This is a genomic window from Acinetobacter sp. B-6, assembly GCF_056930735.1.
In genome coordinates this window covers 1-115343 of sequence record NZ_JBXPBY010000015.1, presented here as the reverse complement: position 1 = coordinate 115343, position 115343 = coordinate 1, and the positions used below count along the sequence as shown (strand labels likewise).

The window sequence follows — 115343 nt, the reverse complement described above, 5'->3', positions numbered from 1 at the left end:
TAAACGTGTATTTGAAGCATTTGCCCGTTTGGACGACAGCCGTACCCGCGCTTCTGGTGGTTATGGTTTGGGATTGTCGATTGTGAGTCGTATTGCTTATTGGTTTGGTGGCACGATTGAGGTTGATCAAAGCCCAGAACTTGGTGGGGCAAGATTCACCATGTCTTGGCCTGTTGAGCGGTTTAAGAAAAAGAAAGTGTAAGCAAGTAAAGTGAAAGCTTAGTGTTGTGGTTAAAAAGCTAAGCATAAAAAACACCGAAATATTTCGGTGTTTTTTATTTAAGCACTCAACAGGCTTATTTTTAAGCCTTGGGACTTATTCTTGAAGCGTCGCATCAGGTGCAATAATTGGTTTACTTTCTCTTAATGCTTGTAAAGCGTCTGCATTAAAGTCAATCAATAAGCTATTTTGTTCTGCATCAATTTTATAGCCACTGATAATTTTTTGATCACCTTGAATGGTGTCAATTCGATATTCATCTGCAATGTTTAAGATACCTTCCAGATTTGTTGTGGTTGCAGCAAGATCTTGACGGAAAATTTCATAAACATCACGAAGATCAAAAATCGCATTTTGTGCATCAGGATGCTTTTTGACATAGTTTTCAATATGACGAATCAGTAATTGTGCAAATAAAAAATAGTTTGGTTTGCTACTAAATTCCATGTTTTAGCCCCTAAATTATTGATTTAAAGTGAATGATATTTAGCATACACAGGAAAAATTGTTAAATGTGTATAGGCTGTGTAGATAATTCGTCTATGTTTGCGACAAGTCACTAGGATTGATTCAATGTAAATCGAAAGATCAATTGTTTTTTGTGGGGGAGCAAGCATTGACAGATCCATAGCGCTTTGTCATTGAGTCAATGTTTAAAGCAGTACAACAAGATGATGTAAAGCATCAATGAAATGTATAGCGTTAATGAAATGGGAAACGCAAAATAAAATAAGCGGTGGAGGGGAGGGGTAGAGCAAATACAGATCTTGATATACGAGAGTTTATACATAGGATAAAACATGATTAAAGGCTGTAACTTCATATTTGTTTAAAAAATGAGGTTGGATCAGTTCTGATAAAATGAAATATTGATATTGTAAGGTAGGTCAAAAGTAGGCGTATTGGATTTTAGAGAAGCTAAATAAAAAATCTATTTTAAGCTAAGGATGCTTTTTTTGATAATGGATTTATCAAGATGAGAGTGTTGATTTAATTAAATGACATTATTTATCATATTGAGATAATTTTTATAAAAAATGTGGACTGCTTGAATATGACTTTTTTACATAGAATGTAACAAAATATTTTGTGTCTAATTTCGCTAAAAGAAAGCAGATTTGTTGTTGAATAAACACAAATAGTTGCACAAAAGTGATGTCTGAAAAATTTTAATGAGAATTAAGCTACTGATTTGTCATTTTTAATTCATCTCTTTAAAATATACTTCGGAAAAATTAATAAAAAATAGGAATGGAATTTGATAAAGCGATAATTGAACGTAGTATTGCGTCGAATCATGAAAAATTATGTGTTTTGTCTAAAAAATCATCCGAAAGACTTAGAGCTATTAACTAGCAACAGATGACATCAATCGGGTACAATTGACCAGATTTATTTTGTGTTTGGTGTATTTGCAAGGCCAATACATACATTCTTTGTTAAATAATAGGCCTGCCAGGAGTTATCCCCGCATGAGTGCCATTACTCCATACGATTGGGCAATCATTGCCTTCGTGATCGGCGTGACATTTTTATGTGTCTTTATGCTCACCGTTCCTTTGCTCCTTGGGGGTAAATCATGGGGACGTGCGAAGCAAGAGCAATTTGAATCAGGTGTGGTTAGTGCTGGTGGAGCACGTATCCGCTTGTCTGCAAAGTTCTACCTCGTCGCAATCTTCTTTGTTGTATTCGATTTGGAAGCCCTCTATTTATACGCGTGGGCGACATCTGTACGTGAAGTAGGTTGGTTCGGGTTTTCAGCTGCGGCTGTATTTATTTTAGTTTTACTCGTTGGTTTAATTTATGAATTATCAACAGGTGCCTTAAACTGGTCGCCTTCGGATAAACGTAAAATAGCAGGGATTAAACCTAAAATTGGTTCACCGAATATGGACCTTGCAGAAATTACTCGCTTCAATTCAATTGAAGAGTTGGTGACAGATCCTACAGGAACGATTCCAGCTCAATCTTCTGGTCGTGTGAAAGATAAGACATCGACCATGTCTCTGAACAAGGAGTAACTCGGGAATGAAATATACCTTAACCCGTGCGAATCCAGAAGCTGAACAATATCCGCTTCAAGATCGTCAGATTGTGACAGATCCACTTGAAGAAGAAGTGAATAAAAATGTATTCATGACTCGTTTAGAGGACGTGTTGCATACAGCTGTGAACTGGGGCCGTAAAAACTCATTATGGCCTTTTAACTTTGGTACTTCGTGCTGTTACGTAGAATATGCAACAACCTTAACAGGTGTGCATGATTTATCACGTTTTGGTGCTGAGGTTATTCGTGCTTCACCGCGTCAGGCTGACTTAATGATTGTAGCAGGGACTTGCTTTGTCAAAATGGCACCTGTTATTCAACGTTTGTACGAACAAATGCTTGAGCCTAAATGGGTGATTTCAATGGGCGCTTGTGCAAACTCTGGTGGTATGTACGACATTTATTCTGTTGTGCAAGGCGTAGATAAAATTATTCCTGTTGACGTGTACGTTCCAGGTTGTCCGCCACGTCCAGAAGCATTAATCCAAGCATTAATGTTATTGCAAGACCAAATTCAATTAGAACGTCGTCCGCTGTCTGCGGTAATTGGTGATGATCTTCAGCCAGTATATAAGCCAAAGATGATGCCAGAACGCGACCGTAAGAACGCTGAACGTATTGCAGTGAAAAACTTACGCTCTATGGATGAGATTGAGTAATTTTTTCTGATGAATGTTTGACATACCTGAAGGGTATGATCATCAGAAAATTTCACAGAATTTGTATTAAATAGGAAGCCAAGCCAATGGCTGAAACTGAAATTGCTATGCCAGAATCAACTCCAGTTGATTCCCGCCCAGCATTTGCGATTGTAGAAGATCTCAAAGCCAAATTTGGTGAGAACTTTTACGTGCAACCGACGTTTGAAGATTTTCCAACGGTCTGGGTTGAGCGCGCACGTGTACAAGAAGTTTTAATGTACCTGCGTACAGTGCCACGTCCTTATGTGATGCTGTTTGACTTATCTGCGGTAGATGAGCGTTTGCGTACTCACCGTGATGGTTTACCTGCATCAGACTTCACTGTGTTCTATCACTTGCTTTCATTGGAACGCAATAGTGATATTCGTATTAAAGTGGCGTTGAATGAGAATGATATTAACATTCCAACAGCAACCAACATTTGGCCGAATGCTAACTGGTACGAGCGTGAAGCATACGATATGTTTGGGATCAATTTCGAAGGGCATCCGATGCTCCGTCGTATTTTGTTGCCAACGTATTGGGAAGGTCATCCGTTACGTAAAGAATATTCTGCACGTGCGACGGAATATACGCCGTATATGCAAGACAAAGCCAAACAAGATTTCGAGCAAGAACATCTTCGTTTTGTTCCAGAAGATTGGGGTCTAAAACGCGGTAACGCAGATGAAGACTTCATGTTCTTGAACTTGGGTCCAAACCATCCATCTGCTCATGGTGCATTCCGTGTTATTTTGCAGTTAGACGGTGAAGAAGTAAAAGACTGCGTGCCTGATATCGGTTATCACCACCGTGGTGTGGAAAAGATGGCTGAACGTCAAACTTGGCATTCATTCATTCCTTATACTGACCGTGTAGATTACCTGGGTGGTTGTGCGCAAAACATGCCTTATGTGATGGGTGTGGAGCAAATGGCAGGGATCACTGTTCCTGACCGTGCGCAATGTATCCGTGTCATGATGTCTGAATTATTCCGTATCAATAACCACTTGTTGTATATCGGTACTGCGATTCAGGATGCGGGTGGTATGACACCTGTATTCTATATGTTCGCGGACCGTCAAAAAATCTATGACGCAATTGAAGCGATCACAGGTTTCCGTATGCATCCAGCTTGGTTCCGTATTGGTGGTACAGCACATGATCTTCCAAACAACTGGCAGAAACTGATTCGCGAAATTCTCGAATGGATGCCAAAACGTTTGAAGGAATATCATACTGCGGCACTTAAAAACTCTGTCTTTGTTGGTCGTACCCGCAATGTTGCGCAATACGATGCAAAATCGGCATTGGCATGGGGTGTAACAGGTACTGGTTTACGTGCAACAGGTATTGACTTTGATGTGCGTAAATATCGTCCTTATAGCGGCTATGAAAATTACGATTTTGAAGTGCCATTGGAATACGAAGGCGATGCTTATGCACGTGTAATGGTTCACTATCGTGAAATTGAAGAATCATTGAAAATCGTCAAACAGTGTTTGGATAATATGCCTTCGGGTCCTTATAAAGCGGATCATCCATTGGCAGTTCCACCACCAAAAGATAAGACTTTACAAGATATTGAAACTTTGATTACGCACTTCTTGAGCGTGTCATGGGGTCCTGTAATGCCAGCAGGTGAAGCGTCTGTAATGGCAGAAGTGGTAAAAGGTGCGTCTAACTATTACTTGACTTCTGATAAGTCAACGATGAGCTATCGTACCCGTATTCGTACACCAACTTTCACCCACTTGCAGCAAATTCCTTCCGTGATTAACGGCAGTCTTGTATCTGACTTGATCATTTATTTAGCGACAATTGACGTCGTTATGGCTGACGTGGATCGCTAAGGGGTAAACGCATTATGATGATTTTGACTGATAAAAAGCCACGTGTGAATGTTGAAGGGATTCTGACCAGGGAAGAAATCCATGAAATTGAACATCACATGGGTCATTACCCATACCCACGCGCAGCGTCTTTGGATGCCTTAAAGTGTGTACAACGCCGTAACGGTTGGGTAGATGATGCGCAGTTACATGCAATTGCTCAATTATTGACAATTACAACTGCGGATTTGGAAGGTGTTGCAACATTCTATAACCGTATTTACCGTCAACCTGTGGGTCGCCACGTAATTTTATTATGTGATTCGATTGCATGTTTCTTGATGGGTGCGGAAACTTTAGCAGAAGCTTTCCAACGCGAACTGGGTATCCAATTTGGTCAAACGACAGCTGATGGTCGTTTTACTTTATTGCCGATCTGTTGTTTAGGGAACTGTGACAAAGGTCCAACCTTAATGATTGATGAAGATACTCACGGTTTGGTTGAAGTGACTTCTGTGAAACAGTTATTGGAGAAGTATGTATGAATACCGAACCAAGACCAATATATGGCGACGGAAACCCTGAAACTCACCCATTAACATGGCGTTTGAGTAAACAGGAATTTGTTCGTAGTGCTGATGACTATGAAGCTTTAGAAGGCTATGCGGGCTTTAAAAAAGCGCTGTCTATGCCACCTAAAGATGTTCTTGAAGTCATCAAAGCAGCGACTGTAAAAGGTCGTGGTGGTGCAGGTTTCCCAGCAGGGATTAAATGGTCATTGATGGCACCGAATGATGGTGGTCCTCGTTACCTGATCTGTAATGCCGATGAGATGGAACCGGGTACATTTAAAGACCGTTTGTTGATGGAAAAACTTCCACATCAATTGATCGAAGGAATGTTGATTGCAGGTTATACCCTTGAAGCTACACAAGGCTATATCTTCATTCGTGGTGAGTACATTGAAGCTGCTCAATACTTAAATGAAGCTTTAGAGCAAGTTCGTGCTAAAGGTTATTTGGGTGACAACATCTTAGGTACAGGTTGGAACTTTGATCTCCATGTACATACAGGTGCGGGTCGTTATATCTGCGGTGAAGAAACTGCGTTGATTAACTCACTCGAAGGTCGCCGTGCCAATCCACGTACTAAACCTCCATTCCCGCAAGTTGCAGGAGCATGGGGTCGTCCTACGATTGTGAATAACGTTGAAACCTATAACAACTTGCCTGCAATTATGTTGCGTGGTCCTGAGTGGTATATCGGTTTGTCTGCGGGTAAATCTAAAGATCCAGGCACTAAAATCTATGGTGCATCAGGAAAAGTTACTTTCCCTGGGTTATGGGAATTACCATTCGGTACAACTGCACGTGAAGTGATTGAAGACTATGCTGGCGGTATGCGTGATGGTCTTAAGCTTAAAGCATGGTTGCCGGGTGGCGCATCAACGGATTTCTTGGCTGCTGAGCACATTGATCTTCCAATGGATTCAGAAAGCATTATGAAAGCTGGTTCTCGTCTAGGGACATGTTTGTTAATGGTGGTTGATGAAACCCAATGTATGGTTTCTGCGACCCGTAACTTAGAAGAATTCTTTGCACGTGAATCATGTGGTTTCTGTACACCATGCCGTGATGGTTTACCTTGGGCAGTGAAAGCACTTGTCGCTATTGAGAAGGGCGAAGGGAAGATGGAAGACATTCAACATCTTCAAGAACTGACTCGTAAGTTATGGATTGGTAAAACATTCTGTGCTCACGCACCAGGTGCGATGGAACCATTGATGGGTGCACTCAAATATTTCCGTAGCGAGTTTGAAGCTAAAGTGACAGATCGTCCTGTAGCCCAAGCCAGCCACGTAGAACAAGTTTAAGGAATTCGACTATGGCTACAATTCATGTCGATGGAAAATCGTACGAAGTCAATGGCTCGGAAAACCTGCTACAAGCATGTTTGAGCCTTGGCATCGACATCCCATATTTTTGTTGGCATCCAGCTTTAGGTTCTGTCGGTTCTTGCCGTCAATGTGCTGTTACTCAATATGCGAATCCAGAAGATACTCGTGGTCGCTTAGTAATGTCATGTATGACCCCGGCATCTGACAATACCTATATTTCGATTGAAGACAAAGAAGCAAAAGATTTCCGTGAGTCTATCGTGGAATTCTTAATGACCAACCATCCACACGACTGTCCAGTCTGTGAAGAAGGTGGTCATTGTCATCTTCAAGATATGACTGTGATGACACAACACGACCGTCGTCGCTATCGTTTTACTAAACGTACACACCATAACCAAGAGTTAGGTTCTTTCATTGCACATGAAATGAACCGTTGTATCGCATGTTATCGTTGCGTTCGTTACTATAACGATTATGCAGGTGGTACAGATTTTGGTGTTTATGCCAATGCATCACGTGTTTACTTTGGTCGTCCAGAATCAGGAACTTTAGAGTCTGAATTCTCTGGTAACTTGACTGAAGTTTGTCCAACAGGTGTGTTTACCGATAAAACACATTCGGCACGCTATAACCGTAAATGGGACATGCAGTATGCGCCAAGCGTATGCCAAGGCTGTTCTTCAGGCTGTAACATTTCACCGGGTGAACGTTATGGTGAATTACGTCGTGTAGAAAACCGTTTCAATGGTGAAGTTAACCAATACTTCTTGTGTGACAAAGGTCGTTTTGGTACGGGTTATGTAAACCGTGAAGATCGTCCACGTCAGCCACAGTTCCGTAATGGTGCAGATGTTGAAATCGTTTCTGTAGATACAGCACTTGATACAGTGATCGCAAATGTTCAGGGCAAAAAAGTCTTGGGTATTGGTTCACCACGTGCATCATTAGAATCAAACTACGCATTGCGTGAGTTGGTGGGTCAGCAAAACTACTCAACAGGGATGTCTCAAAAAGAGCAAAACTTGGTCGAGTTGGCTGCTTCAATCATGCAGGCTGAGGGTGTTTATAACCCAGGTATGCGTGAGATTGAAAGCTATGATGCTGTATTGATCCTCGGTGAAGATCTTACTCAAACAGCACCGCGTATGGCATTGTCAGTTCGCCAAGCTGCGAAAAACAAAGCCAAACAAATGGCTGCAGACCGCCGGACTCAAGATTGGTTGGCTGAACCAGTAAAACGTATTGGTCAGGATGAAAATTCTCCGATTTATATCTTGGCTGCGACACAAACACGTTTAGCTGATGTGGCTGCGGGTGAAGTTGTTGCTTCTCCAAACGATATTGCACGTTTAGGTTTTGCTGTTGCTGCTGCTGTAAAAGGTGATGCAATTCTTGGTTTAGATGATGATGCGAAAGCATTTGCTCAAACTGTTGCGGATACATTAAAAGCTGCGAAAAAGCCATTAATCATCTCTGGAACAAGCTTACAAGATGCTGCCATCATGGAAGCTGCTGCACAGGTTGCGCAGAATCTAGGTGAAAATGCAGGTTTAACATTGACGGTTCCTGAAGTGAACTCAATGGGCTTGGCACTGTTCGGTGGTTTAAGCTTAGAGCAAGCATTTGCACAAGATTATGATTCAATCATTATTGTTGAAAATGATCTATTCCGTCGCTTACCAGCAACTCAAGTAGAAGCTGCATTAGCCAAAGCGCAAAGTGTAATTGTGCTTGATCACTCTGAAACTGAAACTGTAAATGCTGCAGATGTTGTTCTTTCTGCTGCAAGCTTCGCTGAAGGCGATGGTACGGTGGTCAGTCAAGAGGGTCGTGCACAACGTTTCTACCAAGTTTATGATCCAAGTTACTACAAACCAGAGTATGCCATTAAAGAATCATGGCGCTGGTTGCATGCCATTGAAACAGGTGTGCAAGGTAAAGCGATTTCATGGACCTTGTTGGATGATGTGATTGAATCTGTGGTGAAAAATGTTCCAGCATTGGAAGCGATTAAAGATGTTGCACCTGATGCAGGCTATCGTGTTCATGGTTTGAAAATTGCCCGTGAACCACGTCGTTACTCAGGTCGTACTGCAATCCGTGCACCGTTGAACGTACATGAGCCGAAACAACCTGTCGATGTCGATACCGCATTAACATTCTCAATGGAAGGTTATGTTGGACCACAAAATGCATCGTCATTGGTACCATTTGCATGGGCACCGGGTTGGAACTCTCCACAAGCTTGGAATAAATACCAAGACGAAGTAGGGGGACACCTGAAAGGTGGTGATTCTGGTGTTCGTTTATTTGATCGTTTAGTGAAACGTCCTGCTCGTAGCTATGTTGCGCCAAGTGCAGTTGTAAACAATCCAGACAGTTTCCGTCTTGTTCCAATGCATCATATTTTTGCTTCTGGTGAATTTACAGTAAAAACACCAGCGATGGAGTCACGTATTCCAGAAGCTGCTTTTGCTGTAGGTGAACAAGATGCAGCACGTTTGAATGTTCAAGATGGTCAACAACTGACCGTCCAAGCTGGTGAAACGACAATCAGTCTTCCTGTGCATGTGATTGAGTATTTACCAACAGGTTATATCGGTTATCCAGTTGGACAAGCACCAACCGTTTCACTTGCTGAACCTGTATCTGTAACGGTAGGAGTGTAATCATGAATGAATCTTTACGCGCCCTACCGACTTGGGCACAAGATTGGCCGATTGCTTATTCAGTTATCCAGGCAATTGTGATTTTGTTGGTTGTGGTTTTGCTTGCAGCATTGATGTCATTTATTGAGCGTCGTTTGCTTGGCTTGTGGCAAGACCGTTATGGTCCGAACCGTGTAGGTCCGGGCGGGATGTTTCAGATCGTTGCTGACATGCTTAAAATCATGTTCAAAGAAGACTGGACACCGAAGTTTGTTGATAAACTGACTTTCCGTTTAGCACCAGCAGTTGCGATGGCAACTGCGGTACTGTCATTTATGGTCATTCCTGTTTCACCTTATTTAGGTGTTGCAGATATGAGCATTGGCTTATTGTTCTTTATGGCAATGGCAGGTATCGCTGTTTATGCTGTGTTATTTGGTGGTTGGGCTTCAAACAACAAATATGCATTGCTTGGTGGTCTACGTTCAGCAGCACAAACCATTTCTTATGAAGTCTTCTTAGGGATTTCATTGATGGGTGTGGTTGCGATTGCTGGTTCATTCAACTTGCGTGAAATCGTAGAAGCACAACGTGATGTATGGTTTGTGGTTCCACAATTCATTGGTTTCATGATCTTTGTGGTTGCTGGTGTTGCAGTAACACATCGTCACCCATTTGACCAACCAGAAGCTGAGCAAGAGTTGGCAGAGGGTTACCACGTTGAGTATGGTGGTATGAAATGGGGGATGTTCTTCGTTGCTGAATACGTCAACATCATCCTGATTTCAGCACTGATCGTGACTTTATTCTTCGGCGGTTGGTTAGCACCATTTAATTTAAATATTCCATTCATTCCAGATGCGTTCTGGTTCATTGCGAAAACAGCATTCTTTGTAATGATGTTTGTCTTGGCTCGTGGTTCTTTAATGCGTCCGCGTTATGACCAAGTGATGAATTTTGGTTGGAAAGTGTGTTTACCACTTGCATTGGTCAACCTTTTGGTGACTGGTGCTGTGATTCTGATGAATCAAGCCTAGGACAGCAGGGAGTACAAAATGTATAAAATTCTAGCTGGCGTAGGATCAATTGTTCGTTCGTTGTGGATGGTGTTTAGCCATGTCACACGCAAACGCGATACGATTTTATATCCAGAAGTTCCAGCCGAGCAAATCGTACCTCCACGTTACCGTGGTCGTATCGTACTAACACGTGACCCAGACGGTGAAGAACGTTGTGTTGCGTGTAACTTATGTGCGGTTGCATGTCCTGTTGGCTGTATTTCATTACAGAAAGCTGAAAAAGAAGATGGACGTTGGTATCCAGAATTCTTCCGTATTAACTTCTCACGCTGCATTTTCTGCGGTATGTGTGAAGAAGCATGTCCAACAACTGCAATTCAGTTAACACCAGACTTTGAGTTAGGTGAATATGTACGCCAAGATCTTGTGTATGAGAAAGAAAACTTACTCATTTCAGGTCCAGGAAAATATCCTGACTACAATTTCTACCGTGTGACTGGTATGACGATTGATGGTAAAGAGAAAGGTCAAGCGCAGCGTGAAAGCGCGCCTGTAGATGTACGGAGCTTATTACCATGATGTGGCCATTTTATTTAATGGCTCTTGTGGCCATTGTTTCTACAGTTCGCGTTGTGACCAATGCGAACCCTGTACATGCTTTATTAAGCTTGATCGTTTCGTTACTTGCGGTTGCAGGTATGTTCTTGACGATTGGTGCACCATTTGCAGCTGCACTTGAAGTAATTGTTTATGCCGGTGCGATCATGGTGTTGTTCGTATTCGTCGTGATGATGCTCAATCTTGGTCAGCATACAGTTGACCAAGAACGTAAATGGTTGACTTCAGATGCTTGGGCTTATCCAGCACTCATGAGCTTTTTAATGGGCTTATGTTTAGTTTGGGTATTGGGTTCAGATCATGTACAGCAAGGTGCTGTACTTGGAACTCAAGTCATTGGTCCTAAAGTTGTTGGTCAAGCACTCTTTACCCACTATTTATTATTGGTTGAAGTTGCCGCGATGTTATTGCTTGCAGCCTTGGTTGCAGCATTCCACTTAGGCAAACGTGAACCAAGTGCAGAAGAGGATAAACAGTAATGGGCAACATTCCTTTAGAACATGGTTTGATCGTTGCATCTATTCTTTTTGCACTGGGTTTTTACGGTGTAATGGTGCGACGCAATTTATTATTTATGTTGATGAGCCTTGAGATCATGATGAATGCAGCCGCATTGGCATTCGTTGTGGCAGGAAGTGCATGGGCACAACCTGATGGTCAAATTATGTTTATTTTGATCCTTACTCTTGCTGCGGCAGAGGCGTGTATCGGTCTTGCGATCGTCCTTCAGTTCTACCATCGCTTCCATCATCTGGATGTAGATGCTGCTAGTGAGATGCGCGGATGAGCTATTTATATTTAACAATTTTATTTCCGCTCATTGGTTTTGTCCTTTTAGCGGCAGGGCGTAATAAACTTCCTGAAAATGTAGCAGCCATTATTGGTGCAGGTTCTGTTGGTCTTTCAGCATTATTTGCATTGCTTGCAGGCATGGACTTTGTAAAACAGGGTTCAGTTGCTCAAGCACAGCATTTGTGGACTTGGTTTAATGTGGGTGGTTTTGCGCCAGGCGTAAGTTTGCATCTTGATGGCTTATCATTATTGATGATGGGCATGATCACAGGTGTGGGTTTCTTGATCCATATCTTTGCAACTTGGTATATGCGTGGTGAAGAAGACTTTGCTCGTTTCTTCTCATATTTCAACTTATTCGTTGCCAGCATGTTGGTGTTGGTGTTGGGTGACAACTTAGCGTTGTTATTCTTAGGTTGGGAAGGCGTAGGTCTGTGTTCTTACCTGTTGATTGGTTATTACTATCAAAATCCTGCAAACGGTTTTGCTGCAATCAAAGCATTTACAGTGACTCGTGTGGGTGATGTATTCTTACTGATCGCATTGTTCTTGCTTTACCAACAATTTGGTACTTTGCATATTGGAACGATCGTTGCCAATGCTTCACAAGTTTTAGCACTTGATCACAACCTTGCACTTTGGACATCGTTGATGTTGTTCTTGGGTGCTGCGGGTAAATCTGCACAAATCCCATTACAAACGTGGTTGGCAGATGCAATGGCTGGTCCTACACCAGTATCTGCATTGATCCATGCTGCAACAATGGTAACAGCAGGTGTTTACTTGTGCTGCCGTATGTTCTCTGTGTTTGAAATGACACCAGAAGTAATGCAGTTCATTTCGATTACTGGTGCAGTGACATTGCTCGTTGCAGGTTTTGCTGCCTTGGTGCAAACGGACATCAAACGTATTTTGGCTTACTCTACAATGAGTCAGTTAGGTTATATGTTTATGGCTGTAGGTGCTGAAGCATACCAAGCTGGTCTGTTCCATATGCTTTCACACGCATTCTTTAAGGCATTATTATTCTTGTCTTCAGGTGCAGTGATTCTGGCTTACCATCACGAGCAAAACATCTTCAAGATGGGTGGCTTGTTCTACAAAAACAAATTCTTATTCGCTTGTTTTGCAATAGGTGGTGGTGCACTTGCTGCAATTCCATTTATTACGATCGGCTTCTTCTCTAAGGATGCAATCTTGGGTGCTGTTTGGGCGCAAGGTCAATCTGTAGCACTGTATGGCTCATTATATTGGGTTGGTGTTGCTGGTGCATTCCTGACTTCGATTTATACTTTCCGTTTAATCTGGGTGGTATTCTTCGGTGAAGAAAAAACACATTATCACGAAATCAAAGGTGCGACATATTGGGCGCCTTTAGGTATCTTGGCTGTTCTTTCAACTGGTTTGGCTTATTTCTTAAAAGCGCCAGTCATGAATGTTTTAAATGCTGCTCATATTCCTGCATTTGAAGTATCAAAAGCAGTTGAAGAAGGTATGCATGGTGCAGAACACCTTGCTGTAGGTATCGCATTGGCTGGTTTAGCAGTAGGTGTTGTATTATTTGCATTTGCTTATAAAGCGGTTAAAGGCTTTGCAGCAACTTCATTTGGTGCTGGGCTTGCGAATATTTGCCGTAATGCATTTGGTTTCGATTCTTTATATAACCTTGTATTCGTTCAACCTTATTTGCTTATTGCGAAAATCTTAGGTCGTGATCCAATTGATGGCTTATGGCTTGTCTTACCTGCAATCGTAAAAGGTGGTAATAAATTTACAAGTACCCGTCAAACAGGTTCATTACGTGAATATGCATCAAGTATGTCACTCGGTGTAGTGGTATTGCTGATGATCTTGATCGTGATTCAGGTAGTGGGGAAATAAGATGGAAATCACAAACAATTGGATTTTACCCGCACTGATTCTTGTACCTTTTATTGCAGGTTTCGCGTGTTGGTTAGTCGATAAACTTGATAAACATTTGCCTCGTTATATCGCATTAGTGGGAATGCTCATTACTTTGGGCTTAACCGTTATTTTGTGGAAACAAGGTGGATTTGATTATGCTTTAGGCGGTCAAGCGCCGACTTGGGCAGCTGAGTTCTATGTCCCTTGGATTAAAACACTGGGTATTAACATTCACTTAGCGGTCGATGGTCTTTCGCTTCTTATGGTCGGTTTAACAGCATTACTGGGTGTACTTGCTGTTGGCTGTTCATGGGGCGAAATTCAAAAGAATGTTGGTTTCTTCCACTTAAACCTTTTATGGTCATTGGGTGGAGTAATCGGGGTTTTCCTTGCAATTGATATGTTCTTATTCTTCTTCTTCTGGGAGATGATGCTGGTTCCTATCTACTTCTTGATCGCACTTTGGGGTCATAAAGGTGCAGATGGTAAATCACGTGTTTACGCAGCAACCAAGTTCTTTATTTATACCCAAGTCGCGGGTCTCATCATGCTTGTTGGCATATTGGGGCTGGTGATCATTGGTTATAGCACGGATGGTCGAATTGGGTTTGGTTATACGCACTTGATGAGTGTTGCAAATGCATTAGACGCTAATCCTAGTACAGCTGGTTATGCTTATGCATTGATGATCTGTTTGTTTATTGGTTTTGCCGTAAAACTTCCAGTCTTCCCATTGCATGGCTGGTTACCGGATGCCCATGCGCAAGCGCCAACCGCAGGTTCTGTAGACTTAGCTGGTATTTTGATTAAAACTGCTGCATACGGTTTACTTCGTTTTGTAATGCCTTTCTTCCCAGCAGCATCTGCACAGTTTGCTGATATTGCAATTATTTTCGGTTTGATTGGTATTTTCTACGGCGCTTGGTGTGCTTTCCAGCAAACAGATATGAAACGTTTGTTGGCGTATACTTCTATTTCACACATGGGCTTCGTATTACTTGCACTTTATGCAGGTAATATCCTGACATTCCAAGGCTTAATGATCATGATGTTGGCACATGGCTTGTCATCTGCTGCATTATTCATTATGTGTGGTCAGGTCTATGAACGCTTACATACACGTGATTTACGTTTGATGGGTGGTATTCGTGGTCAATTCCAGTATCTACCATTCTTCTTAATGTTCTTTGTATCAGCACTTGTGGGTATCCCAGGTCTAGGTAACTTTATCGGTGAATTCCTGATCCTTATGGGTTCATTTGCCAAGTTCCCAACATTTACAATTATTGCTGCGATTAGCTTAGTCTTTGCTGGTCTTTATGGTCTAATTCTGATTCATAAAGCATTATTTGGTACACCAAATGAAGCACAGAAGCCACATTATGAAAGCCCGTTAAAAGACTTAAATACACGTGAAACTGTGATTTTATTGGTCTGCGCACTTGGCTTACTTTGGTTAGGTGTACATCCACAAACATTCCTTGATATTTCAAACTCAAGTATGGCGTGGTTAGCAAATAGCTATATTCCAGTTCAAGAAATTGTCGATACAGCTCAACAAGTTGTATCTCAACAAAATGTGGAGATCCAATAGTCATGAACTTCACTATGTCATTTTCGGATCTCATGCCTTTAGCACCAGTTTTTATTGTTGCATTGACAGCGATTGTGGTGATGATTCTGATTGCGATTAAACGTAATCACAATCTGATTGCAACTGTTTCGGTGATTGGTTTAAACCTTGCTTTGGCAAATATATTATTTACTTTGTTTGGTAAGGCATTTGTCCCAGGACCGGTCATGAACATGTTTATGGTTGATCCATTTACATTGTTCTACCAAGTGATGATTTTAATTGCCGCATTGGCTTGCTGCACATTGTCACATGCATATATTGAAACTTATAAAGACAACCGTGAAGAATTGTACCTGCTTATGCTGATTTCAGTTTCAGGTGCAATGTTGATGGTTGCAAGTTCTCATTTTGCATCGTTCTTTATCAGCCTTGAATTGATGTCTATTCCTATATATGGCTTATTGGCATATACCTATCAACGTGGAAAATCGCTCGAAGCAGGTGTGAAGTATCTTGTACTTTCTGCGACAGCTTCTGCCATGTTGTTGATGGGAATGGCTTATGTCTATTCAGCAGTCGGTTCTCTGTCTTTTGCAGGTCAAATTGATGATTTGTTCTGGAAATTGAGTAAAACTCAAAATCCAGAATTGATTATGGCAATCCAATCGGCACTTGGGCAATATCACCAACTGATCGAAACACCAATGGTCATTATTGGTTTGGGTCTGATTATTGCAGCTGTGGCATTTAAACTTTCTCTTGCGCCATTCCATAAATGGACACCAGATGTTTATCAAGGTGCACCTGCACCGATTGCGACGTTCCTTGCAACAGTTTCAAAAATTGCAATGATCGGATTGTTGGTACGTTATTTATTATCTTCAGGCGTGATTGGCATTGAATCAATTCAGACGGTTATCGTCGTTATTGCAGTTCTTTCAATCCTTGCAGGTAACTTACTTGCAGTGCGTCAAGTCAACTTGAAGCGTATTTTAGCGTATTCATCAATCGCTCATTTTGGTTATCTGCTTCTTGGTTTAGTGAGTGCTTCATTCCTTAGCCTGACATCTGTTGGTGTATATGTATTTACTTATGTCATCACAACCATCGGTGCTTTCGGTGTAGTTGCTTTGATGTCTAGTCCATACAATAATGTTGATGACGCTGAGTCACTTGCGGATTATCGTGGTTTGTTCTGGCGTCGCCCTGTGCTTACTGCAACTTTAACAGTCATGATGTTATCTCTAGCAGGGATTCCATTGACTGCTGGTTTCATTGGTAAGTTCATGTTAGTGATGACCACTGTGTCTCAACAACACTGGTTCTATGCGGCAATGATCATCATTGGTAGTGGTATTGGTTTGTACTATTACTTACGTGTCATGATCGTTCTGTATATGACACCACCGGATACACCACGTATTGATGCTGATAAGCATTGGGGACAAAAAGCAGGCGGCATCATGGTTCTTCTTGCTGCCTTATTGGTACTGGTATTTGGTGTTTACCCAGATCCGATTATCGCTTTGGCACATGGTGCTCAAATCGTTGCGCCTTTGCATATCATTTTGCAATAATCTGATGAACGTAAGCTATTAACAAAAAAAGCCCTCATTTGTTGAGGGCTTTTCTTATCTCTTATATAAAAAACAATTATAATAGCGGAAATTTACTTTTATCCTTTTAGGTAATCTCCTGTGTCAATTCAAGAAATCCGTCATCCGCTTATCCGTCATAAACTTGGTCTATTACGCCGTGCTGATATAAGTACCAAGAACTTTCGTGAGCTTGCTCAAGAAGTGACTATGCTCTTGACTTATGAAGCGACTAAAGATTTACCAGTATGTGATCACGAGATTGATGGCTGGAATGGGAAGGTAAGTGTAGATCGTATTGCCGGTAAAAAAATTACGGTTGTGCCGATTTTACGTGCGGGTATTGGGATGCTCGATGGTTTTTTAAATCTTATTCCAAGTGCTAAAGTTTCAGTATTAGGGCTTGAGCGTGATGAAGAAACTTTGGAAGCGCGTACCTATTATAAAAAATTAGTTCCAGATGTTCAGAATCGTTTAGCCATGATTATTGATCCAATGCTGGCAACAGGTTCGTCTTTGGTTGCTGCAATTGATGTATTAAAAGCCAGTGGTTGTAAAGATATCCGTGTGATGGTGCTTGTTGCTGCACCAGAAGGGATTAAACGTGTTGAAGCTGCACATCCTGATGTAACGATTTTTACTGCCTCTATTGATCAAGGCTTAAATGAAAATGGCTATATCGTACCGGGCTTAGGTGATGCAGGTGATAAAATTTTTGGTAGTGTGCAAAAAGATTAAAATTTAGTATGATCAAAGGAGGCGATAGGGGCCTCCTTTTTTTATTCTAATAAATGAGAAAAAAATGTTTCGTAAGGGGATAGTCATTTTTTATGATGAAAAATCTGCTAAGGGCTTAATAGAATTAAAAAACGATCATCAACAAGTTGTTTTTAAATTAGAAGATTTTTCAAACCAAACTGTTCTCCCACAACTTGGAGAGCGGATTAAGTGTGTTGTGCTGGAACAAAATGGAGAAGTTTTAGCTAAATTTATCGTACGTCTAGATCATAAAAACTATGTCACTGACCCAAACCGATCTTTACCCATTCAGCATTTATATGAAGAAAATGTCTATGAGAATGTAAGAAAAGCGCGAAAGGCACATAAGAAAAGAAGAGTGATTGAGGATGAGCAATTACCAGACAATGTTCAATCATTGACAAGACCTGCGTTGCAAGCCCAAACGATGCAAATGAGAGAAGATATAAAACTGGATGTTGTTGTACAAGACATATGTAGTCCAGAAAATAAGACTCAAGAACAGCCCAGTCAAGACAAACAACTACAACATTACGCGCCAACACGATCGTATCAAGTCGAAGACAAATCATTATTGACAGATCCAAACCTTGTTAATGCAGGCAAAGATACAGCTGAAGCAATTTCTGAAATAGCACTATTCGATACGGTCCAAATCTCGAAAACTGAACCATCTTTAGCCCGAATTCAAATGGACAATCCTGCTACTCAAAAAAATATAAGCCTGCACTGCGAAAGTGAGAGTGAGGGAAGAGCGATCGTCCATGAAAAGCAACAGCACTTGGGAGATAGCAAGCGTGAAGCTGTTGTTGATCTTCAGACACAAACTGTAGTTTTAACGCATCCAGTTGAACATAGAATTCTTGAAAAAAATATGCATTTGAATGTGTTACAGCAATTTTTTCAAAATATTAAAATTCAATTCTTTTATTCTAAACGTAAGCAGCCGAAGAAGAAAACAGCTTCTGAACCAGCTATACGGTTGAATCCTTGGATAGTCATTATTGGCATTATTTTATTTATCGGTGTAAATTGTGTTATGTATGCCATGGATCGTTATAAGCAGTACAAAATTGAAAGTGTAATGAAGTTACAACAATATCAACAGCAACAAAAAGATGCAATTAAACAGCAGAAACGCGAGGCATACTCGCGCTAAGTCTCTGAAATGAGTAAAATATATTGTGATTCATAAGTATTTATAAGAGAAATGCTATGTTTTATTTGGGGCAAATCATTGAGTATCACGATGATAAAGGATATGGGCTTTTATTAGATCACCACTCTGCACAAACCGTGGCGTTTTATATTGCCGATTTTCCAAAAGAAGGGGGGCAGCCTAAAAAGGGTGAAACCATCAAATACGTTGTGATCAATGATAAAGGTACGTTTAAAGCACATCAAATGATCCGTTTAGATGTGGCGATGAGCAATGATCTTAAAAGTAAAAAGGTGGATATCGATAAACAAAGAAATATTTTAAGGACAAGTCAAACGGATAGTCGTAAATTCGGTTTTATTTCTTTTGTAATTTTGGTGATGGTTTTTGGATTGGTTTATTTTAGTTTTGCGGCTTGGACCCAATATCAAAGTTATCAAAAAGATCAACTGGCAAAATTTGAATTGTTTGAACAACAACAGAAACAAATTGTAGCGCAACAGCGAAAAGAAGTAGGTTATGTAAAACCTGTAAAATTTAGTGAAAAATCTGAAAATGCTTTAAATGGAAAAAATGAGGCGTTGCGTATACAAAATGCGCCTGCTGTAGCCATGACTGTGAATACACCTACATTGGCTTCCACTAATACATCACCATATCGTTGTGATGGAAGAACCCATTGCAGTCAGATGAGTTCCTACGAAGAAGCATTGTTTTTTATTCGGAATTGTCCAAATACTCAAATGGACGGTGATCATGATGGTCAACCATGTGAACGCCAATTTGGGCATTAACCCATTCAAAAAGCAAAAGAAAAGCTCCACGTGGAGCTTTAAAACTATTTAATTTGAGTTCGATAAAAATTCTTGATGAAATATGATACTCGGAACCGTCATCCGCAGTTGTTTGAGGCAGGACTACTTTTATAAAGTATTGTTTCTGCGACTGATTGAATGTGTTGCTGGTGATTGACGAGTTTTGCGGATGACAGTGGTTTTGCCTACTTTTCCCGAAAGAAAAGTAGGGCGAGCCGCAGGCTGATCCTGAAATTGGGTGAAAAATCAACAAGACTCCGCCGTGACTTATTGTTTTCCAATAAGTTGAAGATGTGGTTACATCGAACTCACGTTATTTACTTTCACAAAACTTCATGAAGGCTCTTAAGCCGGGACCTTGGTATTTCTGACGGTGTACCAACATAAACAATGGACGAGCCAGTTGCCAGAAAGGAGTATTTAGAATCACCAATTGTCCCTTATCCAGTAAGGGTTGAATAGCCAATTTAGAGATACATGACATACCTAAGCCACCAGCGACTATTTTTAAGATGGCTTCGTTATGACCCAATGTTAAGCGGATATTGGCATCTTGAAGGTCTTTAAGAATCGCATTATCAAATACTTCACGTGTTCCAGAGCCTTCCTCACGTAAAATCCATTCTACATGTTGGAAATCAGATTGTCTGAGTTCACGATGTAAGTTGGCAAGAGGATGACTAGGTGAACAGCACACGGCAAGCTCATCATCACGCCAATGTATACATTGCAACTGCGGTAAGAAACAAGAGCCTTCGATTAAAGCCAAATCAAGTTGAAACTGATTAACTGCTTCGATCATCTGGCGTGTATTACCGACTTGAAGCTGTAAATGAGCTTGGGGTTGAATTTGTAAGAAATCCGCCATTAAATCAGGCATTAAGTAATCACTAATGGTCAGTGTGGCACCAATGCGTAAGTCAATACTTTGCAATTCACCTTTGGCGGCTTGTTCAAAAGCTTCACAGCGACCTAAGATTTCTAAAGCTTGTGGCAATAGAAATCGTCCTAAATCATTTAATTGTAGTCGTTTCCCTAAACGGTCAAACAGAGGAGCACCCAAACCATCCTCTAAGTCTGCCAAAGCCATACTTGCTGCACTTTGAGTTAACCGAACTGCATCACTTGCTTTGGTTACGGTACCTTCCTGAGCGACAGCAACAAACACAGCCAGTTGGCGTAAAGTCATTCGCATAAGTAGAGCCTTAACATTTTAATATTCATACATTATATAGGCATGCTACCATGAGCACTATGTTTCATGCCACGAAGAAATTATGTCAATTGAAAAATTTAGCATAGAAAAGGTCTTATCTGTTCATCGTTGGACGAATACGCTTTTCAGTTTCACCATGACTCGTCCTGCTCATTTTAAATTCACCGCAGGGCAATTCGCTCGAATCGGTTTAAAAGTCGGTGATGATTTGGTGGTAAGGGCATATTCCGTGGTTTCTTCCCCTTTTGATGAAACACTGGAGTTTTTTTCAATTGTTGTGCCCGATGGTGCATTCACATCAAATTTACAACATCTTAAAGTGGGTGATGAACTGTATTTGGAAAAGATTCCATACGGATTCTTAACTTTGGCACGTTATCAATTACCACTTCCGCAAGACTTGTGGTTACTGGCAACAGGTACGGGATTGGCACCATTTATTTCGATGTTACAAGACTTTGAAACATGGTCAAAATACCAAAAAATCAATTTGGTATATAGCGTAAGAACAGCCTCTGAATTGGCCTATGTGGATCGTATCCAAGAGATCGCAGAGCAATTTGGTGAAGGGCATACAGGATTTAAATTTATTCCTATTATTACACGAGACCCACACGCAGCCTTGCATGATCGCTTACCGATATTGATTGAAAATGGTGAGTTGGAAAAAGCCGCTGATTTACACTTTAATGTTGAAACCACCCATGTCATGTTGTGTGGTAATCCACAGATGGTCGATGATACCAAAGCGGCACTTAAAGCCCGTGGTTTAACCATGAATCGCCGTGGTGAAGGCAATATTGCTGTTGAAAATTATTGGTAAATGATCTATTCAGATGAGAGAAAGATATTAAGGATCTTTCTCTTTACAATCACAAAATATTTGTTGCCAAATTAACTGACGATTCTTGATACGGCATTTTGCTTCAGCCGTTCAGTTGAATAGGCGTTGGCATCTACAAATGTTTCCTGTTTTAAAATCAATTGTCTAAGCAGTTGAGCTGAGGCTGGTCCCATACATAACCCATTACGATAATGTCCAAAGTTCGCCCATAAATTATTGAGATCTGGCATTTTTCCAATATAAGGAATGCCTGTTGGCGAGCTTGGGCGCAAGCCAGCCCATTGCTTCACAATTGGAAAATTGGCCAATTCAGGCACCATTTCAATACACGCTTTATAAATGCTTTGTTGTACAGAGATACTAGGGCGATGATCAAAGCCAATATGATTCATACTCGAACCGCATACGATATGTCCATCTGTACGTGGAATGAGATACATGACGTTGTTCATACACATGGTTGGAAGCCAGTTTTCAGGAGTTTTAAACAACATCATTTGACCTTGAACAGGATTAACAGGAATCGTTAGCTGCAACTGCTCACTCCAACAATTAGACCAAGCACCTGTTGCAATCACAAAATGATCAGCTGAAAAGTCTTGTCCATTTGCAGTTTGAACAGATTGAATCTGTTCATTTTGAATATTAAATTTCTCAATCCATGTGTTTTCACGGATATCAGCCAAAGGATGTTGTTTTAGATAGCTGATCAGTGATTTGAGTAGCCGAGGGTTGCGTACATTGGCTAACTGTGGAAAGTAGATCGCATGTTGAAATTGTTCAGAAATTTGTGGATTAACTTGTTTAAGTTTTTCTCTGGATAAATATTCACAATGTTGCATGGGTTCTTGGTATTGGTCTTTATAATTGAGTCCAATCTCAAAATCTGCTTCGTCGAAGATCAACATGCCAGTTTCATGAATTTCAAAGTCTATACCTGTTTTAGGGAATAGTTTTCGATTCCAATCTTGGTAAAGTTGCTTGCCATATTGAGCCAAATGGTTGACTTCTTGTGGATAGCGCCAAGGGTACATCGGAGACAGAATACCACCGCCTGCCCAAGAAGCGGCTTGTCCAGCATGTTGTTGATCGAATAGGGTGACTTTACAGCCTTGTTCAATAAGTTCAAGTGCACTGAGTAAGCCACTTACTCCAGCACCGATAATGGCAATATGCATGGTGTATTCTGTAAAAGTAAATAAATTTGAATGAACGAGAGTTCAACCTATATTTCTGTACGATGGCATCATCGTAAAATGATTTTGATCACTCGATTAACTTTTGATTTGACCTACTGTGTTAACAACAGTAGATCAAACCAATTCAAAGCGCATTGCGCTTCATCGTTAAACATTTTTGCGACCAATATGTGAGTCCATCCATCGCAAAAAATTTACATTTAAAATCTAGTCCTATTGGAGACAATAGCGGATGACATCCATAGGTATCGTTTATAGCAGAGTGAGAATTTACTACATCTGTTTTAATTGACGTGCTGCATCTTCCGCATAATAGGTCCAGATACCATCTGCACCAGCACGACGGAAGCACATCAACGACTCCATAATCACACTCTCAGATAACCAACCATTTTGAATCGCAGCAGCAAGCATGGCATATTCACCACTGACTTGATAAACGAAGGTTGGCACACCGAACGTATCTTTGACTTCACGGACTACATCCAAATATGGCATACCAGGTTTAACGATCACCATATCAGCACCTTCTTGAATATCGAGCGCAATTTCATGCAATGCTTCTGCACGATTGCCGACATCCATTTGGTAATTGTACTTATTACCACCTTTGAGGTTGGATGATGAACCTACTGCATCACGAAATGGACCATAGAAACTTGAAGCATACTTTGCAGAATACGCCATGATATTGGTATAGATAAAATTATTACTTTCTAAAGCTTGGCGGATAGCTCCAATCCGTCCATCCATCATGTCGCTTGGTGCAATGACATCAGCACCTGCCTCAGCATGACTTAAAGCTTGTTTAATGAGACATTGCACAGTTTCATCATTCAACACATAACCAGTATCATCAATAATGCCATCCTGACCATGCGTGGTATATGGATCTAATGCACCATCAGTAATCAGTACCATTTCCGGAAGTTCTTTTTTCAAAAGACGTAAAGTATTTTGAACTAATCCGTCTTCATGCCATGCCGCTTCAGCTGTTAAACTTTTGTCTTGTTGTGGTGTAACTGGAAATAAGGCAAGTTTTGATACGCCAAGTTCTAATAGTGTTTCAGCTTTTTTTAGCAATAAATCTGCCGATAAGCGCTGAACATTTGGCATACTGGGTACATCTTGGGACTGGTTTTGCCCTGGAAGTACAAATACTGGGTAAATGAGATGGTCTGCTGTAAGTTGTGTTTCTCTCACCATCGCTCGAAGTTTGTCGTTTTTACGGATACGGCGCATACGAGTGGCTGGGAAAGCAGGACGATTGAACGTATAAGTCATAACAATCTCGATGTTCAGTATTAAACTAGGCACATATTGTAGCCCTTTCATATTTTTTTTGGGAAAAAGCTGAAGTTTTTTCTCATTATTGGTTTCGAAATGATGATGAGTGATTCTCCTAAAACTGATTCTGCGCAGAGCGAATCACAAAAGAAGTGGACTGGTAACTTACATTTAGGTGCAAAAGCAGATCTAAATGTCGTCCTTAACCAGTTGACCAAAGCGTTTAATGGTTCACCTTATTTTTCGCATAACAACATGCAAATGCGTGTGGTAAATGATGAAATTGAAGGGTATATCGAAATGAAGCCTTATCTGATTGGCAATGTTGCATTTCAAATCTTGCATGGCGGTGTTGCTGCGACACTGTTAGACAGTATTGGTGGGATTGTTGCAATGGGTGAGTTGTATAAACGAGCCGAACCAGACCAGCTTCCAGATACGCTCAAAAAAGTTTCTCGACTTGCAACTGTGGATATGCGTGTCGATTATCTGGCGCCTGGTCGTGGTGAATATTTTATCGCAAAAGCTGAAACCTTAAGAATGGGACGCAAGGGGTGTACGATGCGGATGACCATGGTCAACAATGAAGGTAAGGCGATCGCAACTGCAATCGCATCGTATGCCTATTGATCACGCTAAAAGTGTACTATGCAGTACACTTTTGTATTGTTTATGTCAATATAAGCCATCGGAAAGCATATTTTGATGGCTTATTTGGTTTTAAAAAAATATGAATAGCACAGGGTCTATTGACAGTTCGTCTATGCTTGCGACTGTGTGTGTTTTTTAGTCGATACTAGGCGCGGAGTACGAAATTTAGTCATTCTAAATAAGTAGTTCGTAACGACGTAGCGGCAAAAAACACAATAGTCCCGAAGGGTTGTGGCTAAAATTATCTCAGCCTGCGTTATGAAATTCGAAAATAGTCTCGCTATTCTCTTTATTTCATGCCTTGCCTGCTCAATTTTAACCTACAACGCAAGCCATTTATGAAATATCAATAGACCCTAAGATCGATCTATTTTATAAAGATAAACTTTAGAGTAATATTTTTATTCTCATAATATGATTTTTGTCTGTAAAATTGAGCACCACAATTTTAAGAAGTTGACTTATTCAACCATCACGCAAAACCCCCAAAAAAGTGATTAAGCTGATGTTCAGTTTATATCCTTAAAATGCACTGATGTTTTGACAAGTCCAAGTAAGCTAGGAATATGCGATGACTGAAGCGCAAACGACGAATGCCTCTCCAAACGATGAAAATGAAGCGCAAGCGGATTTGGAAGCCAAACAAAAACGTAAAAAAATGCTGAAGATTTTTGCCATTATTGTTGTCGCAGCAGCAATTCTATATGCAATTTGGGCTTTAGTGTTTAGCAATACTGTGGAAACAGACAATGCCTATGTTGGTGCTGAAACTGCTGAAATTACTTCAATGGTCAGTGGTCAGGTGGCTGAAGTTTTAGTGAGTGATACGCAGCAAGTGAAAAAAGGCGATGTATTGGCAATTATTGATAATCGTGATGCTAAAATTGCGGTTGCCGAAGCCGAAGCAGCCTTAACTAAGGCAAAGCGCCAATACACGCAAAGTTCTGCAAATAGCAGTTCATTGTCCTCGCAAATTTTGGTGAGTACAGACGATATTAATAGTGCTAAAGCACAAGTGGCGCAAGCCGATGTTGCTTATCAACAGGCACAACAAGAGTTTGCACGCCGTCAACAGTTAAATGCAACAGGTGCAATTTCAAAGGAAGAATTTAGCAAAGCACAAAGTGCTTTGAATAATGCTAAAGCCAGCGTTGATGTAGCAAAAGCGGCGCTTGCACAAACTGAATCAAAACGAAAAGCAGCGCAAAGTAACTTAGATGCCAATGAAGCATTAATTCGTGGTACCTCACAAAGTTCAACACCTGATGTATTGGTAGCTCAAGCAAAACTTGATCAAGCGCTTTTAGATTTACAACGGACTGAAATTAAAGCACCGCTAGACGGAATTGTTGCCCGTCGTAGCATTCAAATTGGGCAACGTGTGGCGCCTGGTGCAAGTTTAATGAAAATCGTGCCAATAGCTGATCTGTATGTCGATGCAAACTTTAAAGAAAGCCAGTTAAAGAATGTCAAAGTCGGTCAAAAGGCGACTTTAACCTCTGATCTATATGGTAAGGATGTTGAATATCATGGCACAGTGATTGGCTTTTCTGGAGGCACAGGTTCTGCATTTGCTTTGATTCCTGCACAAAATGCGACAGGTAACTGGATTAAAGTGGTGCAGCGTTTACCAGTACGTATCAAACTTGATCCTAAAGAATTGGCTGAACATCCATTACGTGTTGGTTTGTCCATGAATGCTGAGGTCGATACCTCATCAGCGAAGTAATCGCTTATGAATACAGCAACATTTCAAAATGAGCTGAAAGGCGGGCGTTTACTCCTCGCTGCATTCTTTTTAGCACTTGCCAATTTTATGGTCGTGTTGGACATGACCATTGCCAATGTTTCTGTACCACATATTACGGGAAGTTTAGCAGTTTCAAGTTCACAGGGAACTTGGGTCATCACTTCTTATGCTGTTGCTGAAGCCATTTGTGTACCTTTAACAGGCTGGTTGGCTGGGCGCTTTGGTGCTGTTCGGGTATTTACCATCAGTTTGATCGGTTTCACAACATTTTCCATTCTGTGTGGTTTATCCAATAGTTTGGCAATGCTGGTGATCTGTCGTATTGGGCAAGGCTTATTTGGTGGTCCAATCATGCCATTGAGCCAAACGTTGCTCATGCGTATTTTTCCGCCTGAAAAGCATTCGCAAGCAATGGGTATGTGGGCAATGACCACAGTGGTTGGTCCAATTTTAGGTCCAATTCTGGGTGGAACGATCAGTGATAATTGGTCTTGGCATTGGATTTTCTTTATCAATATTCCTGTAGGGGTAATCTGTGCTTTGGGTGTCATGCGTTTGATGAAAACAGCAGAAACCCCGATTGCAAAATTACCTATTGATACCATTGGTTTAACTTTGCTGATTATCTGGATTGGTGCATTGCAGCTCATGCTAGATTTAGGGCATGAACGGGACTGGTTCAATAATACCTTTATTTGTATTTTGGCTGTGATTTTGGTGGTGGGTTTTATTGCCTTTTTCATTTGGGAATATTATGAAAAGCATCCCATCGTCAACATACAGATTTTCCGATACCGTGGTTTTACCATTGCCACAATATCGCTGGCTTTCGCCTTTGCAGCATTCTTTGGCAGTATTGTACTCATTCCACAATGGTTACAGATCAACTTGGGCTATACTGCTTCTTGGGCAGGTTATCTCACTGCAACGATGGGCTTCGGTAGTTTGATGATGTCACCGATTGTGGCGAAAATGGCAACCAAATATGATCCAAGAGCATTGTCGAGTTTTGGTTTGATGATTTTGGGTGGCGTGACCTTGATGCGTTCATTTTGGACCACGGATGCAGATTTTATGGCATTGGCTTGGCCACAGATTATTCAAGGTTTTGCTGTGCCGTTCTTCTTTATTCCCTTGTCCAACATTGCCTTGGGTGTGGTTCGTCCAGATGAAGTTGCTTCTGCTGCGGGTTTAATGAACTTTATGCGAACGATGGCAGGGGCGATAGGTGCCTCTCTGGCTGTGACGATTTGGGATGATCATACCAAGTTGGCACGGAGTGAAATCGTTTCAACCATGCATGTCGAAGAAACCCAGCGTAATCTGGTCAATAGTGGTTTTAGCCCAGAAATGGCTTTGGGGACGATTTCCAACTTGGTGGATAAGGAAGCTTTAACACTTTCTGTCAATCATGTGTTTTTGATTTTTGCGATGGTATTTATCTTTGCAGGGTTAATTATTTGGTTATGCCCTAAACCGAAAGGTAATGTGGGCGCAGGGCATGCCCATTAAATTTTAAGTGTTATTGAAAGCCTGCTGAAAAGCGGGCTTTTTTATGGATATTCTTTATGTTTAGTCGATAGATAGCCTGTATTTTATCTATTGGTCAAGATCAGGGTATAATACACAGATTGTGTACTGCGATGAGGAATATGTATGAAGCCTGAATTCCAACAAGGAAAAATTAAACAATACGATGCTGAAAGAGGCTTTGGATTTATTGGTGGGCTTGAGCAGGATATTTTCTTCCATATTTCTGATTTTCCGCTTGCTGAGGGAGAACCAAAGCGTAACGAGCGAGTTAAATTTATCGTGGTTGAAAATAACGGTAAGTTGAAAGCCGCTAAAATCGAACGGGTAGAAGACCAGTCCGCCAAGGCTAAAAAGACGAGAGTTGTTGAGAACAATAAGTCGATTACCAATACTTTGTTGTCTAATTTTAGAAAGTAATCGCTGTTGAAAATTGGGGGGCATTTGATTTAAATGCCTTTGGTTTTTTTAAGATATTGACTTGAGTTATTTTAAGATATTGACCTGATCAAAATCATCTAGTGTCGTTTGTTGATTGAACATTCGACTGTTATATTTATATGAATCAGATAGTTTCAAACGTTTTGAATATTGAGTCTGCTTTTCTTCATAATATTGATGATATTCAAGAGTAATCGAGTCATCAGCTATAGTAGGATTGATAAAAATAATTCCTTTTCGGTCACTATTGGCTCTGATCGATGAATTATCCTCGCTGAAATAGATATTTTCACTAGCAATATAGGCAAATTGATGATTTCGTTTAATAAATAATTCATACATTGGAAAGTCTTTTGTGTTGTTTAAGGGATAAAAAACACCATCTTTTAACAGTGTAATCAATTTATTTTTACTTGATCCCTTTTCTTTGATGTTATTGATGAGTCTTATATTGATTTGAATTTCAGGGTCTATGTCTTGATGAGCTAGAGTCGAAAAACTTAAAGTCGGTTCTTTTTGCATGGTTATTCTTGCCTTAGTTTCTAGGAAGATGATGATATTAATCGCAATTAATATTATAAAAATGCAGATTTTCAGCTCTTTATTGATAATTATCTGTGAACCACCTGCCATGACCTTTCCATTTTATTTATCTGATTTAAATTTTATATTATTTTTAATTTAACTATTTGGTAATTAAAAGCATAGAATAAAAATCACGTTATTGTTTTTTCTATTAAATTTTTATTGTACTATGTTGCTAGAAAAGTAGCGTAATTGCTTATTTAAATAGAATAATATTGCGAATTTCAAGATAATGCTGGATCTACAATTTCCTTTCAGTAATCTATCCTACGTATTATTGAAAATAGGATTTATTGTTTAAATTCCTAAGATCATCTGATAAGGTTTAAATCCATCCAATACGGCATTAGCAACCAAATGAATAAATGGTTCAGTGTGATCATTCGCCATCCATTGATCTAAAGCTTCATAATAAGCTAATCGATTTTCTACAGTAATTACACTTGGTGGATAACCAGATTTAAGCAATTCAAGATTCATCAATAATCGAGATGTACGTCCATTTCCATCAACAAAAGGATGGATCGCTACAAAATCTGCATGGACTTTGGCTGCTCGTTCAATAGGATGCAATTTTTGACTATCACGATTATACCAATCAATAAACTGAGTCATTTTATCATTGAGCAATGTATGGTCTGGTGGAAGCGCCGTAGCCCCTGAGATTAGTACATTTTGTTGGCGATATTGCCCAGCATTTTCATCATCAATATTTTTCAAAATGAGTTGATGAATATTACGAATTTGCCATTCTGAAAAGGGTTCTTGACTTTTGATAATATCTTCAACATACAAAATCGCATTACGATGATTGATTGCTTCAAAATGCTCCCTTAATGCTTTACCACCGATCGTAATTCCCTCAAGTACAACCTTTGTTTCTAACAAAGTTAAGGTATTACCCTCAATGGCATTGGAGTGATAAGTCCAACGTAAAACGAGGTCTTCGTGTAGATTTTTAACAATCGTAGGAGAAAGAGGTCGATGTTGATCCAATTTAGCTTTTAAATCATCAATGATCTCAAACATATTTTATCTCTACAGGCGCAATAAAATGATCATACATGAAAAAATGATGGCTATAAAATCTAACAGTTACGGTATTAGGAGTAAATTTATCGTAGAAATGAATCTAGTTATTTAAATTATTTCTAAATTTTTTTATCATTATAAAATTCAAATACTTAAAACTTAATTGTAATATTGTATCAAGAATTATAAATCTATTTTTTTAAAAGAGAGAAGAATATTAATTCGCCTGATTTATATACAAGCCCCCTCTTTTTCAAAGAGGGGTTAGGGGAGATTTAAATAAACCTAAGAAACCGAATCATCCAAGTTCGGAGCTAACCAACGTTTCGCTTCATCCAAAGTCCAGTTCTTACGCTTTGCATAATCCTCAAGCTGATCTAATGCAATCTTACCAACATTAAAGTATTCAGACTGTGGGTTTGAATAATAGAAACCACTCACACTTGAAGGTGGCCACATTGCAAAACTGCTGGTCAATTGGGTACCAATCTTATCAGTCGTACCTAACCAATCAAACAAAGATGCTTTTTCAGAATGCTCAGGACAAGCAGGGTAGCCTGGTGCAGGACGAATACCGACATACTTTTCTTTAATCAATTCTTCATTTGAGAGTTGTTCATCAGCTTGATAGCCCCAGAACTCTTTACGAATACGTTCATGCAAATGTTCAGCAAATGCTTCAGCAAAACGGTCACCTAAGGACTGAGCAAGAATGGCAGAGTAATCATCCCCTTTGGCTTTGTACTCATGTGCCATTTCTTCTGCGCCAAAAATTGAAACGGTGAAACCACCCAAGTAGTCTTCAGCTTGTGCTTTGGTTGCCACAAAATCCGCCAACGATAAATTAGGTTTCCCGGTCACTTTGTCAGACTGTTGACGGATATGATGGAAAGTATGGGTGGTATTTGCACCAGACTCATCATAGACTTCAACTGAGTCCGCCGCTGAACGATTGGCAGGATAAATTCCAAATACAGCACGCGCATCAAAGCGTTTATTTTCAATAATGTCTTTGAGCATCGCTTGAGCTTGATTATACAAATCAGTCGCAGCTTCACCGACCACTTCATCTTGTAAAATTTTCGGGAATTTGCCTGCCAAGCTCCATGAAATAAAGAACGGCGTCCAGTCAAAGTAATCGACTAATTTTTCAAGCGGGTAGTTGGTGATGGTTTGTAGACCGATAAAGTTTGGTTTTACTGGTGGATGAGCCGCAAAATCAATTTTTAACCCATTCTCTATTGATTCAGCATAAGACAGCTTGGCAGCTTTGGGCTGTTTGTTGGCAATACGCTCGCGTACTTTTTCATATTCAGCACGATGTTCTGCGACAAATGCCGGCTTCATTTCTTTGGATAATAATGTTGTCGCAACACCAACTGCACGAGAGGCGTCGGCAACATAAATCACTGCATCATTTGAATATTGTGGATCAATTTTTACCGCAGTATGTGCTTTCGATGTTGTTGCACCACCAATCAGCAATGGAATCTTAAATCCTTTACGTTGCATTTCTTTAGCGACAAATACCATTTCATCTAAAGAAGGAGTAATTAAGCCAGATAAGCCGATAATATCAACTTTTTCATCAATCGCGGTTTGTAGAATTTTTTCACAAGGAACCATAACACCAAGGTCAACAATGTCATAACCATTACAGCCAAGCACCACGCCCACAATATTTTTACCAATATCATGAACATCGCCTTTTACTGTTGCCATCAACACTTTACCTTTAGATTGGCTTCCTGTTTTTTCAGCTTCAATGTACGGGTTTAGCCATGCAACAGCTTGTTTCATGACACGTGCAGATTTTACTACTTGCGGTAAGAACATCTTACCTGAACCAAATAAATCTCCAACAACGTTCATCCCGTCCATCAATGGACCTTCGATGACGTCCAATGGGCGTTTCGATTTTAAACGAGCTTCTTCGGTATCTTCATCAATAAAAGTGGTGATGCCTTTAACAAGGGCATATTCAAGGCGTTTTTCAACAGTTTCATTACGCCACTCAAGATTTTCAACTTGTTTTTGAGCAGCACTTTGACCACGGTATTGTTCTGCAACTTCGAGCAGTTTCTCAGTTGCATCTTGACCACTTGCTCCCTGATTTTGGTTGAGAATCACATCTTCAACCGCATCTTTTAATTCTTTTGGAATATCATCATAAATTGCCATTTGACCGGCATTTACAATTCCCATGGTCATGCCTTGTTGAATAGCATGATATAAGAATACAGAGTGAATGGCTTCTCGCACAGGTTCATTGCCACGGAACGAGAATGAAACGTTTGAAACACCGCCAGAAATCATGGCATGAGGCAAGTTTTGTTTAATCCAGCCCGTTGCTTCAATAAAGTCCACAGCGTAGTTATTGTGTTCTTCAATCCCTGTTGCTACAGCAAATACGTTCGGGTCAAAAATAATGTCTTCAGCAGGAAAGCCGACTTCATTGACCAATACATCATAAGAACGTTTACAGATTTCACGCTTACGTGCAGCTGTATCCGCCTGACCTGTTTCGTCAAATGCCATGACAATAATCGCAGCACCATATTGACGACATAGGCGTGCTTTATGCACAAACTCGTCATAACCTTCTTTTAAAGAAATCGAGTTTACAACAGGCTTACCTTGAACACATTTTAATCCTGCTTCAATGATTTCCCATTTTGATGAGTCAATCATGATTGGAACTTTGGATATTTCAGGCTCGGATGCAACCAGATTTAAAAAATGCACCATTGCATTTTCCGAATCCAACATTCCTTCATCCATATTAATGTCAATGATTTGAGCACCTGCAACCACTTGCTGTAAAGCAACGTCGAGTGCCTCTGCAAAGTTTTCTTCACGAATTAAACGTAAGAATTTTTTAGAACCTGTGACGTTGGTACGTTCACCGACATTGACAAATAAGGAGTCATCGTAAATGTTGAATGGCTCTAAACCACTTAAACGACAAGCAGGTTTGGTTTCAGGAACTTGACGAGGTTTGATGTCTTTTACGGCATGATAAATCGCACGAATATGATCTGGTGTGGTACCACAACAGCCGCCAGTAATATTAATCAAACCACTTTCAGCAAACTCTTTTAAAAATGCAGCAGTTTGTTCTGGCGTTTCATCATAACCACCGAAAGCATTGGGTAAACCTGCATTGGGATGCGCTGAGACAAAAACATCTGCAACATCTGAAACAGTTTTGACATGTGGACGCATGGCATCTGCACCCAAAGCACAGTTAAAGCCAATTGACAATAAGTCGCCGTGGCGCACAGAGTTCCAAAAAGCTTCTGCTGTTTGTCCTGTCAGTGTACGACCTGAAGCATCTGTGATGGTTCCTGAAATCATCAATGGCAGTTCATGACCAAGTTGTTTAAATACCTCTTTTACTGCAAAAATTGCAGCCTTACAGTTCAAGGTATCAAATACAGTTTCGATCAGAATAATATCTGCACCGCCCTCAATAAGCGCATGTGTAGCTTCGATATAATTGTCTTTAAGCTCATCAAAGGTAATGTTACGAAAAGCAGGATCATTCACATTGGGCGAGATAGAGCAGGTACGTGATGTAGGACCCAATACACCTGCGACAAAACGTGGTTTATCAGGTGTTGAGTATTTTAAACATGCTTGTTTGGCAATACGCGCAGCTTCACGGTTGATCTCTGGAACCAAGTCTTCCATATGATAGTCAGACATGGATACACGTGTACCATTAAAGCTGTTGGTTTCAATAATGTCTGCACCAGCGTCCAAGTATGCTTCATGAATCCCTTGGATAATGTCAGGCTGTGTCAGCACCAAAAGATCGTTATTGCCCTTGAGATCAGATGCCCAATCTGCAAAACGCTCACCTCGATAATCTGCTTCTTCCAGTTTATGGCGTTGGATCATGGTTCCCATCGCACCATCAATTATGAGAATACGTTGGGCAAGAAGCTCTTTTAACGTGGTAAGCGTAGACATTCAAACTCTCAATAAAATCGGATTTTAAAAATAGCGCTATGTTATCAGAATGTAGCGCGGCAAGGTATTCATCTTTGTCGATATGGATGATTTGAAAAATGAATGAATTTGATTAATTTTCAACTAAAAATAAAGATAAATTTAGAAAGTAAGTATAAAACAAAATAATGATTTTAATCACATTATTTAAAAAAAATGTTATTTATTTTGAATTTTGAATTGTGGCAGAAGTTGTAAACTTGCTCAATGAATCACAAAATAATAAATGTGTTACATCTAAAATATAATCGATGATAAATGACGATGATTATCAAACCAAAATATTAAAAAGTTGATGATTATCAAAGAAACTTTGGAAAATGGAAAATCATAGCTGATCAAACAAAAGTTGGTTTTTTACTTTAAAAAGTGTACCAGAAAGTCAAATATTCATTCCAAAAAATCAATCATTTTCAGGTATGGCTGATTTTTTCGCATATGTTAGTAAAAGCATTGCAATGCCAATAAATAATGTTAACTATTACTCAGAACTATTCTAAAAACTTACGGTAATTATCAATGAATAAGACATATAAAGTTGTTTGGAACGAATCATTAGGCACATGGTGTGCAATTTCTGAAACTTCAAAGGTTCGCGGTAAACGCTCTACTGGTAAAGCTGTCGTTGCCGGAGCCATATTGGCTGTTTCCGCATTAACTGTATCTGGTATGTCCTTTGCTGCGAATCCTGATCACTATATCAGTGTCAACGATGGTGGTACGCAATCAGGCAATTACGATAATGACGGAGCAAAAGGTCAAAATTCGGTTGCTGTAGGTGTAGATGCAGTTACAGGAACAGTTGGAAATGACATTGCCATTGGTTCTGGTGCGCAGGCGATGGGTGGACGTGCGGTTGTCATTGGTTTAAATGCAGGTAGTGGCAATGTGTCGGATGGGGACGCAAATGTACTCATCGGTATGAACGCAGGTGCCAACAATGATGGTCGTTGGAATACAGCAATTGGTTCGAACAGTGGCTTTAACATCAAAGGCGAAAGAAATACCGCTTTAGGTGACTATGCGGGTCGTGATGTTACAGGGAGCGGCAACATTGGATTGGGGGCGAGTGCTGGTGTAAGCGTTACAGGTGAAACGAACCTTGCTGTTGGTATATCGGCTGGTGGAACAGTCAAAGGTGACCATAACGTTGCTTTAGGTCGCACGGCAGGGGATGATGTCATTGGTACTGGTAATGTCGCAACAGGTTTAGATTCAGGCAGTATTGTACGAGGCAGTGTCAATGTGTCTTATGGTCAGGGATCTGGTCGTAGTGTGACGGGGGACCGAAATACAGCTATGGGTCTGAATGCTGGTAATGGGGTTTCGGGTAACGACAACGTGGCAATGGCTTGGGGAGCAGGTTACGAAGTAGCAGGGCGTGGCAACCTTGCTCTGGGGGCACTGACAGGTCGTACAGTAAATGGTAATGATAACATTGCAATTGGTAGCCAGTCTGGCACAAAAGTTAATGGTTCTCGCAATATTGCACTTGGTGTTCAATCAGGACAAGATTTAGATAACGTCAACGATGCCACTAGTCTAGGCAGTAGTGCTAAAGCCAATGCAGACAATGCAATCGCGATAGGTAAAGGCGCAAATGCTTCTGCAACAAGTAGCATTGCATTAGGGAGTGGCAGTACAGCTACGCTAAAAGGTGGTGTTGCAATTGGTGATGGTGCTTATAGTGGTGGAAAAAACTCAGGTGGTTCAATTGTTATTGGTGGTGCCATTGATCAAAGTGATTATGCACCAGCTTTAAACGGTGCAAGAAATGATGAAAGTGCGCAAGCTTCTATCGTCATTGGTTCTGGAGCAAGTAATAAAGGTGCAATAGCAACTATAATTGGTACTGGAGCAAGCGCTGGTGTTGAAGGGGGCAGCACGGTTATAGGTAGTTTCGCTTCTTCTACAACAACTGGTACTGCAATAGGTGGTTCCGCAAAAGTAATGGGGCGAAACGGTACGGCTATAGGGCAAGAAGCTGTTGCCTATAATGATGGGGTGGCACTAGGCACATATTCCATAGCGAACCGGGATGCTGGCACCTTAGGATATGATCCCAGTAGCAAAGGTATAACTGTTGCAGGTTCTAATATCGCTAAACTTTCAGGTGCAATGAGTGCTGTTTCAGTAGGTGATGCGAATAAAAAAATCTATCGTCAAATTACTAATGTCGCGGCAGGTACAGCAGATACGGATGCTGTTAATATTGCACAACTTAAAGCGGCACAAGCCGCAGCTGAAACCCACTATGTCAGTGTCAATGACAATGGTACGCAAGGTGCTAACTACAACAATGATGGCGCAAAGGGTAAAAACTCGATTGCCATTGGGATTGGTTCAAAAGCAGAAAATGAGAATACTGTTGCGATTGGTTCAAATGCAGTTGCAAACTATGTGCCTATACCTGGATTTACGGACAAAGCTGTAGCGATCGGTTCTGACGTGAGTGCAAGCAATCGCCATGCTGTGGCAATGGGACTTCAGAGTGTTTCTTCGGGTTTGAGTAGTACTGCGATTGGTCTTGGAAACCAAGCAACTGGATTAAATTCAGTTGCAATAGGTAATAAAAATAGTGTTACTGGTGAAGCCTCTAGTGCTGTTGGTTATGATAACTCAGTTATAACAGACCAAAGTGATGTGTTTGGGCATAGCAATCGTGTGATTGGTGGGGCAGCAAATCTTATTGCGGGAAGCAACAATACGCTTTTAGGGAGTGCAGCGACAGCGATTGGACAAGGTAATAATGTTTCTGGAAATTATGCAGTTGCATTAGGGTACAACAACCAATTGAAAGGAGATGGGTATGCTGTCGGTTCAAGCAATACTGTTTCCACGCTAGCGATTGCAATGGGACGTGGCAATACAATAAATGGTTTAGGTGGTAGCGCTATTGGGTTTGATAATCAAATCCTCGGATGGTATTCCCACGCGGTTGGTACAGGTAATACCATTGGCGAAGACTTTAGTTTTGTTTTGGGTCGTAATGTGACTACCACTCAAAGAAATAGCGTGGTTCTAGGCAATGAATCTACGGATCGTCCTGCAACCGCAGTCAGTAAAATGACCATTAACGGTAAAGACTATACTGTTGCAGGAGCTGGCTCTGCGACAAATGGTATTGTTAGTGTAGGTAAAGCAGGCGCTGAACGACAAATCATCAATGTGGCAGCGGGTGAAGTCAGCGCAACCAGTACCGATGCGGTGAACGGTTCACAACTTTTTGCGACCAATAAAGCCATTGCAGACAGTCAAACCCACTATGTCAGCGTTAATGATGGCGGCACTCAAGAAAACAACTTTAATAATGATGGGGCGCAAGGTGCAAACAGCCTTGCAATCGGCGTAGGCGCTACAGTTGCAGCAGGTGGTAATGATAGTATTGCAATTGGATCAGGTGCTCAAGCTGCGGCTGGAAGAGCTGTGGTGATTGGTTTAAATGCTGGTGTTGGTAATATCAATGATGGTGATGCCAATGTACTTATTGGTATGAATGCTGGTGCCAACAATGATGGTCGTTGGAATACCGCAGTGGGTTCTAATAGTGGCTATAACACAAAAGGTCAAAGAAATACCGCTTTAGGTGACGACTCAGGTCATGATGTAACAGGTAATGGAAACATTGGATTAGGTGGAAGCGCAGGAAACCGTGTAATTGGTGAAACCAATCTTGCTGTTGGTGCATCGGCAGGTGGTAGCGTGGTGGGAAGCCATAATACTGCATTGGGTAGAACTGCTGGTGTAAATGTAACCGGAGACTTAAATACTGCAACTGGACTTGATTCAGGTAGTACAGTTTTAGGAAATGATAATGTTGCTTATGGTCGTGGTTCAGGAAACCAAATTAAGGGAAGTAACAATAGTGCAGTTGGAGGCGGATCAGGCTATCAAGTTTCAGGTAATTACAACGCAACTTTAGCTTATGGCGCAGGTGCCTATGTAACAGGTAATGCGAATACTGCTCTAGGTTTTGTTGCTGGAAATAAAGTTAATGGTGATTCAAACATTGCCATTGGAGGTGAAGCGGGAAGTCGGGTGAATGGTAGCCGAAATGTTGCGCTAGGCTTACAAGCAGGGCAAGATCTTGATAATGTAAACGATGCTACTAGCTTAGGGAGTGGTGCTAAGGCAGCAGTTACTGGAAGTGTCGCATTGGGATCGGGTAGCCAAGCGATTCGTAATGTTGGTAATGAGACTGCCTATCTACCAGTAGGCACAACGATTGCTGGAGCGAATGCCGTTGGTGGTGAAGTATCTGTTGGTACAATTGGTCGTGAGCGTCGTATGACTAACGTTGCTGCAGCAAGTCAAGACACAGATGCGGTAAACCTTTCACAACTTAAAGCAGCTCAGGCAGCAGCAACTACCCATTACCTCAGCGTCAATGACGATGGAACACAAGGCGGAAACTACAATAATGATGGGGCGATTGGTAAAAACTCAATTGCAATTGGTGTAGCCTCAAAAGCAGAGAACGAAAATAGTGTTGCCCTTGGGACTAACGCTGTTTCAAACTATGGTGGTATTGCAATCGGGAGTGGAGTTAAAGCCTCTAATGGTGGTTCAACGGTTATAGGTAGCAATAGTGTTGCTTTAGCAAATAATGCACATGTTATTGGTACAAATAACCGTTCTGAGCAACAAAATAGTAGCATTTTAGGGAATGAAAATCAGATATTGACCTCAAGTGGTACAAGCCTTGCCATTGGAAACAACAATATATTAACCAGTGGTGGTGCAGCAACTTTAGGATTTGGTAACCAAGTTTCAGGCGCTAGCACGCTTGCGCTTGGTACTGGTAATAATGTGACAAATATGAATACTACAGCGGTTGGAATCGGAAATCAGATTTCAGGAAATGGCAGTATTGCATTGGGAACAGATAACACTGTTCAAAGTGATTCATCTGGGATTTTAGGTAGATATAACCAAGTTAATAAAGGTAGTGTAGCCTATGTTCTTGGACAGGCAAATAATGTTAGTGGTAGCTCTTCTGCTATAGTGGGTATCAGTAATATTGTTGCAAACAACAATACCTTTGTATTAGGTAATCAAGTTACTACTACTCAAGATAATAGCGTTATATTAGGAAATAAATCTACAGATCGAGTAGCGACTTCTGAGTCAAAAGTCAGCATCAATGGTCAGGACTATGCCTTTGCGGGTGTAGGCTCTGCGAGTAATGGTGTGGTCAGTGTTGGTAAAGTCGGTGGTGAACGTCAGATCATCAATGTGGCGGCAGGAAAAGTCAGCAGTGACAGTACCGATGCAGTGAATGGTTCACAACTTTATGCAACCAATCAAGCGATTACCGAAGTAGGAAAGTCGGCAGCGGTAGCAAAAACTGAAGTTGTAGAAGGTGATAACATTGTTGTGACCGAAACTCAAGGTAAAAATGGTCAAAGTGTTTACAACGTTGCAACTGCGAAAGAAGTGAGTTTTAACAAGACTACAGTAGGTAAGGTGATCACCGACAGCGCAACAGGTAAAATCACAGGTTTGACTGCGGGTGAAGTCAGTGCGACCAGTACAGATGCGATAAATGGTTCACAACTTTATGCAACTCATAAAGCGATTGCAGACAGTAAAACCCATTATGTCAGCGTCAATGATGATGGTGTGCAAGCAGATAACTACAACAATGACGGTGCAACTGGTAAAAATGCACTGGCAGTCGGTGTAGGGAGTAAAGCAGCAGGTGAAAATGCTGTAGTGATTGGTTATAACAACAATGTTGCACAAGATAAAACGGTTGCATTAGGTAGTTCGATCACCACCACTCAAGCCAACAGTGTTGTATTAGGCAATGAATCCACAGATCGTGCTGCAACTTCTGAATCTAAAGTGACCATTCTTGGTCAGGACTATGCCTTTGCGGGTGTAGGCTCTGCGAGTAATGGTGTGGTCAGTGTCGGTAAAGTCGGTGGTGAGCGTCAAATCGTCAATGTTGCAGCGGGGCAACTCAGTGCAACCAGTACAGATGCAGTCAATGGCTCACAACTCTATGCGACCAATCAGGCAATTTCATCATTACAAGGTCAAGTGGGTGGCGCAAAAAGTACTGTAACTGAAGGCAAAAATACCACCATCACTAAAACCACCAATGCAGATGGTTCAACTGATTACCAAGTGGCAACCAAAGATGATGTGAGCTTTGACTCAGTCACCGTAGGTAACATCAAAGCTGATGCACAAAGCAATAAGATCAGTGGGTTGGCTGATGGCGAAGTGAGTGCAACATCCAATGAAGCTGTTAATGGTAGCCAACTTCATGGAACTGCTGAAAGTGTTGCCAATGTTTTGGGTGGCAATGCAAAAGTTAATGCAGATGGTACTGTCAGCACCAGCAATATTGGCAACACAGGTAAAGACAATGTGCATGATGCCATTGCTTCATTACAAGGGCAGGTAGCAGGTTCTAAGACCAGTGTCTCTGCGGGTAAAAATACTGTAGTGAACAGTAGTACCAATGCAGATGGATCAAATAATTATCAAGTGGCTTTGGCAGATGACATTAACTTGAACTCGGTAACTGCAAATCAAGTTACAGCCAATCAGGTAAAAGCAGACCAAGTGATTGCCAATCAAGTCATGGCAAATCAGGTCAATGTCGGTAAAGTGACTATTGATGGGACCAGTAATAAAGTCAGTGGTTTAGCCAATGGTACGATTAGCAAAGACTCTACAGATGCGATTAATGGTTCACAGTTGCATCAAACCAATAGCAATGTTGCACAGTACCTCGGCGGTGGCTCAACATTGAACCAAGATGGTTCAATCGGAGCACCAACGTACAATGTTGCTGGTGGAACTTATCATAATGTAGGGGATGCTTTGGGTGCAGTCGATACACGTGTTAGCAACCTTGAACAAGCGTTCTACAATACCAACAAAAATTTAGATGATTTACGCAACGATACCTATGCAGGGATTGCAGGCGCAATGGCTGTGGGTAATTTACCGCAACCAACTGAAGCAGGTATGAGCATGATGAGTGCGGGTCTTTCAGGTTATCGCGGTGAAACAGCCGTCGCAGTGGGTATTAGTGCGATTAGCGACAGCAACAAGATCATCTGGAAAATGGGTGCTTCTGCAGATAGCCGTAGCAATATCGGCGGTGCTGTATCGGTAGGCTACCAATGGAAATAATCTAAACAGGAAGTTTTGATTTCAGCATTTTTCATGTGACTCCCTCAAAACTTAGTCCCTCCGGGGACTGAGTTTTTTATAGTTATATTTTTCGAGTCTAAGCGAAAGTTGGCTTTAAATTTGCACCTTTATATTTTGTATAACGCTAAATTGTATTGTCGAAATTTAAGCAAAGCTTATTCAAAAATAGTGTTTGTTTTTTCATCAAATTGTCACAAATATCGCAGATACTGAGTGGAAATATTGGTCACCTGTCATATTTGACGGAAATATTACAAATATTATTTCAGGGTGAAATGTAAAAATTTACTCAAATTAATTTTATTTAATTATTTTAAATCATTGAATAAAATAAATAAAAATATAGATTGAGTCGCAAGTATTGCGAAATACTGAAGTGAAAAAAGTAAAAAATTCACTTCATTGGGGAGCTATTTGTCATATAATTGTCACAATTTAATTGAACAATAAGCGCATTCTAATATTCGCTTACCTTCTGCATGAATTCGAATTTACCTCCCGTCTCAGATTCTGCATCATCGTCTCAAGCTGCTAAATCGACGAATGTGCATGTACCTACACCGAAGTTTTTTATGCCGGTGTTTCTGACGATTATTATTGCAACCTTGATTTATATCGGGGTGCAAGTTAGTGCAGATTTAGCACATGTTCCACCTTTAAGTCTTTATTCAGTCATTCTTTTAGCGACTGCTTTATTCATTGCTTTAGGCTTTGAGTTTGTAAATGGTTTTCATGATACTGCTAATGCTGTGGCTACCGTGATTTATACCAACGCCTTACCTGCACCAGTTGCAGTGATGTGGGCAGGTTTCTGTAATTTTCTTGGGGTCATGGTTGCAAGTGGTGCTGTTGCATACGGGATTATTGCATTACTTCCTGTTGAATTAATCATGAATGTGGGTAGTGGTGCTGGCTTTGCAATGGTTTTTGCAATGCTGATTGCTGCAATTCTCTGGAATCTAGGAACTTGGTTTTTAGGGATTCCTGCATCGAGTTCTCATACCTTGATTGGTTCAATTTTAGGTGTCGGAATCATGAACTACATTTTGCACGCATCCAGCGGTGCAAGCGGTGTAGACATGGATCAAGTTATTAAAGTCGGCAAAGCATTGTTGTTTTCTCCTTTAATTGGTTTTGCCTTTGCAGCAGTGGTCTTCCTGATTGTTAAAAAGCTGTTTAAAAAGCAACTTGAATTGTTCCAACCACCAGAAGGTAATAAACCACCACCACCTTTGATTCGTGCAATTCTTATTTTTACCTGTACAGGGGTAAGTTTTGCGCATGGTTCAAATGATGGTCAAAAAGGTATGGGGCTGATCATGCTGATTTTGATTGGTATTGTGCCTTTGGCTTATTCTTTAAACCGTGGTTTGGACCAACAGCATTTACAGTCATTCTCACAATTGTCTGGTCAAACAGCGACAGCGATTTATGCAGAACATGCTGATATTCCAGATGAGCAAGCTCGTGCAACGATCACGAAGTTTATTCAAACCAAAGAGTTAAATCCTGCGGTTGTTCCTGCTTTAGCAAGTTTGACCGATCATTTGGGTGAGCGTGTAGGTCAGTTTGGAAATCTTCAGGATATTCCAGAAGCTGAAGTATCATCTTTACGCAATGATATGTACTTAAGTACAACAGCATTCAAGCGTTTGGATAAAGCTGATCAACTTCCAAAAATGGATGAAGCTCAAGCTAAAGTTGTAAAAGATTACCGCAAGAATCTCGATTCATTCTTACAATATATTCCAAACTGGGTAAAAGTTGCTGTTGCCTTGGCTTTAGGTCTAGGTACGATGGTGGGTTGGAAGCGTATTGTGGTGACTGTGGGTGAACGTATTGGTAAGCATCATATGACATATGGTCAGGGCATGTCTGCTGAACTGGTAGCAATGTCAACGATTGCTGCTGCGGATGGTTTTGGTTTGCCTGTATCAACAACCCATGTCCTGAATAGTGCGGTTGCAGGAACGATGGTTGCCAACAAATCTGGCTTAAATTTTGCGACTGTCAAAACCATTCTTTCTGCTTGGATCTTTACTTTACCTGCAACCATTTGTTTATCAGGTGGATTGTTCTGGTTATTGTTAAAAGTATTTAATTAAAAGCAGTCGTATTGATTTTTCTGAAAAAGAATGTTGGCTGTCATGGCATTTAAAATATTTAAAAGTGTACTTCGGTACACTTTTTTCAAATGGTGTATGCGTTTTTGCAATGCGAATAACACAATTTCACCATTGAAAAAAACTTTTAAAATAACTATGGTGTGGCAGTAAATCACACTTGAGAAAAATGAGCATGTATTTAAGAAAAGCACTGTATGCTGCTGTGTTATTTGGAATGTCTTTACCTGTTTTGGCTCAGGGAATTGTATTAAATAATCAAGATATCCGTACAGATTTAAACTGGTTAAATCAACAAGGTGTGATTCAAATCAGCACTTCAACTTGGCCAATGAGTGGTGATGAAATTCAACGTGCATTATCTCAAGCAAAGATTTCGAACAACACACAACAAAAAGTTATTGATTCAATTCAAAATGCATTAAAAGCTGATAATCAAACAGCAAAACTGGGTTTATTTGCAGAAACAGATCAAAAAAATATTCCGCAAGCTTTTGGCGATCGTGAAAAAGCACAATATGTTGGTTCACTTGAGTTTAATGGTGGTGGTGAAAACTGGGATGCCAAGCTGCGTGTGAATGGCGAAAAAGATCCTCAGATTGACAATCGCCGTGATGTCAATGTTGAAGGCTCATACATTGCTGGAAAATTGTGGAATCAATGGGTGATTGCAGGTCAAATTCCAACTTATTGGGGACCTGGGCATGATGGAAGTTTGATTCGTGGTGATGCCAGCCGTCCAGTCTACGGTTTTACCGCGCAACGCGCTGAACAAAAAGCTTTTGAATCTAAATGGTTGTCTTGGATTGGACCTTGGCAATATCAAGCTTTTGCTGGACAGTTAGAAGATTATAAAGCCGTGCCTGATGCTAAACTTTTAGGTTTCCGTTTGACAGCTCAGCCTTTACCTTATTTAGAATTAGGTGCTTCGCGTATTTTGCAATGGGGCGGTGATGGACGTCCAGAAAGTTGGAGCTCACTTTGGAATGCAATCAAAGGGAATGATAACTTTGAAAACGGTGATGAAGATAAATCCAATCAAATCGCAGGCTTTGATGCTCGTTTAAACCTTCAATCCTTATTAAATGTTCCAGTCAGTTTTTATGGGCAATATGTGGGTGAAGATGAAGCAGGGCTTTTACCATCTAAGAAAATGTATTTAGCTGGCGCAGACTACTCTACAAGTTTTAAAAATATGCCGGTTCAGTTTTATGCTGAATGGGCTGATACAACCACGAATGGTGATCCACTCGGAATTTCTTATAGTCATCGAATCTATGGAGATGGTTATTATCAGCAAGGTTTCCCACTTGGACATGCAATGGGCGGGGATGGAGAAATGATTTCCTTAGGTGGTAATATTCGCTTTGATGTGATGAATCGCTTATCAGGACGTTTAATCTATGCCAAAGTAAATCAATCAGCTGGAATATTTGGCGATCATGAAATCAATCTCGCATTTCCAGAAAAGGATAAGATTAAAGCTTTAGATTTAACATGGACGCATTATATTAAACCGACCATGCCTTTAAAAATTAATGGTTGGGTCAGTGATTCGGATGTACACGGCAACGATGCTGGTGCTTCTGTAGCAATTGAAATTCCTTTAGATAAATCGTTATTGGGTCATTAAGTTATCTTGATTTGAACTGTATACCATTGGTTCTTGAGGTATACAGTTCAATAAGTTGAATAAACCCATAATCTGATCAAGCCAATGCTTTTTTATATTGAATAAACCCTGTTTTAGCCGCAATACGATCATATAAATATTGAGCAGTGATATTAGATGCTTGAGTCAGCCAATAGATGCGATCAAATTTGCCATTACAGACCTGATAACAATGCTCAATTAATTGCCGAGCTAAACCTTGATTTCTAAATTGTTCTTCGATGAAAAGATCCTGCAAATAACAATAGGGTAAATTCGTCCACATACTTGGATGAGAAATCAAATGTACAAAGCCAACCACTTGACCATTTACTTTGATGGCAAAGCCAAACATATCCATTTGATCAGGATTTGTGATTCGCTTCCAAGATAATCTTATTTGTTCGTCGTTCATTTGTGCATTATAAAATGTTAAATAGCCCTGCCAAAGGGGGAGCCATTGCTCAAAGTGAACTTCTTCTAAGGCAATAATTTGTGTAGACATCGCGATCTCATATTTTTTTGCTTATGATGTTTTTATATATGAATATAAAAAAACAAGCAAAAGGGTTAGCGTGTAAATCACTATAATGAATATAAATTTTAATATGTGTAATAAGTACACGTTTTTGTGAGCTGGTGCTGTCAATGCCTATATCTGAGGAAAGACTTACTCATCTTAAACAGCTTGAAGCTGAGAGTATTCATATTATCCGTGAAGTTGCTGCTGAGTTTGAAAATCCAGTGATGCTTTACTCAATTGGTAAAGACTCAGCTGTCATGCTGCATCTTGCTTTAAAAGCATTCTATCCTGCAAAACTTCCTTTCCCACTGTTGCATGTCGATACAGGTTGGAAGTTTAAGGACATGATCAAATTCCGTGACAACATGGCAAAAGAACACGGTTTTGACCTGATTGTGCATCAAAACAAAGAAGGTAAAGATGCTGGCGTAAATCCATTTGATTATGGTAGTTCAAAATATACCGATATTATGAAAACCCAAGGTTTAAAGCAGGCTTTGGATAAATATCAGTTTGATGCGGCATTTGGTGGCGCGCGTCGTGATGAAGAAAAATCACGTGCAAAAGAACGTGTTTATTCTTTCCGTGATTCGAAACATCGTTGGGACCCTAAAAACCAACGTCCAGAACTTTGGAATCTTTATAACGGTAAAGTCAATAAAGGTGAAAGTATCCGTGTTTTCCCATTGTCAAACTGGACAGAGTTAGACATTTGGCAATATATCTATCAAGAAAGTATTCCTTTGGTGCCACTATATTTGGCTGCTGAACGTCCAGTGGTTGAACGTAGTGGTACGCTGATCATGGTGGATGATGAGCGTATGCGCTTAAAAGAAGGTGAAGTTCCACAAATGAAATCGGTACGTTTCCGTACTTTAGGCTGTTATCCATTAACAGGTGCAGTTGAATCAACTGCAACAACATTGCCCGAAATTATTCAAGAAATGCTTCTAGCGACGAGCTCAGAGCGTCAAGGTCGTATGATTGATCATGATGAGGCTGGTTCGATGGAGAAGAAAAAGCAAGAAGGCTATTTCTAAGTATTTTTATATGAATCTCCCCCTAACCCCTCTTTATAAAAGAGGGGGAACTCCAGCAAGAAAATGGAGGATTTGGGAGGATTTAAAAATATAGCAACCGATTTCAAAATATTGTGGAGCTTTGAGCAATGTCTCATCAATCAGAATTGATTAGCCAAGATATCTTGGCATATTTAAAACAGCATGAAAATAAAGACTTACTGCGCTTTTTAACATGCGGTAATGTAGATGATGGTAAATCAACGTTAATTGGTCGTTTGCTTTACGACTCAAAATTGATTTACGAAGATCAATTACAAGCCGTGACACGCGACTCTAAAAAAGTAGGCACTACAGGTGATGCACCAGACTTGGCATTGCTTGTTGACGGTCTACAAGCGGAACGTGAGCAGGGGATTACCATTGATGTGGCTTACCGTTATTTCTCAACGGAAAAACGTAAGTTCATCATTGCCGATACACCTGGGCATGAGCAATACACGCGTAACATGGCAACAGGTGCATCGACTGCTGACCTTGCGATCATTTTGATCGATGCTCGCTATGGTGTACAAACGCAAACTCGCCGTCATACTTTTATTGCAAGCCTTTTAGGGATTCGCAATATTGTGGTTGCGATTAACAAAATGGACTTGGTTGAGTTTTCTGAAGCACGTTTCAATGAAATTCAAGTTGAGTACAACAATTTCGTTAATCAATTGGGTGATCGTAAACCTGCCAATATCATCTTCTCGCCAATTTCAGCGTTGAACGGTGATAATGTTGTGAACAAATCACCGAATACGCCGTGGTATCAAGGTCAAACTTTGATGGAAACGTTGGAAACGGTTGAAATTAGCCATGACGTTAGCAAACATGAATTTCGTTTCCCTGTGCAATACGTCAATCGCCCCAATCTCGACTTCCGTGGTTTCTGCGGTACGATTGCATTAGGAGAAGTGAAGGTTGGCGATGAAATTGTAGCTTTACCTTCAGGCAAGAAATCAACAGTGAAAGAAATTGTCACTTTTGATGGTAATTTAACACATGCAATTGCTGGTCAAGCAGTGACTTTGACCTTGAATGATGAAATCGATATTTCTCGTGGTAATGTTTTGGTCAAAGCAGGCGAGCAACCGCTCATTTCACGTTCTGCTCGTGCGACGGTCGTATGGATGACTGACCAGCCTTTAGTTTTAGGCAAACTTTATAATGTGAAGTTCGGTACACAAACGATTCCTGCGAAAGTTGCAAAAATTAACTATCGTACCAATGTGAATACCTTGGAAAAAATTCAAGTTGAACAGCTTGATTTAAATGCGATTGCTGATGTAACGATTGAGTTTGATGCGCCTGTTGTATTTGATCGTTATCATGACAGTCGTTATACAGGTTCATTCATTTTTATTGATCGTTTAAGCAACGTCACTGTCGGTGCTGGTATGGTTGAAGCGGCAGTTGAGTGGACTGCACATAATGAGCCTGTGACTGCTGAAGCACGTGCTGCACGTTTAGGTCAAAAACCAGCGGTTGTTGCAGTCACTGCACAAGCACTTGAAAATGCACAAGCACTCGAAAGCTTGTTGATTCAGCAAGGTGTTGTTGCGATTGCAAAAGCAGGGCTATCAAGTGATCAAGTCAGCTTACTCCGTCAAACAGGTGTTGTGGTGGTGACTGATGTTGAACAGGGTGCTGATGTAGCATTTGCTCAAGAAGCAGTTGAAGAATTGGCTGAGAAAATTGTGGAATTGGTTCGCCTTTAATTGTTTAAATATATTTAAATAGACCCGCCTTATGGCGGGTCTATTTTTGAAAGAAATGATAGTGAGTACGCTTAATACAGAGAACAAGCTTTATCTAGAATAGCTTTATACCAATCAATATTATTCACTCAATATCAATGAATGTTTTTTTTAATTTTTTCATCAGCCAATTTTAACTCATGTCGTTATCGTGGTTGGCGGCATGGATGTCGCCATCAGTCAAAGGCGATATGGATATCTCCTTTGACTTGAGCAAAACCAAGCATTGATTTTATTAATCTAGAAATTGTATTTACTGTATATGTTTTTAACAGATTGGCTATATTGATCATGTCATTGAACAAATAATATGATCATCATATAAGCACCGCTATGAAATTGAATAAAAACAGAGTAAGTACAGTAAAAATTAAAAAATTTAGTTTTAATTTAGCTCAAGCTCTAAGTGGATAGAATGTAATGAAAGTATTTTTCCTTGTCATGATCGTTTCTGTATTAACAGCTTGTGCGTCAAATCAATCTAAAATATATGAACCGACCAAAGAGTGTCGTCATTATCATGCAATGATGACAGCACCGATGGATTCAATGGCGATGCAACGCTTAAAACAGGCTTGTGATGATTCAGAAAAGCAGAGATAACAATGCGTTATATATGACGGTAATACAATACTTTGAAAAAAATAGCTCATAAAAAATGCTCTCGTCCAATGGGCCTAGAGCATTTAAGGATGTTTTCCTTAAAATGCATAATTTGATTTAGCCAATAAATATGTCTTGATATCTTCAGGGCAATTTTCAATTAAAGCAATAAAGCTTTCTTGATTGTCTCGATACAAAGCTCGAGCGGCTTCTTCATAATTGGGGATATTGCTCGACATAGCAGACATAAAGCGATCTATGGCTTGTTTTACCATCATTTTATTACTTTCAGAATGCGGATTATTGAGTTCTTGATCAATCAATTTTCGAATAACTGCTGATGCACTCGAGTTTTGCTGATCTAACCAATTCCAATGTTTTTCTTGCAAGGTGATTTCACGAGAGATGACTCCCAACTTTGGTCGTCCCACTTTCTTGATCACTTCAGGCTCGCCATAACGTTGCTGGATATCAAGTTCAGAACCCATGATATTGACATCAATCTGCTGACCTGTCTGATCATTAAAAATCAGAACTGGTGTAGAGATATTGCCTTGTTGTTTGATCATCAGTGCGACATTAAGCAGTTGATCACTGATTAATTGCTGATGACCGATAAAGGCTGTGTAGGTTAGTTCAGTATTCATTTTAAAACCTATTGGTATTTTATCTGGGTAAAAATAATTTTCGATTGGATATTATCAGGGTAAAATACAAATAGCAATCAAAAAATAACCAAGTTTTGAGATGTCCCAAATTTAGACCATAAAAAAAGCATGTAAAACGTGAAGAATTACATGCTTGTTAAAATGAAATAGCTTAGAAGCGATAACCCATTTTTAAGCCATAAGCGATTGCATTGTTGTCTTTAAATTCAGCCACATGTGCATCAGTACCGACTTGTGAAGAGGTTTGTGCTTTAGCATCGCCGAGCCAGAAGTATTTTACGCCGCCCGCGATAAAGGTGGCTGGTGTTGGACTGTATTGAAGACCCAGGCCAACATTCCAATAACCTTCAGTGGGTCCTAACGTGGTGACAGGGTTACCTGCTCCAGAGTCCCAACCCACTGAAACATTCCCAGCCCAATGATCATTGACTTTACGACCGACACCCACTGTTGCTGAGATTTGATCATCATAATAATCTGCTAAATTAAATCCATTTGGCTTTCCGACCAAAGGTCCTACTGCTTCCGAAACTGCACCAAACTTAACTGGGCGAATAACAAAATCTTTCCAGTTTACCCAACGTAGATTTGCAAAAGCCACCGTATTTGCCATGATTCCTGTTTGGAAGTCTAAGTTGACTGATTGAGGGGTGGTAATACGTGTTTTACCATTGGTATTTTGGACCTTATCAATTGCAGCCTGACCGCCAGGAAGTAAAGCCAGCGCACCTAATGCTGAAATATTTTCTTGCACATTCGTATCATGATCAATTTCAGAGCGATAAGTGACAGATGCTTTTAATGCAATTTCAGGAATTTGGAAAGCGACACCTGCTAACCAACCTACACCGCTGGTTTCTTTGATCTTGTTGTCATAGCCATTAAATACACTATAAGCTTGACCACGAAGACTGACTGAACCTTTTACAGTTTGGTAAACACCACCCCCATAAATATTGAAGTTTTTATTGGGTTGAAAACCAAAAACCATCGATAAGTTTTGAGAATCCACTTCTACTTTGGTATTGCCTTTACCTAGACTGGCATTGGCTGCTGCAATACCTTGATCCACTTTATTGGTAATACCATTTTGTACTACGGCATCAACGCCTGCTTTGATTGTTGAGTTAGTATTGTATTGGCTAATCATTTCAAGCAATTTAGCTTGCCCAGCAGGAGTGGAAAGATCCTCCCCCTGACCTTGTAAAACAAGACCAACACGTTGTTGTACAGACATGTTATTAAATGTGGAGTTAATTGTACTGGTTCGTAATGCGCTTAAACGTGCCTGTGGTAATACCGTATCATTTGGAGATGAAACAAAGACATTTTGACCACTGTATGCTGCATCTGCTCCAAAAGGTTGGTCATATAACAAACCGAATGAAACATTGTCTGTGACTTGTAACTTGATTGCTGCTGATGGAAAATAATAGTCATCTCCCATGTCTGAAATATGTCGACGACTTTCCGATGTGTCCGCTTCACGTCCTTCTACAGTGGGATCTAAAACAGAGATACCTGCTTCAAAATAATTACCTGGCTGTAAAAATGCTGACATAGACTGTCCTGATCTATCTAGAGCTGCTGCGTACAGTGCAGAGCTTGGAAGATAAATAGACATCATTGCGATGAGTACTTTATTGATTCGCATATTTATCGTCTCCTTGACAATATACTTTGAAATTATTTTTATAGCGCTTTATTGATTAATGCTTAATCATATTCATTATGATCAGTTTGAACATATCAAAATTAGAGTTTGAATCAAGTACTAAATGATAAATTTTTGATAAAAAGTTTTTTTATTTTTTCTTATGAATTTTAAGATGATTCTTTGTAGACCTTGGTGGAGAAATATTTGCAGATCTTTAGGTTTATGTTCAAATATCGAGAGCATTAAATTCACGAACTAGGAAAGGAAATATGTCATCGAATCGTATGAAACAAGTCATTATTACAGAGCCGGGCGGTGTAGAAAAACTCGCATATGAAGATGTGGCAGTTCCGCAACCTAAAGCAGATGAAGTCTTGGTAAAGGTTTATGCTTTTGGGATTAATCGCCCAGATATTTTGCAAAGACAAGGCTTATATCCAATGCCCAAAGGGGTTACACCAGTGCCAGGACTAGAAGTTGCTGGTGAGGTCGTTGCGATTGGAGAAGATGTGAGCTTATTTAAACTTGGAGATAAGGTCTGCGGACTGACCAATGGTGGTGGCTATGCAGAGTATTGTGTTGTACCAGAATCTCAAACCATTACGATTCCTGATACGGTGAGCTTTGTTCAAGCTGCGGCAATACCTGAGACCTTCTTTACCGTATGGGCGAATGTGTTTCAAATGGCACATGCCAAAGCAGGTGAAACACTTTTGGTACACGGTGGGGCAAGTGGTATTGGTACGACTGCCTTAATGTTAGCGCAATCTTTAGGTTTGAAAAGCTTTGCGACCGTTGGTTCTGATGAAAAAGTCGAAGCGATTGGGCATTTAACGGATGCGATCAACTATAAAACCGAAGATTTTGAAAAAGTGATTCTCGAAAAGACTGAAAATGCAGGAGTTGATATTATTCTTGATATGGTCGGGGCACCCTATCTAGAGCAAAATTTAAACTTGCTCCGAAAAGATGGACGTTTGGTCTATATCGCTTTTCTCGGTGGTGCTAAAGCTAAAGAGGTCAAATTGGGACAAATCATGATGAAACGCCTCACCATTACAGGATCGACGATGCGCGCACGCAATACAGCTGAAAAAGCTGAAATTGCGCAAGGCTTAATGACCCATGTTGCTCCACTTTGGGCGAAAGGTGAATGTTTACCGATGATTTATAAAACATTTCAATTTGATCAAATTCAAGCTGCTCATGCATCAATGGATACGGGTGAGCATATTGGTAAAGTTGTCGTAGAAGTCATTTAAAACTTTATGATGAGTATCATCATTTTAGTCTCTTTGATGATTTAAAAGTAGTTGATTAATATCGCTTAAATCCTTGCACATAGATTTAAGCGATCAATAAAAATCAGCGTGATTCAGAAAATCAAAAACCTTCCAAAACGATTTTACCAATGCTTTGTCCCGACTCAATCATCTTGTGTGCTTGAGTTACATGCTCTACATTGATTGTGCCCAAGTTTTGTCCCAACGTCGTTTTAATCCTATGGTCATCAATTAATTTGGAAATTTTATTGAGAATGTCACCTTGTCGTGTCATATCTTTGGTCTGAAATGTAGAACGAGTGAACATTGACTCCCAATGAATAGACACAGATTTGATTTTAAAAGGATTAATAACAAAGTTCTCAGGGTCATCAATCAAACCAAAATGCCCCTGTGGTGCAATTAAATTGGCAATTGCCTGTGTATAACGTCCAGTGCCATTGATTGAAAATACATAATGCGGTGAACCAATATTGAGGTCTAAAATTTGCTGTTCCAAGGGTTGACTGTGATCTACGATAAAATCCGCGCCAATTTCTTTTAGCCAAGCTTTGGTTTCTGGTCGAGATGCAGTGGCGATTACAGTAAATTCAGTTAATACTTTGAGCAGTTGAACGGTAATTGATCCGACACCGCCTGCTGCGCCAATCACTAAAATGATAGGCTTTTCTTGTTTGGTATCTTGAATCTTTAAACGATCAAATAACATTTCATAAGCGGTTAAAGACGTTAAAGGTAGAGCGGCAGCCTCGGCATTACTAATGGATTGAGGTTTTAAACCTACGATGCGTTCATCTACCAATTGATATTCTGCATAAGAACCTTGTCTTTGGTTAGAGCCTGCATAAAAGACTTCATCGCCGACTTTAAAATTTTGAACTTTGTCACCAATGGCTTTAACAATCCCGACTGCGTCATGACCCAAAATTTTCCATGTTTCATTGTCCGGTGAGGTGCGTAGGCGCATTTTGATATCGACAGGATTAATTGAAATCGCTTTGATTTCAATTAATAGGTCGTGACCAGTTGCGACTGGGGTATCAATTTCAATTTCGGAAAAAACATGGGTTTCAGTAATTGCTAAAGGTTTTTTATAGGCAACAGCTTTCATGAGGTTCACTATTTTTTATTGCGTTATCAAATCAATAGCAAAAAAAAAGCGTAGATGAAAGCATAAATTTGTGAGTAGATGATTATTCTTTAAATTTAAATGAGTATCTTTAACCTGAGTTCGATAAAAATCCTTGATGAAAAATGATACAGTGAAACTGCCTGATTATTCATATAAGTGATTTAGATGATTCATTTATTTTGTACTTTTTGAATCATAGATGGTCTTGCTATCGTGAGGCGACATGGATGTCGCCATGTTGAGCGGGGGTATGAGGGTGTACCCCTCGCTCAACGAAAGATTTTTGTCACTTTTCATCTCTGAAAAGTGAGGCATCGCCGACGCAAAAGAATTTAAACTTTAGAAGTAAAGCGTGGCAGTGCAAGCTTTAGATCATCAAACAATCTATTGATCGCTTTCATTTTATTGATCAAGAGAAATGAAACGCTATTGATGGTTGCGCTTGCGGAGCTCCGCTCCTCATCCTAAAATTGGATGAAAATCCAACAAGTATCTGCATAGATTTATTATTTTTCAATGAGTTGAATATTTAATTGCATCGAACTCACGTTATTTCTAATAAAAAATTCGACCATAAAAAATCAAAACTAGATTGAAGAAAATTCATGAACTGTAAAAGTAGGGTATAAAGCGAAGATATGATTAAAATTTTACCACCACTTTGTCATTACTTTTAATGGAATGGATATAAACAAGAATGCTTGAGAGAATTGCGAAAAGTACACAGATGGTGGCTAAGCAAAACAATAGTAGAAGAGGTGTCTGGTTAAATATATGTTTATACAATGAAAAAATTGCAAATAGAGGCAGTTTAAGAATGATTGTGAGATGAATATTTTGAAGCCAATCTTCTATGGATCTGAAATTAAGATTAACTCTGATTTAATTTCAAAATTATGCGAAAATAGCGATTCTATTTATTTTTTGTTTTAGGACTCCCATGACAGATTCTTCTGCATCATTAAGTGATATTGAAATTTTAGACATTCTTCAGTCGATGAAATCGGATGAATTGAATGTTGATGCAAAAAAAATCATTCGTGAGGGTGGAAAAGCAGGGCGTCAAGAAGCACATAAACAGGCATTGGTTGCATTAAACCAGAGCTTTGAAGATAAATTTGTTGAAGCGGTTACATTGGCTCTAAATCTGAATGAAGCGCAAGCGAAGAAAATCCGTTACAAAAAAGACCGTGTTCGTATTTTAAAAGCCAAAGGCATTGATTATTTAGCGATTGATGGTGCTGAAACAGCGCAAGTATTGTCACAAGTCGCGCAGGCAATTGTTCGTGAAGATGCAATTGTGACACATGATTTGCACAATATTTTCCCATTCTGGAAAGAAGGTTGGCCAATGGTACAATTCGACAGTGCTTATAAAATTTTAGAAGATGATATTTCAATCCACTATCAAGCATTACTCGATGTCTTAATTCATCCTTGAATTATAAAAAGCGCTAATCAGCACAAGCAAAGGTTTTGTTGCTGATTAGAAAATATAAAAATAAAGAAAATCTTAACAATTGTTTAACAATTTATATTCGTCAATAATAATAATTGTTTTATACTGCTTATTTTAACAAAACTACATTTGAGAGATAAAAATAATGATGGGAATGTCAATTGGACATATTGCTTTATTTATAATCATTATCCTTGTTATTTTTGGTACTGCCAAATTAAAGAATCTTGGAAAAGATGTTGGTGGTGCAGTCAAAGATTTTAGAAAAGCAATCAAAGAAGATGACCAAGACTCTACACATTTGAAATAAATTAAGCGTGGTGGAGAATTATGTTCGATGTTGGTTTTAGTGAGCTAATTTTACTTATCATTGTTGCAATTATTGTTTTAGGACCAAATAAAGCATCTGAAGCAATAAATTATATTATTCAAGCAAGAAGAAAATTAAGTCATTTTAAAAGTGAATTTCATCAATCTATTCAAAAGCAATTAGATTTAAATGATTTAAAAAGTGAATTAACACATGAAATGGGTAATATAAAAAAATTAGAGGAAAAATTATATGAATATTTAAACTATATGGAAAATAAAGATAAGGAAGAAAATATAAAATATTATCCAATCGATCATTTTCAATTTAAAGCACCTTTTAATACAGTATTTGTTCTAGAGCATCTGATGTTGTGGAACTGTTTTAAGATTTAAAAAAGAGGAGAAGTTTTGAATAACGTTCTTACAGAAAAGCCAATCATAAAAGAAAAGGGGTTTTTACTCTATTTTATTGAAATAAGAAAAATTGTCATTCAACTGTCTATTCTTTTTTTAATGATTTTTTTAAGCTTAGCGCCATTTTCAGCGAAAATTTATAGTTTTCTAGCTTTACCTCTACAGTTAAAGTTGCCACCTTCTGCACATATGATTGCCACCGATGTAACATCTACATTCTTATCACCATTTAAGCTTGTTTTTTTTATTACGCTGATTTTATTAATGCCCTTTATTTTTTATAAGGTTTATTCATTTTTAAATACTGCACTTCATAAAAAGGAGCGATGGGTGTTGTCTTTGTTTTTTATGTCTAGCGTCATTTTATTTTATTTAGGAATATTGGTTGGGTATTACTTTATTTTACCTAAGGTGTTAAGTTTTTTTATGGGGATTGCTCCAGATGTTGTTCTTCCCATGACGGATATAAATCAGTATCTAATGTTTTCGATAAAGCTTTTTGTTGTTTTGGGTATTGTTTTTCAATTACCACTCATTACTGTGCTTGCTGTATATTTTAATTTAATTGATTTAAACGTGTTAAAACAAAAAAGATCATTTATCTTTGTTTTTTGTTTCTTTATTGCCATGTTTATCACGCCGCCAGATATGCTTTCGATGGCAATTGCTGGTTGCTTTATGTATTTTTTATTTGAGCTTGGTTTATTGATTTCTTTTATTTTATTTCGTAACACAGAAACTGAATAAATCAGAAAATATCGTATTGTTTATATTTTTTTTGCGAATGAAAAATAATCGTGATAGATTAAGGTTTTCTTAATAATTTAAGATAACCATTTAACAATAAACTCAATAAAAGAGGGAAATCATATGATTTTAATTCAAGCAAAACAGTACCAAGTCCATTTGATATATGCGCTGTGGGGATTGAATTCATAACATTATGTTGAGCAAGTAAATTTTATGAACATAATTAAGCCCTTTTTTAGTTTTGAAAGGCGGAGGGTACTTCAAAATTTAAATATAGATTTCATTTGTTCTTGTACATTCTTCAACGTGATTAAAAACGTTGTTTGTAATTTATTTAATATTTATAAATATCATGTATTTATGATTTAAATTGCGCCTAGTGCGAACTTTTGATTTGGTCTGTAAATCTTCATATTTACAGCTGATTGATAAAAATAAACCTTGAAAAAGAGTGATGATGATGAATAAGAAAGTTGATTTCGATCCAGCAAAACGTGATTTTTTAAAAACAATGGGAAGCCTTGCTGCATTTGGTGCCGTGACTACATGGATGCCTGTTCAAAGTGCCAAGGCTTGGATATTTCAACACCATGATCGATTAAATAATTTTCCATCGAAAATACGTCTTCATAAGCAACGCTATGAAAATTGGTCGGGTGAATCAAAATATGAAAATGCATGGACTGCTGTACCCAAAAATCAACAAGAGATTTTAGCGGTGATCAATTGGGCTGCTGAAAATGGATATAAAGTTCGGGCAAAAGGTATGTCGCATAATTGGTCGCCTTTAATGCTAGATGACCACGATCAAGTCATGAAAGTGATTCTGATCGATATGCCGACTCATATCAATAGAATGTCTATTGAATCTGATGGGGTGGTCACTGCTGAAGCGGGAATTCAAATGGAGGCACTCTTAAAGTTCATGGAGGACAATGGGCGTGGCTTTGTTTCAATACCAGCACCAGGTGATTTAACATTGGGTGGTGTTTTGGCAATTAATGGTCATGGTACGGGTGTTCCTGCCAAGGGAGAAACTTTAGTTGCAGGACAAACATTTGGTTCGATCAGTAATTTGGTCGTCTCAATGACAGTCGCTGTCTTTGATGCACAGCAGCAGAAATATGTCGCAAAAACTTTTTATCGGAACAATCCAGATATTCGGGCTTTCTTGGTGAATCTTGGTCGTGCATTTGTGTTATCTGTACAATTGCAAACAGGAGCAAATCAATATTTACGCTGTGAAAGTATTACCGATATTCACCAATTAGAGTTATTTTCACCCAATAAAGATGCTGGGCGTACTTTCGCTAAATTTCTTGATCAGTCTGGTCGAGTTGAAGCGATATGGTTTCCGTTTACCGATTATCCTTGGTTGAAAGTTTGGTCAGTGACTCCACGTAGACCACTGACATCTCGTATTGCATTCCATCCTTTTAATTTTTGGTTTTCAGATAATTTACCTAAACCACTTGCAGATTTGATTCAAAAAATTGTCATTCAGAAGAATCATTATTTAACGCCGGCATTTGGACAAATGCAGTTACAAATTGCGACATTGGGGCTGCAAGGGACAATTTTTTCAGGTATTACGACGATCCTTACGCATGGTTTAGCTGCAACACAAACATCTGATTTATGGGGACCCTCTAAAAACACTTTACTCTATGTAAAACCAACAACTTTAAGGGTCACTGCAAATGGTTATGCTGTACTGACCAGTCGAGAGAATGTGCAACGTGTGATTGCTGATTTCTGTTCAGAATATCAAATCCGTTTAAAACAATACCAACGAATAAATCGTTACCCAGTGAATGGACCCGTTGAGATACGTGTTACTGGATTGGATCATCCCGCTGATTCAATACTTGCCAATGCACAAACTGCCGCTTTATCTGCGATAAAGCCATGTCCTGATCATCCAGAATGGGACTGTGCGGTTTGGTTTAATATATTAACTTTGCCGGGTACGCCTTTTGCAGCAAGGTTCTATGCTGAAATCGAATCATGGATGACTCAGCACTATCAAGGAGATTGTTTGGTTCGTCCTGAATGGTCAAAAGGATGGGCTTATACCTATGACAAGGCATGGGACAATGTAAATTACTTAGAAAATGAATTACCTAAAGTACATGCATTCGGTCAAAGTAATGATTTAACGATTCAATCCGCAGGACAGGTATTAAAACGATATGATCCAAAAGGATTATTTGTATCTCCTTTTCTTGAAAAAATTTTTAAATAGATTGAAATGATTTATCGTTTTTTTAGTCTAAAAACATACAATTTTTCATGAATTTTAGGCAATTTTGTTTGATTCAAATACTTCTATTTATGTAAATAGCGCCAAAAGTCAGGAATATTTTTAAGCTGGGTATGTGCTTATACCACTAAATGCACAAAAGCCGATATTAATATCGGCTTTTGTGCATTTTTAATTCATGTATGGCGTTTAATGCATGGTTGAATATAACGGGAATACGCCAAGTAACATTGCTGCAACGAGCATGACTAAGCAGGTGAGAATCGCCCATTTAATCGTGAACTTTTGATGTTGCCCAAATTCAATCCCAGCCAATCCACATAATAAATAAGTGGATGGAACCAGTGGTGAGAGTAAATGTACAGGCTGCCCAACAATTGAAGCACGTGCCATTTCTACGGGTGTAATCCCATAGTGACTTGCAGCTTCTGAAAGAATCGGCAATACACCATAGTAGAACGCATCATTTGACATAAAGAAGGTTAACGGCATACTAATCACAGCGGTAATGGGTGCTAAAAATGGACCCATACTCTGTGGGATAATCGCCACCAATTCTTTAGACATGGCATCGACCATGCCTGTTCCTGTTAAGATCCCCGTAAAGATCCCTGCTGCGAAAATGATACCCACAACGTTTAGCGCACTGCCTGCATGATGAGCGACTAAAGACTTTTGCATATCTACATCTTTGTAGTTCACAACCAGTGCAATACAAAGCGCGATCATAAACAGAATAGGTAAAGGTAAAACACCTTTCACCAAACAGATCATTAATACAACGGTTAATAAACCATTGAACCATCTTAAATGTGCACGGTTTGCTTCAGGATTAGTTGAAATCTGAATATCATCTCCATGACTGACATCGAGTTCGATAATCCCTAAACGCTTACGTTCCATACGCCCATACATAAAACCAACGAAGTATAACCATAGAATGGCAATCAACATCGGTAAGACCATCGGGACAAAGATATCACTTGCTTCTACATGTAATGCACTGGCAGCACGAGCAGTTGGACCACCCCAAGGAGTTAGGTTCATAATTCCGCTGGCAAGCATCATTAAACATGCCATAATCAGTGGGCTCATACCCAATCGTTTATAAAGTGGTAACATTGCGGCTACACAGATCATGTAGGTGGTTGAGCCATCACCGTCTAAAGAAACAATTAAGGTTAAAGTAATTGTCCCAATGACGACTTTTAACGGGTCACCTTTAACCAGTCTTAAAATGAATTTGACTGAAGGATCAAACAGACCTGTATCGATCATGATGGCAAAGTAGAGAATGGCGAATAATAGCATCACGCCAGTAGGGGCAAGCTTTTTAACACCCTCTAACATCATTTCGCCAAGTTCTTTGATTTCAATATGCCCTAGACTGTCCACGTAGAAGCCAAGACCGTAAGCGATGAGTGCGAATAGAATTGGGATAAGTGTGAGCGCAGCAAGTGCAGTCATTCGTCTAGACATAATTAAATACATAAAGCATAAAATCATGCCTAAACCTAATACGGTTAGCATAGTTCAATCCTTGAATGAGACTTTTATTGCAGAAGTCTTTTAGTTTTTTAAGCAGAAGAATGCTAATAGTTATTTGATTAAATTTAAATATATTTGTAGAAATATTAAATGAGTGACTATTTTTTTAATAAATAGAGTATTTAAAACAGATATTTAAAAACGTCATTCATTTTTGCACCAAAATGGTTATAAAGTTTAATGCATTGATTTATATATTTTTATTTTAATATTGTTTTTGAATAGGGGATTCATGGTAATTTTCATATTTCAAAATATTATGAATAAATGTGATAGGAATAACATAAAAGAGCAAAGCTTTTGTGATAAAGGGAATCTTTTATTGGTAAAAGCTCAGTAAGGAAACTGAGCTTTTGTAGTAAATAAATGGCTATGAAGAAGGGTTTTCTTCAGATGTTGGTAGTTCTGGTCTTTCAAGTAAGCGGGTCACCAAAAGCTGATCAATTTTAAAATGATCGACATCGACTACTTCAAATTTATAGCCGCCAAAAATAACAGTATCTGCAGGTTTAGGAATTTTTCTTAATTGGTACATCATAAAACCTGCCAAAGTTTCATAGTTTTCTTCATCTGGCATTTCATCAATTTCTAGCGCATGCTTCATGTCTTCAATGGGCGTACTTCCATCAATCAGCCACGAATTATTATCCCGTTTGATAATTTGTTGCTCTTCGTCCATTGGGGTTACCCAATCACCCATTACCGTGATCATGATATCCGATAGGGTAATCACGCCGACGACCAATGCATATTCATTAAACACGACAGCAAACTTTTCTTTACTTGATCGGAAACGGTCAAGCAATTCAGAAAGAGTCAGCGTGTCTGGAATACTCAACACAGTACGAATGGTCGATTCGTTTAATTGATTGATTTTTTGATTGTTGAGAATGCGAACTAAAATATCTTTAGCATCCACATAGCCAATCACTTGATCAATCGTTTCATTACAAACTAAAAATTTTGAATAGGGATATTCCGCTAACTTTTGACGAATGCTTTCCTCTGGCTCTTTTAATGTAAAAAACACCACATTTTCACGTGGTGTCATACTTGAGGGAACATTACGCTCTTCAAGCTCAAACACGTTCTCAATAAAATGGTGTTCTTGTTTTTGTAGCACGCCTGCTTGAGCACCAGCATCCATCACTGCTGAAATATCATCGAAAGTGATGTTGTCTTCGCGGGTGGTATTCACTTTGAACAGGCGGAACAATAGGTTTGCAACGGCATTGATAAACCAAGCCAAAGGTTTACAGATGACGATAAAAACTTGAATTGGATTAATGACTGCAACTGCAATTTTTTCAGGTGCAATCATTGCCATACGTTTTGGCATTAAGTCTGCAAAAAGAATAAATAGCGAGGTTACTAAAGTAAAGGACAGTGCAAAGCTGATGGTTTCAGCCCACGGACCTACATAAAAGCGAGAAACAAATTCAAAGAAATAAGGGCGGAATGCGCCTTCACCTAAAATACCACCTAGAATCGCGACTGCATTTAACCCGATTTGGGAGGCAGCAAAGAAATCGGCAGAGTTTTGCTGTAAGTCTAAGACTTTTTGTGCTCGCTCATCGCCAGATTCGGCAAGAATTTTGAGTTTAACTTTACGCGCACCGGCAAGTGCGATTTCAGTTAAAGATAAAAAACCAGCTCCTGCAATGAGTACTGCGATAATTAGGATATTCTGGAAGAGGCTCACGAATCCACCTGTGGATCATCATTATTATGAGAAGTTATGAATACATAATAAATTAACACATAAAAAGGGGCGGTAGTGAAGAAATCCACTACCGATTTGGAATGAGTATAAGCTTGAAATGATAAGAATTTAAGAAATTTATCTTAATATTGCGAAAAATGTGAATTATTTTGCATGAATTCACGGTTTTCTTCTTCAATCATTTGGCGTGCAACATAAAGAATCAGTTGACGTAACCAACGATGAGCAGGGTGATGATGTAGTAAAGGACACCATGCCATTTTTAACTCAAACTCAGGAATATAAAATGGAGGATCTTTGATTAATAAGTTCTGGCTTTTCGCTTGTAAGCGAGCAATACGCGTCGGCAAAGTGGCAATCAAATCTACATTCGATGCCAATAATGCTGGCATTTGATAATGGCGGGTAAACACAGAAATTTTACGTTTTTGACCAATACGTTCTAAGGCTTGATCAATCCAACCTAATCCAGCTTGCTTTTCAGGGTTTACTCCAAATCCTACACCCATTCCCGTTTTTGAAACCCAAATATGCTGTGCATCTAAATAGCTTTTAAGATTTAAGTTGCTTGAAGCAGGATGTTTGTTATTAAGTAGGCAAGAAAAGCTGTCACGCCACACTAAAACTTGGTGGAAGCTTTGTGGAATTTCATTGAAGCGATTAATCGCTAAATCAACTTTACCTTGTTCCATATCTCGGTAAGACACGTCACTTGGCGTAAGAAAGTCAAGAACCACATTCGGGGCTTCTGAGCGTAGTGCTTTAACTAAACGAGGAACTAAAGTTGCCTCCGCATAGTCTGAAGTCATAATGCGAAAGACACGGTTACTGGTATATGGTCGAAACTCAGTACGTGGTTCTAAAATCATCGATAAGTCAGAGAGGGCATCACGGATACGTGGTTGTAATTCTAGTGCACGTTCTGTTGGTGTCATACCTTCTGATGAGCGAATCAAAAGAGGATCATTAAATAAATTACGCAGACGACGTAAAATATTACTCATTGCTGGTTGCGTTACACCCAACTGTTCAGCTGCACGAGTCACATTTTTTTCACGTAAAAGAACGTCAAGGTAAATTAAGAGGTTAAGATCGACCCGCTCCAGATTCATAAAAAAAATACCGAAAATAAAATTTAGAAATCACATTGGATTATGCCATAAGGAAATGCTTTTGTGTAAAAAGTAGATGAAAAAACAACAACAGACCCTACTTATTATGAGATTTCTAAAGGTAGTTTTGTGCGTAATTGTATTGGATAGGTTAAACACTTTCAAAAATACAAATCATCATGTTTGAGATTCTATATGAAAGTGTACTTTGCAATGAGCTTTGCGCCTTCCAAACAGCAAATATGGTACTCATTTAAAGCATAAGAAGTTCAGTGTTTGTATATTTTTACATCAAAAAAAACAACTTCAAGTATATTTTTAACAAGTTCAGACTTAAGTCTAATAAATATAAATTGAGCAATCTGGTGCATAATTAATCAAAGTTCTTTGATTGAGATGATTTAAAATTAAAGAAAAAATAAAGGCTTAAAAAATTCTTACATAATTATAATACGACTTTGATCTATATATTTTTTAAATAAATACTGAAAATTAACTCAAAATATTGGATTAATTTAGGCACTCAATCTAAGCTAACTTCATAACAACGAAGTGTTCTAAATCTGAACAATCAAATACCGAGTGGATTTGGCTCTTCGATTGATGAAATCCTAATATTATTACAGGAACATATCATGACTACATACCAAACAGCGATTGATGCAATCCGTGAATTAAAAGCAAAATTCGGAAGCACATGGCGCGATATTAGCCCAGAAGATGCTGCTCGTATGCAGATGCAAAACCAATTCAAAACTGGTTTAGATATCGCTAAATACACAGCTGCGATCATGCGTCGTGATATGGCTGAATATGATGCAGATTCTAGCAAATATACTCAATCATTAGGTTGCTGGCATGGTTTCATCGCGCAACAAAAAATGATCGCGAACAAAAAATATTTCGGTACAACAAGCAAACGTTACATCTACCTTTCTGGTTGGATGGTTGCTGCACTTCGTTCAGAATTCGGTCCTCTTCCTGACCAATCTATGCACGAAAAAACTTCTGTACCTGCATTGATCGAAGAAATCTATACATTCTTACGTCAAGCTGATGCGAAAGAATTAAACGATTTATTCCGTGCGCTTAAAAAAGCTCAAGAAGCAGGTGATACTGCAAAAGCTGCTGAAATTACTGCTCAAATCGATGGTTTCCAAACTCACGTTGTGCCAATTATTGCGGACATCGATGCTGGTTTCGGTAACGAAGAAGCAACTTATTTACTTGCGCGTAAAATGATTGAAGCTGGTGCTTGTGCCCTTCAAATCGAAAACCAAGTATCTGATGCGAAACAATGTGGTCACCAAGCTGGTAAAGTAACAGTTCCACACGAAGACTTCATCGCTAAAATCCATGCATTACGTTATGCATTCTTAGAAATGGGTCTTGATGACGGTATCATCGTTGCACGTACTGACTCTGAAGGCGCTGACTTGACTCAAAAAATCCCAGTGGTTAAAGAGCCAGGTGACATTGCTTCTCAATATATCAGCTACTTAGATACTCAAGAAATTGATATTGCTGATGCTCAAGAAGATGAAATCTTGATCAAACGTGATGGTAAATTACACCGTCCTAAGCGTTTAGCTTCTGGCTTATATCAATTCCGTGAAGGTACTCAAATTGACCGTGTTGTACTTGACTGTGTGTCTAGCTTACAAAATGGTGCTGACCTTCTTTGGATCGAAACTGCAACTCCAAACGTTGAAGAAATCGCTCACATGGTTAACCGTGTACGTGAAACAGTTCCAAATGCGAAGCTTGTTTATAACAACAGCCCATCATTCAACTGGACTTTAAACTTCCGTCAACAAGCTTACGATCGTTGGGTTGCTGAAGGTAAAGATGTTTCTGCTTACGACCGTGCTAAATTAATGAGCGCTGAGTACGATAACACTGAATTAGCTGCTGATGCTGATGCAAAAATCCGTACTTTCCAAGCAGATGCTTCTCGTGAAGCAGGTGTATTCCATCACTTGATCACACTTCCGACTTACCACACTGCTGCGCTTTCAACTCATGAGCTTGCACAAGGTTACTTCGGTTCTGAAGGTATGTTGGCTTATGTTGCTGGCGTACAGCGTAAAGAAATCCGCGGTGGTATTGCTTGTGTTAAACACCAAGCAATGGCTGGTTCAGACATCGGTGATGATCACAAAGAAATCTTCTCTGGTGACAATGCACTTAAAGCGCATGACGATGCTAAAAACACAATGAACCAATTCGCTGCTCACTAAGCACTGACTTGATTCGAAGAACCCAGCGTAAGCTGGGTTTTTTTTGGTTAATGATAAGTTATATCTTTCAAGGTGTATTTGTGAAGTAAACTGGTGATTATTTTGAATAACTCTATGTTTTAACTTCAACAATGGATCTTCATGAGAGGGAGAATAAGGTCACAAAAAAGTCACCTAGCATTAATCCTAAAATCTTTGATGTTTGGTGATCGTCAATATTTATATCTAATACAAAAAATTAGTACACAATCATATATGCGTTGCTCTAGCTTTACTATTCATAAAAAAACACCCGATGATATTCATCGAGCGTTTGTATCAAATAAGTCTAAACTTTTTAAAAGTTCGTCATTATTCCTTTTGAATGTTTAAGCAAACTTTGCCAATACTTCTAAGAAACCTTCTTTTTGACGCGGGTATTCAGCAATCACGTCATGAATACGCTGACCTTCGGGATTGGTTGCATTAATGTCACGACCATCAGCGACAAACTTAGTCAATAAGCGTTCATAATCAAAAGGACGCATATGCTTAAAAGCATGATACAACACATGGAAATCTGTGTTGATTCCTTCAGGAGGAAGTTGATCTAAATAGGCAAATACACGCTCGTCTGACCATTCTTCATTGAACGTTGCTGGCTGTGAAAGTGCCATAACAGCATCTCCTCAAAAAATCTAAATCTAATTGTTTATCTTAGTTTGCAGCATTATATAAAAGCTATTGATATTTACGCTAATACGGATAAATACAATATTTAGCTGAATAAAATCTAAAATAAAAGGGCAAAATATCTAGCAAGAGTAAAAGCGATGCTTTTCTAACTCCGCGACATATTTTGCCCTGAATCAATTCACTTGACTAATCAATAATGAAATTATCGTTCTTCAGGTAAATTGATATTCATTTCCAACATTTCAATGTTGGCTTCTGAACGAACTTGCATTTGAATATGCTGTTCATCCACACCACGTACATAACGATTGACCACTTGCATGATTTCTTTTTTCATTTGATCAATCTTGTCTTGGCTCAGGCGTTTGCCCAAACCATTTTCAGAAGCAACAATAACTTTTAAGCGATCTTTAGCAGTTTGGGCGCTAGATGGTTTGTCATCGTTGCTAAAAAGTTTACTCCAAAATCCTGCCATTTCTACGCTCCAAATAATCGTGCTAACCAACCCTTAGGTTTCACTGTAATGTGACGATAAGGACGTTCTTCACCCAAGAAACGAGCAACTAAATCATCATACGCTTGTCCAGCAGAAGCTTCTTGGTAAAGAATGACAGGTTTACCTTCATTCGATGCCTGAAGCACACTTGGACACTCTGGAATAACACCAAGAGTAGGCACACGTAAGATATCTTTAGAAATATCGTCAATGGTCAACATTTCTTGTTTATCGGCACGTTCAGGGTTAAAACGTGTGATACATAAATGTTTACGAACACGTCCTTCGTTGTTTTCAACTTTTTTCGTTTTGCTGTCGAGCATTCCAATAATACGGTCAGAATCTCGAACAGAAGAAATCTCAGGGTTGGTCACAATAATGGCTTCATCTGCATGATACATGGCTAAAATCGCACCACGTTCAATCCCTGCAGGTGAGTCACAAATAATGTAATCAAACTCTTGAGAAAGTTCATCAATTACACGTGCGACACCATCATCGCTTAAGGCATCTTTATCACGTGTTTGTGATGCAGGTAAAATATATAAATTTTCAATATCTTTATCACGAATCAAGGCTTGTTGTAAGCGCGCTTCGTTATTGATGACATTAACAAAATCATAAACAACACGACGTTCACAGCCCATAATCAAATCAAGATTACGCAACCCCACATCGAAATCAATCACAACAGTTTTATGACCACGTAGGGCTAATCCTGTTGCAAAAGATGCACTCGTCGTAGTTTTACCTACGCCACCTTTGCCTGATGTAACGACAACAATTTTGGCCACCGAATCCACTCCTGTTATGGTCATTTACTCGATTGAACGAGTTTTATATGGTGTTTAATTTATACCTTAAAATTGCAAAGCTTCAAATACTAGCTCTTGCTGATCATTCAAGTAAATTTGTACAGCTTTTTTTATGACATCTTGCGGAATATCATCTGCTACACAATATGTTCCTGCTATAGAAACCAATTCGGCTTCTAATGAATGACAAAAAATTCTTGCAGTGGTATTCCCACCTGCACCAGCGATGACTCTACCACGAACACTGCCATAGATATGTATATTTCCTGAAGCAATGACTTCTGAACCACTATTGATACCAGCATTTAGAATGACATCGCCGTGGTCTTGAACAATACATTGCCCCGTTCTTAAAATTTCATCATGATATGAGGTTGCATGACTTAATGTTTTAGGCGTATTCACTGTTGTAGTTTTTGTTGGTTGATCAGGCTGTTTTACAGGTGTTTCAACCACTTGTTCTTTAGTGGGTTTAATCCGCTGTAAAGGACGATCGGCAGGCAAAACAGGGAATTGAATTGCTCTGGCTTGATCACCCAACAAACCATCAATCACAGCCATTGGCTGTAAATCTAAGCTGATAATCAATTGAATCAAGGCGATAAGCTCTTGTTCAACTGTGGTATCAATAATGACCAAAGCCCCTTGATAAGAGGTTTCACTCATCATTGAAGTTAATTGCTGGCGGATGGCATCATGATCATTAGTATCGAAGGTTAATCGGGTAAAATTAACCATTCTGCCTGTAATCCGTATATCAGCCATAATTGTTCCTTAAAAGGCTTGTGACCTAAATTTTTCTATCTAAAGTCAAATTGTAAATTAGGGCAAATGCTAGAACATATTCAATGATTTCTCTAGCAAAGATACAAATATTTTCAATGAATTGCTTATTCTTTGAATCACTCAATCTTTGACCTGATCATTTTTTTCTAATTCAATTTGCCATTGTTTTACTTTCACTTGCTTTCTTAATGATTCTAAACTTTCATAGACAACAGATTCAACTAATTCTTCAAGATGCTGATTTTCAATATTTATCTGACTTAGCTTGGTAGAAATAAGTTGATAAGTTGCGTTTGGATTTTGAACACTACCTTGGGTAAATGGTTGCACTAAGCCTTGAGTAATGTTTTCTCCCAGTTGTTGTCCAATATTTTGAATTTGATTTTCAATCATGCTACCTGCAATCGGAATCAATCTTAATAATTGAGTGAGTTGGGGGGTATCTTCAATGGCTTGACGAACGATTTGCCCAACATTGTGGGTAATTTGAGTGCTTTGTGCTTTTAATTCTACAGCCAAAGACTCCTGTAAAATTTCAGCCAAAGTCTGTGCAAAACGTTCTCGGTGGTGATCAACCAAGTCATGAATGATCTTTTTATGACTCGAACTGGTGTCAAGTTCATGTTTGATCCCATCAATCACAGTGATGACAACACGGTCAGAAAGTTCTTCCATCAGTACACGATAATAAAAGACGATACGTCTCATGATACTGTCAGGAATGACCTTATAGCCTAATTCATGAAAATGATATGCAATGATGCCTGCCCGAATTAAACGTAAAAAACGTAGATAGGGGATAATGGCTAAAATTTCATACCAGTGAATAAAAGGGAAGAAGAACCAACGGGCATGATGTTTGTTGACAATAGCAATCAACCAACGGATGCCCAACTCAACAACCAAGAAAGTAATAAACCAACTTTCTGTTTTAATCACCCAGGGATGTAAATCCGTTTTGTAGTACTGTAATACTTGGGGAAGCTGAATTTCATTAAACAACCAATCGCCAAAATTGCTCATCAAAAAGGCATTGGCACATAAACAGAATAAGTTAAACAAAATGATAAACATCATAAAGATGTCATAACCAAATGATATCCACCATCCTCGTGACATCTCTTGTTTGGGTTGTGCCTCTTGTTGAGGGGCGTTAACTTGCTCTGTCATGCCAATCCTTTACATTGAATTTACAAAAAAGCTGAGATTAGCTTTTATATTTTTCTTTCATGGTGCTGATCAACTGATCTTTTTCAGCCCATAACTGATCCACCCAATTTTGAAAACGTTGACGATATTCCGCATCGTCTTCATAGTTCCCGCCCAGTACCCAATCTGGAATTTCAATTTTACGCATATTTACAGCGATTCGGGGCACTTCACCCAACCAAAATTCACCGTAACCAGGTGCACCATCTGGATAAACAATGGTCATGTCCACCAAAGCATCAATTTGATCACCCAAGATACTTAAAGCAAGCGCTAATCCTCCTGCTTTTGGTTTAAGCAGATGGGTGAAAGGAGAGTGTTGTTGGTCATGCTTTTGTTGGGTAAATCGGGTACCTTCCAAATAGTTTAATAGGGTGAATGGCTGGCTGAGAAGCTGTTCACAGGCTTTTCGTGCTTCCTCCAAATCGCGATATTTGAGTTCTGGATTTTTTGCAATTTGCGCTTTACTATGTCGCTTCATCATTGGGAAGCCTAAAATTTTAAAGGCTTGCCCAACAAAGGGAATAAATATAAGTTCCCATTTGGTGAAAAAACGGGTCAAAGGCATACGAGTTAAGCCGAAGTATTGGTTGACTGTGGTATCTACCCAGCTTTGATGGTTACAGGTCATTAAATAACGTCCCTGCATATTCAGATCGAGATTGTCATCAACACTGATATCCCATTGTGTTTCTGGTAAAACATGGTCAATCAACCAGTTATTTATAGCTAGCCAGCTATTGGTGATATTAATGTTGGTTTCATCCACTTTCTTGGACTTTTTAAACAATTTAGTCAGACCTAAAGCAAGCACTGGCGGACCATGAAAAAAAGTACTCCCAGTGATCACTGTACCAACGGTTAGCCCTTTCGTAATTTTTTTTAAAATAGGTTGCTTCTGCTGCTGAGATGACATAGAACAGTCCTAGTGATTTATGGTGAATGTGTGCTCAAAGTACACAATATAGTCGTTACGATTTAATTTAAAAAGGTACATTTAATGACTATGTATAAATTATGATGATCAGTTTTGTTAATTTTGTTGTAAATATTACAAAATGTAAAAAAAAATGTGAATTTTAACAAAACGTCTATAGTGGCGCTTTGTTTTTTATACCAAAATTACCCTAACAAAAAACACAACTTGGAGGCATGCAATGCGTGCACTATTAATTACAACACTTACAGCTGGGGCTCTTGTACTTTCTGGCTGTCAAACGACTGGTAATAACATCGGCGGTATGGAATACGACAAATCTGCTTTAGGTGGTTTGATCGGTGCGGCGGCAGGTTATGGTTTGTCTCGTGGTAACGCAAACAGTTCTGCACAAAACAACCGTGCAGCAGCAATTGGCGCACTTTTAGGTGCGGGTGCTGGTCTTTACCTTGACAATAAAGAGAAAAAATTACGTCAACAAATGCAGGGTACTGGTGTAGAAGTTAGCCGTAATCCAGATGGCTCTGTTGCATTGATTATGCCAGGTAGCATTACTTTTGATACCAACAAGGCAAACATCAAACCTAACTTCTACGGTACGTTGAACAAAGTTGTTCAAACATTGAAAGAAGACAACAAGAGCGTAATTCTTGTGACTGGTTATACTGATAATACTGGTAATGATTCAATCAATATCCCATTGTCACAAAACCGTGCTGCTTCTGTAGCAAACTATTTGAGAGGTCAAGGTGTTCAAAGCCGTATTGATACTCAAGGTTATGGTTCACAAAATCCAATCGCAGATAACTCAACTGCTGCTGGTCGTGAACAAAACCGTCGTGTAGAAATCAGCATTTACGCTGCAAGCTAAAAACGATAAATACTTATTCTTTTTGGTTTAAGTGTTTGAAAAGGAATCATAATTTTATGATTCCTTTTTTATTTTATGGTTGATATAGCAGATGATTCACTATTAACTGGTGATTTAATGCTAAAAAAGTGCTGATGTATCTAGCCTATATTTTACTCAAGCAAACTGTTTGGAAAATAATCGACGATGATTTTTTAAGGAGAATAGGGAGTGTCTTAAATGGCTGAGCAACCAACTGCAATTTAAAATGGGCATAATGATTGTATAAAAAAAGGTAGTGATTGAAACTCAACAAGCAAAATAGATCACCGAATACGCTATTTAAAGTAAACCATCTAAACGTGGTTTTTTTATGTCGGAAAAATTCAAATTAAGCATTTTGCAAGTCTACTTTAGATGACTATAATCGAGCTCGAAGTTTGATGAGGATGAACAATGTCGAAAGCAAGTCAACTAAATGACAAGCAACTTGAAGCCATGAAATATACTCAAGGACCCTTGTTAGTACTTGCAGGGGCGGGTTCAGGTAAAACTTCAGTAATTACAAGAAAAATTGCTTATCTTGTACAGCAATGTGGTATTCCTGCACACCGAATTACAGCAATGACCTTTACCAACAAAGCAGCGCGTGAAATGAAAGAGCGTGTTGGTAAATTATTGGGTAAAGAAGAAGGTAAAGGGCTCTCAGTCTCAACTTTCCATACCTTTGGTTTAAATCTATTACGTATAGAGCTTAAAAATACACCACTTAAAAATAATTTTTCAATTCTTGACTCGGATGACTGTAAACGAATCCTGATGGACTTAATGCATCGTGATAATTTGTCAGGTGCTGAAAGTAAAGATTTGATTGCCAAAGCCATGAAGAAGATCTCTGATTGGAAAAATGATCTGATTGTGCCTGAGCAAGCACATACCACCTGTGAAACACCCGAAGATGTCCAATTTGCCCATTTGTATCAGCTATATGAGCGAAACCTGCGTGCTTATAATGCAGTAGATTTTGATGATCTTATTGTGATGCCAACACGGCTGTTACAAGAGAATGCCGAAGTGCGTGATCGTTGGCAGAACCGTGTGCGTTATTTGTTGGTAGACGAATATCAGGATACCAATACAGCCCAATATATTTTGGTAAAATTATTGGTCGGGGTCATGGGGCAATTCACTGCTGTAGGCGACGATGACCAGTCCATTTATGCATGGCGTGGTGCCAAGCCTGAGAATATGGCGTTACTTAAAGAGGATTTCCGCAATTTAAAAGTCATCAAGCTTGAGCAAAACTACCGATCAACCAGTCGTATCTTAAAAGCAGCCAACCATGTAATCGAAAACAATCCGCATATTTTTGATAAAAAATTGTGGAGTGATAAAGGGCATGGTGAAGTGATTCGAGTGATTACTTGCCGAAATGATGATGATGAGTCAGAACGTGTCGTTAAAGACTTGCTTACGCATAAATTAATGAATGGTAAGAATTGGAAGGATTATGCGGTGCTTTATCGTGGTAACTTCCAAGCTCGCGTACTGGAAACTCAACTTCGACAAATGCAGATTCCTTATAAGTTATCGGGTGGACAATCATTCTTTGGACGCGCTGAAATCAAGGATGTCATGAGCTATTTGCGTGTCATTATTAACCCTGAAGACGATAGTGCATTCCTACGCATCATCAATACGCCTAAACGTGCCATTGGTCCAGTGACATTGGAAAAATTGGGGCTATTTGCGCAGGAAAACCATTTATCTTTATTGGCAGCAGCCAGTGATCAGCGTTTGACAATGGTGATGCCGAAAAAGGCAACCACACAGTTGGCTGAGTTTGCAGGCTTTATCAATGATTTTACTCGTGAATTGCTGGATGACGATGAACCTGTTCCTAAAATTCGTCAGATGATGAATGAAGCCGGTTATATTGATTATCTTCGTGAAACTGCAGCGACGCCGGCACAAGAAAAAACCAAACTGGATAATGTCGAAATGCTTTATACCAGTATCCAGAGTTTAATCAATCGTGCAGAAGATGTGGATGAAAAGAACATTGAAAGTGTAATTCGTAAAATGGTCTTACTGGATATGTTAGAGCAGCAACAGGAAGATGAAGACACTGACAAAGTTAATCTTTTGACACTGCATGCTTCCAAAGGTTTGGAATTTCCATTTGTTTATATTATGGGCTTGGAAGAAGAACTTTTACCACATAAGAACTCGATTGCCGCGGAAACCATTGAGGAAGAACGCCGTCTCATGTATGTGGGCATTACCCGTGCACAACAAGGTTTAACTTTAACTTTGGCTGAGCAGCGTAAAAACGGTGGGCAAATGAAGCAAATGACGCCGAGTCGCTTTTTAGATGAACTGCCACAGGATGAGCTGGATTGGTTGGGGCGTAAGAAAAAACTTGCTGAAAATGTTGATCCAAAACAACAGGCTCAACAGTATTTACAGAATCTAAAAGCGTTATTAAAACGCTAATTTTGAAATATGCACTTTGCTTGTTCTGTAGCCTGACTGTTGATGCACAGGCAACTTAGCAAGAGTGCAAAGTGCATTTAATTTTTTTATTTAAGCAAGGATTTCAATATGAAAGTTCAAGTAAAGGTACTTGATCCACGTTTAGGTCAAGCATGGCCAATGCCTACATATGCAACTACAGGCTCTGCAGGTTTGGATTTGCGCGCATGTGTTGATGAAGCGATTCAAATTGAACCAGGTCAAACCGTTTTAGTAAAAACAGGGATGGCGATTTATATCGAAGATCCTCAATTTGCAGGCTTAATTTTACCGCGTTCGGGCTTAGGTCATAAGCATGGTATCGTGTTGGGTAATTTAGTTGGATTGATTGATTCAGACTATCAAGGTGAATTGATGGTTTCTGTGTGGAATCGTGGTCAAACAACGTTTACTTTAGAACCTGGTGAGCGCTTGGCACAATATGTGTTGGTACCTGTAATTCAAGCGCAATTTGATATTGTGGATGAGTTTGAGGCGACAGAACGCGGTGCTGGTGGCTTTGGTCATACAGGCAAAAACTAATCGTTTAACACTTGTTTAAAAAGCCTGAGTTATCAGGCTTTTTAAAGTATTTTTTTGATATGTAACAAAAAGTATGTATAAAGCCAAGTAGAAAACTGAATATATTATGAAGAATTTGTTGATAAATTGCATTAAGCCCTAGAATAAATTCTCAAATAAATGAATTGTTTACTCATCATGATCAAAATGAAAGTTGAGTAATAGAGGGTTGGCAAATAGAAGTTTTTGCTTATGATGAAAATGAATGATTTTCCTTTTCAAATTTTCCGTGCATATGACATTCGTGGAAAAGTTGAAATGATGAAACCTGAGTTAATTCAGGGCATTGCTGATGCCTTGGCAAATCAACTCATTGAAAAGGGTCAATCACAAGTGGCTTTGGGCTATGATGCACGTTTAAGCAGCCCCGTTTTTGCTCAAATTATCAAACAAGTATTTCAACATAAAGACATCGATGTGACTGAAATAGGGTGTTGTTCCACACCTCAATTGTATTTTGCCGCACGTAATACGCAGGGGAATGGCATTATGGTGACCGCCAGCCATAACCCTAAAACGGATAACGGTATTAAATGGATTATTCAGTCTGAGCCACCATCTCCAGAAATGATCCAATATATTGGGGTTCAAGCTGCACAATATCTGCAAAACACCCAGTCTGTGGAGCGTATGCCAGTATCAGGGTTTAAAACAACATCGCACCACATTAAATCTGAGTTCTGTTTATCTTATCAATCCACACTACTTAACGATATTCAATTAACCAGACCTTTAAAAGTGGTGATTGATGGTTTAAATGGTTCGGCTGGGTTTTGTGCCAATCTTGTGTTGAAGAAGCTCGGTTGCGAAGTAATTGCTTTGCGTTGTAATGCGGATGGTAATTTTCCAGATCATGCACCAGATCCATCACAAGCGACACATTTAGAATTGTTACGTCAGAATGTACTCAATCATCAAGCGGATATAGGGATTGCTTTAGATGGTGATGGAGATCGGGTTGTTCTACTCGATGAAAATGCGCATATCATTTCGGCTGATCGACTGTTGGCTCTATTTGCACAAATGTGTTTAAAAGATCATCCACAACATGAAATTGTTTTTGATGTGAAATGTTCCTCTATGGTGCGTCAGGTCGTTGAGCACTTAGGTGGACAAGCGAAAATGATTCGTACAGGCAGTAGTTTTTTACGTAAGTATATGTCGCAGTCAAAAGGACATGCTGTGTTTGGTGGCGAGTATGCGGGTCATTATGTATTTAACGACGGGCGTGGGCTTGGCTATGACGATGGCTTATATGCTGCTTTGCGTGTGATGGAATACTTATGTCATTTTCCTCAAGCCACATTGTCAGAAATTTTAGCTTCTTATCCTGATCGTTTTTATACTGAAGATACTTATATCAGTACCCACCATACAGATCCAAAAATTGTGCTGAATGAAATTGAGCATCTCAGTCATCAGTTTGGTGCTGAATTAAGTAAAATTGATGGGGTTCGACTTGATTTTGAACATGGGTTCGGCATTATTCGCGCATCCAATACGGGGGAGTATTTTACCGTTCGTTTTGATGCCGATTGTCAAAATCGTTTAGATGAGATTCGTCAGACATTTGCGTCTATGCTCCATGATCGCTATCCTATGATCGCCCAAGATATTTTACAGGCACATTGATTTTTTGCGCGATCCATACTCATCGATCAAGCCGCTATAACTCATTAAGGAGAGACGAATGCCACACCAGCACACTGGCATCGACAAAGCACAAATTTTGACAGAAGCTTTGCCGTATATTCAACGCTTTTCAGGTAAAACGCTAGTTGTGAAGTATGGTGGTAACGCAATGACTGATCCTGCATTGGAAAGTTCATTTGCGCGCGATATTGTCTTGCTGAAGACCGTCGGATTAAATCCAATTGTTGTACATGGTGGTGGTCCGCAAGTGGATTCATTATTAAAACAGTTAGGACGTGAGTCTGATCGTATTGATGGTATGCGTGTAACTGATCCAGCAACCATGGAAGTGGTTGAAATGGTTTTAGGTGGCAGCGTGAACAAATCAATCGTCAACTTGATCAATAAGCATGGTGGTCGCGCAATTGGTTTAACAGGTAAAGACGGTAATTTATTACGTGCCAAAAAGCTGTTGATGGAAAAAACTCAAGATGATGGTACAGTGACCCAGATTGACTTAGGTCTTGTGGGAGAAGTGACTGGTGTAAAGACCGATGTCTTGGAAATGTTTACACAAAGTGATTTTATCCCAGTGATCGCACCGCTTGGTGTGGATGAAGATGGTCAAACTTATAATATCAATGCAGATTTAGTGGCGGGTAAAGTTGCAGAAGCTTTAGGTGCTGAAAAACTGATCTTGTTGACCAATATTAGCGGTGTTTTAGATGAAAATAAAAATCTACTCACTGGACTCAGTACACAAGAAGTTGATCGCCTGATCGAAACAGGGGTGATCTATGGTGGCATGATTCCAAAAGTAGGCTGTGCTTTAGATGCCGTAAAAGGTGGGGTGGTCAGTGCACATATTGTTGATGGTCGTGTACCTCATGCAACATTATTAGAAATCTTTACTGATCATGGTGTGGGTACTTTGATTACCAACCGCTCAAAGTCCAATCACGCATAAATCTACTTTGTCTGATCAAAGCCAGTGTTTTTACACTGGTTTTTTATTGGAGGAGGGATTTATCCCCTATGACCGTTTGTAGTGTGTTTTGAAATGGTCATTTTTTCGTCATATAAGTGTCATGTGGATTGCCTAGTGTAAGTAAAAGCTCAAGGAGTCTAAAAATATGTTCGCAAAATTAAATCAGTATCGTCAGAACTTCCAGAACTTCAATTTACCTTTGCCTAAACCTAAAAAAGCACAGTCACAATATAAATTTGAATGGGTTGAAGACCTTAAACAGCTTAAAGAAGTACAAAAATTCCGCGCAGTACAATTTGCAGATCAGTTTGGTATCCACTTTGAAAATGGTTTAGATCAAGATCTTTACGATCTTGATTGTGAACATGCCGTACTAAGAGATAAGTGGAGCAATGAAATTGTTGCTTATACCCGTTTAAAATTGATCCAAGGTCATGAGCTTGCGCGTAGTTATAGCGCGCAAGAATTTGATGTTTCACAGTTCTCAGACCTATCAAATATTGTTGAAATTGGGCGTACCTGTGTCCATCCTCGCTATCGTAATGGACGTGCGCTGTCGATACTTTGGTTAAATCTAGTTCCTACAGTACTTTGGAAAATGAAAGCCAAACATCTGATGGGCTGTGTCAGCATTCGTTTGGAAGACAATAAAGCACGTGCTTACTACACTCACCAACATCTTAAAAAAATGACGGCTAAGCAATCAATTGATGTTAAGGCTAAACCCGCTTTTGAACCGAGCCATCCAGAATACAGTTTTCCACAAGATGAAAGAATTCCAAAACTATTTGATGTGTATTTGAAAATGAATGCACGCTTATCAAAGCAGGCATATCATGATGAAGCATTCAATTGCTTGGATTATTTTGTATTTCTCGATGTCAATGAAGTCGCAAAAAAATTCGTACTCAATAAAATGGTTAATCGCTAAGTTTAAATGATCAAAGGGTACTGCCTAATTTTTTATACTTGCCGATGAAGTATGAAAGCCTAAAGATATCCTTTTTTTTCTTTCAATGCCCAATTTCACTCCTTTGGTCTAATATCCGCTTGTATGCTGTTATTTTCAGTTATTGAGATTTGCAAGCGGAAGCGGAGTCATGCACAATATTCTTATAAATAAAACGCTGTATGAATACGCTATGTGCCAATTGCTTGGAATGAACTGTGCTGCACCCACCGATATTACATTTTCGTTTCGTGGGTTTTCTCAACGTGCAGGAATAACCTCTGATCATTCTGATGGGTTTGGTATTGCTTTTTTTGAAGATAAAGCTTGTCGTTTATTTGTGGATAATCAATCTGCAGTCGTATCGCCAATTGCTGAGTTGGTACGTAATTATCCGATTAAATCACGCAATGTGATTGCACATATTCGTAAGGCGACACAAGGTAAAATCACTTTAGAAAACTCGCATCCTTTCATTCGTGAATTGTGGGGGAGACAATGGATTTTTGCACATAATGGCGACTTACTTAATTTTCATCCGCATTTGTCGGGGCGCTTTACGCCTGTAGGCAGTACAGACAGTGAATTGGCATTTTGCTATTTACTCGAACAGCTGGTTTTAAGATTTGGTTATTTTGAGCCAAGTCTAAATGATATTTTTGCTTTACTAGAAGAAATCTCTCCTAAAATTGCAGAATATGGGACTTTTAATTTCTGTCTTTCCAATGGACAAGCATTATTTAGTTATGCGACGACCAAACTGCATTGGATTGTTAGAGAGTATCCTTTTAAATATGCACGTTTAATTGATATTGATGTCGATATCGATTTTAGTCAATTTACCACCAAAGAAGATCGTGTAGCTGTAATAACAACAGAACCGTTGACTCAAAATGAAGTATGGACAGCTTATAAACCAGGTGAAATGATTTTATTTAAAGAGGGGAAGGTGATAAAAACTGCAACCACTCATGTCGAGCGCTTGGTGCGTGAAGCTGCTGACCCGAGTTTAGTCAGAATAACCAAGGCAGATCAGCATTAGTTTAATATTAATTGATGAGTTGAAATAACTATGTATCTAATCTAATGAATTAAACCTATAAATAGATAATTAAATCATCTATAAAATCATTTGAATTTTAATATTGGTTAAAAAATATCTTACTCTTTTAGTTTGATTAATAATATTAATTTAATATAAACAATAACTTAAATAATAATGCGGTTTTTTTAATGAATCCCGAGTAATACGGTTCATTTTTATTTGACTTGATTCTCGTTAATATGGATTTTAAAGGTCAAGACATTATTTTTTAAGGTGATCGTATGAAGATGAAATGGATTCCAGAATATAATACTGGTATCGATGTGATTGACGATCAACATAGAAGGATTTTGGATTACATCAATGAAATTGATGAAATTGGTATAGCAACGGATCGTGTTCGTATTAAACAAATACTCGATAATATTATCGACTATACGCAATCACATTTTACATTTGAAGAAAGTTTACAAGAAGAAGCAGGTTATAAATATCGTGTTCCTCATAAACGTGTCCATGATTTATTTATCAAGCGTATAGAAAGTTACCGTGAAAGTTTTGAGCAAGGTCATTCAATTGAAAAAGAATTACATGAAGTCTTGTCTAAATGGTTAATTAATCATATTCAGCACGATGACGCTGATTATGTTGGAGCTGTGAAATTAAATATGATGGGGATCATTAAAGAAAATGAAAAGAAAAAAGGCAAGAATTGGTTTGCACGATTTTTTTCATAACCTCATGCTGATTTCAGCCTAAGTTATGGAAATGACCCGCTCTCTAATTAAAAAAATTCAGAGGGGATAAAAAGAAATAAGAGCGATTATAAAAAAGTCTAGCGCAGCAAATCATCGAGGGGTGATTTGCTTTTTTCTTTTAAGCTTTGATTTTCAGCATCGACAAAGGCAAAATAGCAGAACTTTTTACGAAACACCTCATGCAGGATAATTCTATGTCACGATGGTTATCGCCGCTCATGGCATTTTGTTTATCATTCATGATTATCGCAGGCTTAGCACCAAGTCTGGGTATTCAAATTGATCGACAAATTGATTTTTGGATATTGTGGTTAGTGTCAATGCTGATTTTGGCATTGCCGATTACCTATTTAGAGGTTGCTTTAGCAAAACGCTCTAAAACAACCGCATTAAATGCCTTGTCTAGCTTAACTCGTGACGCAGATGCATCACAATCCTGGCGTATTGTAGGATGGTTGGCAGTCATTTTTATTCCATTCTTAGCGGGTGGCATACTTTCAAATATTAGTGCTAGTGCTGTACATATTGCTCAACTTCCAGTTGCGCCACATTTGATTTTTGTTGGCAGTGCTGTGGTTGCTTTTGCATTATCTTTTGTTCCGCGTCAGTTCTTGGTCGGTTTAACAACAGTTGGCGTACTGGTTTCATTGGCTTTGGCTCAGGTTTTTGGAACAGGTTTGCAGACTTGGCATGTGACGCCTGTTGAGTTTAAAGAGTGGGGTAATGCCACAATTTTAGCTTTAGTTGCAACAGGGTTAGGTCTTGGGTTGTATTGGCAAACAAGCTTGCTCAATGTCCAACAGCACAATGAGGCAAGCAAAACCGCTTTACCGATCTGGATTGCACAATTGATTGCAGTAATAGCATTTGGTTTCTTCGCTGTTTCATCACAAATTCCAGCTTATGCATTATTATTTACTGCGATCATTTCCGCTGCTCTATTATTACAATTGAGCAAAGAACAGTTAGTGCAACGCCAAGTGGCTGTGGTAATTCAATTTGCTGTGCTTTTGGTGGCATTATTTATTTGGGCGATTCCAAACATTTCGATGATATTTAATCCATTGTTAATGATCTGGGGGTTGTTGATTTGTTTGATTTATTCAATATTTGTGGGTTGGATGATGAAAATCAGTCACTTACGAAAAGCAATTAATTTTAGTTCAGAAGGCTTTTATAATATTTGGCGTATTGCAGTGCGTATCATTTTACCTTTAGCCATTTTAATGGCATTGGTTGCATATATCGGACAATTTATTTAAGGGTATTGGTGAATCAAGTGGCTAAAATTTGGGTAGCATATGCTACCGAAAAGCAACAATTTCACATTGAGTTACAATTTTCTCTGGGCATGAGCGTTGCTGATGCAATTGCCCAAAGTGGTCTGGCGGAGCAAGTAGAATTGCCTGAAAATTTTAGTTTTGGCATCTTTGGTGTCAAGATTAAAGATCAAGCACATTTGTTAGAAGCTGGTGATCGTGTTGAAATCTATAGAGCTTTAACCATTAATCCCAAAGACATTCGTCGTAATCGCGCCAAAGCCAATCCTGTTGGGCGTTATTGCCGTGGAAATCGTTATCAGCAATTACTCTTCAAATCTTAAGCGATTATAGCTAATCGCTTTAAACAATTGAATGCATATGAAAAACCCCTCAAAGAGGGGTTTCTTTTTATGACAAAGTGTCTATAGTGGGGGCGCATTCAATATTGCTTCTTTAGAAGCGGGTAAACCGGGTTGTGACTCAGGAATGGTTTCCAAACCTTCGATTTTGTTTACAATACCTGATTGATCAAAATAAACCTTTAAGTGTTGACCATGTGCTGCTGGAATTTTTGCTTTTTTTGCATAAGTTCCAGGGATATAGTTGTAAATGTAATCCCAACGTCCAGGATTCATTGGATCTGAAATTGTTGGGCTACCCAGTAAGAATCTCACTTGCTGGTAGGTCATACCGACTTGAATTTTTGAAGCTTGAGCTTGGGTTAATGGTGTTCCTTGAGGTATATCAACTTTGTATACTCCAAATACAGAGCAACCACCAAGTAAAGAAGCGACGAATAACGTCAGCATGATTTTTTGCATTTTGCTACACTATCCCAAATTAATTATGATGCAATTGATCCAAGGATAGATCATACTGCATCTCAACTCTGTTGCATATTCCAACTTAAAATTTGTTGAGAGACCTTTTTATATGCCTATTTCAAATCAAGATTTACGCAAAGCTGGACTTAAAGTTACCCTACCACGAATCAAGATTTTGGAATTATTAGAAAATTCAAGACAACACCACTTGAGCGCGGAAGACATTTATAAAACATTACTCGAACAAGGTGAAGATGTTGGTCTAGCGACCGTATATCGTGTGTTAACACAATTTGAGGCTGCTGGAATTATTCAGCGTCATCATTTTGAAAACAATCATTCTGTTTTCGAAATTATGCAAGAAGATCATCATGATCATTTGGTTTGCCAAAATTGTAATAAAGTCGTTGAATTTACTAATGATATCATTGAGCATGAACAACATACAGTTGCTGAGAAGCATGGTTTCCAGTTAACTGGTCATTCTCTAAATCTATATGGTTATTGTGATGAGCCTGAATGTCAGGAAGCTTATCGTAAGCGTTAAAATCACATAAATACAACAAATGAAAAGGGAGCTTTTAGAAGCTCCCTTTTCATTTTTAAAGATTTTGTGTTGCTTTATTGCCCATCAAAAGTCAATTTGCTGTTGGCATTCAATAACTGCGCGCCACCTTCTTCATCCAATTTGATTTGTAGACGTAAATCATTTGGTGAGTCTGCATGTTTCAACGCATCTTTGTAGGTAATCTGACCAGCTTTATAAAGGTCAAACAAGGCTTGGTCAAAAGTTTGCATACCCAATTCGCGTGAACGTTTCATCAAATCTTTGATTTCATGTACATCACCTTTACGGATGAGATCTGAAACGAGTGGTGAGTTGATCAGAATCTCAATCGCTGCACGACGCGAGTTACCATCTGGTGTTGGAATTAATTGCTGTGCGACCATAGCTTTAAGGTTAAGAGATAAGTCCATAAACAATTGGCTATGACGGTCAGATTCAAAGAAGTGAATAATGCGGTCAATGGCTTGGTTGGCATTGTTGGCATGTAGTGTCGCAAAGACCAGATGTCCAGTTTCTGCAAAGGCAATCGCATAATCCATTGTTTCACGGGAACGAATCTCACCAATCAGAATAACATCAGGTGCTTGACGCAAGGTGTTCTTCAAGGCAATTTCAAAAGAGTCAGTATCAATACCAACTTCACGTTGGGTGATGATACAGCCAGCATGTTCGTGAACAAATTCAATCGGATCTTCAATGGTGATGATATGACCTTTGGAGTTCTGATTGCGATAGCCAATAATCGATGCAAGAGATGTGGATTTACCGGTACCTGTCGCACCAACAAAGATAATGATGCCACGTTTTGTCATGGCTAGATCTTTGAGTATAGGTGGAAGTTTTAACTCTTCCATGGTTGGAATTTTAGTTTCGATACGACGCAAAACCATACCTGGCATATCACGTTGTTGAAAAGCGCTGACACGGAAACGGGCAGTTTTATCTCTGTTGGTAATGGCAAAGTTACATTCGCGCGTATCTGCAAATTCTTTGCGTTGCTTCTCACTCATGATTGAGTTGAGCAATTGCATGATGATTTCGCCGTTTAACTTGGTTTTTACCACAGGGACGATTTGACCATTAATTTTCATTGATGGTTCTACATCTGCGGTAATAAACAAGTCGGATGCTTTCTGCTCAATCATCATATTGAGCAAGTCATTAAAGTCCATCTTTTAAGCCTCAATCGTCCATCTTATTTATAGAAATGATTCTGGTTGTTTTGCGACATTTCGCGCAACTTGAGGACTAATTACACCTTTGGCAACCAGCGCTTTTAAGCTTTGATCCAGTGTGGTCATACCATAGTTTGCACCAGTCTGAATTGCTGAATACATCTGTGCAACTTTGTTTTCACGAATCAGGTTACGAATTGCAGGAATACCGATCATGATTTCATGTGCAGCAACACGTCCACCGCCATTTTTCTTTAATAGAGTTTGAGAAATAACAGCTTGTAATGATTCAGAAAGCATGGCACGCACCATGTCTTTTTCTTCGGCAGGGAATACATCAATCACACGGTCAATGGTCTTCGCTGCGGAAGTAGTATGCAGTGTACCAAAGACCAAGTGACCTGTTTCTGCTGCGGTAAGTGCAAGGCGGATAGTTTCAAGGTCACGCATCTCACCGACAAGGATAATGTCTGGATCTTCACGCAGTGCAGAACGTAGCGCCTCGTTAAAGCCATGTGTATCACGGTGCACTTCACGTTGGTTGATCAAGCACTTTTTAGATTGGTGTACAAATTCGATTGGATCTTCGACAGTTAAAATATGGTCATAACGATTGTCATTGATGAAGTCAATCATCGAAGCCAAAGTGGTTGATTTACCAGAACCTGTTGGACCTGTAACCAAAATTAAACCGCGTGGTAAGTCACAAAGGTCTTTAAAGATTTGTCCTAAACCAAGATCCTCCATAGTCAGGACTTTGGATGGAATGGTACGGAATACCGCACCTGCACCACGGTTTTGGTTAAATGCGTTAACACGGAAACGGGCAACGCCTGGAACTTCGAAAGAGAAGTCAGTCTCTAATTGTTCTTCAAAATCTCGACGTTGTTTGTCATTCATGATGTCATAGACCAGTCTATGAACTTCTTTATGTTCCAATGCTGGTAAATTGATACGGCGGACTTCACCATCAACACGAATCATCGGTGGCATACCCGCTGAAAGGTGTAAGTCAGACGCACCATTTTTAACGGAAAACGCCAATAATTCTGTAATATCCATAATGTCCCCGAATAAAATCTCTTAGCCTAGGGTAAAGAGCGTTCATCTATGTTGCTGACGATCTTAGTGTTTTTGGTTCTTCTGCAGAAACTACGAAATGGCGTTATTCTAAATGATGAGAAACCATATTTCGCAAAGTAACGTTTTAGCAGTAAAAAACACCTCGGTTTCTCGTTTTGTCATACATTAAGAACAAAGTAATGCTTTGTTCTTGCAACAGTTATGGCTAAAATTATTTCAAACTGCGTTATGAAATTTTGAAATAGTTTTGCTATTCTTTATATTTCACTCATGGTTTGTTTAATTTTTGCCTGCCACGTACAAGCCATTGATGAACAATCAACATACCCTGATTATTTTGTAGAATAATAAGGCTTTTCACTCAGCATAACCAACAATTTAATTGCTTGGAAGCTGAAATTTTTATGAAATGAGAACCCCGTCAATGAATGATCTAAATCAAGCTCGAAATCATGTTTTAGCACAAATTCAGGATGCCTGCTTGGCTGCAAATCGAGATATGGGACAGGTCCAGTTATTGGCGGTTTCTAAAACACATCCAAGTCCATTATTACGAGAAATGTACAGCACAGGGCAACGCTCGTTTGGGGAAAATTATTTACAAGAAGCCTTGGATAAAATTGAAGATTTAAAAGATTTGGATATTGAGTGGCATTTTATCGGTCATGTACAACGCAATAAAACCAAGCATCTTGCCGAAAAGTTTGCATGGGTGCATGGCGTAGATCGTTTTATAATTGCTGAACGTTTATCGAAACAAAGAGATGTAACTCAAGACCCTTTAAATATCTGTTTACAAGTGAATATTGATGCACAAGACAGCAAAGATGGCTGTCAGCCTGAAGAAGTTGTTGAATTGGTCAAGCAAATCAGCCTGTTGCCGAATTTAAGGTTAAGAGGGCTGATGGTGATTCCTGCACCACATCACACTGAAGCATTTCAAGATGCCAAGCGGTTATTTGACCAAGTTAAAGTGTTCCATGTTCGTCCTGAAGATTGGGATACCCTGAGTATGGGAATGTCAGGAGATCTGGCAGAAGCAATTGCTGCAGGCTCAACAATGGTTCGGATTGGTACAGCATTATTTGGCGCACGAGATTATTCCAATAAAAACTAACAAGATATTTAGGGTCTGTTGACAATTTGTCTATGTTTGCGACTACGTGTGTTTTTTAGGCGATTCTAGGCACGAAATACGAAATTTAGTCATTCTAAATAAGTAGTTCGTAACAACGAATCGGCAAAAAACACACTAGTCCCCGCTGCGCCTTGCGCTGCAAACAAAGCAGTGCTTTGTTCTTGCTCAGGGTTGTGGCTAAAATTATCTCAGACTACGTTATGAAACTTGAAAATAGACTCGTTATTCTCTTCGTTTCCTTGCGGAGTATACTCCTCATACCTGCTCAATTTTAACCTACAACGCAAGCCATTTATGAAATGTCAACAGCCCCTAAGCTCTCATACTGAAATTGGCGTTCTGACTTTGTAATGGTTTAAGTTTATTTTAATTTAGTTTTAATGCTGTAAACGTATAAGGCAAACATCATTTTAAACCTGAGAGCATTGATGACTATTTTTCATGTGCTTATTCTTGCCATTATTCAAGGCTTGGCAGAGTTGCTTCCTGTATCCAGTTCTGCCCATGTCATTTTGGCTGAAAAATTAATGGGCTTTGATCCTTCTGCACCTGATATGACTTTTCTCTTGGTCATGTTACATACAGGTACAATGTTTGCGGTCATTGTTTATTTCTGGGCATCTTGGCGTAGAACATATTTTTCATCCATCACTAATTTTAAGAAACAAGCAGGTTTTATTATTCTTGCCACAGCCATTACCGGCATACTTGGATTAACCCTACAAGCCTTGATTAAACATGTGTTTTTTGCAGGGGCAAATCACTTTGAAATAGAACAGTTATTTAGTAATTCAAAATTAATGGCTGCTGCATTAGTCTCAGCAGGGATATTGATTATTTTATCTGCGCGATTAGATCGTGGACAAACTGGTGAAATCAGCTTGAAAAGTGCGGCATGGATTGGTGCGATACAAGCTTTATGTCTACCATTTCGAGGTTTTTCACGTTCTGGTGCCACCATTTCAACAGGATTATTTTTAGGTGTTGCTCGCCAAAAAGCGGAAGAGTTTAGTTTTGCGTTGGCTGTAGTGCTTACACCTGCTGTGATTGTTAAAGAGTTTTATCGTCTTATGCATGCGGAGAACTTTCAAAATATGCATTTAACTCAACTCCTTTTTCCGAGTGTATTGGGAATGGTGTTTAGCTTTATTGCAGGTCTTGCTGCTTTAAAGTGGTTATCTAGCTGGCTAGAACATGGACGTTGGCAGCTGTTCGGTTTTTATTGTATTGGCTTTGCAGGTGTCGTTTTGGCACTGGGCTAACAATAATCTGATCACGATAAAATAAAAAATAGGTTTTTTGTTTAGGATAACTATATCAATATATTTGTCCTAAACAATTGAATAGCTCGTTTAAAATATATTCTACAATTTTCGATGCACAGCACTTGTTAAGTTGACTATACTTAGTGAAATAAAATTTAGAAACTGGAAATAGAATATGAATAAATCCAAAATGTTATTGTGGTTGTGTCTTTGTGTTTTAATCAGCGCCTGCAGTACAACAAAGTATTCGCCATCAAACGATGCCATAAGTTTAGAGACAGAAGCTGTACCTTCAGCCAAACCAGCGCCTAGACCTGCAAGTACAACATCCAAACAAAATCAAGTGCGATCAGAAGAACGTTTGGGGACAAAATGGGGCGATGATCTAAATTCTTATGTGACCCAAGTGGATTTAAAACGTTTAAGCAATCGTCCAATTGATGAAACTCAAATTCGTTATGCCAATAAGCAATTTTCGGGACGTAATATTAACAGCATTTCTCTGGCAGCTGGCAAAGTGAGTTTTTCTGTTGTAGATGATCGTGGTCGAATTTTACCACTTTACCGTGATGGACAAAATTATTACCTTTCAGCGATAGATGGGCAAAGCTATCAACTTCGCTATTCAAATACCAGCAATCAAACATTTGAAATTGTCGCAAGTGTGGATGGTTTAGATGTTTTAGATGGCAGCCGAGCTTCACGTTCAAATAGTGGTTATGTGTTACGACCATACAGTTCATTTGCAATTGAGGGGTTTAGAAAGAGTAATTCTTCAGTCGCTTCATTTACTTTTAGTCGCCCTAAAGATGCATATGCCGCTAATTCTGCAAATGGATCTATTCAAAATACCGGTGTGATTGGAACGGTGGTGTATGAATTAAAAGCACCTCAATATCAGCCTGCTAAAAATTCAAAGGATGGCTATGCACCTGCTCCTAATGCTTTTCCAGCAGATTAAGTGATTGAGTTTAGGCAAACTATAGGTTTTATAACATCCTAGAATGCGCTAGGATGTTATAATGTTACACAATTGCAATAATTAAAAAATAGTACATCAAGCACTGCTCAGTTATGATGTGGCTGATAATAATCTAACTGAAACATCTTTCTAATTGTTCAATGTTATTGAATAAATACAAGACATTATAATGATTGGAACGTAACTTATTACTTTAAAATAGGTTTGATAATGAAAAATATAAATATATTTCTCTGCCTTTTGCTGTGTATTTTTCTTGCTGCTTGTGCGAAAAAAACAGATGAAAGTTCATCCAACTCATCGGCTGAAACGACCAGTACCGATGCTGCTGCTGAAGCTGCCAATAACCAAGTCTCCGCTGATGAAAAATTGGGTACGAAGTGGGGTGATGAAATTGATTCCAAAGTGACGGAAGTGCAGTTAAAACGTAAATCTGAAACGTCATTGGCTGAAACAATGGTGCAATATGCTGATAAAAATTATCAAGGAAAATCAGTGAATTCGATTTCCATGGCGGCAGGAAAAATTAGTTTTTCTGTGGTCGATGATCATGGTCAGTTCATTCCCATGTATCGTGTGGGGCAAAAATATTATTTGTCAGGGCGTGAAGGGCAAAGTTATCAATTACAGTATGAAAATAATACGGGTAAGACCTTTGAAATTGTTGCCAGTGTTGATGGTATTGATGTAATTAATGGCAGTGAAGCTTCTCGGAGCAATGCAGGTTATGTATTGCATGCGCATGACACCTTGAAAATCGAAGGTTTCCGTAAGAGTGATTCTGCTGTAGCATCTTTTACGTTTAGTAAGCCTAAAGATGCTTATGCTGCTAATTCTGATCAAGGCTCTATTCAAAATACAGGTGTAATCGGTACTGTAGTGTATGAGTTAGAAGCACCAGAAGAAAAGGCGAAACCTGTAAATAAATATGCGCCGCCACCCAATGCATTTCCAGCAGATCGATAAATTATCTTTTCAACGAGCATAGGGCATTCGTGAAAACAGCCTATGCTTTTAAACACTTAAACTCATTAATAAACAAAAGAGTCAATATATAATGAAATTAGTCAAAGTTTGTGTAATCACTTTACTGGGTATGGCTTCCATACAATCATTTGCCAATCCAATCGAAGATCAATATAAATCCCTTATTGCAACACAACCGAGTTATGAAAAATTTCAAAAGAACTTTGATACGATTTTGGGAAAAATCGAAGAAATTACTGATCGTGCAACTCAAACACAGGATCGGAAGGAACTTTATCCAATGTGTGTCGCCATTCAAAGTTCAATCGCTGTATTAAAAAATAATCAAAAATATAAAGTACAGTATGACCGAGATTACAAACAGTTTGATACCACCTTTGATGAAACCCTCGAAACAGCAACCCAAGGCTTGAGTGATAAAAAAGAAATTTGTGATCAAGCCAAAAAAGAATATTTAGCAAATCAATGAATACATTAAATCGAGTTTGAGGAGGGTTATTATCCTCCTTTTTTAACTGACTACTTCTATCGTACTGGCACCTGCACCTAAAGCTCGGACTTGAATTTGTACAGGAATACGTTCATGCATTTCCTGTATATGTGAAATTAGTACGACTTTACGCCCTTGATTTTGCAGTTGATCCAAAGCATTCATTACCATATGTAATGATGAAGCATCCAGTGTTCCAAAACCTTCATCAATAAATAAGGATTCAATTTTCATTGAACCTGAAGCCATATTGGCAATTGCTAGAGAGAGCGCGAGTGCTGTTAAGAAAGACTCGCCACCCGACAGTGAAGCAACAGATCGAGTTTCACCATCCATATCATGATCAATAATGGCGAGACTTAGAGAGTTTTCGAGACGCTTAAGCGTATAGCGTTGAGACAGCATCGCCAATTGCTGATTGGCATGTTCAAGTAAAATATCCAAATTATACTGTTGCGCATAATCTCTAAATTTTTTACCTGTTGCATCCCCCATCAAACCTGAAATTTTCCCCCAACGATGTTCTTCTTGCTGGACGTTGTGAATTTGATCTGCAAACTGTTTTTGCTTCATGACATTCTGCTGATGTAATTCGAGTTTGAGTTTGAGTTGATCTCGAATTTCAATTTGCGTGTTTAGCGCTTCGCTATTTCTTATCATCAATTGTTGTAATTCATTGCTCACTATTTCTGGTTGAAGCGTTAGATGTTCTGAGAGTTGTTCCTGAATGGTTTTCAGTGCTGAATGGGCTTCATTCAATGTGCGTTCAGCTTGCTGTAATTGCTTTCGAATTTGCTGTTCTTGTGGTGGTGTAATTTGCGCCAAGTTGCTTAAATCTTCTAATTGAAAATCTGGATGTTCTGTTAACCATTGTTGGATTTCAAACTGCACTTGATTGAGATGATTTAAGTTTTGCTCTACTTGTGCCTTGAGCTGCCCTAGCTGGCTCTTTTCTTGTTCAAATTGATTACGCAATTGCTCAAAGTTTTGTTTGAGTTGCTGATAATGTTGTTGGCTTTGCTGGCGTTTCAGATCGTGCTGAGCTAGCCATTCATTCGGCTTCACTTCATTTGATCCCGTCATGCTGTAAATCAATTGATTCGCAGTTTCTGTATTTTGTAATCCTTTAAGTTTAATCTCCGCTAAGCTTTGAGTAGTATCAGCAATTTGCTTGGAGATATTGTCTAGGTTGAGTTGAATACTGTGTTGTTGTTGGGCGTATAAATCTAATTGCTTACTGTGTTGTTCCTGTTGATCAAGTTGTTGCGTACGTTGTTTTAAACGGATACAAACATTTTCTGCGGTGGCGACTGTCTGTTGTTGCCACATGTGTTGTTCCTGCTCAGACAAGCATGAAACGATATGCTGAATTTGATGCTGAAGGTTTTTGGCTTGTTGTAATAAATGTGATGTGTGCTGAGTGCTCTGCAACAATTGTTGTTGGGTTTTTATCGTTTGAATTGATTGTTTGGACTGTTGGTCGATTTTCTCAATCTGCTGTTGAGATTGTTGGGTAAATTGACCTAACTGTAACATGATTTCAGCTTGTGTTTGAGTGAGATCAAGCTTAATTTTTGCAGAAGCAATTTGTTCAGCACAAGCCTGTTGAGTGACTGCGATTCGTTCAACCAGTCTTTTTTGCGAGGTTTTTAGTTGTTCTTGCTCTGCATTGAATTGGGTTAAATTCTGCTGACTTAGCTGCCAAATGTTAAAAGTATCTTGCTCTTGAAGCAGAGCTTGCTGTTCTTGTTGCTGTTGTAGTTCAAACAAGGCTTTGGAAACAATGGAATCATCCATTTTATAGGGATGGGTGGTACTTCCACAGACGATACATGGTTGATCTTCTTTAAGTGCTGCTCTTAAATTCTCGACATTTTCTGTATGCAATAAGCGTTGTTGTTGAAGTATATCCTGTAGCTTGGTTCGAGCCTGTTTTGCATTGTGATAATCTTGTTCCGCTTGAACTGTGGCTTTTTCTAGTTGTTGAAATTGTGTATGACCTTGATGAATTTGAGCAATAAGTTGTTGAGACTCTGACTGTAATTCAAAAAATTGCTGTAATTTTTGTTGGATGATGTCAAATTGATTGAGTTGGTAAAGTATCGTTTCACGTTGTTGGCGGGTTTTTTCAAGCCTTGTTTCTAGCTTCTCGATCGTACCTGATTGATCAATTAAAGCCTGTAATTGAGCGTTTTGCTGTCTGAGTTTATCTTCAGCTTGGCTTAAATTACCGAGTTGATTTTCGATGCTTGGATAGTGTTGAATAAATTGACTGAGTTGTTGTATATGCGCTGTCAAGCCTTTATCCAGACTTGAAAATTGTTGTGTCTCGACAAGTTTTTGACTTAAATTAAGCTGCTGTTGGCTAAGACGTTGAATATGTTGTTCAACTTCCTGTTGCTGGCTTAGTAAGGGATATTTTGATTGTTCCAACTCATTGAGTTTGGATTGAATTTTTTTAAATTCTGTACCAATAAAATCACGTTCTTGGATACATTTACGTACTTCTTTTAAAGCATCAAAATGTGCGTTTTCAAAACTTTGTATATCATTTAAAGCCGTTTCAGCTTGAGTAAAGTTTTGCTTTTGCTGCTCAAACTGTAGCTTTAACTGATCAAACAGTTGTTGTTGTTTTTGCAGTTGTGGTGTCAGTTGTTGTTCATTTTTATTCAGCTGTTGCCGTTGAAAAACACTTGAGCGAATACTCGAAAATTTTTCTAAACGAATTAAATGTTCACGTTCAGGTCGTAAGTCGTGTTGTACTTTGAGTTGGGCATCTAAAAATTGCTGTTTTAGAATAATCTCTTGATCTAATTTTTGTTTACGTTCAAACCAAAGCTGTTGTTTTTCAAGCTGGATTTTTTCTGATTGTAATTTTTGATAAGTGTTTTCAATATGTTGAAATTGAGTCGACAGTTCAGCCAAATCTTCATCAGATAACAGTTCAATATGACCCAGTAGGTTTTCAAGTTCTTTACGTTTTGAAGCCACCAATTTGGTTTTTTCATATGCCAATTGACCAATTTTTCCAAAAATTGCTGAATTGGTTAAATACTCGAGTAACTCTCCACGTTCATTATCACGTGCTTTTAAAAATGCTGTGACTTCAGATTGTGCCAAAAGTACAGCACGGGTAAATTGTTCGAAACTCAATTGAGTAATTTTATAAATACTGTTGTCTACAGCTTTGGCTTTATCCGCTATCACTGTTCCATCGGTGAGACATTTTAAATAACGTTGTACACTTTGCAGTTTTCCATCTGCTTTTTCACGTGAACGTTTTAGCTCCCAACGAGCCAGATAATGTTTTTGATCTTGTGCAACAAAACAAAGCTCTGCAAAGCCATGTGCGGTACCTCGACGCAGCACAGTCAGTGGGGAGTTGGTTAAAAGTTCTGAACCATCCACATCTTGTAACTTACCATCACTGTCTTTTAAACGTGGGATTTTATTAAACAAGGCAAGACACATCGCATCCAGAATAGTGGACTTTCCAGCCCCGGTTTTCCCAACAATTGCGACTAAACCAGCTGAAGCCAATGGTTCAGATTCAAAATCAATAAAATGTTCACCAGACAACGAAGCTAGATTTTTGAGTCGTATCGATAAAATTTTCACAGCAAACTCCTATGCTTCAGGTTCATTTTCGAGTGACTTCTCAGCTTCTTGCAGCAAATTTAAAAAGTCTTTTAAAACAGCATCATCACTGGCATAACCATTTTTTTCCCAGAGCTGTTGAAAAAGTTTTTCTGGCGTAGGCGGTTCGAGATGGATTGTACTCGGTGTATCCCCATTTTTTTCTGTGCTTAAGTATTGTCTTGAAATACGAACCAAACGGTATCTATCTTTGGGTAAGGCTTCTTCAAATTGTTGGCGTAAATTGGGCGGAGGGGGAACATCCGTATGATATTCAATATCGACATATTCACGATGATCAATATTGTCAATTTCTCCACTTGGCAAAGCATGTAACTGAGCAAAAACAACGCTCAATTCTCCTTTGATTTTATGGAGCTGTATACTCCGTGGAATATAGATACTTTCAAACTCAAAGCGGGATTCATCTGTTTTGGATGGATCAATTTTTACGTCTACAATTTGATGTTTGTAGTGGATTTCGCTAAACGACAGTGGAATGGGCGAACCACTATAACGAATATGTGCTTGTGCAACTTTTTGTGGTTTGTGTAAATGTCCAAGTGCCACATAGTCCAGACAATCTTCAAACAACGTCGTTGAAAGAGCTTCTTCATTCCCTACAATAATTGGGCGCTCAGAATCGGAAGTTTCCCCACCTTGCATATGCGCATGCGACATTAAAATCAGTGCTTGATCAGCCATTTTTCTCTTACGAGCTTCTGCAATTAGCTGTTGATGTAAATAGGCAATTGCGTTTTGACTATTATGAGTCTGTTCATTAAATCCAGTAATTTCAGCAGGACGTAAAAAGGGCAAACTTAGACACCAAGCAATAATATGACGTTGCGGATCATAGATAGGAATCAGTAAGCGATCTAAGTCAATTTGACCTTCACTATTTTTATGAATCACCCCAACAGATTTGGCATGATATTTCTCAAGTAACGGTTCTACTTGTTCGATACGGTAACCTGAGTCATGATTTCCTGCAATCATCAGTGTTTGCATATGTAGTGCAATCTCATGTGCATCTGCAAGAAATTGATATAATTGTTTTTGAGCCGATGAAGCAGGGTTAATCACATCAAAAATATCACCTGCGATCAGTAAAGCATTCGGCTGTTTCTCTTGAATTTGTAGCAATAACCACGCTAAAAACTGTTCATGTTCATACTGGCGCGAGTGGTTATAAAAGAATTGTCCCAGATGCCAGTCTGAAGTATGAAGAAAGCGTACAGTCATGTGCGTGTGTGATCTTAATGCGTTGTAAAATAAGGTAGCATAAATTCACGGATGAATCAGATAAGAAGTTTTTTTGTGGTGATTGAATAGACTACTTTTTTGATTGCTTCGGTTTAAAGTGAGTGATTGAGTAAAAGGTCAGGATGGCTGACTAAGCAGATAAAAAGCCAAACTGTATTTCACTCAATCACTCGTCTGGTTAAGCTGTTAAAAACCAATACTCTAGAATATCAACTCTCTAAATTCATCACTTAAATCAATCTGAGTTTGGTGTAGTTATTTGTTTCATTTCTTAAAATCATTGTGCATTTGGATCAACTTGAACCAAACCAAAGGTATTATGGTCTGCATCTAAAAAGTAGCCTTGCCAACATTTGTTAGGGATGGCAAATTTTTCCATGGCGATGCGCCCACCTAAGGCTAAAATTTTTTCAGCCGTTTGATCAAAATCTTCAACTTCAAAAGAGCAGGTAAAGGCATTGGTTCCACACTGTGTCGGTGGTGTTTGCGCTGGTCTTTCTAATAAACCTCCATGTAATGTTGCTGTCTCAATTTGAAAATATTGGATCGGTAAACCTTCGACTTTGTTAAACTTCCAACCAAAGATCTCATGATAAAACTTCATTTCACGTTCAGGGTTTGAAGACTGAATTTCAAAATAGCATAGGGTGTTCATTATTATTGTCCATCGATATTTAATTGTATAATTAACATAAGATAATTTAGGCAGTGACGATGTATAAATATTGAAAATGGAATCAGGAATAAATACAAGAGTATGTTATGAATAATGAAAAGCTCAAGATATTACGAGCAAAAATAAACGTTTCATTGACAGAAGCATTGTCATTATTAAAACAAAATAATGATGATATTGAACAATCGCTTACTCAGTTTCATCAAAATAATCTCAATAAAATTTGTTTAGCGACAGGATGTGACCAAAGGCTTGCTCACACATATTATATAAATCCTGTTTATCAGCAGAGTATTGAAAAAATTATTGAAAAGATTGATCAATTTAATCAACGTCCAATCAAGTTGACGATAGCGGAAAATCTCAAATATGTTGATAAAGTCGGCTTTTTGATTTGGGCAGAAGATGAAAACTTAGAGCGAGTACAAGATAAAAACAATAGAACTTATTTTATTCCACAGGATGATTTTGCTTATGTGATTGAAATATTTAGGTCTTTATTTCCGTTGTCTAGCCCGCTGACAAATGAATTCGAGGATAGTTTTGATCCTTGTTCCGATAATTATTTTGATTACAATGCAGTACAGAAAATTGTTTCAGACCTTAGGGATTTGTCTTTTGAAGATATAAAAATAATGAATTTTTTAGAGCATCTGGCATGCTGCTTAGAAGAAAAAATACAGATTGGAACCTATGTGATTGTTTTTGGTAACCAATAAATCAAACTTAAATTACGCATTTCATTTAAAGCGTGATTCCTCATATTTTTTGAGCTTGGTTAAAATTTGATGACCAATATAGTTTTTAAAATCAGGATAGCTTGACCGATAGTATTCATTCCAATAACTGACGATTCTGCTTTGTGTAGTTTGAAAATACTGACAATTTTCTAAGATAAAATCACTCCATTTGTTTTGATTATTTTCATTGAGATGTGGCTCAATGATTTTCAAAATTTCAGCCACATATTCACCTAGCAATTGAAAGATAAATGGCGTCATAAAATATTCAAGATTTTGCTGAAGTAGTTTTTCAAGCGCTTTTTGCCGGACAAAACCATCATGATGGCGCGTGAAAATACACCATAGAATTTGACGTTGTATCAATGGAAAGTTTTGAAACTCAACAGATTGTACAGTGTTGATATAGATTCTGGCAGGTATCTTGATCAAAGCTTGATGAATGATCACTTCACATTGGGTATTGTCATGAAGTTGGATTTTCTGATTTTCAAGATATTGAGCCACCAATATAACATCATCGAATAGTTCTTGAGGAAAAGCTTGAACTAATCTTATCTCAGTCATGACGGATTTAAGTCACGTGGATATTCCAAAATTCTTGGAAAATGGAAATCATAGCTCTCGAAAGCATATTTATACAGTTGCGCAGGACGTTTACCTGCAATTTTAGTTTGATTTGTTTCCTCAACTGCACCTGCTTCAATCATACGCCGTCTAAACGATTTCTTCTCCAAGCTCTGACCCAAAATAATTTCATAAATCTGCTGTAATTCAGTCAATGTAAATAGTTTTGGCATCAAACTAACGGGCAGAGCAGTATAGCGTGCTTTACGACTTAATCGATCAATTGCCATTTCTAAAAGCTGTAAATGATCAAATGCCAAATCTCGATTTTTTGCTTCCGAGATTGAAACCCATTCACTATGTTCAGTTTGTTCGGTAGCGACTTGCTGAAATTCTTTGAAATCAATGAGCGCAAAATACAAGGCGGTGACTGCCCAACCCCGAGGATCACGCGTTGCATTGCCCACCGTTGCCACTTGTTCCAAATGGGGAGACTGAAGCCCCGTTTTTTCAACCAATTTACGGTGCGCAGAAGCCATTAAATCTGCATCTTGGGTTAAATCAACAAAACCACCTGGCAGTGCCCATTTATCTTTTTGTGGAAAATTGGAGCGCTTAATCAATAAAACTTGTAGCTGCCCAGCATCCACAGAAAAAATAGCCATATCGACTGTGAAAAGGGGAGCATCAAAGTCTTTTTTATTATAACTCGACAGAAATTCCTGTTCAGCATTCAAGGTCACAATAAGGCTCGCTTAATTTATTAAATTTAAAGATAGTTAGAATTATTACAGGGTAAAGGATATTAGCCAAGGAAAATTAATGTTATAAGATTATTTATAAAAACTTAATAAATATCCTTGTAAGGAATGGGTAATGAAAAAAATCGTGATGTATTCGACAGTGAGTTTATTATTGCTGTCAGGTTGTGGGGGCAGTGATAATTCTGATTCTATTGGGACAGCGAATCATTCTAGCTATATAACAATTAAAGGTGAGGGGATTAACCAAACTTTAAACTTTGATGATTCCCAACTCACTTATAAAATTTCAGCGATAGGAAATCAACCAATTACATCTGCTAGTTTTGCGAATAAAAATGGTTCTGACTTTTCTGTTGTTGAACTGAATCACGGCAACAAGGCTAAACTCGCTATGCTGTTTAAAGACTTTGATACGCAAGATGTAAAATCTATTTTTTGTTTTCCACTTTATGATTGCTCTTCAAACACAAGCTATTCAATTAAAGAATTGAACCAAAAAAAACACATCCAAGTTATATTTAAAGATGCGCCAAACCAATACTATCGTGGAGATGCTTCAGAATTAAAAGATTTTAATGGTTTTAAATCTGTTTTAATCACAGGAGAATTAAATTACTTTGCCCAAAGTAATTGGCCAATTTTTCAAACTAATCGCTTTCCGATTGTAAAAGTTCAAGGTAAAGTGATTTATGATAGCGAAGAATATAATATTGAAAGTTATGCAGAATTTGATACTCGCTTGGAGGGTAAGCTATATTGGACTGATAAGGAGTTAGTTTTAAAAAAAGACGATAAAACAATATTTTTATTAATAAGAAAGTATCTCAATACTTATTCTGAAAATGCAATTTCGATCAGAGTGTCAGATGGCACAGATACTTATACTATTTCAGACTTAGCAAATGAGATTTGGTCTAATTCTAACAAAGGATTCGAACTCAATTTAGACAATATTATTTTAAAAAGTGATGCAGAGAAAATTAAAATTTTAAGTTCAAATGTGTATGTGCCATTTGATCAATATAATTTAACCTTAAACCAGTCAATTCAATTAGTGCCAAGGTATAAGAGTACGTATGCTCAAACAATAAATGATCAAAAAATGTATCAAATTTACTTTGAAAATTATGGAGAGCTTACAATTAATCAAGAGATAAAAGGACATCTAAGCTTAGTCTATACACAGGGTGAAGATACAGTTTTATGTGGGGACAGAAATACAAGTTGTAAAGGCTTGAGTGTAGATCACCTAAAGCAAAATTTTACCTTTAATAGTGTAAAAATAGGTTCAGATACCATTAATGGGAATTTCTATTTTGCTGGTGTTTTTCAATAGTTTAGTTTAAGCATTCAGTTTTATCCTAAACTGAATGCTTGGTTTTAATACTATAGGCTTGATATTAAACGCTCACGAATTTCATTCAATGAGCATTCTTGAATCAATTGACCATTCTCAAATACCGTGTCTAACTCACCTTGTTGTTCTTGCTCTGGGGATTGTTGATCGAACAGTACAAAGCCCGTTTCAGATTTTTCTACACGAAGTAGCCCTTTAGCCGACTTTTTAGTTCCAGAATCAGTCGCAGGATCTTTAAACAATTCACGTGGAACACCATTCACTTGTCCCCATGTTGCTTTTACTGCAAAGCCAAAAGTATCACGGGTTAAATAGTTATACGTATAACTCCCAATTCCAAACACAAGATTATTTGAAGCAAAACCTTTGGCTTCTAATCCTTGCAGAATTTTTAAAGCGCGTTCCAATGTGATCGAATCACCATAAATCAAGCCAACACGTTCATTGAGCACTTTATAACCTCGGTCTGTTTTAGTCCCCCCGAAGATTTCCCATAAACATTCCACAGCACCTTTATAGGCAGGGCTGCCAACTTGTGCTTCAGGATCACCACATATGATTTTTACAGGATCTCCAGAGTCAGGTCGGAAAACCAGTTTGGCAAGACCCAGAGCATTAGGCTGGCGAGCAAGAATTTCATCTTTTAACTCAACAGTGAATTCTGTAATGACTCGCCAAAAGTCCCAAGTATCTGACACAATACTGACTACGCCAGATGGATAAAGTTCAGTGATCAAACGTTTGAATGTTCCAATTTCATTATCTTCACTGCCCATACACATTACACTGTGTTCAGTAGCAGGAACTGAAACTCCCACAATACCGTCTGCATTGTAATATTCTTCGGCATAATCAATCGCTGAGACGGCATCTGTACCGATAAAACTGGTTAAGTGACCAACACCATTTTGTGTTGCATCATAGATTCCACTCATTCCACGACTGCTAAAATCATGTCCTTGAACTGGAACAAAATCTAAAGGTGCGCCAGTTTTGATCGCATACGCTGTAAGTAAACGTTTGTATTCAAATGCAATAGTTGCAGTGGTACAGCTTTTCCATAATTCTGCACTGAGTACAGTTTCCAAGTAATTGGTTAACCAAAAGAACTCAGGTAAGGTATTTACAATAGTCAGTACAGGCACTTTCATGTTGACTCGGCTACCTTCTGCTAAGGCTTTGATCCGAATTGGTAAATAGCCTAAGTCATATAAGGCTTCAATGTGATCGACTGGAATCGCCCCCTCACCTAAGGCATTGTCCATTCGTCGTTTATAAGCAGCGATCACTTTGTTTTTATCTTGCTGGAAAAAGCCTTCATTCCATGTTTCGATTAAAAAATGTTTGATAAAACCTTGTAAACCAAAGAACACGATTTTATCGTCAAAATCAGGTAGCATTTGAGCTAAACGCGAAGAACGTGGCGTAAAATTGGCATAAACATATTCTGTACCAGCAGGGTATTGACGTCTGTGATCTGCTTTATAAAAATCGATGGCATTTAGTGGATTAATTTTTAAGCTCATTGTTGTTCTCCTAGATAATTAAAATTAGGCAGTTAAAATTTAATAATTACAATGTACTGAAACGGCTGAATTTAATAACGTTAAGTTTTGGATTTTCGATTTGAGGGAAGCTGTCTGTAGTAAAAATCTGATCGACTAAACCATCGAATACTTGTAAGCCCTTACTAAAAATGCCGTGTGTAACGTATAAAATCACATGCTCACAATTTAATTTTTTTAACTCTTGCGCAATGCCGATAAACGTTGCACCGCCGTCACAGATATCGTCAGTAATGACTGCGGTTTTACCCGATAAATCTTTTGCATTGACCTGAGCATTTTGGATTTTTCCAGTGACAGGGTCACGTCGTTTCTCACAAAAGACCACATCAATTTCACGATCACGAAATGTATTTACAGCATTGGCAATTGTCTTTGTACGCTGTTTTGCACCTGCATCTGGGCAGACTAAAACAGTTTTCTTTGCTGTTAAAAGCTTCGCTAACATTTCATTTTTTAAAATTATTTCACTAGGCTGGACATTTTCAATGTCAAAAAAGTGTGTATTTTCATGCAAAAGTTTTTCTGTCACACCACTATGAGCATCCCAGACTTTGATAGATTTACGTTGCTGCGGAAACTTTTCATTGTTGATATTTAACAGCTTTGTCATAACTTCTAATGAAAAAGCTTGTCCAGTTGCACAAATGCGATCTTGACGTGCATAGGGAAAATAAGGGATTTCTAAATCAATTTCTAAGCCTTGGTTGAGCAATACATTTTCGAGCAATAAGTAATCCATGAGATATTGGGTATTGGTAATTTTTGCTTGAATTTGCATTGTACCTTTCAAGGTATTCAAAATTTCTGCCGAAATTTGGATATGTCTTTCACCACCCGCAAATTGGATCGTCTGTACAGGGATCAGGTTCTGTTTTGAATCTTGAATTTGAATAGACATGAATTGACTCTTATAAAGTGGCTTATTGCCAATACATATATAGTGTCATAATGACACCTTAATTAACAAGATTCACTTACAAAAGATTACAAAGTAAAATAAAAATGGATCGTGATGATTTATATTGGAGTTAAGATTTTGTTATTTATAATTTTTTATACTCTACGAAGTTTGCTAATAAATAGCGTTGTTCACACAACAACTGAATGAAGGCTTACTAAGCTAAAAGCACTATATTTTCTAAGTACAGAGAAGTGTTAGAGGAATGAGCAATGAGATTAAGGCAAAGTGATAACAATAAATTTGGATTGAAATGATTTTTATGATCAGCGAAACATTTAAGGCTGTAAAAAGTAGAAAAGATATTAGGGGCTGTGGACAATTCGTCTATGTTTGCGACTAGGTGTGTTTTGTAGGCGATACTAGGCGCGAAATACGAAATTTAGTCATTCTAAATGATGAGAAACACTGTTTCGCAAGGGAACGACGAAGCGACACAAAACACGCGAGTCCCCGCTACGCCTTGCGCTGCAAACAAAGCAGTGCTTTGTTCTTGCTCAGGGTTGTGGTTAAAATTATCTCAGGCTACGTTATGAAATTTAAAAATAGTCTCGCTATTCTCTTCATTTCCTTGCGGAGTATACTCCTCATGCCTGCTCAATTTTAACCCACAACGCAAGCCATTTATGAAATGTCCGCAGACCCTAAGAGTGTTTGAAATAATTTGTTATCGTTGAGCCCTCATTTAACGACACATTTCAAATAATCAAGCAAGACCTGTAATTATTGAATCCACAATTTGAACGTTATTGTCGCTATTAATTTTCCCTATAAAGCTTGGATTTTCATCAATTAGACTATATACGATAGTCGTATATTGAGCGACTGACGTTTGTCAAGATTTCGCTAACCCCCCGATTATATAATAATTATAGAAATGTTAATCTGAAAAAAGAATTGAAATCAAAGTCTTATTCGGTAAAACTGATTTTAATTAAGGGGTTGAGTTAGGCTAGATTACAACAGTGTAAGAATTATACACAAATTGTTACTTTTGGGTTTTAACTTAGTTTCAACGCTTTCATAATTTAATAGCAAGCATATATGTGCAATGTTTTTTTAATGTGGTGTTTGAGAGACTACTGAAGAAAACAAGAAAAATTGATTTTTTAGCAAAGTTCTGGGGTTAAAAGGTCAAATTGTACGGATGCACATCATAAATAAGGCTAGGAGTATTTCATGAGTCTATTCACAAACCGCAAGTCATTTATTATCAAAAGCTTAGCATTAACAGTCACTGCTTTGATGGTAAATACAGCTCAAGCTGCTACTGACAGCCAAGAGATTCAACAATTACGCAATGAAGTTCAAGAATTAAAAGCATTGCTTCAACAACAGCAACAGCAAGTTCGTCTGGTCGAGTCTAAAGTTGAATCTGCACCTGCATCAGCTTCTTCAGGTTTGAAATCAAAATCTGGCGCTGACATTAACATTTATGGATTTGTACGTGGTGATGCGAACTATATCATCGAGGGTGCAGACGATGACTTCAACAAAGTGAATGCAACGACAGGTGAAGCGAAAGATAAATTACGTGCTACTGCGAAAACTACGCGTATCGGTTTAGACTTTAATACACCTGTAGGCGATGCAAAAGTGGGTGGTAAAGTTGAAGTTGACTTTGCGGGTAATGGTGTGAATGAAAACCTTCGTATTCGTCATGCTTACTTAACTTATAACAATTGGTTATTCGGTCAAACAACGTCTAACTTCTTGTCTAGCCATGCGCCAGAAATGATTGACTTTGCAACTAACTTAGGTGGTGGTACGACACGTATTCCGCAAGTTCGTTATGCATATAACCTAGCACCGACTACAAAATTATTGGTTGCTGCTGAAGAAGGCAATAGTGCTGGTATAACAGGTACTGCAATTAAATACAGTCTTCCTGTGTTAACCGGTAAAGTAACTCAATCATATGCGGGTGGTAACGGTAACGCTTCTGCACGTGTTTTGGTGGAGAATTATAAAGACAACAATATCCGTAAAGATAAAACAGGCTGGGGTATTGGTGTAGGTACAGACTTTAAAGTTGCAGATCCTTTAAAACTTTTTGCTGATGCTTCTTATGTTGTAGGTAACAGTAACTACTTATATGGCAGTAACAGTGCTTACTCTGTGGTAAATGGTGATATTGAACAGAATGAGTTCACTGCAGTTCAAGTGGGTGGTACTTATAAAATTTTACCTAACTTGCGTTCAACTTTAGCGTATGGTGCATTGTTTGCTGACAATGGCACTGATTTCGCAAAAACGAACCAATCTGCAAATGAGAAAGTTCAACAAGCATGGTTAAACGTGATTTACTCACCAGCGAAACCAATTGATTTGGGTATCGAGTATATCAACGGTAAGCGTGAAACTTTTGCAGGTCAATCATATAAAGATAACCGTGTGGGCTTAATGGCTAAATATAATTTCTAATTTAGATATTAGTGATTGAAAAGCCGAGGATTTTTCCTCGGCTTTTCTATTTTAATGGCATCAATAAAGTCTGCCAAAGATAGTTTTTATAACAAAATTTTTTAAATGTTTAGTTAGACATTTGTCAAAAAAAATGCATAATTGACGCTCTTTTTTTTTACATGTTGATGCTGTCGGATAGATAAATCACATGTTTTGGCCTGTTCTGTAGAGCGAACGACTTATCAGGACTGTATTTCTCATTGTTTGATGAAATGATCTTTTATCAATAATAGGAGTAACATCATGACCATTTTCTTTTCTAAATATTTGCAGCATTGTAATTCAGTCTATCTTTAGTTTATTTTTTCTAAAAACCTTTGGATTTTCAAGATTGAAAATCTGCCTTTTATTTTATTTTTTTGTTGTGTCTATCAGGTGATTTAGTAACCGCTAATCTTAAGTGATTACAAAGTTTAGTAGGATGAAATGGCATCACTTTACAGCAAAAAATATAGCCTAAGCATGGATAATTATTATGGAATTTTCTTTTAATGCCTTTTATACCTTGATTGCTGCAGTCATTGTATTGTTATTGGGGCGCTTCCTTGTTAATAAAATTGAGTTTTTGCGTAAATACAATATTCCTGAGCCTGTCGCAGGTGGTTTGGTTGCCGCAATTCTGTCATTGTTGGTACACAATATATGGGGTTATAGCATTACCACCAGCAGTGAATTACAAACCAGTTTTATGTTGGTATTTTTTGCATCAATAGGTTTAAGTGCCAATTTTGCTAAATTAAAAGAAGGTGGTTTGGGCTTAGTCATTTTTCTTCTCTGTGTTGCTTCATTTATCGTGGTTCAAGACTTTGTCGGAATGGGCTTAGCCACTGCACTCGGCTTAGACCCGCTTGTTGGTTTGATTGCAGGATCAATTACCCTTACGGGTGGTCATGGTACTGCGGGTGCTTGGGGTGAAATCCTTGAAACTCAGCATGGCATACAAGGTGCATTGGCATTGGGTATGGCAAGTGCGACATTTGGTTTGATTATTGGTGGTATTATCGGGGGTCCATTGGCAAAATTGCTAATCAACCGCTACCAATTGTCTAGTCCAAAGACACAAAAAGAAGTGGATGAAACCAATCAGCAAGCAGTGACTGAACTGGGTGAATATGTTCCATTCGAGTATCCGCATCAAGTTCGTTTGATCACAGCAGATAATGCAATTACGACTTTAGGTCTTTTTGCTGCATGTTTGGCTTTTGCTGAGTTTATGACAGGATATAGTAAAGGGCAGTGGTTTGAATTACCAACATTTGTATGGGCACTTGCTGGAGGGGTTATCCTTCGTAATGTACTAGAAGGTGTTCTACGCATTAAAATGTTCGATCGCGCGATTGATGTTTTTGGAAATGCCGCATTATCGCTTTATTTGGCAATGGCTTTATTATCATTAAAGCTTTGGCAATTGGCTGATTTAGCTGGTCCTTTAGTCGTTATTCTCTCTGCTCAGACATTAACTATGGCTTTGTATGCAGCATTTGTGACATTCCGAGTCATGGGGAAAAACTACGATGCAGCCGTATTAGCAGCAGGTCATTGTGGTTTTGGTATGGGCGCAACACCAACAGCGGTTGCCAATATGCAAGCAATTACCAATATGTACGGTCCTTCACATAAAGCATTCTTAATCGTTCCTTTATGCGGTGCTTTTTTTGTCGATTTAATTAATGCGACAGTGATTCAATTGATTCTTAAATTTATTGCTTAATCTGATTGTCTTGTAATGTTGTATTGAGCCAGTGAATCACTGGCTTTTTTATGCCATCGTATTCCACATATAACGCAGTAATAAAATAATAGGCACACTGATAAAGATCGAAATGTTCAGTTTTAAACTACATAACATCAGCACAGTACTGAATATGTCTTGTAGATGATTCAAGTTCTTTTCTGCCATTGGCACAATGATCGAGAGGAGAAATCCAACCACAGCGGCATTGATTAAAGTGACTGAATTTTGAATGTAAACATTGCTGATGAGTTTTGACCAATAGGGCAATGCTGTAAAAATGAAGAAGAAGGAGGGTAGAAAAATTAACAAGGTTGCTATCAATGCATTGAAGAGTGGAAATGGGCTGAGTGGTAAAAATGAACCCATATAACTGGCAAAAGTAAATAACGGACCTGGCATAAACTGAGCCAAGGTATAGCCAAATTCAAAATTTTGCTGACTAATCATTCCTGTATGCACAAAATCTTGATACAACATTGGAAGTACAACATGCCCTCCACCAAAAACTAAAGCACCCGTTTTATAAAGGTTAAAAGCAGTCATTGCTCCTGTAGTTGTAAACAAAAGGGCGCCTAACCACAGTCCGAAAAAAATTAAAATAAATATGACCAGCCAGCTTATACTGTGATGATGTAAAGCGAATACAGATCGGAAGAAGATATGTTCAGTCTTGTGTTTAACAACGGATTTTGAAGGCTGAATAGAGATTACTTTATGAATAAAGATACCCAATACTGCACTGATAAAAATGATTGCAAATTGAATCCAAGCATTTGAAAAGATAAGAAGTAATATGGCGCTCAGGGACATCAACAGAAATTGTAATTTAGTTCTACAATAACTTTTGAACATTTGCCAAAACGCAAAAATAATGATGGCAAGAATGATCGACTGTATTGCAGAAAATAAGGCTGCTGAAATCTTATAATGTTGTTGAACAAAATATGCCAAAAAGAACATAAGCAGTGTTGAAGGCAAGGTAAATCCTAGCCAAGCGACAATTGCACCTAAGTAGCGTTGGTGTAAGTATCCAATCGCCATGCCCATTTGACTGCTGCTCGGACCAGGTAATAATTGGGTGAGTGCGAGTAATTGGGCATATTGTTGCTCATTCAGCCAATGTTTCTTTTCAACAAAATGGTGCTTAAAAAAGATCAAATGTGCTGCAGGACCACCAAAACTTGTACAGCCTAATTTTAAGAAAATCCAAAAGATCTCAATTAGTTTTGGCATTTTTTAATAGGGTTATTTTAAGCTCAAAGATTTTTATAATATAGCCAGAAATGATGACAGTTTAAATAAATACAACAGCAATATCATAAAAAGTATGCTTAGATACATACACCTTTGGATTATGCCCTGATCTGAGAATATATGTCATTGTTAAATAAGGTTTTAATTTCTTTGTTTTGTAGTCTTTCTTTAGCTGCATGTACGCACTCACCTATAAGAAATTCTCAGGCTACAGGGGCTTCAATTCATCCAGTTTCTGAAGCATCTTCTAGATTGGACAAAAGCTTTTATCAATACCAACAGTCCTCAAAGAAAAAACCGGTGATTGCACTCGTTTTAGGGAGTGGTGGCGCTCGTGGCTATGCACATATTGGCGTGATTGAGGTATTGGAACAGCACGGTATTAAACCTGACTTTATTGTGGGAACCAGTGCGGGCAGTATTGTCGGTTCAATTTATGCCAGTGGCAAATCAGCTGAACAATTACGTCAAATCGCTTTAGATATGAAAGTGGGGGATGTGCGTGACTTTAAGATCGGCATGAAAGGCTTTTTTGATGGGCAAAAAGTTGAAGATTATGTCAACAAACAAATCAATCAAATGCCTTTAGAAAAAATGAAAATCCCGATGTATGTGGTCGCAACAGAACTACAGCATGGCGAAAAGACCATTTTTAATTATGGCAACACAGGGCAAGCGGTGAGAGCTTCTGTTTCAATTCCAAGTATGTTTATTCCGACCATGATACACGGCAAAGAGTATGTGGATGGTGGCTTAGTCAGTCCTGTACCTGTCAATATTGCTAAAGAATTAGGTGCGGATGTGGTCATTGCTGTTGATATTTTGGCACAGCCTGCCAATACAGAAACAACCAATGTTTGGGGTTTGTTTAATCAAAATATTAATATTATGCAAAACAAATTGGCTGCTGAAGAGTTAAAAAATGCAGATATTGTGATTCAGCCTGATTTAAGAGAAAAAGCGCATATCTTTGATGTGAAAGGTCGTCAAGATACCATGCAAGCGGGTATTGATGCTGCCAATCAACGTATTCATGATTTAGAGGTTGTTATTGCCAGTAAGAAAAGTCCTGAAAATATTTCGCAGCATTATCAAGTACAGAATTAAAGTTTAATTTATACTTTTTCGTCATACTTATATTGTGTAGAGATACAGTTAGATCGGATAGCACCGTATTATTATGTTTTGAATGGAGCAATCGAATGCTCAGTTGCATGAGGTCACATCAGGTTTTCATCTAATTGCCCAATTCGCTTAAGTAAATTCAAAAATATTTTGTCAGTTTGGCAATACTGCTTGAAACGGCTATTGCCTACAAGATGTCATCAATCTCAAAAATAGTTGATAAACCAATAAGCTATATTCCAAATAAATGAAGATGTTTTTAGTCATAAGTTGAGAGAATGGTCAATTGCCGAATTAAGCATGTTTTTTGGTAGAAAAGATATATAATAATAGTCACAAATCTCCTGCCTAAAATAGAGTCTAGAATACGATGTCTCCATTAGATCAATTGATCCCAGCTACAGATGACCAGTCAGAATTAACCATGTCCGTTTTGATGACCCCAGATATGGCAAACTTTTCAGGTAATGTACATGGTGGAACCATCCTCAAGTTGCTTGACCAAGTCGCTTATGCCTGTGCAAGCCGTTATTCTGGTAGTTATGTTGTTACGCTTTCTGTAGATAAAGTTAATTTTAAAGAACCGATCCATGTTGGTGAGATGGTCACCTTTCTAGCAAGTGTCAACCATGTTGGTCGTACTTCAATGGAAATTGGTATCCGAGTGGAAGCTCAAAATATTCAGAAAAGAACGGTTCGTCATACCAACAGTTGTTATTTCACCATGGTTGCGGTTGATGAAAATGGTAAACCAAAACAAATTCCTGCATTGAATTTGGATAATGATTGGAAACGTTGTCGTTTTGAGGCTGCGGAGCATCGTAAAGTTGCACGTTTGCAAGAAAACCATCATCCTTCTTGCAGTATTTATAAAAAGTCATCGCACAACTAATTGCTTACAACAAAAAACCTCTGATTACAGAGGTTTTTTTGATTATCAATCTATTTAAAACAGCATCAGTACAAGATTTGCTGATCATATCAATCTGTTGATTAATTCACTTTGTTGAGTACATGACCATCTACAGTCATTGTCCAAGATCCTTCAGCGGTTTGTTGAGGTGCTTGTGAAACTTTAAATTCTGTTGAGAGAGGTCCAACGCCAGCACTAAAGTTATTGCCTTCAAATTTAGAAATTGGAGCAGATACAGATGAGCTTGAATTCGGTTGTTTATTGCTATATTCAACGCGCCCTTCAGGAGTAATCATCAAATTGACACGACCATCCTCACTTTGCCAAGTACCCGAATAATTTTGCTTGTCTACAGGCAATGGTTTTCCACATGCTGTCAGTAATATGCTTAATAAGCCAAGACCTATAAATTTTTTTAACATAGAGTTTTCCTCTTTGATCTTTATTTCACAGATTTTATTTATAAATTTCCCAAATTAAATCGTGTCATTTGAGACCGAAGTATTATAGCCGAATTATCAGTGGATACTCGCCACAATAACAAACTGTAGCATTGAGCAATATTGAGACTAAAATATAACCGTGAGCGTCTCAAAAAGTATAATTTTTTGTTGTGTTGATGAGTGACAGCCTTACAACGCTTTTTATAAATCAGAAATGTGGGCGGTTTAAATTTTAAATTTAATCTAAGTGCTCTATCCTCATGATCTGTTTTTTATGCATATAAACTAAGCGAATTTGGGTTATAGTGAATGCCTAATAAAAATTATTTAAAAACAGTGATTGAAACATACTGAGAATTATTTGAAGCACTTATGAGAACAGATTTAAAAGATCGCCATTATTTTGATGCGTATATTCAACTAAACTTGGATGATATTGCATTTTATGAACAGTGTTTAAAATCAGCTGATCAGAAAGAAGAACGTATACCTGCTATCAAACATCAAGTCTTCAATATATCTTTGCATACGGTGATTGCACAGTATTCAGCAGGTTTTAGCTCTGAACAAATGACAGATTCATTTTTAGATCTTATCCCACGATTTGAAGCAGGTTGGTGCAATAATGAAAACAATAATAATAAAATTTACTTTGATGGTTATATTCAGGCACTCTGGATGGTTTCTCTAGCAATTTTATTGGATGTTGCCGTGGGTGATTTTCAACGAATCGTAAATACTTTAGAGGGTAAAAACAGCCAAGATATGATTTTAGATGTATTGATTTCCACTCAATTGCCTAGACAAAAATCTGAGCTATTACTTTATCCACAAAAATTTGAATTTATAAAAAAGTTAATAGATACACAGAATATAGAGGGATTTAAAGATTATCTGGATCGCAAGTGGTATCCAAGTATGAAACAGACATATTGGTTTGATCTTGATAAAAATAAGAATGATGTTTTCTTTGGTTATTGGAGTTTTGAAAGTGCGGCAATTGTTAAGCTTTTAAAATTGGATGATACGATACTCAAGGGGCAACGATATTATCCTTTCGATTTGATTCATCAGCATTAAATCACGCCAATTAAATCACAAATAGTTAAATCATGAATCTTTAACGCTTTCTTTGTGATGAGCATGATATTCATTGATCTCAATATTTTATCAGGAATAATAGAAGCAAAATTGTTTAGAGGTGAGCAGATGGAGATCATGATCAGTGGCGTGAATGTTGGCTGAGCATTCTGCATCATAAGAAAAAATAAAAAGACTGAATCGCAGCATGACCCAGTCTTTTTATTCAAATTGTCTTTACAGACAATTTAATTGCTAACTCGGGAGGAGTTTAAATCTTATTGACCCGCTTGAGGAGCTGAAGTCGCTGGTGCTTCTGCAGCACTTTCAGTCGCTGGTTGAGCAGTTGGTTGTCCAGCAGCTTGAGCATCTTCAGTAGCAGCTGGTTGCTCTTGAGTTGATACGACAACTTTTTCTGCTTCTGTTGCAGCTGTATCTGTTGCAGCAAAAGTTGAGAAAGCAGTGAAAGCAAGCGTAGTCGCTAAAAGTGTTTTAACAAGTTTCATATTGGCATCCTTAATTCATAAAATTAATCGTAAAGCGACCTGTGAAAGCAGTCGTGTGTTAAATGCGTTGCAGTTCACAGGGAGTAGAGTCATGCTAAGTGCAGATGAAAAATTGGGCAACCTCAGCAACAAAGCATAACAAGGTGGATTACATATTTAAAACAAATCATTGTATTGTGTTGCTTTTTTGTGATTATTCTACTTTTTTTGCAATGCTAAAATGTATGTAAATATGAAAAAATGATTAAAAAATATACCAGTTGGTTACTGTAAATAACATTGATTATATGATCTTAATGAATGCTATATTGGACTTTTGGATTATTATTGTAATTTTAATTTAAAAAATAGATTTAAAATTTGAAACTATTGGCAAATTTTACGTAATAATGGAGAGAGTCGAGTATAGCCATTCATATGTTTATTTTATTAGGTTGGGTGATATTTTGAAGATTTTTACTGAAAAAGCAGTTAAAACTCACATTATTTCTGGCTTTTTGGGTGCAGGAAAAACAACCTTACTACAGCATTTGCTGCAACAAAAGCCTGAGGGAGAAACTTGGGCGATTTTAATGAATGAGTTTGGGCAAATCGGTGTTGACCAGCAACTATTGCCTCAAGACTCTGGTTATGAAGTCAAAGAGTTATTGGGGGGGTGCTTATGCTGTGCTGGGCAACTTTCCATGCAAATTGCATTATCTCGCTTAATTTTTGATAAGCGTCCAGATCGGCTATTTATAGAACCTACAGGTTTAGGACATCCTGCACAACTTTTGGAACAATTGACAGAACCCCAGTGGCAAGCACAAATTGATATGCGAGCATTGGTTACTGTTATTGATGGTAGTCGATTAAATGACCAACAATGGATAAGTCAAGAACTCTATCAAGATCAATTAAAAGCTGCGCAATTGGTGGTAGTTTCTCATACAGATCTGATGTCTGAATCCGATTTCTTGGCTTTAGATGAATTCAAAAAGGACTACTTTGCTTATATTCAAACTTGGTTGCTTGCAGAGCAAGGACATTTGGATATTCAACAGTTAGATGTTGCTCATCAGGGAATCCAACGTAAAGTTGTGCCTTTGATTCAAGCACAAAAAAAATTAACTGCTGAAGATGAACTGCCCGTGATAAAACAGTTGCCTTATCACTATGTAGAAACTTCAAATGGTTATACGGTGGTTGGTTGGAAATTTTCAAAACGTTGGCAATTCGATTTTTACCAATTATTAGATGTTTTGTGTGAGCAAACAGATTGGTTAAGAATTAAAGGTATTTTTAATACCGATCAAGGCTGGATGACTTTTAATTTTAACCCAGACCATATCAACTATAAATCAGGTGAGGAAAGTATAGATAATCGTATAGAGCTCATTACACAACATGATCGCGATTGGGAAAGCCTAGAAAATGCTTTACTGAATTGTAGGGTAGACCTGTTGGAAAAAACGCAGTAATCCAATGCAAAATCTTATAGACTGTGCGCCATATTGAAGAACTTTTGGAATTTTCATGGCATTAAAAGCAACAATTTATAAGGCTGACCTCAATATTGCCAATATGGATGTGCATCAATATGGTGATTATCAATTGACCATGGCTTTGCACCCGTCTGAAACGATTGAGCGTTTGATGGTCCGTGTATTGGCATTTGCTCGTTTTGCAGATGAACAATTGGAATTTACCAAAGATTTGTTTGAAACAGATGAGCCTGCATTATGGGAAAAAGATTTGACTGGTCAATTGGTCAAATGGATTGAGGTGGGTTTGCCTGACGAAGATAAAGTCAAAAAAGCTGCGGCACGTTGTAAGGAAGTTGCTGTGGTGGCTTATGGAACATCTGTTGCAGAATGGTATAAAAGAAGTTCCAAGTTAAAAACATTGTCCAATGTTCAGGTTTGGCAATTGTCTGAAGCCAGTACAACTGCGGTCCAAGCTTTATGTCAACGTACGATGCAGTTGCAATTAAATGTGATGGATGGTGAATGGACTTTAATTGGAGATGATGCTCAAGCTGTGATTGAGTGGACTCAACTTCAATAATGCTCAAGATGAAATAAAATTTACTGAGAAAAAGCAGGCGAATCGCTTGCTTTTTTTTGCTTAAATTTCGTATATCTAAAGTGATCGAACATCTACATGTTGAATGACATATGAACAACGACATCTATCATTTACTAATGGCTTTGGCAATTGGCGCAATTATTGGTGCAGAGCGTGAGTATCGCAGTAAGTCGGCTGGATTGAGAACGATGATCATGGTCAGCCTAGCATCCTGCTTATTCACTATTCTTTCCATTAAGATTGGTGTTGAAAACCCAGATCGTTTGGCTGCTAATATTTTGACAGGACTAGGCTTTTTAGGTGCAGGTGTTATTTTTAAAGATGATAATCGGATTTCAGGTATCACCACAGCAACGACCATCTGGATGGTAGCAGCGCTGGGAATGGCGGCAGGAGCAGGTTATGAATATTTAGCATTTATTGGAACAATATTGGTGCTGATTGTCTTAATATTTCTGGTGTATTTTCAAGATAAAATTGAAGCCATTCACCAATCTCGTAATTATCGGATCTTATGTGATTACCAACAAGAAACTTTAGATAAATATGAAGAATTATTTAAACAGTACAATATGAAAGTTCTTCGTGGAGTACAAAATAAGACAGAAAAGCAGATTATTGGTCGTTGGGTGGTTATCGGTTCTGCACAAAATCATAAGAAATTAACGCATTATTTATTGTTAGATCCAAACATTAAAGAGCTCAGCTTTTAACAGAAACACAATCTATTGTTGTTACAACTTCAGTATTTATTCATCCAAAATTCAGCTTAACAGCGTAGTTTAATTTTTATAAAAATATTGGAGTTAACAAATGCGTGATCCTTTTGAACGAGTTTGCAGTTTTAACCAACCACGAGATGCACAATTTACTGCGATTAAATATAAATTGATGACCAGCAGCGCATTTCGTTTTTTCCGAGGTTCATGTCATTTATATTATGAAGATTTAGCAACTCAACAGACTTGGACCGATCAAATGACCACATGGATCTGCGGTGATTTACATGTGGAAAATTTCGGGAGTTACCGCAGTCGTCATCAAGTGGTTTATTTTGATTTAAATGATTTTGATGAAGCCATATTGGCTCATCCAACTTGGGATGTTTCTCGATTTATTTGTAGTGTCTTTTTGGCAGGTAAAGCACTGAATATCAAAGATGATGATTTAAAAATAATCGCTGAACAGCTATTAGATGAATATTTAAAAGCGCTTGCTTTTGGAAAAGCCTACGCCGTCGAAAAAGAAACTGTAGATGGGATGTTAAAGAAATATATTCAAACAGTTTCTGAACGAGATTTCTTTGAATTTATTGAAACGCACTCATCTTTAGATAAAAAAACTCAGCAACGTTACTTAAACATAGACCAAAAGAAGTATTTTAAGGTTGATTCAAAACAACGCTATGTTGAATTGATGGCGATGTTTACTGGCTATTTAAATACCCATAATTTGCAGTCTCCCTCCCATTTTCAAGTATTAGATGTTGCGATACGTGTGGCTGGAACGGGGAGTATTGGTTTAGATCGTTATGTGTTTCTGGTCTATGATATTGAAAATAAAAAATATGCCTTGTTTGATGTGAAGCAAGCTCAAGCATCATCATTGAGTTTGTCGCCTTTTTTAAAAATTGAACAGCCCAAATGGGAAGATCAAGCACAACGTATTCAGTGTATTCAAACACTCATGCAGTATGAAACACCAGCTGAATTATCTAGGCTTGATTTTGATGGTCAAGCTTATATTGTCAAAGCTTTACAACCAGAACAGGATAAAATTGATTTTAAACAGTGTGTAGATAAACCCAAGAGGTTTACAGATGCCTGTTATAACATGGCACGCTTACTCGCCTATGCCCAATTACGCTCAGCAGGACGTAAAGGTTCTTCAAATGCAGATGAATTAATCAATTTTGCACAACATGCAGAACTTTGGAAAACGCAATTGTTGAAATACACGTATAATTATGCACAACAAGTTGAACAAGATTATCAAAGCTTTTGTAAAAGTTATGCTGCTGCAATGGCGGACTCTGACAAGGCTCCCCAATAATCATCTAATCGTGAATAGGAATAATGTATGTCAAATGAATTAGAAATCATTGATCTAAAAGTTGGTGAAGGTAAAGAAGCTGTAAAAGGGGCTTTGATTACCACACACTATACGGGTTGGTTGGAAGATGGTACCAAGTTTGATTCTTCAATTGATCGTGGCAATTATTTTGAAACTGTGATTGGAACAGGTCGTGTGATTAAAGGTTGGGATCAAGGAATCATGGGAATGAAAGTGGGCGGGAAGCGTAAGTTAATCGTGCCTTCACACTTGGCATATGGTGAACGTAAAATGGGTAAAATTATTCCTGCGAACTCTAATCTGATTTTTGAAATAGAGTTGTTTGATGTAAAAACACGTGACTAAGTAGGTTGAATCTTCTGTACAAAGTAATATTCGAATAATAAAAGGTTATCGTCGAGATATATGAAATCGTATATTTCGGCTTTATCCGATATTTAAAATAATTTTTTAACCAAATCCTCGGAGATATTTGTAAACTTTTCATAGGGAATAAATATTCCTTTGCTTGTCATCCGATCATGAAAATAAAAATCAATATGATGGGAAATTAAGTGGTCAAATTTGAGC

General features: G+C 38.5%; 96 protein-coding genes (1 of these 96 running past the window's edge). 63 read left to right on the top strand and 33 right to left on the bottom strand.

What is annotated here, in order from left to right:
* Window positions 1-202, top strand: the end of a protein-coding gene (gene bfmS, locus AC1Z3T_RS17285) for a sensor histidine kinase BfmS (RefSeq protein WP_004827931.1). 1427 nt of this gene lie to the left of the window's left edge; the window shows 202 of its 1629 coding nt (coding positions 1428-1629); its start codon lies beyond the left edge, outside the window; it ends in the stop codon at window positions 200-202.
* 114 nt (window positions 203-316) lie between these two features.
* On the opposite strand, the gene AC1Z3T_RS17280 is transcribed toward bfmS, so the two are convergent.
* Window positions 317-667: a hypothetical protein gene (locus tag AC1Z3T_RS17280; protein ID WP_004827932.1), complete on the bottom strand. Its 351-nt coding sequence runs from the start codon at window positions 665-667 to the stop codon at window positions 317-319.
* A gap of 1025 nt (window positions 668-1692) precedes the next feature.
* Between AC1Z3T_RS17280 and AC1Z3T_RS17275 the strand changes: the two genes are divergently transcribed.
* The 16 genes from AC1Z3T_RS17275 (at window position 1693) to AC1Z3T_RS17200 (ending at window position 19544) form a co-directional block, all read left to right on the top strand.
* Window positions 1693-2241 carry an NADH-quinone oxidoreductase subunit A gene (locus AC1Z3T_RS17275; RefSeq protein WP_004827934.1) on the top strand — a complete coding sequence of 183 codons (549 nt, stop codon included), beginning with the start codon at window positions 1693-1695 and terminating at the stop codon, window positions 2239-2241.
* Window positions 2242-2248: 7 nt separating this feature from the next.
* The gene (locus AC1Z3T_RS17270; RefSeq protein WP_004827935.1) at window positions 2249-2926 is read left to right on the top strand and encodes a NuoB/complex I 20 kDa subunit family protein; all 678 of its coding nucleotides are present in this window, start codon (window positions 2249-2251) and stop codon (window positions 2924-2926) included.
* 86 nt (window positions 2927-3012) lie between these two features.
* Window positions 3013-4800, top strand: a complete 1788-nt coding sequence (gene nuoC, locus AC1Z3T_RS17265) for an NADH-quinone oxidoreductase subunit C/D (protein WP_100884589.1) — start codon at window positions 3013-3015, stop codon at window positions 4798-4800.
* A gap of 14 nt (window positions 4801-4814) precedes the next feature.
* A complete protein-coding gene (gene nuoE / locus AC1Z3T_RS17260; protein WP_100884590.1) occupies window positions 4815-5324 on the top strand; it encodes an NADH-quinone oxidoreductase subunit NuoE in 510 nt (169 codons plus the stop codon).
* Complete coding sequence (gene nuoF, locus AC1Z3T_RS17255) at window positions 5321-6652, top strand: NADH-quinone oxidoreductase subunit NuoF (RefSeq protein ID WP_004827942.1); 1332 nt, start codon at window positions 5321-5323, stop codon at window positions 6650-6652. Before nuoE ends, nuoF begins: the two co-directional genes overlap by 4 nt.
* Window positions 6653-6663: 11 nt before the next feature.
* Window positions 6664-9348 (top strand): NADH-quinone oxidoreductase subunit NuoG, encoded by a 2685-nt coding sequence (gene nuoG / locus AC1Z3T_RS17250; protein WP_100884591.1) that lies wholly within the window; start codon window positions 6664-6666, stop codon window positions 9346-9348.
* A gap of 2 nt (window positions 9349-9350) precedes the next feature.
* Window positions 9351-10364, top strand: a complete 1014-nt coding sequence (gene nuoH / locus AC1Z3T_RS17245) for an NADH-quinone oxidoreductase subunit NuoH (protein ID WP_004827946.1) — start codon at window positions 9351-9353, stop codon at window positions 10362-10364.
* A gap of 18 nt (window positions 10365-10382) precedes the next feature.
* On the top strand, window positions 10383-10925 hold the full coding sequence (nuoI, locus tag AC1Z3T_RS17240) for an NADH-quinone oxidoreductase subunit NuoI (protein ID WP_005030883.1): 543 nt from the start codon (window positions 10383-10385) through the stop codon (window positions 10923-10925).
* Window positions 10925-11443, top strand: coding sequence for an NADH-quinone oxidoreductase subunit J (gene nuoJ / locus AC1Z3T_RS17235; RefSeq protein ID WP_171066809.1), 519 nt, complete (start codon window positions 10925-10927; stop codon window positions 11441-11443). The genes nuoI and nuoJ overlap by 1 nt, the downstream gene beginning before the upstream one ends.
* Complete coding sequence (nuoK, locus tag AC1Z3T_RS17230) at window positions 11443-11751, top strand: NADH-quinone oxidoreductase subunit NuoK (RefSeq protein WP_004827952.1); 309 nt, start codon at window positions 11443-11445, stop codon at window positions 11749-11751. The genes nuoJ and nuoK overlap by 1 nt, the downstream gene beginning before the upstream one ends.
* The gene (gene nuoL / locus AC1Z3T_RS17225) at window positions 11748-13637 is read left to right on the top strand and encodes an NADH-quinone oxidoreductase subunit L (RefSeq protein ID WP_004827954.1); all 1890 of its coding nucleotides are present in this window, start codon (window positions 11748-11750) and stop codon (window positions 13635-13637) included. Before nuoK ends, nuoL begins: the two co-directional genes overlap by 4 nt.
* Window positions 13638-13644: 7 nt before the next feature.
* The gene (gene nuoM, locus AC1Z3T_RS17220) at window positions 13645-15255 is read left to right on the top strand and encodes an NADH-quinone oxidoreductase subunit M (RefSeq protein ID WP_171248754.1); all 1611 of its coding nucleotides are present in this window, start codon (window positions 13645-13647) and stop codon (window positions 15253-15255) included.
* 2 nt (window positions 15256-15257) lie between these two features.
* On the top strand, window positions 15258-16814 hold the full coding sequence (nuoN, locus tag AC1Z3T_RS17215; RefSeq protein WP_100884592.1) for an NADH-quinone oxidoreductase subunit NuoN: 1557 nt from the start codon (window positions 15258-15260) through the stop codon (window positions 16812-16814).
* A 120-nt stretch (window positions 16815-16934) separates the two neighbouring features.
* The gene (upp, locus tag AC1Z3T_RS17210; protein ID WP_004827961.1) at window positions 16935-17570 is read left to right on the top strand and encodes a uracil phosphoribosyltransferase; all 636 of its coding nucleotides are present in this window, start codon (window positions 16935-16937) and stop codon (window positions 17568-17570) included.
* Between the two features lie 64 nt (window positions 17571-17634).
* On the top strand, window positions 17635-18750 hold the full coding sequence (locus tag AC1Z3T_RS17205; protein ID WP_100884593.1) for a hypothetical protein: 1116 nt from the start codon (window positions 17635-17637) through the stop codon (window positions 18748-18750).
* A 56-nt stretch (window positions 18751-18806) separates the two neighbouring features.
* On the top strand, window positions 18807-19544 hold the full coding sequence (locus tag AC1Z3T_RS17200; RefSeq protein ID WP_100884594.1) for an excalibur calcium-binding domain-containing protein: 738 nt from the start codon (window positions 18807-18809) through the stop codon (window positions 19542-19544).
* A 334-nt stretch (window positions 19545-19878) separates the two neighbouring features.
* Here the strand turns inward: AC1Z3T_RS17200 and gigC are convergent, their stop codons facing one another.
* Window positions 19879-20760, bottom strand: coding sequence for a LysR family transcriptional regulator GigC (gigC, locus tag AC1Z3T_RS17195; RefSeq protein ID WP_004827965.1), 882 nt, complete (start codon window positions 20758-20760; stop codon window positions 19879-19881).
* Window positions 20761-20842: 82 nt separating this feature from the next.
* On the opposite strand from gigC, the gene AC1Z3T_RS17190 reads away from it, so the two are divergent.
* The gene (locus AC1Z3T_RS17190; RefSeq protein WP_042090147.1) at window positions 20843-21604 is read left to right on the top strand and encodes a ferredoxin--NADP reductase; all 762 of its coding nucleotides are present in this window, start codon (window positions 20843-20845) and stop codon (window positions 21602-21604) included.
* A gap of 71 nt (window positions 21605-21675) precedes the next feature.
* Here the strand turns inward: AC1Z3T_RS17190 and thiO are convergent, their stop codons facing one another.
* Window positions 21676-22803 (bottom strand): glycine oxidase ThiO, encoded by a 1128-nt coding sequence (gene thiO, locus AC1Z3T_RS17185; protein ID WP_100884595.1) that lies wholly within the window; start codon window positions 22801-22803, stop codon window positions 21676-21678.
* Window positions 22804-23097: 294 nt separating this feature from the next.
* Entirely contained in the window at window positions 23098-24108 is a 1011-nt protein-coding gene (gene hemB / locus AC1Z3T_RS17180; RefSeq protein WP_167387348.1) for a porphobilinogen synthase, read from the bottom strand.
* A 99-nt stretch (window positions 24109-24207) separates the two neighbouring features.
* Between hemB and AC1Z3T_RS17175 the strand changes: the two genes are divergently transcribed.
* The 4 genes from AC1Z3T_RS17175 to AC1Z3T_RS17160 all read left to right on the top strand — a co-directional run bounded on the left by AC1Z3T_RS17175 (window position 24208) and on the right by AC1Z3T_RS17160 (window position 28462).
* Window positions 24208-24741 (top strand): thioesterase family protein, encoded by a 534-nt coding sequence (locus AC1Z3T_RS17175; RefSeq protein WP_004827972.1) that lies wholly within the window; start codon window positions 24208-24210, stop codon window positions 24739-24741.
* Between the two features lie 592 nt (window positions 24742-25333).
* Window positions 25334-26491 carry an HlyD family secretion protein gene (locus AC1Z3T_RS17170; RefSeq protein ID WP_100884597.1) on the top strand — a complete coding sequence of 386 codons (1158 nt, stop codon included), beginning with the start codon at window positions 25334-25336 and terminating at the stop codon, window positions 26489-26491.
* Window positions 26492-26497: 6 nt separating this feature from the next.
* Window positions 26498-28024 (top strand): DHA2 family efflux MFS transporter permease subunit, encoded by a 1527-nt coding sequence (locus AC1Z3T_RS17165; RefSeq protein WP_009585535.1) that lies wholly within the window; start codon window positions 26498-26500, stop codon window positions 28022-28024.
* Window positions 28025-28168: 144 nt separating this feature from the next.
* Entirely contained in the window at window positions 28169-28462 is a 294-nt protein-coding gene (locus AC1Z3T_RS17160; RefSeq protein ID WP_042090153.1) for a cold-shock protein, read from the top strand.
* 66 nt (window positions 28463-28528) lie between these two features.
* Here the strand turns inward: AC1Z3T_RS17160 and AC1Z3T_RS17155 are convergent, their stop codons facing one another.
* The 3 genes from AC1Z3T_RS17155 to metH form a co-directional block, all read right to left on the bottom strand.
* Window positions 28529-29116, bottom strand: a complete 588-nt coding sequence (locus AC1Z3T_RS17155) for a hypothetical protein (protein ID WP_100884598.1) — start codon at window positions 29114-29116, stop codon at window positions 28529-28531.
* Window positions 29117-29365: 249 nt separating this feature from the next.
* Window positions 29366-30097, bottom strand: a complete 732-nt coding sequence (locus tag AC1Z3T_RS17150; RefSeq protein WP_004827982.1) for a Fic family protein — start codon at window positions 30095-30097, stop codon at window positions 29366-29368.
* A 288-nt stretch (window positions 30098-30385) separates the two neighbouring features.
* Window positions 30386-34075, bottom strand: coding sequence for a methionine synthase (gene metH, locus AC1Z3T_RS17145; RefSeq protein WP_100884599.1), 3690 nt, complete (start codon window positions 34073-34075; stop codon window positions 30386-30388).
* A gap of 558 nt (window positions 34076-34633) precedes the next feature.
* Here metH and AC1Z3T_RS17140 point away from each other — a divergent pair.
* From AC1Z3T_RS17140 to AC1Z3T_RS17130, 3 genes are all read left to right on the top strand, one after another.
* Window positions 34634-41266, top strand: coding sequence for a YadA-like family protein (locus tag AC1Z3T_RS17140; protein WP_419320868.1), 6633 nt, complete (start codon window positions 34634-34636; stop codon window positions 41264-41266).
* A gap of 500 nt (window positions 41267-41766) precedes the next feature.
* Entirely contained in the window at window positions 41767-43392 is a 1626-nt protein-coding gene (locus tag AC1Z3T_RS17135; RefSeq protein WP_004827988.1) for an inorganic phosphate transporter, read from the top strand.
* A 193-nt stretch (window positions 43393-43585) separates the two neighbouring features.
* On the top strand, window positions 43586-45043 hold the full coding sequence (locus AC1Z3T_RS17130; RefSeq protein WP_100884601.1) for a capsule assembly Wzi family protein: 1458 nt from the start codon (window positions 43586-43588) through the stop codon (window positions 45041-45043).
* Between the two features lie 76 nt (window positions 45044-45119).
* Here AC1Z3T_RS17130 and AC1Z3T_RS17125 read toward each other — a convergent pair whose 3' ends face one another.
* Entirely contained in the window at window positions 45120-45566 is a 447-nt protein-coding gene (locus tag AC1Z3T_RS17125; protein WP_100884602.1) for a GNAT family N-acetyltransferase, read from the bottom strand.
* Between the two features lie 149 nt (window positions 45567-45715).
* On the opposite strand from AC1Z3T_RS17125, the gene cysD reads away from it, so the two are divergent.
* The 3 genes from cysD (at window position 45716) to AC1Z3T_RS17110 (ending at window position 49008) form a co-directional block, all read left to right on the top strand.
* Window positions 45716-46624 carry a sulfate adenylyltransferase subunit CysD gene (gene cysD, locus AC1Z3T_RS17120; RefSeq protein WP_026040334.1) on the top strand — a complete coding sequence of 303 codons (909 nt, stop codon included), beginning with the start codon at window positions 45716-45718 and terminating at the stop codon, window positions 46622-46624.
* Window positions 46625-46752: 128 nt separating this feature from the next.
* A complete protein-coding gene (gene cysN, locus AC1Z3T_RS17115; RefSeq protein WP_419320871.1) occupies window positions 46753-48366 on the top strand; it encodes a sulfate adenylyltransferase subunit CysN in 1614 nt (537 codons plus the stop codon).
* A gap of 459 nt (window positions 48367-48825) precedes the next feature.
* Window positions 48826-49008 carry a hypothetical protein gene (locus AC1Z3T_RS17110; protein WP_100884604.1) on the top strand — a complete coding sequence of 61 codons (183 nt, stop codon included), beginning with the start codon at window positions 48826-48828 and terminating at the stop codon, window positions 49006-49008.
* Window positions 49009-49106: 98 nt separating this feature from the next.
* Here AC1Z3T_RS17110 and AC1Z3T_RS17105 read toward each other — a convergent pair whose 3' ends face one another.
* Both AC1Z3T_RS17105 and AC1Z3T_RS17100 read right to left on the bottom strand, forming a co-directional pair.
* Window positions 49107-49655, bottom strand: a complete 549-nt coding sequence (locus AC1Z3T_RS17105; protein WP_100884605.1) for a DUF2239 family protein — start codon at window positions 49653-49655, stop codon at window positions 49107-49109.
* Window positions 49656-49827: 172 nt separating this feature from the next.
* Window positions 49828-51330, bottom strand: a complete 1503-nt coding sequence (locus tag AC1Z3T_RS17100; RefSeq protein ID WP_419320873.1) for a long-chain fatty acid transporter — start codon at window positions 51328-51330, stop codon at window positions 49828-49830.
* 272 nt (window positions 51331-51602) lie between these two features.
* On the opposite strand from AC1Z3T_RS17100, the gene AC1Z3T_RS17095 reads away from it, so the two are divergent.
* The gene (locus tag AC1Z3T_RS17095) at window positions 51603-52595 is read left to right on the top strand and encodes an NAD(P)H-quinone oxidoreductase (protein WP_058971955.1); all 993 of its coding nucleotides are present in this window, start codon (window positions 51603-51605) and stop codon (window positions 52593-52595) included.
* Window positions 52596-52716: 121 nt separating this feature from the next.
* Here the strand turns inward: AC1Z3T_RS17095 and AC1Z3T_RS17090 are convergent, their stop codons facing one another.
* Window positions 52717-53727: a zinc-binding alcohol dehydrogenase family protein gene (locus AC1Z3T_RS17090; RefSeq protein ID WP_046760060.1), complete on the bottom strand. Its 1011-nt coding sequence runs from the start codon at window positions 53725-53727 to the stop codon at window positions 52717-52719.
* A gap of 961 nt (window positions 53728-54688) precedes the next feature.
* Between AC1Z3T_RS17090 and AC1Z3T_RS17085 the strand changes: the two genes are divergently transcribed.
* The 5 genes from AC1Z3T_RS17085 (at window position 54689) to AC1Z3T_RS17065 (ending at window position 58928) form a co-directional block, all read left to right on the top strand.
* Window positions 54689-55189, top strand: coding sequence for a hypothetical protein (locus AC1Z3T_RS17085; RefSeq protein ID WP_004828006.1), 501 nt, complete (start codon window positions 54689-54691; stop codon window positions 55187-55189).
* 163 nt (window positions 55190-55352) lie between these two features.
* Window positions 55353-55517, top strand: a complete 165-nt coding sequence (tatA, locus tag AC1Z3T_RS17080) for a twin-arginine translocase TatA/TatE family subunit (protein ID WP_004828008.1) — start codon at window positions 55353-55355, stop codon at window positions 55515-55517.
* A gap of 20 nt (window positions 55518-55537) precedes the next feature.
* The gene (locus AC1Z3T_RS17075; RefSeq protein WP_004828011.1) at window positions 55538-55912 is read left to right on the top strand and encodes a twin-arginine translocase TatA/TatE family subunit; all 375 of its coding nucleotides are present in this window, start codon (window positions 55538-55540) and stop codon (window positions 55910-55912) included.
* A 15-nt stretch (window positions 55913-55927) separates the two neighbouring features.
* Window positions 55928-56680 (top strand): twin-arginine translocase subunit TatC, encoded by a 753-nt coding sequence (gene tatC / locus AC1Z3T_RS17070; RefSeq protein WP_004828013.1) that lies wholly within the window; start codon window positions 55928-55930, stop codon window positions 56678-56680.
* Window positions 56681-57143: 463 nt separating this feature from the next.
* Window positions 57144-58928, top strand: coding sequence for a cholesterol oxidase substrate-binding domain-containing protein (locus AC1Z3T_RS17065; protein ID WP_228153665.1), 1785 nt, complete (start codon window positions 57144-57146; stop codon window positions 58926-58928).
* Window positions 58929-59135: 207 nt separating this feature from the next.
* Here AC1Z3T_RS17065 and AC1Z3T_RS17060 read toward each other — a convergent pair whose 3' ends face one another.
* From AC1Z3T_RS17060 to AC1Z3T_RS17050, 3 genes are all read right to left on the bottom strand, one after another.
* Window positions 59136-60476: a CitMHS family transporter gene (locus AC1Z3T_RS17060; protein ID WP_004828017.1), complete on the bottom strand. Its 1341-nt coding sequence runs from the start codon at window positions 60474-60476 to the stop codon at window positions 59136-59138.
* 388 nt (window positions 60477-60864) lie between these two features.
* On the bottom strand, window positions 60865-62196 hold the full coding sequence (gene paeA / locus AC1Z3T_RS17055) for a polyamine export protein PaeA (protein ID WP_004828019.1): 1332 nt from the start codon (window positions 62194-62196) through the stop codon (window positions 60865-60867).
* 143 nt (window positions 62197-62339) lie between these two features.
* The gene (locus AC1Z3T_RS17050) at window positions 62340-63329 is read right to left on the bottom strand and encodes a LysR family transcriptional regulator (protein WP_004722769.1); all 990 of its coding nucleotides are present in this window, start codon (window positions 63327-63329) and stop codon (window positions 62340-62342) included.
* Between the two features lie 635 nt (window positions 63330-63964).
* Here AC1Z3T_RS17050 and AC1Z3T_RS17045 point away from each other — a divergent pair.
* Entirely contained in the window at window positions 63965-65569 is a 1605-nt protein-coding gene (locus tag AC1Z3T_RS17045) for an isocitrate lyase (protein WP_004828022.1), read from the top strand.
* Between the two features lie 368 nt (window positions 65570-65937).
* Here the strand turns inward: AC1Z3T_RS17045 and AC1Z3T_RS17040 are convergent, their stop codons facing one another.
* The 6 genes from AC1Z3T_RS17040 to AC1Z3T_RS17015 all read right to left on the bottom strand — a co-directional run bounded on the left by AC1Z3T_RS17040 (window position 65938) and on the right by AC1Z3T_RS17015 (window position 70466).
* The gene (locus AC1Z3T_RS17040; protein WP_004828024.1) at window positions 65938-66225 is read right to left on the bottom strand and encodes a PA4642 family protein; all 288 of its coding nucleotides are present in this window, start codon (window positions 66223-66225) and stop codon (window positions 65938-65940) included.
* Between the two features lie 221 nt (window positions 66226-66446).
* Window positions 66447-66719: a cell division topological specificity factor MinE gene (minE, locus tag AC1Z3T_RS17035; protein ID WP_004722763.1), complete on the bottom strand. Its 273-nt coding sequence runs from the start codon at window positions 66717-66719 to the stop codon at window positions 66447-66449.
* 2 nt (window positions 66720-66721) lie between these two features.
* Window positions 66722-67534, bottom strand: coding sequence for a septum site-determining protein MinD (gene minD / locus AC1Z3T_RS17030; RefSeq protein WP_004722761.1), 813 nt, complete (start codon window positions 67532-67534; stop codon window positions 66722-66724).
* Between the two features lie 66 nt (window positions 67535-67600).
* Window positions 67601-68320 (bottom strand): septum site-determining protein MinC, encoded by a 720-nt coding sequence (gene minC / locus AC1Z3T_RS17025; RefSeq protein WP_004828026.1) that lies wholly within the window; start codon window positions 68318-68320, stop codon window positions 67601-67603.
* 141 nt (window positions 68321-68461) lie between these two features.
* Entirely contained in the window at window positions 68462-69511 is a 1050-nt protein-coding gene (locus AC1Z3T_RS17020; protein ID WP_483396806.1) for a preprotein translocase subunit SecA, read from the bottom strand.
* A 37-nt stretch (window positions 69512-69548) separates the two neighbouring features.
* On the bottom strand, window positions 69549-70466 hold the full coding sequence (locus AC1Z3T_RS17015; RefSeq protein ID WP_199993621.1) for an acyltransferase: 918 nt from the start codon (window positions 70464-70466) through the stop codon (window positions 69549-69551).
* A 241-nt stretch (window positions 70467-70707) separates the two neighbouring features.
* On the opposite strand from AC1Z3T_RS17015, the gene AC1Z3T_RS17010 reads away from it, so the two are divergent.
* The 10 genes from AC1Z3T_RS17010 (at window position 70708) to AC1Z3T_RS16965 (ending at window position 81408) form a co-directional block, all read left to right on the top strand.
* Window positions 70708-71358, top strand: a complete 651-nt coding sequence (locus AC1Z3T_RS17010; protein ID WP_004828032.1) for a YiaD family glycine zipper/OmpA-like lipoprotein — start codon at window positions 70708-70710, stop codon at window positions 71356-71358.
* Window positions 71359-71793: 435 nt separating this feature from the next.
* Window positions 71794-73833: a UvrD-helicase domain-containing protein gene (locus AC1Z3T_RS17005; protein ID WP_004828034.1), complete on the top strand. Its 2040-nt coding sequence runs from the start codon at window positions 71794-71796 to the stop codon at window positions 73831-73833.
* A 108-nt stretch (window positions 73834-73941) separates the two neighbouring features.
* Entirely contained in the window at window positions 73942-74394 is a 453-nt protein-coding gene (dut, locus tag AC1Z3T_RS17000) for a dUTP diphosphatase (RefSeq protein WP_004828035.1), read from the top strand.
* Window positions 74395-74625: 231 nt separating this feature from the next.
* Complete coding sequence (locus AC1Z3T_RS16995) at window positions 74626-76065, top strand: phosphomannomutase/phosphoglucomutase (protein WP_483396805.1); 1440 nt, start codon at window positions 74626-74628, stop codon at window positions 76063-76065.
* 58 nt (window positions 76066-76123) lie between these two features.
* The gene (argB, locus tag AC1Z3T_RS16990) at window positions 76124-77032 is read left to right on the top strand and encodes an acetylglutamate kinase (RefSeq protein ID WP_004828038.1); all 909 of its coding nucleotides are present in this window, start codon (window positions 76124-76126) and stop codon (window positions 77030-77032) included.
* Window positions 77033-77198: 166 nt separating this feature from the next.
* Window positions 77199-77984, top strand: coding sequence for a GNAT family N-acetyltransferase (locus tag AC1Z3T_RS16985; protein WP_100884610.1), 786 nt, complete (start codon window positions 77199-77201; stop codon window positions 77982-77984).
* A 211-nt stretch (window positions 77985-78195) separates the two neighbouring features.
* Window positions 78196-79044, top strand: a complete 849-nt coding sequence (locus tag AC1Z3T_RS16980) for a class II glutamine amidotransferase (RefSeq protein WP_009585828.1) — start codon at window positions 78196-78198, stop codon at window positions 79042-79044.
* Between the two features lie 284 nt (window positions 79045-79328).
* Window positions 79329-79784 (top strand): bacteriohemerythrin, encoded by a 456-nt coding sequence (locus AC1Z3T_RS16975; protein WP_004828043.1) that lies wholly within the window; start codon window positions 79329-79331, stop codon window positions 79782-79784.
* 200 nt (window positions 79785-79984) lie between these two features.
* Window positions 79985-81067, top strand: a complete 1083-nt coding sequence (locus tag AC1Z3T_RS16970) for a hypothetical protein (RefSeq protein WP_483396804.1) — start codon at window positions 79985-79987, stop codon at window positions 81065-81067.
* Window positions 81068-81084: 17 nt separating this feature from the next.
* Window positions 81085-81408 carry an RnfH family protein gene (locus AC1Z3T_RS16965; protein WP_151751636.1) on the top strand — a complete coding sequence of 108 codons (324 nt, stop codon included), beginning with the start codon at window positions 81085-81087 and terminating at the stop codon, window positions 81406-81408.
* Between the two features lie 81 nt (window positions 81409-81489).
* Here the strand turns inward: AC1Z3T_RS16965 and AC1Z3T_RS16960 are convergent, their stop codons facing one another.
* Window positions 81490-81888 carry an outer membrane protein assembly factor BamE gene (locus AC1Z3T_RS16960; RefSeq protein ID WP_004828048.1) on the bottom strand — a complete coding sequence of 133 codons (399 nt, stop codon included), beginning with the start codon at window positions 81886-81888 and terminating at the stop codon, window positions 81490-81492.
* A gap of 112 nt (window positions 81889-82000) precedes the next feature.
* Here AC1Z3T_RS16960 and fur point away from each other — a divergent pair, with 112 nt between their 5' ends.
* Window positions 82001-82438 carry a ferric iron uptake transcriptional regulator gene (gene fur, locus AC1Z3T_RS16955; RefSeq protein WP_004828050.1) on the top strand — a complete coding sequence of 146 codons (438 nt, stop codon included), beginning with the start codon at window positions 82001-82003 and terminating at the stop codon, window positions 82436-82438.
* A 74-nt stretch (window positions 82439-82512) separates the two neighbouring features.
* Here fur and AC1Z3T_RS16950 read toward each other — a convergent pair whose 3' ends face one another.
* Entirely contained in the window at window positions 82513-83631 is a 1119-nt protein-coding gene (locus tag AC1Z3T_RS16950) for a PilT/PilU family type 4a pilus ATPase (protein ID WP_004828052.1), read from the bottom strand.
* A gap of 27 nt (window positions 83632-83658) precedes the next feature.
* Entirely contained in the window at window positions 83659-84696 is a 1038-nt protein-coding gene (locus tag AC1Z3T_RS16945; protein WP_005030845.1) for a type IV pilus twitching motility protein PilT, read from the bottom strand.
* A gap of 445 nt (window positions 84697-85141) precedes the next feature.
* Between AC1Z3T_RS16945 and AC1Z3T_RS16940 the strand changes: the two genes are divergently transcribed.
* The 5 genes from AC1Z3T_RS16940 to AC1Z3T_RS16920 all read left to right on the top strand — a co-directional run bounded on the left by AC1Z3T_RS16940 (window position 85142) and on the right by AC1Z3T_RS16920 (window position 89558).
* Window positions 85142-85834, top strand: a complete 693-nt coding sequence (locus AC1Z3T_RS16940) for a YggS family pyridoxal phosphate-dependent enzyme (protein WP_208474907.1) — start codon at window positions 85142-85144, stop codon at window positions 85832-85834.
* A 449-nt stretch (window positions 85835-86283) separates the two neighbouring features.
* Window positions 86284-87117 carry an undecaprenyl-diphosphate phosphatase gene (locus AC1Z3T_RS16935; protein WP_208474908.1) on the top strand — a complete coding sequence of 278 codons (834 nt, stop codon included), beginning with the start codon at window positions 86284-86286 and terminating at the stop codon, window positions 87115-87117.
* A gap of 178 nt (window positions 87118-87295) precedes the next feature.
* Window positions 87296-88081 carry a hypothetical protein gene (locus AC1Z3T_RS16930; RefSeq protein WP_058971182.1) on the top strand — a complete coding sequence of 262 codons (786 nt, stop codon included), beginning with the start codon at window positions 87296-87298 and terminating at the stop codon, window positions 88079-88081.
* Between the two features lie 231 nt (window positions 88082-88312).
* Window positions 88313-89068: a hypothetical protein gene (locus AC1Z3T_RS16925; RefSeq protein WP_151712783.1), complete on the top strand. Its 756-nt coding sequence runs from the start codon at window positions 88313-88315 to the stop codon at window positions 89066-89068.
* Window positions 89069-89159: 91 nt separating this feature from the next.
* Entirely contained in the window at window positions 89160-89558 is a 399-nt protein-coding gene (locus AC1Z3T_RS16920) for a hypothetical protein (protein ID WP_042089392.1), read from the top strand.
* A gap of 42 nt (window positions 89559-89600) precedes the next feature.
* On the opposite strand, the gene AC1Z3T_RS16915 is transcribed toward AC1Z3T_RS16920, so the two are convergent.
* The 3 genes from AC1Z3T_RS16915 to AC1Z3T_RS16905 form a co-directional block, all read right to left on the bottom strand.
* The gene (locus AC1Z3T_RS16915) at window positions 89601-93197 is read right to left on the bottom strand and encodes an AAA family ATPase (protein ID WP_483396801.1); all 3597 of its coding nucleotides are present in this window, start codon (window positions 93195-93197) and stop codon (window positions 89601-89603) included.
* A 9-nt stretch (window positions 93198-93206) separates the two neighbouring features.
* Window positions 93207-94460 (bottom strand): exonuclease SbcCD subunit D C-terminal domain-containing protein, encoded by a 1254-nt coding sequence (locus tag AC1Z3T_RS16910; protein WP_483396800.1) that lies wholly within the window; start codon window positions 94458-94460, stop codon window positions 93207-93209.
* 298 nt (window positions 94461-94758) lie between these two features.
* Entirely contained in the window at window positions 94759-95136 is a 378-nt protein-coding gene (locus AC1Z3T_RS16905; RefSeq protein WP_346806376.1) for a VOC family protein, read from the bottom strand.
* 107 nt (window positions 95137-95243) lie between these two features.
* On the opposite strand from AC1Z3T_RS16905, the gene AC1Z3T_RS16900 reads away from it, so the two are divergent.
* On the top strand, window positions 95244-95876 hold the full coding sequence (locus tag AC1Z3T_RS16900; protein WP_346806375.1) for a hypothetical protein: 633 nt from the start codon (window positions 95244-95246) through the stop codon (window positions 95874-95876).
* A gap of 21 nt (window positions 95877-95897) precedes the next feature.
* Here the strand turns inward: AC1Z3T_RS16900 and AC1Z3T_RS16895 are convergent, their stop codons facing one another.
* Both AC1Z3T_RS16895 and ntrR read right to left on the bottom strand, forming a co-directional pair.
* The gene (locus AC1Z3T_RS16895) at window positions 95898-96464 is read right to left on the bottom strand and encodes a hypothetical protein (protein WP_483396799.1); all 567 of its coding nucleotides are present in this window, start codon (window positions 96462-96464) and stop codon (window positions 95898-95900) included.
* A complete protein-coding gene (ntrR, locus tag AC1Z3T_RS16890) occupies window positions 96461-97207 on the bottom strand; it encodes an ADPR responsive transcriptional repressor NtrR (protein ID WP_009585852.1) in 747 nt (248 codons plus the stop codon). The genes AC1Z3T_RS16895 and ntrR overlap by 4 nt, the downstream gene beginning before the upstream one ends.
* Before the next feature lie 133 nt (window positions 97208-97340).
* Between ntrR and AC1Z3T_RS16885 the strand changes: the two genes are divergently transcribed.
* Complete coding sequence (locus tag AC1Z3T_RS16885) at window positions 97341-98564, top strand: hypothetical protein (RefSeq protein ID WP_483396798.1); 1224 nt, start codon at window positions 97341-97343, stop codon at window positions 98562-98564.
* A gap of 50 nt (window positions 98565-98614) precedes the next feature.
* Here AC1Z3T_RS16885 and AC1Z3T_RS16880 read toward each other — a convergent pair whose 3' ends face one another.
* Window positions 98615-100111 (bottom strand): nicotinate phosphoribosyltransferase, encoded by a 1497-nt coding sequence (locus tag AC1Z3T_RS16880; protein ID WP_483396797.1) that lies wholly within the window; start codon window positions 100109-100111, stop codon window positions 98615-98617.
* Window positions 100112-100157: 46 nt separating this feature from the next.
* Window positions 100158-101051: a ribose-phosphate diphosphokinase gene (gene prs, locus AC1Z3T_RS16875; protein ID WP_483396796.1), complete on the bottom strand. Its 894-nt coding sequence runs from the start codon at window positions 101049-101051 to the stop codon at window positions 100158-100160.
* Window positions 101052-102290: 1239 nt separating this feature from the next.
* Here prs and AC1Z3T_RS16870 point away from each other — a divergent pair.
* Both AC1Z3T_RS16870 and gltS read left to right on the top strand, forming a co-directional pair.
* A complete protein-coding gene (locus AC1Z3T_RS16870; protein WP_151712789.1) occupies window positions 102291-103535 on the top strand; it encodes a DcaP family trimeric outer membrane transporter in 1245 nt (414 codons plus the stop codon).
* A 517-nt stretch (window positions 103536-104052) separates the two neighbouring features.
* Window positions 104053-105288: a sodium/glutamate symporter gene (gene gltS / locus AC1Z3T_RS16865; RefSeq protein WP_483396795.1), complete on the top strand. Its 1236-nt coding sequence runs from the start codon at window positions 104053-104055 to the stop codon at window positions 105286-105288.
* Window positions 105289-105336: 48 nt separating this feature from the next.
* Here gltS and chrA read toward each other — a convergent pair whose 3' ends face one another.
* Window positions 105337-106545 carry a chromate efflux transporter gene (chrA, locus tag AC1Z3T_RS16860; RefSeq protein ID WP_483396794.1) on the bottom strand — a complete coding sequence of 403 codons (1209 nt, stop codon included), beginning with the start codon at window positions 106543-106545 and terminating at the stop codon, window positions 105337-105339.
* Window positions 106546-106686: 141 nt separating this feature from the next.
* Here chrA and AC1Z3T_RS16855 point away from each other — a divergent pair, with 141 nt between their 5' ends.
* Window positions 106687-107673, top strand: a complete 987-nt coding sequence (locus AC1Z3T_RS16855; RefSeq protein ID WP_005030827.1) for a patatin-like phospholipase family protein — start codon at window positions 106687-106689, stop codon at window positions 107671-107673.
* Between the two features lie 388 nt (window positions 107674-108061).
* On the top strand, window positions 108062-108583 hold the full coding sequence (locus AC1Z3T_RS16850) for an acyl-CoA thioesterase (RefSeq protein WP_004828090.1): 522 nt from the start codon (window positions 108062-108064) through the stop codon (window positions 108581-108583).
* A 101-nt stretch (window positions 108584-108684) separates the two neighbouring features.
* Here AC1Z3T_RS16850 and AC1Z3T_RS16845 read toward each other — a convergent pair whose 3' ends face one another.
* Window positions 108685-109026, bottom strand: a complete 342-nt coding sequence (locus AC1Z3T_RS16845) for a hypothetical protein (RefSeq protein ID WP_004828092.1) — start codon at window positions 109024-109026, stop codon at window positions 108685-108687.
* Between the two features lie 393 nt (window positions 109027-109419).
* On the opposite strand from AC1Z3T_RS16845, the gene AC1Z3T_RS16840 reads away from it, so the two are divergent.
* Window positions 109420-110127, top strand: a complete 708-nt coding sequence (locus tag AC1Z3T_RS16840; protein ID WP_335968635.1) for a PoNe immunity protein domain-containing protein — start codon at window positions 109420-109422, stop codon at window positions 110125-110127.
* Window positions 110128-110405: 278 nt separating this feature from the next.
* Here AC1Z3T_RS16840 and AC1Z3T_RS16835 read toward each other — a convergent pair whose 3' ends face one another.
* A complete protein-coding gene (locus tag AC1Z3T_RS16835; RefSeq protein ID WP_005030824.1) occupies window positions 110406-110633 on the bottom strand; it encodes a hypothetical protein in 228 nt (75 codons plus the stop codon).
* A 446-nt stretch (window positions 110634-111079) separates the two neighbouring features.
* Here AC1Z3T_RS16835 and AC1Z3T_RS16830 point away from each other — a divergent pair, with 446 nt between their 5' ends.
* From AC1Z3T_RS16830 to AC1Z3T_RS16810, 5 genes are all read left to right on the top strand, one after another.
* Window positions 111080-112093, top strand: a complete 1014-nt coding sequence (locus AC1Z3T_RS16830; RefSeq protein WP_483396793.1) for a CobW family GTP-binding protein — start codon at window positions 111080-111082, stop codon at window positions 112091-112093.
* A gap of 55 nt (window positions 112094-112148) precedes the next feature.
* Entirely contained in the window at window positions 112149-112679 is a 531-nt protein-coding gene (locus AC1Z3T_RS16825) for a YaeQ family protein (RefSeq protein WP_004828098.1), read from the top strand.
* Between the two features lie 110 nt (window positions 112680-112789).
* A complete protein-coding gene (locus AC1Z3T_RS16820) occupies window positions 112790-113413 on the top strand; it encodes an MgtC/SapB family protein (RefSeq protein WP_004828100.1) in 624 nt (207 codons plus the stop codon).
* Between the two features lie 100 nt (window positions 113414-113513).
* On the top strand, window positions 113514-114752 hold the full coding sequence (locus tag AC1Z3T_RS16815) for a DUF2252 domain-containing protein (RefSeq protein WP_317806974.1): 1239 nt from the start codon (window positions 113514-113516) through the stop codon (window positions 114750-114752).
* 27 nt (window positions 114753-114779) lie between these two features.
* Window positions 114780-115118 (top strand): FKBP-type peptidyl-prolyl cis-trans isomerase, encoded by a 339-nt coding sequence (locus AC1Z3T_RS16810; RefSeq protein ID WP_004828104.1) that lies wholly within the window; start codon window positions 114780-114782, stop codon window positions 115116-115118.
* Window positions 115119-115343 lie beyond the last annotated feature (225 nt).

What these genes read in the sequence shown, in the direction of transcription:
- AC1Z3T_RS16840 (WP_335968635.1), top strand. Translation starts at nt 109,420, where the DNA reads ATGAGAACAGATTTAAAAGATCGCCATTATTTTGATGCGTATATTCAA.
- AC1Z3T_RS16845 (WP_004828092.1), bottom strand. Translation starts at nt 109,026, where the DNA reads ATGTTAAAAAAATTTATAGGTCTTGGCTTATTAAGCATATTACTGACA.
- AC1Z3T_RS17090 (WP_046760060.1), bottom strand. Translation starts at nt 53,727, where the DNA reads ATGAAAGCTGTTGCCTATAAAAAACCTTTAGCAATTACTGAAACCCAT.
- nuoJ (WP_171066809.1), top strand. Translation starts at nt 10,925, where the DNA reads ATGTGGCCATTTTATTTAATGGCTCTTGTGGCCATTGTTTCTACAGTT.
- AC1Z3T_RS17015 (WP_199993621.1), bottom strand. Translation starts at nt 70,466, where the DNA reads ATGTCATCTCAGCAGCAGAAGCAACCTATTTTAAAAAAAATTACGAAA.
- AC1Z3T_RS17275 (WP_004827934.1), top strand. Translation starts at nt 1,693, where the DNA reads ATGAGTGCCATTACTCCATACGATTGGGCAATCATTGCCTTCGTGATC.
- AC1Z3T_RS17005 (WP_004828034.1), top strand. Translation starts at nt 71,794, where the DNA reads ATGTCGAAAGCAAGTCAACTAAATGACAAGCAACTTGAAGCCATGAAA.
- AC1Z3T_RS17175 (WP_004827972.1), top strand. Translation starts at nt 24,208, where the DNA reads ATGATGATGAGTGATTCTCCTAAAACTGATTCTGCGCAGAGCGAATCA.
- minC (WP_004828026.1), bottom strand. Translation starts at nt 68,320, where the DNA reads ATGGCTGATATACGGATTACAGGCAGAATGGTTAATTTTACCCGATTA.
- AC1Z3T_RS17280 (WP_004827932.1), bottom strand. Translation starts at nt 667, where the DNA reads ATGGAATTTAGTAGCAAACCAAACTATTTTTTATTTGCACAATTACTG.
- AC1Z3T_RS16920 (WP_042089392.1), top strand. Translation starts at nt 89,160, where the DNA reads ATGAAATTAGTCAAAGTTTGTGTAATCACTTTACTGGGTATGGCTTCC.
- AC1Z3T_RS17020 (WP_483396806.1), bottom strand. Translation starts at nt 69,511, where the DNA reads ATGACAGAGCAAGTTAACGCCCCTCAACAAGAGGCACAACCCAAACAA.
- AC1Z3T_RS16925 (WP_151712783.1), top strand. Translation starts at nt 88,313, where the DNA reads ATGAAAAATATAAATATATTTCTCTGCCTTTTGCTGTGTATTTTTCTT.
- AC1Z3T_RS16825 (WP_004828098.1), top strand. Translation starts at nt 112,149, where the DNA reads ATGGCATTAAAAGCAACAATTTATAAGGCTGACCTCAATATTGCCAAT.
- nuoC (WP_100884589.1), top strand. Translation starts at nt 3,013, where the DNA reads ATGGCTGAAACTGAAATTGCTATGCCAGAATCAACTCCAGTTGATTCC.
- AC1Z3T_RS17040 (WP_004828024.1), bottom strand. Translation starts at nt 66,225, where the DNA reads ATGGCACTTTCACAGCCAGCAACGTTCAATGAAGAATGGTCAGACGAG.
- AC1Z3T_RS17105 (WP_100884605.1), bottom strand. Translation starts at nt 49,655, where the DNA reads ATGAATACTGAACTAACCTACACAGCCTTTATCGGTCATCAGCAATTA.
- AC1Z3T_RS16995 (WP_483396805.1), top strand. Translation starts at nt 74,626, where the DNA reads ATGATGAAAATGAATGATTTTCCTTTTCAAATTTTCCGTGCATATGAC.
- thiO (WP_100884595.1), bottom strand. Translation starts at nt 22,803, where the DNA reads ATGCATATTGCCATTATCGGTGCTGGAGTAAGTGGCTTACTCAGTGCA.
- argB (WP_004828038.1), top strand. Translation starts at nt 76,124, where the DNA reads ATGCCACACCAGCACACTGGCATCGACAAAGCACAAATTTTGACAGAA.
- AC1Z3T_RS17085 (WP_004828006.1), top strand. Translation starts at nt 54,689, where the DNA reads ATGACAGATTCTTCTGCATCATTAAGTGATATTGAAATTTTAGACATT.
- nuoL (WP_004827954.1), top strand. Translation starts at nt 11,748, where the DNA reads ATGAGCTATTTATATTTAACAATTTTATTTCCGCTCATTGGTTTTGTC.
- AC1Z3T_RS16905 (WP_346806376.1), bottom strand. Translation starts at nt 95,136, where the DNA reads ATGAACACCCTATGCTATTTTGAAATTCAGTCTTCAAACCCTGAACGT.
- AC1Z3T_RS16870 (WP_151712789.1), top strand. Translation starts at nt 102,291, where the DNA reads ATGAGTCTATTCACAAACCGCAAGTCATTTATTATCAAAAGCTTAGCA.
- AC1Z3T_RS16855 (WP_005030827.1), top strand. Translation starts at nt 106,687, where the DNA reads ATGTCATTGTTAAATAAGGTTTTAATTTCTTTGTTTTGTAGTCTTTCT.
- nuoH (WP_004827946.1), top strand. Translation starts at nt 9,351, where the DNA reads ATGAATGAATCTTTACGCGCCCTACCGACTTGGGCACAAGATTGGCCG.
- nuoK (WP_004827952.1), top strand. Translation starts at nt 11,443, where the DNA reads ATGGGCAACATTCCTTTAGAACATGGTTTGATCGTTGCATCTATTCTT.
- AC1Z3T_RS17010 (WP_004828032.1), top strand. Translation starts at nt 70,708, where the DNA reads ATGCGTGCACTATTAATTACAACACTTACAGCTGGGGCTCTTGTACTT.
- dut (WP_004828035.1), top strand. Translation starts at nt 73,942, where the DNA reads ATGAAAGTTCAAGTAAAGGTACTTGATCCACGTTTAGGTCAAGCATGG.
- metH (WP_100884599.1), bottom strand. Translation starts at nt 34,075, where the DNA reads ATGTCTACGCTTACCACGTTAAAAGAGCTTCTTGCCCAACGTATTCTC.
- AC1Z3T_RS17065 (WP_228153665.1), top strand. Translation starts at nt 57,144, where the DNA reads ATGAATAAGAAAGTTGATTTCGATCCAGCAAAACGTGATTTTTTAAAA.
- prs (WP_483396796.1), bottom strand. Translation starts at nt 101,051, where the DNA reads ATGTCTATTCAAATTCAAGATTCAAAACAGAACCTGATCCCTGTACAG.
- AC1Z3T_RS17045 (WP_004828022.1), top strand. Translation starts at nt 63,965, where the DNA reads ATGACTACATACCAAACAGCGATTGATGCAATCCGTGAATTAAAAGCA.
- AC1Z3T_RS16930 (WP_058971182.1), top strand. Translation starts at nt 87,296, where the DNA reads ATGAATAAATCCAAAATGTTATTGTGGTTGTGTCTTTGTGTTTTAATC.
- AC1Z3T_RS17270 (WP_004827935.1), top strand. Translation starts at nt 2,249, where the DNA reads ATGAAATATACCTTAACCCGTGCGAATCCAGAAGCTGAACAATATCCG.
- AC1Z3T_RS16835 (WP_005030824.1), bottom strand. Translation starts at nt 110,633, where the DNA reads ATGAAACTTGTTAAAACACTTTTAGCGACTACGCTTGCTTTCACTGCT.
- AC1Z3T_RS17125 (WP_100884602.1), bottom strand. Translation starts at nt 45,566, where the DNA reads ATGTCTACACAAATTATTGCCTTAGAAGAAGTTCACTTTGAGCAATGG.
- AC1Z3T_RS16850 (WP_004828090.1), top strand. Translation starts at nt 108,062, where the DNA reads ATGTCTCCATTAGATCAATTGATCCCAGCTACAGATGACCAGTCAGAA.
- AC1Z3T_RS17190 (WP_042090147.1), top strand. Translation starts at nt 20,843, where the DNA reads ATGTCAATTGAAAAATTTAGCATAGAAAAGGTCTTATCTGTTCATCGT.
- AC1Z3T_RS16900 (WP_346806375.1), top strand. Translation starts at nt 95,244, where the DNA reads ATGAATAATGAAAAGCTCAAGATATTACGAGCAAAAATAAACGTTTCA.
- AC1Z3T_RS17135 (WP_004827988.1), top strand. Translation starts at nt 41,767, where the DNA reads ATGAATTCGAATTTACCTCCCGTCTCAGATTCTGCATCATCGTCTCAA.
- AC1Z3T_RS17130 (WP_100884601.1), top strand. Translation starts at nt 43,586, where the DNA reads ATGTATTTAAGAAAAGCACTGTATGCTGCTGTGTTATTTGGAATGTCT.
- AC1Z3T_RS16980 (WP_009585828.1), top strand. Translation starts at nt 78,196, where the DNA reads ATGTGCCAATTGCTTGGAATGAACTGTGCTGCACCCACCGATATTACA.
- AC1Z3T_RS16935 (WP_208474908.1), top strand. Translation starts at nt 86,284, where the DNA reads ATGACTATTTTTCATGTGCTTATTCTTGCCATTATTCAAGGCTTGGCA.
- AC1Z3T_RS17060 (WP_004828017.1), bottom strand. Translation starts at nt 60,476, where the DNA reads ATGCTAACCGTATTAGGTTTAGGCATGATTTTATGCTTTATGTATTTA.
- AC1Z3T_RS16820 (WP_004828100.1), top strand. Translation starts at nt 112,790, where the DNA reads ATGAACAACGACATCTATCATTTACTAATGGCTTTGGCAATTGGCGCA.
- AC1Z3T_RS17140 (WP_419320868.1), top strand. Translation starts at nt 34,634, where the DNA reads ATGAATAAGACATATAAAGTTGTTTGGAACGAATCATTAGGCACATGG.
- AC1Z3T_RS17170 (WP_100884597.1), top strand. Translation starts at nt 25,334, where the DNA reads ATGACTGAAGCGCAAACGACGAATGCCTCTCCAAACGATGAAAATGAA.
- AC1Z3T_RS16975 (WP_004828043.1), top strand. Translation starts at nt 79,329, where the DNA reads ATGAAGATGAAATGGATTCCAGAATATAATACTGGTATCGATGTGATT.
- AC1Z3T_RS16985 (WP_100884610.1), top strand. Translation starts at nt 77,199, where the DNA reads ATGTTCGCAAAATTAAATCAGTATCGTCAGAACTTCCAGAACTTCAAT.
- gltS (WP_483396795.1), top strand. Translation starts at nt 104,053, where the DNA reads ATGGAATTTTCTTTTAATGCCTTTTATACCTTGATTGCTGCAGTCATT.
- AC1Z3T_RS16960 (WP_004828048.1), bottom strand. Translation starts at nt 81,888, where the DNA reads ATGCAAAAAATCATGCTGACGTTATTCGTCGCTTCTTTACTTGGTGGT.
- AC1Z3T_RS17095 (WP_058971955.1), top strand. Translation starts at nt 51,603, where the DNA reads ATGTCATCGAATCGTATGAAACAAGTCATTATTACAGAGCCGGGCGGT.
- hemB (WP_167387348.1), bottom strand. Translation starts at nt 24,108, where the DNA reads ATGACTTATACGTTCAATCGTCCTGCTTTCCCAGCCACTCGTATGCGC.
- chrA (WP_483396794.1), bottom strand. Translation starts at nt 106,545, where the DNA reads ATGCCAAAACTAATTGAGATCTTTTGGATTTTCTTAAAATTAGGCTGT.
- fur (WP_004828050.1), top strand. Translation starts at nt 82,001, where the DNA reads ATGCCTATTTCAAATCAAGATTTACGCAAAGCTGGACTTAAAGTTACC.
- AC1Z3T_RS17205 (WP_100884593.1), top strand. Translation starts at nt 17,635, where the DNA reads ATGTTTCGTAAGGGGATAGTCATTTTTTATGATGAAAAATCTGCTAAG.
- minE (WP_004722763.1), bottom strand. Translation starts at nt 66,719, where the DNA reads ATGGCAGGATTTTGGAGTAAACTTTTTAGCAACGATGACAAACCATCT.
- AC1Z3T_RS17050 (WP_004722769.1), bottom strand. Translation starts at nt 63,329, where the DNA reads ATGAATCTGGAGCGGGTCGATCTTAACCTCTTAATTTACCTTGACGTT.
- AC1Z3T_RS16940 (WP_208474907.1), top strand. Translation starts at nt 85,142, where the DNA reads ATGAATGATCTAAATCAAGCTCGAAATCATGTTTTAGCACAAATTCAG.
- nuoN (WP_100884592.1), top strand. Translation starts at nt 15,258, where the DNA reads ATGAACTTCACTATGTCATTTTCGGATCTCATGCCTTTAGCACCAGTT.
- tatA (WP_004828008.1), top strand. Translation starts at nt 55,353, where the DNA reads ATGATGGGAATGTCAATTGGACATATTGCTTTATTTATAATCATTATC.
- AC1Z3T_RS17110 (WP_100884604.1), top strand. Translation starts at nt 48,826, where the DNA reads ATGAAAGTATTTTTCCTTGTCATGATCGTTTCTGTATTAACAGCTTGT.
- AC1Z3T_RS16910 (WP_483396800.1), bottom strand. Translation starts at nt 94,460, where the DNA reads ATGACTGTACGCTTTCTTCATACTTCAGACTGGCATCTGGGACAATTC.
- AC1Z3T_RS17165 (WP_009585535.1), top strand. Translation starts at nt 26,498, where the DNA reads ATGAATACAGCAACATTTCAAAATGAGCTGAAAGGCGGGCGTTTACTC.
- AC1Z3T_RS17160 (WP_042090153.1), top strand. Translation starts at nt 28,169, where the DNA reads ATGAAGCCTGAATTCCAACAAGGAAAAATTAAACAATACGATGCTGAA.
- AC1Z3T_RS17075 (WP_004828011.1), top strand. Translation starts at nt 55,538, where the DNA reads ATGTTCGATGTTGGTTTTAGTGAGCTAATTTTACTTATCATTGTTGCA.
- AC1Z3T_RS16815 (WP_317806974.1), top strand. Translation starts at nt 113,514, where the DNA reads ATGCGTGATCCTTTTGAACGAGTTTGCAGTTTTAACCAACCACGAGAT.
- AC1Z3T_RS17100 (WP_419320873.1), bottom strand. Translation starts at nt 51,330, where the DNA reads ATGCGAATCAATAAAGTACTCATCGCAATGATGTCTATTTATCTTCCA.
- AC1Z3T_RS17150 (WP_004827982.1), bottom strand. Translation starts at nt 30,097, where the DNA reads ATGTTTGAGATCATTGATGATTTAAAAGCTAAATTGGATCAACATCGA.
- nuoF (WP_004827942.1), top strand. Translation starts at nt 5,321, where the DNA reads ATGAATACCGAACCAAGACCAATATATGGCGACGGAAACCCTGAAACT.
- AC1Z3T_RS16945 (WP_005030845.1), bottom strand. Translation starts at nt 84,696, where the DNA reads ATGGATATTACAGAATTATTGGCGTTTTCCGTTAAAAATGGTGCGTCT.
- AC1Z3T_RS17200 (WP_100884594.1), top strand. Translation starts at nt 18,807, where the DNA reads ATGTTTTATTTGGGGCAAATCATTGAGTATCACGATGATAAAGGATAT.
- AC1Z3T_RS16810 (WP_004828104.1), top strand. Translation starts at nt 114,780, where the DNA reads ATGTCAAATGAATTAGAAATCATTGATCTAAAAGTTGGTGAAGGTAAA.
- nuoG (WP_100884591.1), top strand. Translation starts at nt 6,664, where the DNA reads ATGGCTACAATTCATGTCGATGGAAAATCGTACGAAGTCAATGGCTCG.
- AC1Z3T_RS16885 (WP_483396798.1), top strand. Translation starts at nt 97,341, where the DNA reads ATGAAAAAAATCGTGATGTATTCGACAGTGAGTTTATTATTGCTGTCA.
- AC1Z3T_RS16880 (WP_483396797.1), bottom strand. Translation starts at nt 100,111, where the DNA reads ATGAGCTTAAAAATTAATCCACTAAATGCCATCGATTTTTATAAAGCA.
- nuoI (WP_005030883.1), top strand. Translation starts at nt 10,383, where the DNA reads ATGTATAAAATTCTAGCTGGCGTAGGATCAATTGTTCGTTCGTTGTGG.
- AC1Z3T_RS16895 (WP_483396799.1), bottom strand. Translation starts at nt 96,464, where the DNA reads ATGACTGAGATAAGATTAGTTCAAGCTTTTCCTCAAGAACTATTCGAT.
- cysN (WP_419320871.1), top strand. Translation starts at nt 46,753, where the DNA reads ATGTCTCATCAATCAGAATTGATTAGCCAAGATATCTTGGCATATTTA.
- AC1Z3T_RS16970 (WP_483396804.1), top strand. Translation starts at nt 79,985, where the DNA reads ATGCAGGATAATTCTATGTCACGATGGTTATCGCCGCTCATGGCATTT.
- AC1Z3T_RS16950 (WP_004828052.1), bottom strand. Translation starts at nt 83,631, where the DNA reads ATGGACTTTAATGACTTGCTCAATATGATGATTGAGCAGAAAGCATCC.
- nuoE (WP_100884590.1), top strand. Translation starts at nt 4,815, where the DNA reads ATGATGATTTTGACTGATAAAAAGCCACGTGTGAATGTTGAAGGGATT.
- AC1Z3T_RS17155 (WP_100884598.1), bottom strand. Translation starts at nt 29,116, where the DNA reads ATGGCAGGTGGTTCACAGATAATTATCAATAAAGAGCTGAAAATCTGC.
- gigC (WP_004827965.1), bottom strand. Translation starts at nt 20,760, where the DNA reads ATGCGAATGACTTTACGCCAACTGGCTGTGTTTGTTGCTGTCGCTCAG.